General features: G+C 63.0%; 87 protein-coding genes, 1 pseudogene and 1 riboswitch. Of the genes and pseudogenes, 44 read left to right on the top strand and 44 right to left on the bottom strand.

All coding sequences use genetic code 11. The features are described 5' to 3' along the window. The first annotated feature begins 174 nt into the window (after window positions 1-174). Together AC0L16_RS26515 and AC0L16_RS26510 are read left to right on the top strand one after the other, a co-directional pair. Window positions 175-1200, top strand: a complete 1026-nt coding sequence (locus tag AC0L16_RS26515; RefSeq protein ID WP_473624254.1) for a class I fructose-bisphosphate aldolase — start codon at window positions 175-177, stop codon at window positions 1198-1200. A 128-nt stretch (window positions 1201-1328) separates the two neighbouring features. After that, on the top strand, window positions 1329-2075 hold the full coding sequence (locus AC0L16_RS26510) for an SGNH/GDSL hydrolase family protein (RefSeq protein ID WP_473624252.1): 747 nt from the start codon (window positions 1329-1331) through the stop codon (window positions 2073-2075). 124 nt (window positions 2076-2199) lie between these two features. Here the strand turns inward: AC0L16_RS26510 and AC0L16_RS26505 are convergent, their stop codons facing one another. Beyond that, a complete protein-coding gene (locus AC0L16_RS26505) occupies window positions 2200-2361 on the bottom strand; it encodes a hypothetical protein (RefSeq protein ID WP_023797063.1) in 162 nt (53 codons plus the stop codon). Between the two features lie 75 nt (window positions 2362-2436). Next, window positions 2437-3408 (bottom strand): ring-cleaving dioxygenase, encoded by a 972-nt coding sequence (locus AC0L16_RS26500; protein WP_473624250.1) that lies wholly within the window; start codon window positions 3406-3408, stop codon window positions 2437-2439. Window positions 3409-3666: 258 nt separating this feature from the next. Between AC0L16_RS26500 and AC0L16_RS26495 the strand changes: the two genes are divergently transcribed. The 4 genes from AC0L16_RS26495 to AC0L16_RS26480 all read left to right on the top strand — a co-directional run bounded on the left by AC0L16_RS26495 (window position 3667) and on the right by AC0L16_RS26480 (window position 5820). Continuing rightward, window positions 3667-3834, top strand: a complete 168-nt coding sequence (locus tag AC0L16_RS26495; RefSeq protein ID WP_473624248.1) for a hypothetical protein — start codon at window positions 3667-3669, stop codon at window positions 3832-3834. A gap of 86 nt (window positions 3835-3920) precedes the next feature. Further along, the gene (locus AC0L16_RS26490; RefSeq protein WP_473624246.1) at window positions 3921-4523 is read left to right on the top strand and encodes a DJ-1/PfpI family protein; all 603 of its coding nucleotides are present in this window, start codon (window positions 3921-3923) and stop codon (window positions 4521-4523) included. A 101-nt stretch (window positions 4524-4624) separates the two neighbouring features. Next, window positions 4625-5035, top strand: a complete 411-nt coding sequence (locus AC0L16_RS26485) for a hypothetical protein (protein WP_473624244.1) — start codon at window positions 4625-4627, stop codon at window positions 5033-5035. 65 nt (window positions 5036-5100) lie between these two features. Next, on the top strand, window positions 5101-5820 hold the full coding sequence (locus tag AC0L16_RS26480; RefSeq protein WP_095804614.1) for a helix-turn-helix transcriptional regulator: 720 nt from the start codon (window positions 5101-5103) through the stop codon (window positions 5818-5820). Window positions 5821-6015: 195 nt separating this feature from the next. Here the strand turns inward: AC0L16_RS26480 and AC0L16_RS26475 are convergent, their stop codons facing one another. From AC0L16_RS26475 to AC0L16_RS26465, 3 genes are all read right to left on the bottom strand, one after another. Further along, window positions 6016-6714: a DUF1013 domain-containing protein gene (locus AC0L16_RS26475; RefSeq protein WP_473624242.1), complete on the bottom strand. Its 699-nt coding sequence runs from the start codon at window positions 6712-6714 to the stop codon at window positions 6016-6018. Between the two features lie 331 nt (window positions 6715-7045). Next, window positions 7046-7186: a DUF1127 domain-containing protein gene (locus AC0L16_RS26470; RefSeq protein ID WP_023797054.1), complete on the bottom strand. Its 141-nt coding sequence runs from the start codon at window positions 7184-7186 to the stop codon at window positions 7046-7048. Window positions 7187-7318: 132 nt separating this feature from the next. Beyond that, the gene (locus AC0L16_RS26465; protein WP_473624240.1) at window positions 7319-8332 is read right to left on the bottom strand and encodes an NAD(P)H-quinone oxidoreductase; all 1014 of its coding nucleotides are present in this window, start codon (window positions 8330-8332) and stop codon (window positions 7319-7321) included. A gap of 192 nt (window positions 8333-8524) precedes the next feature. Here AC0L16_RS26465 and AC0L16_RS26460 point away from each other — a divergent pair, with 192 nt between their 5' ends. From AC0L16_RS26460 to AC0L16_RS26450, 3 genes are all read left to right on the top strand, one after another. Continuing rightward, window positions 8525-8719 (top strand): DUF1192 domain-containing protein, encoded by a 195-nt coding sequence (locus AC0L16_RS26460; RefSeq protein WP_023797052.1) that lies wholly within the window; start codon window positions 8525-8527, stop codon window positions 8717-8719. A gap of 84 nt (window positions 8720-8803) precedes the next feature. After that, window positions 8804-10051, top strand: coding sequence for an MFS transporter (locus AC0L16_RS26455; protein WP_473624238.1), 1248 nt, complete (start codon window positions 8804-8806; stop codon window positions 10049-10051). Between the two features lie 31 nt (window positions 10052-10082). After that, entirely contained in the window at window positions 10083-10370 is a 288-nt protein-coding gene (locus tag AC0L16_RS26450; protein WP_077380481.1) for an ArsR/SmtB family transcription factor, read from the top strand. 140 nt (window positions 10371-10510) lie between these two features. Here AC0L16_RS26450 and AC0L16_RS26445 read toward each other — a convergent pair whose 3' ends face one another. The 3 genes from AC0L16_RS26445 to AC0L16_RS26435 all read right to left on the bottom strand — a co-directional run bounded on the left by AC0L16_RS26445 (window position 10511) and on the right by AC0L16_RS26435 (window position 12369). After that, entirely contained in the window at window positions 10511-10720 is a 210-nt protein-coding gene (locus AC0L16_RS26445; RefSeq protein WP_473624236.1) for a hypothetical protein, read from the bottom strand. Window positions 10721-10788: 68 nt separating this feature from the next. After that, window positions 10789-11397, bottom strand: a complete 609-nt coding sequence (locus AC0L16_RS26440; RefSeq protein ID WP_473624235.1) for a glutathione S-transferase family protein — start codon at window positions 11395-11397, stop codon at window positions 10789-10791. Window positions 11398-11517: 120 nt separating this feature from the next. After that, window positions 11518-12369: an alpha/beta fold hydrolase gene (locus AC0L16_RS26435; RefSeq protein WP_473624233.1), complete on the bottom strand. Its 852-nt coding sequence runs from the start codon at window positions 12367-12369 to the stop codon at window positions 11518-11520. A gap of 100 nt (window positions 12370-12469) precedes the next feature. Between AC0L16_RS26435 and AC0L16_RS26430 the strand changes: the two genes are divergently transcribed. The 3 genes from AC0L16_RS26430 (at window position 12470) to AC0L16_RS26420 (ending at window position 14024) form a co-directional block, all read left to right on the top strand. Continuing rightward, window positions 12470-12997, top strand: a complete 528-nt coding sequence (locus AC0L16_RS26430; RefSeq protein WP_473624231.1) for a winged helix-turn-helix transcriptional regulator — start codon at window positions 12470-12472, stop codon at window positions 12995-12997. A 79-nt stretch (window positions 12998-13076) separates the two neighbouring features. After that, window positions 13077-13310, top strand: coding sequence for a hypothetical protein (locus AC0L16_RS26425; protein ID WP_029348749.1), 234 nt, complete (start codon window positions 13077-13079; stop codon window positions 13308-13310). A gap of 282 nt (window positions 13311-13592) precedes the next feature. Next, window positions 13593-14024 carry a GlcG/HbpS family heme-binding protein gene (locus tag AC0L16_RS26420; RefSeq protein WP_473624229.1) on the top strand — a complete coding sequence of 144 codons (432 nt, stop codon included), beginning with the start codon at window positions 13593-13595 and terminating at the stop codon, window positions 14022-14024. A 26-nt stretch (window positions 14025-14050) separates the two neighbouring features. Here the strand turns inward: AC0L16_RS26420 and AC0L16_RS26415 are convergent, their stop codons facing one another. The 3 genes from AC0L16_RS26415 to AC0L16_RS26405 all read right to left on the bottom strand — a co-directional run bounded on the left by AC0L16_RS26415 (window position 14051) and on the right by AC0L16_RS26405 (window position 15787). Then, the gene (locus tag AC0L16_RS26415; protein WP_473624227.1) at window positions 14051-14452 is read right to left on the bottom strand and encodes a hypothetical protein; all 402 of its coding nucleotides are present in this window, start codon (window positions 14450-14452) and stop codon (window positions 14051-14053) included. 243 nt (window positions 14453-14695) lie between these two features. Beyond that, complete coding sequence (gene rpmF / locus AC0L16_RS26410; RefSeq protein WP_006203806.1) at window positions 14696-14878, bottom strand: 50S ribosomal protein L32; 183 nt, start codon at window positions 14876-14878, stop codon at window positions 14696-14698. A gap of 138 nt (window positions 14879-15016) precedes the next feature. Next, the gene (locus AC0L16_RS26405; protein WP_473624225.1) at window positions 15017-15787 is read right to left on the bottom strand and encodes a transglycosylase domain-containing protein; all 771 of its coding nucleotides are present in this window, start codon (window positions 15785-15787) and stop codon (window positions 15017-15019) included. A gap of 79 nt (window positions 15788-15866) precedes the next feature. Here AC0L16_RS26405 and AC0L16_RS26400 point away from each other — a divergent pair, with 79 nt between their 5' ends. Continuing rightward, window positions 15867-16784 carry a polyprenyl synthetase family protein gene (locus AC0L16_RS26400; protein WP_473624224.1) on the top strand — a complete coding sequence of 306 codons (918 nt, stop codon included), beginning with the start codon at window positions 15867-15869 and terminating at the stop codon, window positions 16782-16784. A gap of 25 nt (window positions 16785-16809) precedes the next feature. On the opposite strand, the gene AC0L16_RS26395 is transcribed toward AC0L16_RS26400, so the two are convergent. The 5 genes from AC0L16_RS26395 to AC0L16_RS26375 form a co-directional block, all read right to left on the bottom strand. Next, window positions 16810-17700 carry a LysR family transcriptional regulator gene (locus tag AC0L16_RS26395; RefSeq protein ID WP_473624223.1) on the bottom strand — a complete coding sequence of 297 codons (891 nt, stop codon included), beginning with the start codon at window positions 17698-17700 and terminating at the stop codon, window positions 16810-16812. A 293-nt stretch (window positions 17701-17993) separates the two neighbouring features. Further along, window positions 17994-18155: a hypothetical protein gene (locus AC0L16_RS26390; protein WP_473624222.1), complete on the bottom strand. Its 162-nt coding sequence runs from the start codon at window positions 18153-18155 to the stop codon at window positions 17994-17996. Between the two features lie 74 nt (window positions 18156-18229). Then, window positions 18230-19102 (bottom strand): lytic transglycosylase domain-containing protein, encoded by an 873-nt coding sequence (locus AC0L16_RS26385; RefSeq protein ID WP_473624221.1) that lies wholly within the window; start codon window positions 19100-19102, stop codon window positions 18230-18232. Between the two features lie 4 nt (window positions 19103-19106). Next, window positions 19107-20360 carry a flavodoxin-dependent (E)-4-hydroxy-3-methylbut-2-enyl-diphosphate synthase gene (ispG, locus tag AC0L16_RS26380; protein ID WP_473624220.1) on the bottom strand — a complete coding sequence of 418 codons (1254 nt, stop codon included), beginning with the start codon at window positions 20358-20360 and terminating at the stop codon, window positions 19107-19109. Between the two features lie 367 nt (window positions 20361-20727). Beyond that, on the bottom strand, window positions 20728-20913 hold the full coding sequence (locus AC0L16_RS26375) for a YdcH family protein (protein WP_023797036.1): 186 nt from the start codon (window positions 20911-20913) through the stop codon (window positions 20728-20730). Between the two features lie 240 nt (window positions 20914-21153). Between AC0L16_RS26375 and AC0L16_RS26370 the strand changes: the two genes are divergently transcribed. After that, window positions 21154-21357 carry a YdcH family protein gene (locus AC0L16_RS26370; protein WP_006327868.1) on the top strand — a complete coding sequence of 68 codons (204 nt, stop codon included), beginning with the start codon at window positions 21154-21156 and terminating at the stop codon, window positions 21355-21357. 33 nt (window positions 21358-21390) lie between these two features. Here AC0L16_RS26370 and AC0L16_RS26365 read toward each other — a convergent pair whose 3' ends face one another. After that, window positions 21391-22194: an IclR family transcriptional regulator gene (locus AC0L16_RS26365; protein ID WP_473624218.1), complete on the bottom strand. Its 804-nt coding sequence runs from the start codon at window positions 22192-22194 to the stop codon at window positions 21391-21393. Window positions 22195-22331: 137 nt separating this feature from the next. Here AC0L16_RS26365 and AC0L16_RS26360 point away from each other — a divergent pair, with 137 nt between their 5' ends. The 11 genes from AC0L16_RS26360 (at window position 22332) to AC0L16_RS26310 (ending at window position 31073) form a co-directional block, all read left to right on the top strand. Then, the gene (locus AC0L16_RS26360) at window positions 22332-23207 is read left to right on the top strand and encodes a transporter substrate-binding domain-containing protein (protein WP_473624217.1); all 876 of its coding nucleotides are present in this window, start codon (window positions 22332-22334) and stop codon (window positions 23205-23207) included. Window positions 23208-23279: 72 nt separating this feature from the next. Further along, the gene (locus AC0L16_RS26355) at window positions 23280-23945 is read left to right on the top strand and encodes an amino acid ABC transporter permease (RefSeq protein ID WP_473624215.1); all 666 of its coding nucleotides are present in this window, start codon (window positions 23280-23282) and stop codon (window positions 23943-23945) included. Between the two features lies 1 nt (window position 23946). Next, entirely contained in the window at window positions 23947-24597 is a 651-nt protein-coding gene (locus tag AC0L16_RS26350) for an amino acid ABC transporter permease (RefSeq protein ID WP_473624214.1), read from the top strand. A gap of 4 nt (window positions 24598-24601) precedes the next feature. Then, window positions 24602-25396: an amino acid ABC transporter ATP-binding protein gene (locus AC0L16_RS26345; protein ID WP_473624213.1), complete on the top strand. Its 795-nt coding sequence runs from the start codon at window positions 24602-24604 to the stop codon at window positions 25394-25396. A 34-nt stretch (window positions 25397-25430) separates the two neighbouring features. Further along, the gene (locus tag AC0L16_RS26340) at window positions 25431-25892 is read left to right on the top strand and encodes a RidA family protein (protein ID WP_473624211.1); all 462 of its coding nucleotides are present in this window, start codon (window positions 25431-25433) and stop codon (window positions 25890-25892) included. 24 nt (window positions 25893-25916) lie between these two features. Beyond that, the gene (locus AC0L16_RS26335) at window positions 25917-27122 is read left to right on the top strand and encodes an aminotransferase class V-fold PLP-dependent enzyme (protein WP_473624210.1); all 1206 of its coding nucleotides are present in this window, start codon (window positions 25917-25919) and stop codon (window positions 27120-27122) included. A 103-nt stretch (window positions 27123-27225) separates the two neighbouring features. After that, window positions 27226-27723, top strand: coding sequence for a 5-(carboxyamino)imidazole ribonucleotide mutase (gene purE, locus AC0L16_RS26330; protein ID WP_473624208.1), 498 nt, complete (start codon window positions 27226-27228; stop codon window positions 27721-27723). Continuing rightward, window positions 27720-28796: a 5-(carboxyamino)imidazole ribonucleotide synthase gene (locus tag AC0L16_RS26325; protein ID WP_473624207.1), complete on the top strand. Its 1077-nt coding sequence runs from the start codon at window positions 27720-27722 to the stop codon at window positions 28794-28796. Before purE ends, AC0L16_RS26325 begins: the two co-directional genes overlap by 4 nt. 302 nt (window positions 28797-29098) lie before the next feature. After that, entirely contained in the window at window positions 29099-29224 is a 126-nt protein-coding gene (gene ykgO / locus AC0L16_RS26320) for a type B 50S ribosomal protein L36 (RefSeq protein WP_006327841.1), read from the top strand. A gap of 115 nt (window positions 29225-29339) precedes the next feature. Further along, window positions 29340-29918, top strand: a complete 579-nt coding sequence (locus AC0L16_RS26315; RefSeq protein ID WP_473624206.1) for a tetratricopeptide repeat protein — start codon at window positions 29340-29342, stop codon at window positions 29916-29918. A gap of 87 nt (window positions 29919-30005) precedes the next feature. After that, complete coding sequence (locus AC0L16_RS26310; protein WP_473624205.1) at window positions 30006-31073, top strand: alpha/beta fold hydrolase; 1068 nt, start codon at window positions 30006-30008, stop codon at window positions 31071-31073. 47 nt (window positions 31074-31120) lie between these two features. Here AC0L16_RS26310 and pyk read toward each other — a convergent pair whose 3' ends face one another. Together pyk and AC0L16_RS26300 are read right to left on the bottom strand one after the other, a co-directional pair. Beyond that, window positions 31121-32557, bottom strand: coding sequence for a pyruvate kinase (gene pyk / locus AC0L16_RS26305; RefSeq protein ID WP_473624204.1), 1437 nt, complete (start codon window positions 32555-32557; stop codon window positions 31121-31123). Further along, window positions 32554-33042: a DUF1036 domain-containing protein gene (locus AC0L16_RS26300; RefSeq protein ID WP_473624258.1), complete on the bottom strand. Its 489-nt coding sequence runs from the start codon at window positions 33040-33042 to the stop codon at window positions 32554-32556. Before AC0L16_RS26300 ends, pyk begins: the two co-directional genes overlap by 4 nt. A 245-nt stretch (window positions 33043-33287) precedes the next feature. On the opposite strand from AC0L16_RS26300, the gene AC0L16_RS26295 reads away from it, so the two are divergent. From AC0L16_RS26295 to AC0L16_RS26285, 3 genes are all read left to right on the top strand, one after another. Further along, entirely contained in the window at window positions 33288-34085 is a 798-nt protein-coding gene (locus tag AC0L16_RS26295; protein ID WP_473624203.1) for an N-formylglutamate amidohydrolase, read from the top strand. Between the two features lie 25 nt (window positions 34086-34110). Further along, a complete protein-coding gene (locus tag AC0L16_RS26290; RefSeq protein WP_473624202.1) occupies window positions 34111-34419 on the top strand; it encodes a DUF1244 domain-containing protein in 309 nt (102 codons plus the stop codon). A gap of 173 nt (window positions 34420-34592) precedes the next feature. Continuing rightward, window positions 34593-35789 (top strand): MFS transporter, encoded by a 1197-nt coding sequence (locus AC0L16_RS26285; RefSeq protein WP_473624200.1) that lies wholly within the window; start codon window positions 34593-34595, stop codon window positions 35787-35789. Here the strand turns inward: AC0L16_RS26285 and AC0L16_RS26280 are convergent. The 6 genes and pseudogenes from AC0L16_RS26280 to AC0L16_RS26255 all read right to left on the bottom strand — a co-directional run. Beyond that, window positions 35747-35896 (bottom strand): annotated as a pseudogene (locus tag AC0L16_RS26280) (LysR family transcriptional regulator); the annotation flags it as partial. The gene AC0L16_RS26285 and the pseudogene AC0L16_RS26280 sit on opposite strands and share 43 nt — an antisense overlap. Before the next feature lie 114 nt (window positions 35897-36010). Beyond that, window positions 36011-36169, bottom strand: a complete 159-nt coding sequence (locus AC0L16_RS26275; protein ID WP_077375416.1) for a DUF3309 family protein — start codon at window positions 36167-36169, stop codon at window positions 36011-36013. Window positions 36170-36280: 111 nt separating this feature from the next. Continuing rightward, window positions 36281-39457 carry an efflux RND transporter permease subunit gene (locus AC0L16_RS26270; RefSeq protein WP_473624199.1) on the bottom strand — a complete coding sequence of 1059 codons (3177 nt, stop codon included), beginning with the start codon at window positions 39455-39457 and terminating at the stop codon, window positions 36281-36283. A gap of 2 nt (window positions 39458-39459) precedes the next feature. Further along, complete coding sequence (locus tag AC0L16_RS26265; protein ID WP_473624197.1) at window positions 39460-40641, bottom strand: efflux RND transporter periplasmic adaptor subunit; 1182 nt, start codon at window positions 40639-40641, stop codon at window positions 39460-39462. A gap of 400 nt (window positions 40642-41041) precedes the next feature. Then, a complete protein-coding gene (locus tag AC0L16_RS26260; protein WP_473624196.1) occupies window positions 41042-43315 on the bottom strand; it encodes a xanthine dehydrogenase family protein molybdopterin-binding subunit in 2274 nt (757 codons plus the stop codon). A gap of 2 nt (window positions 43316-43317) precedes the next feature. Then, window positions 43318-43779 (bottom strand): (2Fe-2S)-binding protein, encoded by a 462-nt coding sequence (locus AC0L16_RS26255; protein WP_473624195.1) that lies wholly within the window; start codon window positions 43777-43779, stop codon window positions 43318-43320. 122 nt (window positions 43780-43901) lie between these two features. On the opposite strand from AC0L16_RS26255, the gene AC0L16_RS26250 reads away from it, so the two are divergent. Next, the gene (locus AC0L16_RS26250; RefSeq protein WP_473624193.1) at window positions 43902-44501 is read left to right on the top strand and encodes a TetR/AcrR family transcriptional regulator; all 600 of its coding nucleotides are present in this window, start codon (window positions 43902-43904) and stop codon (window positions 44499-44501) included. A 13-nt stretch (window positions 44502-44514) separates the two neighbouring features. Here AC0L16_RS26250 and AC0L16_RS26245 read toward each other — a convergent pair whose 3' ends face one another. The 3 genes from AC0L16_RS26245 to AC0L16_RS26235 all read right to left on the bottom strand — a co-directional run bounded on the left by AC0L16_RS26245 (window position 44515) and on the right by AC0L16_RS26235 (window position 47325). Next, on the bottom strand, window positions 44515-45645 hold the full coding sequence (locus AC0L16_RS26245) for a patatin-like phospholipase family protein (protein ID WP_473624192.1): 1131 nt from the start codon (window positions 45643-45645) through the stop codon (window positions 44515-44517). A 37-nt stretch (window positions 45646-45682) separates the two neighbouring features. Continuing rightward, window positions 45683-46480: a 3-hydroxybutyrate dehydrogenase gene (locus AC0L16_RS26240; RefSeq protein ID WP_473624191.1), complete on the bottom strand. Its 798-nt coding sequence runs from the start codon at window positions 46478-46480 to the stop codon at window positions 45683-45685. 155 nt (window positions 46481-46635) lie between these two features. Next, window positions 46636-47325 carry a TetR/AcrR family transcriptional regulator gene (locus tag AC0L16_RS26235; protein ID WP_473624189.1) on the bottom strand — a complete coding sequence of 230 codons (690 nt, stop codon included), beginning with the start codon at window positions 47323-47325 and terminating at the stop codon, window positions 46636-46638. Window positions 47326-47425: 100 nt separating this feature from the next. On the opposite strand from AC0L16_RS26235, the gene AC0L16_RS26230 reads away from it, so the two are divergent. Then, the gene (locus AC0L16_RS26230) at window positions 47426-47872 is read left to right on the top strand and encodes a hypothetical protein (RefSeq protein WP_473624188.1); all 447 of its coding nucleotides are present in this window, start codon (window positions 47426-47428) and stop codon (window positions 47870-47872) included. A gap of 94 nt (window positions 47873-47966) precedes the next feature. On the opposite strand, the gene phaR is transcribed toward AC0L16_RS26230, so the two are convergent. Then, complete coding sequence (gene phaR / locus AC0L16_RS26225; protein WP_473624187.1) at window positions 47967-48590, bottom strand: polyhydroxyalkanoate synthesis repressor PhaR; 624 nt, start codon at window positions 48588-48590, stop codon at window positions 47967-47969. A gap of 311 nt (window positions 48591-48901) precedes the next feature. On the opposite strand from phaR, the gene AC0L16_RS26220 reads away from it, so the two are divergent. Then, window positions 48902-50080, top strand: a complete 1179-nt coding sequence (locus tag AC0L16_RS26220) for an acetyl-CoA C-acetyltransferase (protein ID WP_473624186.1) — start codon at window positions 48902-48904, stop codon at window positions 50078-50080. Window positions 50081-50201: 121 nt separating this feature from the next. Next, window positions 50202-50927, top strand: a complete 726-nt coding sequence (gene phbB / locus AC0L16_RS26215; RefSeq protein ID WP_473624185.1) for an acetoacetyl-CoA reductase — start codon at window positions 50202-50204, stop codon at window positions 50925-50927. A 115-nt stretch (window positions 50928-51042) separates the two neighbouring features. On the opposite strand, the gene AC0L16_RS26210 is transcribed toward phbB, so the two are convergent. After that, window positions 51043-52293: an FAD-dependent oxidoreductase gene (locus tag AC0L16_RS26210; RefSeq protein WP_473624183.1), complete on the bottom strand. Its 1251-nt coding sequence runs from the start codon at window positions 52291-52293 to the stop codon at window positions 51043-51045. Here AC0L16_RS26210 and AC0L16_RS26205 point away from each other — a divergent pair. The 5 genes from AC0L16_RS26205 to AC0L16_RS26185 all read left to right on the top strand — a co-directional run bounded on the left by AC0L16_RS26205 (window position 52229) and on the right by AC0L16_RS26185 (window position 59120). After that, window positions 52229-52954 (top strand): TetR/AcrR family transcriptional regulator, encoded by a 726-nt coding sequence (locus tag AC0L16_RS26205; protein WP_473624182.1) that lies wholly within the window; start codon window positions 52229-52231, stop codon window positions 52952-52954. The two genes, AC0L16_RS26210 and AC0L16_RS26205, sit on opposite strands and share 65 nt — an antisense overlap. Before the next feature lie 698 nt (window positions 52955-53652). Beyond that, window positions 53653-57078 (top strand): helicase-related protein, encoded by a 3426-nt coding sequence (locus AC0L16_RS26200; protein ID WP_473624181.1) that lies wholly within the window; start codon window positions 53653-53655, stop codon window positions 57076-57078. A gap of 14 nt (window positions 57079-57092) precedes the next feature. Beyond that, entirely contained in the window at window positions 57093-57479 is a 387-nt protein-coding gene (locus AC0L16_RS26195) for an RNA-binding S4 domain-containing protein (protein WP_473624179.1), read from the top strand. 252 nt (window positions 57480-57731) lie between these two features. After that, window positions 57732-58070 (top strand): ferredoxin FdxA, encoded by a 339-nt coding sequence (gene fdxA, locus AC0L16_RS26190; protein ID WP_023803892.1) that lies wholly within the window; start codon window positions 57732-57734, stop codon window positions 58068-58070. A gap of 468 nt (window positions 58071-58538) precedes the next feature. After that, on the top strand, window positions 58539-59120 hold the full coding sequence (locus AC0L16_RS26185; protein ID WP_027152934.1) for a CarD family transcriptional regulator: 582 nt from the start codon (window positions 58539-58541) through the stop codon (window positions 59118-59120). Window positions 59121-59223: 103 nt separating this feature from the next. Here AC0L16_RS26185 and AC0L16_RS26180 read toward each other — a convergent pair whose 3' ends face one another. From AC0L16_RS26180 to AC0L16_RS26170, 3 genes are all read right to left on the bottom strand, one after another. Then, window positions 59224-59994 (bottom strand): amino acid ABC transporter ATP-binding protein, encoded by a 771-nt coding sequence (locus AC0L16_RS26180; protein WP_473624178.1) that lies wholly within the window; start codon window positions 59992-59994, stop codon window positions 59224-59226. Further along, complete coding sequence (locus AC0L16_RS26175; RefSeq protein ID WP_473624176.1) at window positions 59991-60671, bottom strand: ABC transporter permease subunit; 681 nt, start codon at window positions 60669-60671, stop codon at window positions 59991-59993. Before AC0L16_RS26175 ends, AC0L16_RS26180 begins: the two co-directional genes overlap by 4 nt. A gap of 160 nt (window positions 60672-60831) precedes the next feature. Beyond that, entirely contained in the window at window positions 60832-61605 is a 774-nt protein-coding gene (locus AC0L16_RS26170) for an amino acid ABC transporter substrate-binding protein (RefSeq protein ID WP_473624174.1), read from the bottom strand. Between the two features lie 346 nt (window positions 61606-61951). On the opposite strand from AC0L16_RS26170, the gene AC0L16_RS26165 reads away from it, so the two are divergent. Continuing rightward, on the top strand, window positions 61952-62815 hold the full coding sequence (locus tag AC0L16_RS26165; protein WP_473624173.1) for an RNA polymerase factor sigma-32: 864 nt from the start codon (window positions 61952-61954) through the stop codon (window positions 62813-62815). A gap of 235 nt (window positions 62816-63050) precedes the next feature. Here the strand turns inward: AC0L16_RS26165 and AC0L16_RS26160 are convergent, their stop codons facing one another. The 4 genes from AC0L16_RS26160 to thiB form a co-directional block, all read right to left on the bottom strand. Further along, window positions 63051-64478 (bottom strand): M48 family metalloprotease, encoded by a 1428-nt coding sequence (locus tag AC0L16_RS26160; RefSeq protein ID WP_473624256.1) that lies wholly within the window; start codon window positions 64476-64478, stop codon window positions 63051-63053. 305 nt (window positions 64479-64783) lie between these two features. Further along, on the bottom strand, window positions 64784-65554 hold the full coding sequence (gene thiQ / locus AC0L16_RS26155; protein WP_473624172.1) for a thiamine ABC transporter ATP-binding protein: 771 nt from the start codon (window positions 65552-65554) through the stop codon (window positions 64784-64786). Continuing rightward, window positions 65554-67170 (bottom strand): thiamine/thiamine pyrophosphate ABC transporter permease, encoded by a 1617-nt coding sequence (gene thiP / locus AC0L16_RS26150; protein WP_473624171.1) that lies wholly within the window; start codon window positions 67168-67170, stop codon window positions 65554-65556. Before thiP ends, thiQ begins: the two co-directional genes overlap by 1 nt. 81 nt (window positions 67171-67251) lie before the next feature. Next, window positions 67252-68265, bottom strand: coding sequence for a thiamine ABC transporter substrate binding subunit (thiB, locus tag AC0L16_RS26145; protein WP_473624169.1), 1014 nt, complete (start codon window positions 68263-68265; stop codon window positions 67252-67254). Between the two features lie 43 nt (window positions 68266-68308). Continuing rightward, a riboswitch (TPP riboswitch) is annotated at window positions 68309-68422 on the bottom strand. Window positions 68423-68539: 117 nt separating this feature from the next. Here thiB and AC0L16_RS26140 point away from each other — a divergent pair. The 4 genes from AC0L16_RS26140 (at window position 68540) to AC0L16_RS26125 (ending at window position 71611) form a co-directional block, all read left to right on the top strand. Continuing rightward, window positions 68540-69184 (top strand): thiamine diphosphokinase, encoded by a 645-nt coding sequence (locus AC0L16_RS26140; protein ID WP_473624167.1) that lies wholly within the window; start codon window positions 68540-68542, stop codon window positions 69182-69184. A gap of 1 nt (window position 69185) precedes the next feature. Beyond that, window positions 69186-71006, top strand: coding sequence for an ABC-F family ATP-binding cassette domain-containing protein (locus AC0L16_RS26135; RefSeq protein WP_473624166.1), 1821 nt, complete (start codon window positions 69186-69188; stop codon window positions 71004-71006). Window positions 71007-71069: 63 nt separating this feature from the next. After that, window positions 71070-71312 carry a type II toxin-antitoxin system CcdA family antitoxin gene (locus tag AC0L16_RS26130; protein ID WP_202365595.1) on the top strand — a complete coding sequence of 81 codons (243 nt, stop codon included), beginning with the start codon at window positions 71070-71072 and terminating at the stop codon, window positions 71310-71312. Next, entirely contained in the window at window positions 71312-71611 is a 300-nt protein-coding gene (locus AC0L16_RS26125) for a CcdB family protein (RefSeq protein WP_473624164.1), read from the top strand. Before AC0L16_RS26130 ends, AC0L16_RS26125 begins: the two co-directional genes overlap by 1 nt. Window positions 71612-71635: 24 nt before the next feature. On the opposite strand, the gene AC0L16_RS26120 is transcribed toward AC0L16_RS26125, so the two are convergent. Next, a complete protein-coding gene (locus AC0L16_RS26120) occupies window positions 71636-73288 on the bottom strand; it encodes a hypothetical protein (RefSeq protein ID WP_473624163.1) in 1653 nt (550 codons plus the stop codon). A gap of 74 nt (window positions 73289-73362) precedes the next feature. After that, window positions 73363-74661 carry an adenylosuccinate synthase gene (locus AC0L16_RS26115; protein ID WP_473624162.1) on the bottom strand — a complete coding sequence of 433 codons (1299 nt, stop codon included), beginning with the start codon at window positions 74659-74661 and terminating at the stop codon, window positions 73363-73365. A gap of 449 nt (window positions 74662-75110) precedes the next feature. On the opposite strand from AC0L16_RS26115, the gene AC0L16_RS26110 reads away from it, so the two are divergent. Continuing rightward, window positions 75111-76001 carry a DMT family transporter gene (locus AC0L16_RS26110; RefSeq protein ID WP_473624161.1) on the top strand — a complete coding sequence of 297 codons (891 nt, stop codon included), beginning with the start codon at window positions 75111-75113 and terminating at the stop codon, window positions 75999-76001. A gap of 211 nt (window positions 76002-76212) precedes the next feature. On the opposite strand, the gene serA is transcribed toward AC0L16_RS26110, so the two are convergent. The 5 genes from serA to glmM all read right to left on the bottom strand — a co-directional run bounded on the left by serA (window position 76213) and on the right by glmM (window position 82724). Further along, on the bottom strand, window positions 76213-77811 hold the full coding sequence (gene serA, locus AC0L16_RS26105; protein ID WP_473624160.1) for a phosphoglycerate dehydrogenase: 1599 nt from the start codon (window positions 77809-77811) through the stop codon (window positions 76213-76215). A 162-nt stretch (window positions 77812-77973) separates the two neighbouring features. After that, complete coding sequence (locus tag AC0L16_RS26100) at window positions 77974-79149, bottom strand: phosphoserine transaminase (RefSeq protein ID WP_473624158.1); 1176 nt, start codon at window positions 79147-79149, stop codon at window positions 77974-77976. Window positions 79150-79349: 200 nt separating this feature from the next. After that, window positions 79350-80123 (bottom strand): outer membrane protein, encoded by a 774-nt coding sequence (locus AC0L16_RS26095; RefSeq protein WP_473624156.1) that lies wholly within the window; start codon window positions 80121-80123, stop codon window positions 79350-79352. A gap of 189 nt (window positions 80124-80312) precedes the next feature. Continuing rightward, window positions 80313-81146: an outer membrane protein gene (locus tag AC0L16_RS26090; RefSeq protein WP_473624154.1), complete on the bottom strand. Its 834-nt coding sequence runs from the start codon at window positions 81144-81146 to the stop codon at window positions 80313-80315. A gap of 225 nt (window positions 81147-81371) precedes the next feature. Then, window positions 81372-82724, bottom strand: a complete 1353-nt coding sequence (gene glmM / locus AC0L16_RS26085; RefSeq protein ID WP_473624152.1) for a phosphoglucosamine mutase — start codon at window positions 82722-82724, stop codon at window positions 81372-81374. Between the two features lie 514 nt (window positions 82725-83238). On the opposite strand from glmM, the gene AC0L16_RS26080 reads away from it, so the two are divergent. Continuing rightward, a complete protein-coding gene (locus AC0L16_RS26080; RefSeq protein ID WP_473624151.1) occupies window positions 83239-83904 on the top strand; it encodes a hypothetical protein in 666 nt (221 codons plus the stop codon). Window positions 83905-84250: the final 346 nt, after the last annotated feature.

The raw sequence follows: 84250 nt of genomic DNA, 5'->3' as shown, positions 1-84250 counted from the left end.
TGGAAGCCTCTTGAATCACGCCAACCTACGCCGTGCCACAAATTACAACTCGCCGTTAACCTGAACTCGTTGCCCTGACTCGGAATGGTTCGACTTGAACCTGCCTTGCTCTAGTGGTCTGCTAGCCCGGATTATTTCACACTGTTGGGACAAACCGGTTCAGGAGGATCCACAATGAGCGAACGTCTTGAGGACATTGCCGCGGCGATGGTGGCCGACGGCAAGGGTCTTTTGGCCGCCGACGAAAGCTCCGGCACCATCAAGAAGCGCTTCGACGTGATCGGCGTCGAATCGACCGCCGACAGCCGCCGCGACTATCGCGAGATGATGTTCCGCGCCAAGGAGGCGATGACCAGATACATCTCCGGCGTCATCCTCTATGACGAGACCATTCGCCAGAAAGCCGCCGACGGCACGCCGCTGGTCGACATCATCAAGTCGACCGGCGCCATTCCAGGCATCAAGGTCGATGCCGGCGCCAAGCCTCTGGCCGGGCACACCGGCGACACCATCACCGAAGGCCTCGACGGCCTGCGCGAGCGGCTCGCCGACTATTACAAGCTCGGCGCCCGTTTCGCCAAATGGCGTGCCGTGATCGACATCGACGTCGCCAAAGGCGTGCCTTCCGCCACGTCGATCGGCTCGAACGCCCATGCGCTCGCCCGCTATGCGGCGCTCTGCCAGGAGGCCGGCATCGTGCCGATCGTCGAGCCGGAGGTACTGATGGACGGCGCTCATGACATCGGCACCTGCTACGAGATCAGCAAGGCGACGCTGACGAAACTCTACACCGAGCTCTACGCCGCCCGCGTCGTCCTCGAAGGCACCATCCTGAAGCCGAACATGGTTCTCGCCGGCAAGAAGTCGGGCAGCACCAGCAGCCCCGAGGAAGTCGCCGAAAAGACCATAAAACTGTTCCGCGAAACGGTCCCGGCAGCGATTGGCGGCATCGCCTTTCTCTCTGGCGGGCAATCGGACGAGGAGGCGACCGCCAACCTCAACGCCATCAACGCCATCGGCCCGCATCCATGGAAGCTGACCTTCTCCTATGGCCGCGCCTTGCAGGCGGCGCCGCAGAAGGCCTGGGGCGGCAAGGCGGCCAACGTCGCCGCTGCCCAGGCCGCCTTCGCCCACCGCGCCCACATGAACCACCTGGCAGCGCTTGGCAAATGGCAGCCGGAACTGGAACAGGCCGCCTGACCGGTTTTTTCTAGCTTCGTCCGAACCCGGGCCATGGGCCCGGGTTCCATCTGCTCCAAAATGCTCCAAAACAATGCGGCGCCGTGTCGGCTTGCGCTGAGCCCGAACGCCCCCATTAACGGTTTGCGATGCAGCGCTTTCTTGCCCTCCTCACCTGGCTCGCCTTTCCGGTCTATGTCTGGCAGGGGCTCGGCGTGCGCCGCCGCACCAGCCGCATGCTGCCGGCGCAAGGTCCGGTCATGCACGAGATTTCGGGCTTGGCGCCGGCGATCTCGCTGCTGATGCTTGGCGATTCTTCCGCCGCATCGGTCGGCATCGGCAATTCCGAATACGGGCTGGCCGCGCAACTGGCCGAGCTGATCTCGAAACGCACCGGCCGCGCAGTGCGCTGGCGGGCAGCCGGCTTCAACTCGGCGACCTCAGGCCAGATCCGCGATCATGTGCTGCCCAATCTGTCGGCCGATCCGTGGACACATATTGTGCTCGCCATCGGCACCAACGACACCAAGAACTTTCACTCGGTGCCACGCTTCAAAAGCGATTTTGGCGGCCTGCTCTACGCGCTGCGCGCCAAATGGCCGGAGGCGCGCGTGGTGTGGTCGCCGGTGCTGGAATTCACCCGTGCACCGGCAATGCCGCCGCTGCTCGGAAAGATCCTGGAAATCCGCGCCGCCGAGATGAACCGGATGGGCGAGCGCCTTTGCCTCGAACGCGGCGCTGTGCCGGCGCCGCGCCTGCCGATCACCGATGCCGAAGCCGGTTTTGCCCCCGACGGATTTCATGCCTCGGAAGCCGGCTACCGGGCCTGGGCGGAACATCTGGTCGATTTGGTGCTGGCCAACAAACCACGCCTGCGTAGCGGCCGCCAGCCCTAATGCATGTCGCGCAAAAGCATGCCCTCGGGCCTGACCCGAGGGTGTGCAGCGGTTTTGCGATAACGACATGCATAAAACAACAACTTAAAGCGCGTCGCGTGAGGTCGGTTGAACGCGACGCGCTTTAGGTCCAATGGCCCAGCGCCGCTGTTATCGAAATCGCCGCCATCGCCAATACCGCCAGCTTCCAAAAATCGCTGCGCCGCTTCAGCCCGGGCCAGCCGAGCGGCTTGATCAGCTGAATGACCATCATGGCGACGATAACGAGCGCAAGAAGTTTCGACATGCCGCTTTTGATCAGCGTTGCGGTCGGCTGTCAAAGCGCTCCGCTGGCATCAGATCGGCATAACGCTGAGAGATATTATGCCAGCGGCTTTAGGCCGGCCTCAATCGCGGCCCGTTTCGGTTCGAGGAACGGTGGCAAGGCCAGCCTTTCGCCCAGCGTTTCCAGCGGCTCGTCGGCCGTGAACCCCGGGCCGTCGGTGGCGATCTCGAACAATATCCCGTTCGGCTCCCGGAAATAGAGCGAACGGAAATAGTATCGCTCGACCTCACCGCTTGACGGCAGCCGGAATTCGGCCAGCCGCGCCGTCCATTGATGCAAAATCTCCTGGTCCGGCGCCCTGAATGCGACGTGGTGGACCGCACCGGCGCCCTGCCGTGCCGGCGCAAGGCCCGGCTGCACAGCGACATGAAGCTCCGCCGCCGGGCCGCCTTCTCCCATCTCGAAGACGTGAACCTGGCCCTGACCATCCGGCGAGGCATAGTCCCGCGCCTTGCGCATGTTCATCACCCTGGTCAGCACGGTTTCAGTGTTGGTGATGTCGGGAACGCTGATGACGATAGGCCCGAGCCCGCGTATCTGGTGCTCGATGGGGATCGGGCTTTGAGCCCAGGGATGACTGTCGCCCTTGCCGCCATCGCTGACGAGACGCAGGCGCTGGCCTTCCGGGTCTTCGAAGTCCAGCGACGGGTAGCCGCCGATATCACTGATCTCTCCCGTCGCGCCGATCTCTTCCGTCGCGACGGTCTCGCCGGACAGGTGCTGCTTCCACCAGGCAAGGCTTTCACGGCTGGCGACCCTCAGGCTGGTCCGCACGATGCTGTTGGTGCCGCGCCGCTCGCGTCCGACCGGCCAATCGAAGAAGGTAAGATCGGTGCCAGGCGTCGCCTCGGCGTCGGCATAGAAAAGGTGATAGGCCGACGTGTCGTCCTGATTGACCGTCTTCTTGACCAGTCGCAGGCCCAAGGACCTGGTGTAGAAGCGAAGGTTTCCGGGTGCATTGGCCGTGATTGCGGTCAGATGGTGGATTCCTGTCAGTTGCAGGCTCATTGTCATCTCCCTGATCTCTGGAAAACTTTTTCTCCTTCAATATCGGAACCCCGGCCCTATCGCTGCTGCGGATTCCGACGTCCGTCGTTGGCAGATGAAAGACTTGGTCCCGGCGACGAGAAAGCCTGCTTCTCTCGGGCAGACGGATCGGGACCGGCAAAACCTGGCACTCTCACCAAAGACCGCTCAGCCTCCTGACAGACTGCTGTCAGGAGGGGTGTGCGATAGTGTCTCCATCGAAAGAGAGGAGACCCAGCCATGAACGGTTTTACCATTCTGCGTAGCGTACAGCATTATGTCGGCAAGATCCGGACGATGCGCAACGAGATCCGCACCCGGCGTTTCATGGACGAGCTGCCGCACAGCATCCGCAAGGACATCGGGTGGCCGGATAATTATGACGGCCGCCACGGCCGCGGCCATTGAGGCGATTTTTTTCGCAGCAGCGGTTGGATGCGGACGCCACCGCGCCCAGATAAACAGGTCCGGCGGACCGAAAGACGGAGCAGGACATGTCCGAACAGAAAACTATCGGCGTTCTTTTCATCGATCGCTTCGCCGACTGGGAATACGGGCTGCTGGCGGCTTCGGCGGTCGAATGGTTCGGCGCACGCGCGGTGTCGCTGGCGCCGAACGGCAAGCCGGTGACTTCGGCCAGCGGATTTATGCTGACGCCCGACCGCTCCACCGCGGTTGATGAAAACACCGATCTCGACGCCGTCGCGGTCATCGGCTCCGACCAGTGGGTCGATGCGCCGCCTGACGTCTCCGCACTGCTGACAGCGATTGCGGCGCGCGGCGGGGTGGTCGGCGGCATCTGCGCCGGCACGCTGGCACTGGCGCGGGCCGGTCTGTTCGAGAAGGCCAAACACACCAGCAATGGTCGTGACTGGATCAACGAAAAGGAACCGGGCTATCCGGGCGCCCAGAACTATCAGGACGTGCCCTATGCCGTCGCCGACGGTCGCATCGTGTCCGCGCCTGGTTCGGCTCCCGGCACCTTCGCTCTTGCCTATTTGAAGACGCTCTATCCGCAGAGAATCAGCGATCTCGCTGAGATGCGCACGCTGTTCGCCAAGGAGTATACCGAAGGGGAGTTTGCTGAAGCCTCCTGACAGTATGGTGTCAGGAGCGGCGTGCAATAATTCGAAAGCATCAGGAGACAGACATGGCCTTCCCCCTGCAAAAAGCTTCGGGCTCTTCGTCTAGGTGACGCATGGTAAAGAGCTGGAACGACAAGCTGAACACGCCGGGCATCAACGGCATCAAGCCGACGCCGCGGACTGTTGGCGACGTCGTCGAGGGCCAGCCGATGCTGGTGCCGACGGCACGGCAGGTTGAAGATTTCATCCGCTCCATTCCAAAGGGCGTGGCCATGGATGTCCGCGCGTTGCGCACCGCGCTCGCCATTGAGCATGGCGCCGAAGTGACATGTCCGGTCACCATCGGCTATCATCTGCGCACTGTCGCCGAGGCCGCCAATGAGGATCTGGAACGCGGCATGACGCTGAGCGACATCGCGCCGTTCTGGCGGGTGCTGGATGCAATGACGCCGACAACACGGAAGTTGTCCTTCAGCGCGGCATTCGTCGCCGCGCAGCGCAAGCGCGAAGGGCTGAAATCATAATGCATGTCGCCCAGAAGTGGGAACCGGTTTTGGGCATGCATAAAAGCAACATCGAGGACCGTACGATGCGCCGCGCCGACAGGCTCTTCCAGATCGTGCAGCATCTGCGCGGTGGCCGCCTGGTCACCGCCCAGAAGCTGGGCACGTGGCTCGAGGTATCCGAGCGAACCATCTACCGCGACATCGCCGACCTGCAGTCGACCGGTGTGCCGATCGACGGCGAGGCCGGCGTCGGCTACATGATGAGGGAGGGTTTCGACCTTCCGCCGCTGATGTTCACGCGTGACGAGATCGTCGCGCTGGTCGCCGGCGCCCGCATGGTGCGTGCGTTTGGCGGCGCTGCGATGGCGCGGGCCGCCGACGAGGCGCTGGTCAAGATCGGCGCCGTGCTGCCCGATGCCGAAAAGGACCGCATCGCCCGCACCGAGATCCACACGCCGATGTGGGTGGTGAGCGACGCCGCCCGCGAAGCAATCGACCTGATCGAGCGCGCGGTGGAAAAACGCCAGGTGCTGACCATCGACTACTCCGACGAAGCCGGCCGCAGCACCGCGCGCGACATCAGGCCATTGGGCCTGTGGTTCTGGGGCAAGGTGTGGACGCTGGTCGCCTGGTGCGAGATGCGCGACGACTTTCGCGCTTTCCGCATCGACCGCATCGCTTCAGTGGTCATAGCCGGCCGCATCTTCAAGCCGGAGCGCGGCAAGCAGCTCGCCGATTTTTACCGTGCGGTGGAGCGCAGCGAGGACTACGGCATGGCGCCGGACCGGGCCGCGCGAACATAGGCGCTCTTACCTTTCTCCCCTTGTGGGGCCCGAAGGGCAGGCGAGGCCCGTGACTCGCCCCGGGCGGTGGATTGGCGCGCAGCACCAAGACGAAGAGGGGTGCTGGACGGAGCGCTGTTGGTGCCAAGCTGGAGCACCCCTCATCCGGCCGCTTCGCGGCCACCTTCTCCCACAAGGGGAGAAGGAAGAGGCGCCTCACCCCTCCTCGTCGTCCTTGTCCTCGTCCTTCGATTTCAGCGCCGAGAGCTTGGCGAAGACGGCGTTGGCGTCGAGTTCCGCATCCTCGTCCTTTGGCTTCTCCGGCGCCGGCACCAGGCGCTCGGTCAATGCCGCCGGCAGCAGCGTGTCGCCGGCCGGCTGTGCCTGCTCGCGGCCACGCGAGGCGCGGTTGACTTCCATGTCGAGGTCGATCTGCGAGGTGAGGCCCAGCGTCACCGGATCCATCGGCTGCAGATTGGCCGAGTTCCAGTGCTTCCTGTCACGGATCTGGTCGATCGTCGACTTGGTGGTACCGACGAGGCGCGCGATCTGCGCGTCCTTCAGCTCGGGATGGTTGCGCACCAGCCAGAGGATAGCGTTGGGCCGGTCCTGGCGCTTCGACAGCGGCGTGTAGCGCGGACCCTTGCGCTTGGATTCCGGCACCCGCACCTTGGGGTCGGACAGCTTCAGCCGATGGTTCGGATCCTTCTCGGCGCGTGCGATCTCGTCGCGGCTCAGCTGGCCGGTCATGATCGGGTCCATGCCCTTGATGCCTTGCGCCGATTCGCCGTCGGCGATCGCCTTGACCTCGAGCGGATGCAGCCCGCAGAACTGCGCGATCTGCTCGAAGGACAGCGCCGTGTTGTCGACCAGCCAGACGGCGGTCGCCTTGGGCATCAGCAGCGTATTGGCCATTGCGAAAAATCCTTCTCGTTCGCCCGCGTTCCCGCGCGGGCGGTGGTTTTAGAGCCACCAAAATGGGAAAATCGCGATTTATATAGCCTCTCCGTAGCCGTTCCGCAACGTTTTTGGGAGGTCCGGCGCCTCGCGGCGCCGATCGATCATTGCAGCCGCTGCTTGACGGACTTCAAAACGACAAAACCCGCCGGACTGGGTCCAGCGGGCTCGGAACCGGCGACGGCAAACCCGTCTGCTGCGGCTCTGGCTTCTAAAGCATGATCTCGGACGCAAGCACCACTTCGCGAAAATGCGCCTTGATGCTTTTCGGGCGAGATCTCGCTCGAGATCAAAGCGTCTTACGGGCGATCCTCTCGATGTCGCCCCGGTTGATGCCGAGGTCGTTGAGCTCGCGAGCGTTCAGGCGGTTCAGTTCGCGCACGGTTTCATTGTACATACGCCAGTTACGGAAAGCACGGATCGGGTTCATGGTAGTCCTCCATCGTTTCGATGCCGCTCAAATAGGCACCGTTGATGAAAAGTTGAACAGACGCTTTTGCATGGCGGCAATGCGTTTGTTGCATTGCGCAATTAAGGTTTTGTTCAGCTTGCTTACCGACCGTCAGCCGACATCGAGCACGATCTTGCCGATGTGGTCGCCGTCCTCCATCCGCTCATGCGCCCGCCACGCTTCCGTGAGCGGGAAGATCATGTCCATGACCGGTGCTACCTTGCGGGTGCCGAGCAGCGGCCACACCTGCGCCTCCAGCGCTGCGGCGATTGCCGCCTTGAATTCGACGGTGCGCGGCCGCAGCGTCGAGCCGGTGTGGGTGAGCCGCTTGACCATGATCTTCGAGAAATCGGCGCTTGCCACCGCCCCGCTCTGCGTCGCGATCTGGACGATGCGGCCTTCCACCGCCGCGGCCTCGTAGTTTCGCGCCACATAGTCGCCGCCGACCATGTCGAGGATGACGTTGGCGCCCTTGCCGCCGGTCGCGTCCTTGACCGCCGCGACAAAATCCTCCTCGCGGTAGTTGATCGCCCGGTCGGCGCCGAGCTTCAGACAGGCGTCGCACTTCTCCTGGCTGCCGGCGGTGGTGATGACATAGGCGCCGAAGGCCGAGGCGAGTTGGATTGCCGTGGTGCCGATCCCGGACGAGCCGCCATGAACGAGCAGCGTCTCGCCGCTCTTCAGGGCGCCGCGCTCGAAGACATTGTGCCAGACGGTGAAGTAGTTTTCCGGTACCGCCGCCGCCTCGGTGTGGGTGAAGCCGGCCGGCAGCGGCAGCACGCTGCCGGCATGGACCTTGACGTATTCGGCATAGCCGCCGCCGGGCGTCAGCGCGCAGACCCGGTCGCCGACGCGCCAGCGGGATATCTCGTCGCCGAGAGCTGCAACTTCGCCCGACGCTTCGAGGCCTGGCAGGTCCGACGCACCAGGCGGCGGCGGGTAGACGCCCTTGCGTTGCTGCACATCCGGCCGGTTGATGCCGGCGGCGCGCACCCGGATCAGGATTTCGCCGGGACCAGGCACGGGCACGTCGCGCGTTTCCGGTTTCAGCACCCGCGGTCCGCCGGGTTCGGTGATCGCGATGGCCGTCATCTTCGCCGGAATCTTGTCCTGTCCGCTCGCCATGAATTTTCCCGTCTCGCTTCGCCAGTTTCTTGCCGGCTGCCGGTTTTCTTGCTGACTGTTTGCATCCTTGCCCATGCCCTATGTATGCTGATTGCCAAATCAGGCAAATGGCCACTGCAGCGCCGGGCGTGCGATTGGACGCGCAAAGGACGCTGTAGCCGTTTAATTTTTGCGCATGAGCGAGGAGCGACGATGGCGATCTTCGACGACGAACCCAAAAAGAAAGCCCGCCCGCATGAGATCGGGCAGGATCTGTCGCTGCTTTCCGTCGATGAACTGTCCGAACGGATCGGCATCTTGCGCGACGAGATCGCCCGGCTCGAAGCCGAGCTCAAGACCAAGAGCACCACCAAATCAGCGGCCGAAGCGCTGTTCCGCCGCGGATAGTTTCCAGAGCCGAAGCGCCCGCCGCCGAAAAGCTCGAATGCGACTGTCTCCAGACCCTCCCCAAATCCCAGCCGGATAAGCTAAATGTTTGCAAGCTACCGACCGATCCTTTCGCTGCTTCGCGGCACCGCTTTCCTGCTGGCGGCGACCGGGCTGCACGGGCTGCTGTTGCCGCTGCGCGGCCAGTTGGAGGGTTTCTCGACCGCATCGCTCGGCCTGATGGGCACGGCCTGGGCCGGCGGCTTCGTCACCGGCTGCTTCTTTGCGCCGCGCCTGGTGCGCCGCGCCGGTCACGTACGCGCTTTTGGCGCCTTTGCGGCATCGGGAGCCATCGTCGCACTGCTCACCGGCCTGATCATCGACGAATATATCTGGATCCTGCTGCGCGCCTTCACCGGCTTCACCATGGCTGGCGCCTTCATGATCATCGAAAGCTGGCTGAACGAGAAGTCCACCAACGAGAACCGCGGGGCCGTCTTCGGGCTTTACATGATGGTCACCTATGCCTCGATCATGGGCGGCCAGATGATCGTTGCCGGCGGTGACGTGAAGTCGGCCTCGCTGTTCATGATCACCGGCATCCTGTTCTGCCTGTCGCTCATTCCGACCGCAGTGTCGACGGCTTCGCATCCCAAGCCGCTGCAGGACGTCTCGCTCGACGTCAAGGGGCTCTATGTCAATTCGCCGGTGTCGGCGATCGCCTGCGTTTTGATCGGCGTCGCCAACGGCGCCTGGGGCACGCTTGGCGCCGTCTATGGCGCCCGCATCGACATTTCCACGGCCGAGATCGCGCTGATGATGAGCCTGGTGGTCGTCGCCGGCGCCGCCATGCAACTTCCGGCCGGGCGTCTCTCCGACAAGACCGACCGCCGCTTCGTGCTGGCGGGCCTGGCGTTCGGCGCGGCGCTGTTCGCCGTCGCGCTGTTCCTGTTCGAGCCGCGCTCCGGCGTCTTCGTCATCGTCTGCACCGCCGCCTACGGCGCCTTTGCCTACACGCTTTATTCGATCGCCGTGGCCCATGCCAACGACCACGCCCGGGCGGAGGATTTCGTCAAAGTGTCCGGCGGCCTGCTGCTGCTCTATGGTTTCGGCACGATGATCGGGCCGCTGCTGGCCGCCGGCCTGATGGGCTGGATGCGTCCGGAAAGCCTGTTCCTTGCAACGGCCCTCGCGCATCTTTGCCTGGCATTCTATACGCTGCTGCGCATCAGCCGGCGCGCACCGGTGCCAATCGAAGACCGCGACGCCTTCAAGACGCAGCCGGCCGAACGCTCGATCACGCCGGAAGCCTTGCGGCTCGATCCGCGCAGAAAGCCTGAAACCAACGGTTGAGATTTGGAAAACTTTGCCTCACAAATAAGGCATGATGTTTTCCGACGCCTTTATGGCGATTGCCGATCCCAACCGGCGCCATCTCTTGGAAGAGCTCCGGCGCGGCCCGAAGACCGTCAACGAACTGGCCGCCGGGTTGCCGGTCTCGCGACCGGCGGTTTCGCAGCATCTGAAGGTGCTGCTCGACGCCGGGCTGGTCAATGCCAAGCCGGAAGGGACAAGGCGCGTCTATACGGTCAGCAGTGCCGGCTTCCTGAAGCTCAATATCTGGCTCGACCAGTTCTGGGAGGCCGAGCAGCTTGGCTCGCCCGGAAGCTGAGGTGCGCCGTCTTTGCCAGTAGCGCTCCAGGCGCGTCGAGCAGCCATGCTTGCTTGCGGGTGCCGAGATCATCATCGCTGTCGAGAAAGGCACACTGCTCCGTCATACCTCCTCGACAGGCCGATGAGCTAGCTCAATGGTTATTGCGGGACGAAAACGCCGTCCTTGCAGGTAGCGCCGAACAGCGTGCTGTTCGGCCAGCAGCGCGCGAAGTAGGTCGTGCGGTCGATGTCGTCGTCATGGGGGCTGGTGAAATCGCCTGTCAGCACCGCCTCGATGACGCTGCGGTCGTTGGCCTGGTAGGCGGCGAAGTAACTGCGGATTAGATCCGATCTGCTTTTGACAGGCATGGCGAAAGCCCCTTAGGATTCAGGTGCTTGGCGTTGAGCGTCCCATTGAAACAGTGTCCGGCATCGGGCTAAGCGTTCCAGCTTGGACGTTTCTGAACACGCTCGAGCCAATGATGGACATTGACGAGCGAGTCCGGGATGTCGGCTCCGAAGAAGGCGCCAAGCCAGGCTGCGACGGCGGCGGTGATGTCGGCGACGGAGTACTGGTCGCCGGCGATGAACGGGCGGCCATCGGCGATCTCGCGGTCAAGCCACGCCCACTTTTCCGGAACGGCTTCGCGCTGGGTTTCGGCGAAAGCCGGGAACTGCACAAGCCGTTCCGCAAACATGGGGTCGGAATGCAGGGCAATGCTGCCGATCGTTCCGAAGATCTCGATCTCGGCGCGGCGGTTCCACATCTCGACCTTGCCTTGGCTGACCGCGTCCGAGCCGAACAGTGCCGGCGTCGGATGAACCGCCTCCAGATAGCGGCAGATGGCGATGCTTTCGGTGATCACCGTCCCGTCATCGAGCACGAGCACGGGAATCTGGCCGAGTGAGTTGAGCTCAAGGAATTGCGGCGCCTTGTGCTCGCCTTTTGTCAGGTCGACATCAACCCGCGGAACGTCGATGCCTTTCTCAGCCATGAAGATGCGAACGCGGTAGGAATTCGGACCAATGCCGCAGTAGAGTTTCATCATATCCTCCCGATTCTGCTGATCTTTGGCTCAGGCTGTGGCGCTCACGCGCATTCCACCCGCAGGTTGTCGAGTATCTGATTCCAGCCAGCCCGATGGTTTCAAGGTCCGACTTCGCGCCTAGTTGGCTTGGCTATGGGCGACGATAGCGTGAACGATCGCGGCCCAATCGTCGGGATGGAGTTCGTGGCCGCCGCCTTCAATGCGGACAAGCCTGGCGCCGGCAACTGCTTCGGCCAGAGCGGCGCCATGCTCGACCGGAAAGATCGGATCCGCGGTGCCGTGGATGACGAGGAGCGGAACCTTCAAGTCGTGCAGGCGACCCTTCCAATCCTCGCCGCCCTGGTCTTCACCGGTCTTGAGCATGAAATGATTGGTCGCGCTTAGAAAACCGCCGGACCGGTCGTAGTCCTGTTCGACGAAGGCCCTCGTCCGCTTCTCGTCGAAGGGATGCGCGGTGCCGGCGATCGCGTGCGCGTCCTTGACGATGTAGTCGACCACCTGGGCTCGGTCCGACCAGTCGACATCAGCGCCTTCGGCCGAATGCTTCATATAGGCTTCGCTCGTCCCTGGCAGATGCGACGTGTCGATCCCGATTGGCGAAGTGCTGATCGCCGTTAGCGAGACGGCCCGCGATGGATATTTCAGCGCCACAAGCTGCGCGATCATGCCGCCCATCGACATGCCGACGACATGCGCTTTCGCGATGCCATAATTGTCGAGGACGCGGATGGCGTCGTCCACCATGTCGTCGAAAGTGTAAGGCGGTTCGCCCGGCGCATATTTGGTCGAACGGCCGGTATCGCGATTGTCATAGCGGATCACGAACAGGCCCTTGCCGGCCAGTTTCCGGCAGAACGCCTCGGGCCACCAGAGCATTGAAGCCATCGCGCCCATAATCAGCAGCATCGGCGGATGCGCGGGATCGCCAAACGTCTGGGACGCGATTTCCGGTTCCGCTGCCTTGGTCATGGTAGCCGTCTCCTCTCTGCAAAACCAATTGCATTTCGCAATCAGTTGCACGATAATGAAACTGATATAGTAATGCAACCGGTTTCTATCGGAGAATCGCATGAGCATCGATCATCGGTCTGGGTGCCCGATCAACCTGTCGCTTGAAGTGTTCGGCGACCGGTGGAGCCTGATCATCCTCCGCGACATGATTTTCGGCGGCAAACGCCACTTTCGCGACCTGCTCAACGGGTCATTGGAACGCATCGCTTCCAACATCCTCGCCGATCGGCTGAAGCGGCTGATGGAGCTCGGCATGCTGACCAGGGCCGACGATCCCACCCACAAGCAAAAGGCGATCTACAGCCTGACCGAAATGGCGATAAGGCTGGTGCCGATCCTGGCGCATCTCGGCGCCTGGGGTCGCGTCTGGCTGCCGGTCAGCGAGGAGCTCTCGATCCGCGCCGAGCTTCTGGAAAAGGGCGGCCCGCCGATGTGGGAAAAGTTCATGGACGAACTGCGCCACGAACATCTGGGCACGCCTTCCGACACGCCGCCGGATGCCACCGTGCGTACGACGTTGCAGGCCGGATACGAGGCGGTTGTCGCCCGAAAGGCGCCGGGCGCCGGCTGCGATGCCGGCGCCTGACCAACTTATTTCCCCCATCGCAGGTCGGCTCTGCTATTAAAGCTATTGAAAACTATAATTTACGGGATTGGAAAAGCCCTTGGTTGAGAACTCTAAGGATACTGCCCGCGCGCGGGCCGATTTGCGTTTCAAGAAGCAGGAAGAGGCAGCCACGGTTCGTCAGAAGGCGATGGCTGAATATGTCGCCGAGAGCGATGCCCGCCAGATAAAGACCAACAAGCTGAGGGCGCTCCGCCTTGCCAAGGAAGCGGAAGACCTCGCCAATGCGCCGGCTGCTCCGGTGAAGAAGCCGGCGCGCGCCAAGAAAAAATAGGACCGGTTCGTTGCGCATGACGCTGGAAACCGGAATCGGTGTCCGGAAAGGATCATGCGCTGCTTCAAACTGTAGAGCGTCCTTTGCGCGTCCAACGGGAGGCGCGGCGCTCTGATCCTCGACAACGGGTCTGGAAGCGTCCGGATGGCGGCGCCATATCAGGACAGTGCTGGTCAACGGCGCTGCCATTTCGTCACTTCACGCGAAGCAATTTCAACCGAAACCGGGATTTTGTATCTGTCGTCCCCGGATCAATGAATCACGTTTCAACAGGAGACTGCCATGACCGTACTGACGCTCGACAAGGCTATTGAGATCATCGGCGCCGCTTTCGCCAAAGGCGCCGAGCTCGAACTCAGGCCGCTTGGCGTCTCGGTCCTCGATGCCGGCGCTCATCTGGTCGCTTTCCAGCGCCAGGACGGCGCCTCGTTGCTGCGTCCGCAAATGTCGGCCGGCAAAGCCTATGGCGCGCTTGCCATCGGCATGGGCTCACGCCGCGTGGAAGCCTTCGCCAAGGAACGTCCGCATCTTATCGCTGGCGTCTCCGACGTGTCGGGCGGACGCATCCTGCCCGTCGTTGGCGGCGTGCTGATCCGCGACAAGGCCGGCGCCATCATCGGCGCCGTCGGCATTTCCGGCGATACATCGGACAATGATGAGGCGGCCGCCATCGCCGGCATCGAAGCGGCTGGTTTCACCGCCGATCCAGGCTGAGGCCAAGCCTTTAATTCATCAAGCCTCTAGCCCATGTTTATGTCACGGGTGGCCGCTCGCATCGAAACCGAGAAGCCGGCCAGGACGTCGACCAGTGCGATGACCATCAGCATGAAGAAGACCGAGTGCGCCGCGCCCTTCACCAGCAGAAACTCGACCAGGAACGCCACGAAGACGAAGGTCGACAACAGGTGGTCCATGATCGAGGCGTTTGTCGCGCGCGTCGATTTCACGATCTCGACGAAGAAGAGAAGCAACCCGATCAGCACGATCAGATCGCCGAGCGTCATCGAGAACACTCCGCCCGACATCATGCGGATCGAGAACATTTGGCTTGCCCAGGGATCGTCGCCGCCGCCGAATATTCCCAGAAGCCCAAGATTATAGAGGATGAAGGGCACGATCAGCAGCGGGATGGCACCGAACATCAGAAGGCTCCGGTTGGACAGCCTTCTCTAGTATGCGCTCGGCGTCCGCCGTCAAGAATTTTCGCACGCGAGCGCGAACACGGACGGAGACCGTGCGAAATAACAGTACCAGCCGGTACGGCTGCATCCGGTACGGCTTCTGGCATGTTTGAAAACAATTCGGTGGGTGATCATCTGCGCAAAACGCAGAAAGACCGGCGCGATGGCCGGTCCTTCGATCGTCACAAACCGTCGAAAGCGTTCTCAGCTTTCCTTCGGCTCCAGAACCTGGCGACCGCGATACATGCCGGTCTTCAGGTCGATATGGTGCGGCCGGCGCATCTCGCCGGAATTCTTGTCCTCGACATAGGTCGGGGCCTTCAATGCATCGGCCGAACGGCGCATGCCGCGCTTCGACGGAGAGGTTTTTCGTTTCGGTACGGCCATGGATATGCTCCACTACATGGTCAAAATGCCCCGGCTGCCCTCGTGAAAGGGCCGCATCAGGGCCGGAATCTGAGAAAGTCGGGTGCCTATACACGCCCTGCGCCGTTTTGGCCAGCGCCCGCCGCGAATTTTTTTAAGCTATCGCAGACAACCGACATAGGCGCCGGACCGGCCGGCGCGCCGCTCGATCAGCGAGGCCAGCCGTCTCAGCCCCGGCCCGGGCTTGGCCGGGTTGCGCGTGATCGGGTTCGGCAAGGTGACGGCAAGCAGCGCCGCCTGGCGACGCGACAATCGTTTTGCCGAAACCCCGAAATGGTGCTGGGCGGCGGCCTCGATGCCATAGATGCCCGGCCCCCATTCGGCGATGTTGAGATAGATCTCCATGATACGCCGTTTCGACATCACCATGTCGACATAGACGGCCAGCGGCAGCTCGACGACTTTCCGGACCGAGCCCAGCGGCCGCGACCACAGATACAGGTTTTTTACGCTCTGCATGGTGATGGTCGAGGCGCCGCGCGTCATCTCGCCGGCCAGCGCGTCGTCAACGACGCCCCTCAACTCGCCAAGATCGATGCCGCGATGGAAACAGAACTGCCCGTCCTCCGACATGATGACCGAATGCGCCAGCGCCGGCGCCACATCGTCGATCGAGACCCAGCGCCGGTCATAGCCGGAAAACGTCGCCAGATCCTTCAGCATCAGTGTCGATACCGGATGCACGAACGGCGGCAGGTACAGAAAGGTCAACACCAGCGGCACCAGCGCCAGCACGATCGCGACGCTGACGCCGCGCCGGACCCAGTGCCGGGGCCAGCGTTTGAGACCGATGCGGTTGCCGCGTGTCGGCCTCGCCATATCAAGCCTTTCGGTTTCGTGATCGACGATCGGTTCCGCCAAGCCGCTCAATCCATGCTGCTCCCTGCCCCCGGCATAATGGCGCTTGGCTTCTTGCGCAACGTCTGAGTGTCGGCTACCCGTCCCCGGCATGGCGAAAGACGATCAAATACCGTTCGAGGCAGCGCTTCTCGCACGCACAGGGCCGATCGAGGCGCTGCTCAGGCAGCTGCTCGACGACCGCCCGCTTTCAGGCGAGATCGCGCGGCCGCAGCGTCTGATGGAGGCGATGCGCCACGGCGTGCTGAACGGCGGCAAGCGCCTGCGCCCTTTCCTGGTCATGGAAAGCGCCGCGCTGTTTTCCGCCGACGGCGAGGCGGCGCTACGCGTGGCGGCGGCGCTCGAATGCGTGCATTGCTATTCGCTGATCCATGACGACCTGCCGGCCATGGACGACGACGATCTGCGCCGTGGCCAACCGACCGTGCACAAGGCCTTCGACGAGGCGACCGCCATCCTCGCCGGCGACGCCTTGCTGGCGCTCGCCTTCGACATCATTGCCGACGAAGCGACACTGCTGCCGGCCGAACGGCGGGCGGCGCTGGTGCTGGCGCTGGCCCGCGCCGCCGGAGCCGGCGGCATGGTCGGCGGCCAGATGCTCGATCTCGAAGCCGAGCGTATCCGGCCGGAGGAAGCCGGCATCATCCGGCTTCAGGCGATGAAGACCGGCGCGTTGATCCGCTTCGCCTGCGAGGCGGGCGCAATCCTTGCCGGCGCGCCGGCGGCCGACCGTGAAAGACTGGCGGAATTCGGCTCGGCGATCGGGCTTGCCTTTCAACTTGCCGACGACCTGCTCGATCTGACAGCGGATGCGCGCCAGATGGGCAAGGCGACCGGCAAGGATGCAGCCGCCGGCAAGGCGACGCTGGTGGCGCTGCACGGCGCCACCTGGGCGCGCGACCAGCTTCAAGGCCTCGTCGACCAGGCCCACGCCTTGCTTTGTCCCTATGGTGAAGACGCCGTGCTTCTGAAGCAGGCAGCGGAATTCGTGGCGGCCCGCAACAGCTGACGCTGTTCCAAGCTGTACTCCCGTCCTATGGCGCGCCGTGTAGCCAAGGAGGGTTGGCGAACTGTTCGGCCAGGAAATCCACGAACACGCGCACACGTGGCGACAGAATTCGGCCGGGCGGATAGACAGCGCAGATTGGCGCTCCGTCAGGATGATTGTATCCGGTGAGCAGCGCGGTCAGTCTGCCTGCCTTGATATCCGGCCCGACCAATATTTCCGACATGCGGATGATGCCTATGCCGGCGAGCGCAAGCCGGCGTAGCGCTTCGGTGCTGTTGGCCTCTATCGGGCTGCGGATACGCATGCTTTGCAGACCGTCCGGGCCATCGAACTCCCAGATATTGAGACCGCCACGCGCTGTGACGCCAAGACAGATATGAGCTTGAAGGTCGTTTGGCGTTGTCGGCACGCCATGTCTTTCGAGATATCGAGGTGATGCGCAAATGACACGGCGATTGGGCGCCAGCCGCCGCACCACCAGCCTGGAATCGTTGTGGGCGGCAACGCGCACGGCGACGTCGGTTGCCTCAGCCAACAGGTCGACAATCGCATCTGTGAACATCAGCTCGAGTTCAACGGCCGGGTAGCGATCGATGAAGGCCGGCAACATCGGCACGATCAAGCGATGGCCGAAGGCGCTCGGAAGGCTGACGCGCAGCCGGCCGCGCGGTTCTGCTCCGGGTTGAACCGCAATTTCAGCCTCTTTGATGTCGTTCAGGATGCGGCGAGCACTATCGGCATAGGTGCTGCCTTCCGCCGTCAAGCTGATGCGCCGCGTCGAGCGCTGCAGCAAGCGCACGCCAAGGCGGGACTCAAGCCGACCGATGATTTTGCTGACGGCCGAAGGGGTCATCCGCAACCGGCGTGCAGCTGCCGAGAAGTCACCTTCCTCGACAACCGCCAGGTACACAGCCATCGTCTCTTGCCGATCGATGATATCTATTCCAATTCGTCACAGATGAACGGAAATTAACACCAATTATCGGCAGATGCGAACCATAATATGTTTTCCTCTTCAGCATGCAAAATGCTGGAGAGGAGGTGCCATGGGTTCAGAACATGTAAACCTGCGAGATGCTCACGAACTGCATCGGTGGGCACGTCGTCAGCGCAGCGCCGCAATTGGGCGGTGGTGTCTTTGGCTTATCCGTACGCTCAATCGGTCACATCAAGGAATGGGAAAACGCTCAAGGCGAAGCAATGTCCGGGCTAGCGCAGCCGGCCAATCGGGATGATTTCGGGCGATGTCGGACGGTATGGCTCGCCACGCCAGTTGCCGAGCCATTCTTCGACGACCAGCCCAGTCTGGTCCAGCATCTTCGCGAGGCTTTCCTTTGTCGGGAAGGCGATTTTCGATTCGGCGCTGAGCACGCGTCCGCTGCTGGGCATTTCGTGGAATAAAAGCGCAGCTTCGATGGTTTGTCGGGAAAATCAGTCGGTACCCATCACCGATTCCGCACCACAATGCATGCACCGCCGGCGCTTTGCAGTTTCCGGCAGATGGTGTCGGCCTTGGCTTTGGAGTCGGCGCCGATCCGGACTGCATAGATGCCGCGCCTGCCGATCGGCGAGCGCACCCGGCTGACAACCGGATCATGGCCGTTAAGCAAGGCCGGAAACCGGCGCTTCACACCAGTCCATTGATTGAGTGCGGCGGCGCGGCGGAAATTGCCGGCCACCTGCACGCCCCACGGCTTGACGTTGATCGACGCCATGGCCACGGTTTGGGACTTGATGACCGGCAGCTTGCGGCAGGCGACCGCGAAGCTCGCTTTCTTGTCGAGCGGCTGGATGCTGCCGGCATAGGCGGTGTCGGTGAACCTGTCGGCCGGCTCGCCCATGATGTCCAAAACGTAGTTTTCGGTCTCCATCGGCAGGAAGCCGCCGGAACTCAGCCAGCGCGACACCCGGCTTTCGCCGGCATTGTAGGCGGCGGCGGCCAGGCCCAGATTGCCGAAGCCGGTTTTCATCTCGGCGAGATATTTTGCCGAGGCCGGAATGGCCTGCTCGATGTCGAAGGAATTGGCGAGACCGCGTATCTTGGCGGTGCCCGGCATGAACTGGGCTATGCCTTCGGCGCCGACTGGACTGACCGCATTGGGATCGAAGCGGCTTTCTTTCCAGATCAGCCGGGCAAAAAAATCCTTGGGCAGGCCGTTTTGATCGGCATGCGCCTCGATCAGATTGCAAACACGGTCGAGCAGCCGCTGCTTGGCGGGGCGCGGCGGATCGGCGTGGACGGCTGTCGCCCAGCCCAGCCCACCGAGCAGAACCAATCCACCAAGCAAAATCGGCGTCGCCCAAGGGAAGCGCCGCATCGACCTACTCCGCCGCGGCCTTGCCGGATTGCCCAAACCGCTGCTCGATATAGTCGGCGACCATTTTCTCGAAGTCGGCGGCGATCGAAGGGCCGCGCAGCGTCGCCGCCTTCCTGCCGTCGACGAATACCGGCGCCGTCGGCGTCTCGCCGGTGCCGGGCAGCGAAATGCCGATATCGGCATGTTTGGATTCACCCGGACCGTTGACGATGCAGCCCATCACCGCGACTTTGAGGTTTTCAACGCCGGGGTATCTTTCACGCCACACCGGCATGTTCTTGCGCAGATCCGCCTGGATGCTCTGCGCGAGTTCCTGGAACACGGTAGAGGTGGTGCGGCCGCAGCCGGGGCAGGCGGCGACGATCGGCACGAACTGCCGGAACCCCATGGTCTGCAACAGTTCCTGCGACACTTGCACCTCGCGGGTGCGGTCGCCGTTCGGCTCCGGCGTCAGCGAGATGCGGATCGTGTCGCCGATGCCTTGCTGAAGAAGAATGCCCATCGCCGCGGACGAGGCGACAATGCCTTTCGAACCCATGCCGGCCTCGGTGAGGCCGAGATGCAGCGCGTGGTTGGAGCGGGTGGCAAGCTCGGTGTAGACCGCGATCAGATCCTGCACGCCGCTGACCTTGGCCGACAGGATGATCTTCTGGCGGCCAAGGCCGATCTCCTCGGCCATTTCGGCCGAAAGGATCGCCGACTGCACGATCGCCTCGCGCGTTACCTCCTGCGCGGTCAGCGGAAAGCCGCGGCGCTGGTTGTCGTCCATCAGCCTGGTCAAAAGCTCCTGGTCGAGCGACCCCCAGTTGACGCCGATGCGCACCGGCTTGTCGTACCGGATCGCGATCTCGACGATCGCCGCGAACTGCCGGTCCTTCTTGTCCTTGAAGCCGACATTGCCGGGATTGATGCGGTATTTGGCCAGCGCCTCGGCGCAAGCCGGGTGGTCGGCGAGCAGCTTGTGGCCGATATAGTGGAAATCGCCGACCAGCGGCACATTGATGCCGAGCCGTTCGAGCCGCTCGCGGATGGCGGGCACGGCGGCGGCACTCTCGTCGCGGTCGACGGTGATGCGCACGATCTCGGAGCCGGCGCGATGCAGCGCCGCAACTTGAGCAACTGTCTGGTCGACGTCGGCGGTGTCGGTGTTGGTCATCGACTGAACGACGACAGGGGCGCCCCCGCCGACCATCACGCCGCCGACGTCGACACCGACAGACGTGCGGCGCGGCAAGGGTGAAGAAAAATATCCGGTCATGGCCGGCTGCCCTTTGTTAGCGCCGAATTCCGGAATCGGTTTCCGGCTGCGCAAAAATCAAAATACAGCGTCCATTGCGCGTCCGAAAGGAGGCGCGGCGCTATAGAAGGTCCCGGCATGAGGTGGAGGAGCAAAGATGGCTTGTCAATGGCGACAGGCAGGCAAACCTGTCAAATCGAACCGCCGGACAAATAAGGAAACGCTCCGGCGGCATTGGTTGTCACCGGAGAAAATGGTCGCGCCAAGCGCGCACTGTCCCGCACGATCCCGAAACCGAAAGGATTTTCGGAAACGACCATGCGCCAAAATCAGAAGCACGACAGCGCCCTTTGCGCGTCCAAAGGACGCGCAGCGCCGTAGATGAGCGTCAGTGCGTGGTGGGTTTCGGTTTCGCCTTCAATTTCTCAATCTCGTCCTTGAGCGCCAGCTTGCGCCGCTTGAGATTCACGATTTCGAGGTCATCGACCGATGGATGGTTCATCGCATCATCGATTTCGCGTTCGATGTCGCCGTGTTTCCGCTGCAGCTCATCAAGATGGGATGCAAGAGACATGATTGGTTCTCCCTTTCATGGTTTCCTCGATTGCAGCCGTCAAGGCGCGTCCCACCGCAATTTCGCTTCTGTGACGGCATAATGACAGTGTGCCACTATCGGGCATCGATGTCGAATGCTGCGTGGTAGCATTCCACGACAATACGAAATGTGGTATTGGCTGCGCGCCGGTGCAAGATACCTCCGGCCTCGCCCAATCAGGCCCATTTTTGGGCGCCGCAGACGTGCAGACGGTAGATAATGTCCGAACAGGAACAGGCTGATATCCGCCTCGAATATTCTCGGCTGAAACAGGAGCACGCCGATTTCGACGCGGCCATCAACGCGATGATCGCCATGAGCTGCGACCCTCTGCAGATCCAGCGCATGAAGAAGAAAAAACTTTTCCTGAAAGACCGGCTGATGGCGCTGGAAGACCGGATCATCCCCGACATCATCGCGTGAGCGAATCCCGCTTACGGTCGCGACAAATCCTGCTCATTCCGTGATCGAAAGCCTCGCCGCGCGTTCGCGCAGCAGGGCGATGAGATCGCCGGTCTTCTCCTCGGAAGTGTCGATGGGAACCACCAGGCATATCGTCGCCTCGACCTTGCCGGCAGCTGAAAGGACCGGCGCGGCAAGGCACTTTGTATAGGCATCGACAAGACCTGAGGTCACACAGTAGCCGGCAGCCCCGGCCGTAGCGATATCTTCTATGAAGTCGCCCAGCAACAATCTGCGGCCGTCCGGCAGGACGAGATCGTCTTCGGACACCATGTCTTCGATCACGGCCCTTTCGAAACCGGCGAGAAGCAGGCGCCCGGAAGCGGTCCAGGGAAGCGGGATCTGCAGACCTGTGGCCGAACTGATCCGGAACGGCCTGGTGCCCGGGCTTGAATGGACAATCGTGTAGCGGCCGCTTTGCAGCATGCACAATTCGGAGGTCTCGCCTGTCTCGCGCGAAAGATTGTCGACTTCCTGACGCCCTCTCCTGAGCAGGTCGTTGCCGCGCACATAGTCCATTCCGTAGAGATAAAGCTTCTTCCCGAAATAGACGCGGTTGCCGTCGCCGGCCATTTCCAGCAGGCCCGCATCCACGAGCGAGCGCACAAGCGTGTAGATCGTCGAGCGCGGCGCATTCACTCCCTTGGCGAGATCGCCAATCCCGATCGCTCGCTGGTTCGCGTGAAGAAACTCCAGAATATGGAGCACCCGGTTGAGACCCTTTTCGCGGGAGCCCGCAATCCTGTCTTCGCCCGGATCGGCGTCCGGCCGAACTGCCAAGGCATTGCCATCTTGCATTGCTGATTCCTGATGTTAGTATCTGTCTTGTACAGGATACATGTGTCTTTTGTAAGAGACAATCCAGCAGATTACTGATGCCAGCTTACGGATGCATGTATCGGCAAAGGGGAACACAACACGAAAAGGAGGTCGCCGTGAACGACACATCCAAAAGACGTGATTTTCTGAAACTGGCCGGGCTTGCAACGGCCGGAGTGGTGGGCGCAGCCGCAACAGTCGATGTTCAGAAGGCGGCGGCGCAAGCGGTGCCGGACAGCCTGCTGCGCACCGTTCTCGATCGCGGCAAGGTGATCGTCGGCACCGGCAGCACCAACGCACCCTGGCACTTCGAAAACGATGCCGGCGAACTGGTCGGCATGGACATCACCATGGGGCGCATTCTTGCCAAGGGACTTTTCGACGATACGACCAAGGTCGAATTCGTCATGCAGGATCCGGCCCAGCGCATTCCGAACGTGACCACCAACAAGGTCGACATTTCGATCCAGTTCATGACCATGACCGCCCAGCGCTCGCAGCTGATCCACTTCTCCCGGCCCTATTACGTCGAAGGCATCGCCTTGCTGACCCTTCCGAACGCCGAAAACAAGACCTTCGACAAGCTGCTTGCCGGCGGTTCGGCGACGCGGGTTTCCATCCTGCAGAATGTCGATGCCGAGGCGAATGTGCACGTCGTCCTGCCGGAGGCGCAGGTGATGCAGATAGACACGCAGGCCAACGTGCTGCAGGCACTGGAATCGAAGCGCGTCGACGCCGCCGCCGTCGATCTGTCGACGGTCCGCTGGCTCGCCTCGCGCAATCCGGACAAATACTTCGATGCCGGCAAAAGCTGGTTCTCGATGCTTTACGGCGCCGCACTTCGGCAAGGCGACCTCGACTGGCTGACCTTCGTCAATACGACCTTCACCACCGCCATGTTCGGCCATGAGACGGCGCTCTACGACGCTGCATTCAAGGACTATTTCGGACAGGAGCCGCCGGCCCGCCATCCCGGCTTCCCGGTCATCTGAGATAAGCAGGCGGAAGGGCTTGCACCCTTCCGCCTGCTTATCGTCGACAGCCCTCGATAATGACAGGGACACATGGGCTATACCCTGAACTTCAACCTGATCTGGCGGCATTTCGACAAGCTTTGGGGCGGGCTGCTGCTCAGCCTCGAGCTGGCCGTGATCTCCATCGCGATCGGCATCCTCATCGGACTGCTTCTGGCGGTCTGGTACGTGTCGGCCGGGCGTGCGGTGCGGACCGTCATCGCCGCCTATGTCGAGTTCATCCGCAACGTGCCGCTGATCCTGCTCGTCTATCTCGTCTTCTACGGCCTGCCGACGGTGGTCGACATCGCCTACAGCGCGCAGACCTCGTTCATTGCCACGCTGTCGCTCTATAGCGGCGCTTATCTGGTCGAGGTGTTCCGCTCGGGGCTCGAAGCGGTTCCGCGCGGACAGATCGACGCCGGCAAGGCGATCGGCCTGACGCCATGGCAAAGGCTGGTCCATGTGCGCCTGCCGACGATGCTGCGCATAACGCTGCCCGCGCTTTCCAACACGTTCCTGTCGCTGTTCAAGGACACGTCCGTTGCCTCGGTCATTTCGGTGCCCGAGCTCACCTACGGCGCCCAGTGGATCAACTTCAACACCTTCCGCATCGTCGAGGTCTACCTTGTGGTGACGGCGATGTATCTCTTGACCGGCTACGCGCTTCTTTTTGCACTTCGGCTTGTCGAGCGCCGGTTCAGGGCGGCGCACTAGGATGCTTGGCCAGATCGCCTATGCCTTGCCCTTCCTGGCCCAGGGTTTTGCCGTGACGCTATGGGTGTCGCTGCTGGTCGTGGTGTTGTCGCTCGTCGCCGGCGCGATGATGGGCGTCGGCCTTGTCTATGGCCCGGCTCCGCTGCGCTGGGCGGTGCGCATTTTCAGCGATACCATACGCGGCATTCCGATCCTGGTGCTCATCTTCTTCGTCTATTACGGCCTGCCTGCCGTCGGCCTCCATCTGGAATCCTTCTGGGCAGCCGTGCTGGCGCTCACCCTGTTCAAGACGGCGCAGGTCATCGAGTATCTGCGCGGTGCGGTCGGTTCCATACCGAAGGGGCAGTCCGAAGCGGCGATGGCGATCGGGCTGACCTTTCGCCAGCGACTGGCCTACGTCATCTTCCCGCAAGCGTTCAGGCGTTTCCTGCCACCATGGATCAATGGCGTCACCGATGCGGTGAAGGGCAGCGCGCTGGTCTCGCTGCTCGGCATCACCGACCTGATGCACGCCATCAACCAGGTCATCGGCCGCACCTACGAAGCGATGCCGCTCTACATCCTCGGCGCGGTCATCTACTTCGCCGTCAATTACGCGCTCTCCCTGGCCAGCCGACGGTTGGAGCGGCGTTTCTCCTTCATCCGGGAATAGCAAGATGTCCATCTCCCCGTCCGCCAATCCGGCGCTTCTCGACATCTCCGAGGTTTCCAAATCCTTCGGATCCGTCGCGGTCCTGCGCTCCGTCAGCCTGCAGGTGACGCGCGGCGAGGTGGTGACTGTCATCGGGCCTTCCGGCAGCGGCAAGACCACGCTGCTGCGCTGCGTCAACTTCCTGGAGAGCTACGACAGCGGCTCCATCCGCATCGACGGCAAGGAGGTCGGCTTCCGCGAGACGGCAACACGCCAGCGCCGCAGCGAGCGCGACCTGGCGAAGATGCGGGCCGAAACCGGAATGGTGTTCCAGAGTTTCAATCTGTTTCCGCATCTGACGGCGACCGGCAACATCATGCTTGGCCTGCGCAAGGTGCGCGGCAAGAGCAATGCCGAGGCCCGTGCCATTGCCGAGCACTGGCTCGGCCGGGTCGGCCTTGCCCACAAGGCCGACAGCCTGCCGGCCGAGCTTTCCGGCGGCCAGCAGCAGCGCGTCGGCATCGCCCGCGCGGTGGCGATGGAGCCGAAAATCCTGCTTCTCGACGAGATAACCTCCGCGCTCGATCCGGAACTCGTCGGCGAGGTGCTCGAGGTCGTGCGCAGCCTGGCCAAGGACGGCATGACGATGGTGATGGTCACGCACGAGATGGCCTTTGCCCGCGATGCCTCGAGCCGCATCATCTTCATGGCAGATGGCGGCGTCAGCGCCGCAGGCCCGCCCGGCGAGATTCTGGGCGCGGAGATCGACAACGAGCGTCTCCGCAGTTTCCTGGCGCGGTTTCGTGCCTCGTATTTCTGACATGACGGCGAAAGCTGTCGCAAGGAGCCTTTTCATGACGCCTTACCTCCGGCTTGCCGAATTGGGCCTGACGCTGCCCGAGCCGCCGACGCCGATCGCCAACTTCGTCACCCACGCCGAAAGCGGACGGCTTATCTTCCTCTCCGGCCAAGGGCCATTGCGCGCCGACGGCACGCTTTGCACCGGCAAGGTCGGCGAGGACGTCACGATTGAAGAGGCCTATAAGCATGCCCGTCTCACCGGCCTGAACCTGCTCGCCGTCATGCACGCTGCGGCAGGCGACCTCGGCCGCATCGTGCGCGTCGTCAAGCTGCTTGGCTTCGTCAACGCGATCCCGACCTTCAGCGACCATCCGAAGGTGGTGAATGGCTGTTCCGATCTTTTCGCCGCTGTCTTTGATAGTATCGGCGGGCACGCCCGTTCGGCGATCGGTGTCGGCTCACTGCCGGGCAACATCACCGTGGAAATCGAGGCGGTCGTCGAGATCGCCGCCTGAAATCTGCCAATGGGACCTCTAGAGATGAAAACCTATTCCGCAAGCGGCTCCAACACGACAATCCGCGAACGGCTCGGCCTTCGCCCGATCATCAATACCTCCGGCACGATGACGGCGCTCGGCGCCTCGATCATCGTCCCGGAAGCGATCGCCGCGATGTCGGAAATCGCCTCGCAATGGGTGGAGATGGACGATCTGCAACGCGCCGCAAGCACTGTCGTCGCGCGCCTCACCGGCGGCGAGGCCGGCTTCGTCACCGCGTGCTGCGCCAGCGGCATCACCATGGCCATTGCCGGCACGATGACCGGCACCAACCTTCTGGCGATCGAGCGGCTGCCGGACGACACCGAGGGTCTCAAGTCGGAGGTCATCGTCCAACTCGGCCACATCGTCAATTACGGCGCGCCGATCGACCAGTCGATCCGGCTGGCCGGGGCAAGGACCGTACCGGCCGGTACGGTCAGCGTGACGCAGGACTATCATGTGCGCGAGGCGATCCGCGACCGCACCGCGGCAGGTCTCTATGTCGTTGCCCATCACACGGTGCAATACGGCATGCTCTCGCTCGAGGAGTTCTGCGAGATCTGCCACGCCAGGGGCGTCCCGGTGATCGTCGACGCCGCCTCCGAATACGATTTGCGCGGCTTTCTCGCACGCGGCGCAGACATCGTCGTCTACAGCGGACACAAATTCCTCTCGGGACCGACAAGCGGTATCGTCACCGGGCGCAAGGATCTGGTGCGGGCCGCCTATCTGCAAAGCCGAGGCGTTGCGCGGGCGATGAAGGTCGGCAAGGAAAGCATCGCCGGCACCATGGCCGCACTGGAGGCCTGGGAGCGGCGCGACCATGCCGGCATCCGCAAGCGGGAAGCAGCGGCGCTCGATTTGTGGAAGGACGCATTGCAGGGCCTGCCCGGCATCGCCGCGCATGTCGCTCCCGATCCGACCGGCAATCCGCTCGACCGCCTGCAGGTGTTTGTTACGGCTGAGAGCAGGTTCACCGCCGCCGGCCTTGCGTCGGCGCTGGCGGCCGGTTCGCCTCCCATTATCGTGCGCAACCACGAAGTCGAGCGCGGGCATTTCTTCCTCGATTCGTGCAATCTCCATCCCGGCGAGGCGGAAATCGTCGCCGAGCGCATGCGGGCCGTGTTGAGCGCGGCCGAGCGGCCGGCGGATGCGATGAAGTCGGCCCGCAAGGATAGCACCGGCGCCTTGCGCTGGCCGGATTAGGTAACGTCGGCTCCACGCGCCCGAATGCTGCGCAGAGGCAGCGCATCCTTGCCGTCGAACCCGAATTCCGCTAAGGCGCGCCTTTGCCGCCGGGAGCAGAAGCTTGGACGATCAACGCGCCGACGTCGCCATCATCATGGGCAGCCAGTCCGACTGGGCGACGATGCGCCACGCCGCCGAAACGCTGGAGGCGCTGGGCATCCCGCACAAGCGGCTGATCGTCTCGGCCCATCGCACCCCCGACCGGCTCTATGACTTCGCCAAGGGCGCCAAGGCGGCCGGCTTTCGGGTGATCATCGCCGGCGCCGGCGGTGCGGCACACCTGCCCGGCATGACGGCGGCGATGACGCCGCTGCCGGTTTTTGGCGTGCCGGTGGAATCGAACGCGCTCTCCGGACAGGACTCGCTGCTCTCCATCGTGCAGATGCCGGCCGGCATTCCGGTCGGCACGCTGGCCATCGGCAAGGCGGGCGCCACCAATGCCGCCCTTCTGGCTGCGGCCGTGCTGGCACTGACCGACGAAAAGCTCGCCGCCCGGCTCGATGCCTGGCGCGCCGCCCAGACCGCCAAGGTCGCCGCCGAGCCCACGGACACGCCATGAGCCTGGCCGCCGGATCGACCATCGGCATCATCGGCGGCGGCCAGCTCGGCCGCATGCTGGCGATGGCCGCGGCGCGCCTCGGCTACCGCACGGTCGTGCTGGAGCCGCAGCCGGATTGTCCGGCGGCACAGGTCGCCAACCGGCAGATCACTGCCGCTTATGACGACACGGCCGCGCTCGCCGAACTGGCTGCAGCCAGCGCCGTCGTAACCTACGAGTTCGAGAACGTTCCGGTCATGGCCGCCAGCGCGCTTGCCGTCACGGTCCCGGTCTATCCGCCGGCGCGCGCGCTGGAAGTAGCGCAGGACCGGGTGGCGGAGAAGAAATTCCTCAACGGCATCGGCATTCCCACCGCGGATTTCTGCCCCGTCGACAATGACGACGAATTGACGGCGGCGCTGAAAAAGTTCGACGGCAGCGGCATATTGAAGACGCGCCGCATGGGCTATGACGGCAAGGGCCAGCGCGTATTCCGCAACATGGAAACAGGCGGCTTTGCCGGCACCTGCGAGGCAATGGGCAACGTGCCGCTGATCCTCGAATCCTTCGTCGCCTTCGAACGCGAGATTTCGGTGATCGCGGCGCGCGGCATGGACGGTTCGCTCGCCGCCTACGATCCGGCAGAAAACGTCCACCGCAGCGGCATCCTGCACAGCTCGACCCTGCCGGCCAGGATAGGGTCCGAAACCGCCGCTGCAGCGCAGGCGGCGGCGGCAGAGATACTTGCTGCGCTCGACTATGTCGGTGTCATCGGCATCGAGTTCTTTGTCCTTGCCGACGGCGCGCTGCTGGCCAATGAGATCGCGCCGCGCGTTCACAATTCCGGCCACTGGACGGAAGCCGCCTGCATCGTCTCGCAGTTCGAGCAGCACATTCGCGCCGTCGCCGGACTGCCGCTGGGAAACCCCGGCCGCCATTTTGACTGCGTCATGGAAAACCTGATCGGCGACGACGTCCTGCGCATCCCGGCCCTGCTCGCCGAGCCCGATCTGATGCTGCATATCTATGGCAAGGCCGAGGCGCGCCCCGGCCGCAAGATGGGCCATTTTACGCGAATGAGCCGTCACCGTTGAGGCTGTTCGACAGCGCCGCTCTAAAGCGCGTCGCATTCGGCCGGCCCCACGCGACGCGCTTTAGGTTGTTGTTTTATGCATGTCGTTATCGCAAAACCGCTGCACACTTTTGCGCGACATGCATAATGCCGTCGGTAGAGCAGGAACTCAAAATCCGCCGCACCAGCTTCATCTATGAAGCACGCTTGCGGTTGACACGGGCAAGGCTCCTCGTTTATGAGCCACGCACAAGTTGAGAGGCGCGCTTTCCGAGCGCGCCTTAATAATTCGGCCCAAGCGGGCCCAGACCGACGGGCAAGACCATGAAGATCAAGAATTCGCTCAAGGCGCTCAAGGCGCGTCACCGCGACAACCAGCTGGTTCGCCGCAAGGGCCGCGTGTACATCATCAACAAGACCGCCCCGCGCTACAAGGCGCGCCAGGGTTGAGTGTTTTCGCGTGGGGGTGCCTGCCTCCGCGCTTGCATGATGTAATTTGCCGGCCTGCCGGCCTCTCACGCTAAATTCAGTTTGACGATCCGCTGTCCGGGGTTAGATTCCGGTCATGCGGATTCATTTTGCATTCTTCGCGGCGCTTTTTCTTTTCGCCCCGCCTCCGGCTCAAGCGGAAGACCCGGTCACCCCTCCGGTTGTCACGACCAGGGAGGCAAGGCTCGACCAGCTGTTTGTTGACCTGAAGCGCGAGCGCAATGAAAAAGCCGCCGAGCGCATCGCCGCGCGCATCTCGCACGAGTGGTCGCAATCCGGCAGCGCCTCGATCGACCTGATGATGCAATGGTCGCAAAAAGCGGCCGAAGACAAGAAGTTCGACGTGGCGCTCGACTTCCTCGACCAGGTGGTGACGTTGCAACCGGCCTATGCCGAAGGCTGGAACCGACGCGCCACCGTACATTTCATGATGAATAACTTTGGGAAATCGATGGCGGACATCGACCGCACGCTGCAGCTCGAGCCGCGCCATTTTGGCGCACTGTCCGGCCTGGCGCAGATCATGGCGGTAACCGGCCACAAGCAGTCGGCGCTGGAAGCCTGGCAGCGCGTGCTCAGCATCTATCCGATGATGCGCAGCGCCCAGGATCAGGTCGGCACGCTTTCCGAAGAACTTGCCGGCGAAGGTATCTGAATTGCCGGTTGGCGGACAATTCCACTTGAGTGAAAGTCTTTTTAGCTAGACTGTGAACTAATTTCGCTCCGGTCCGTACCTCTCTCCATGAACCCGATCTACGCCGCGCTCGCCTTCCTCCTGGCGCTTGTGTTCACCCTTGCAGGTGTCACCCGCGCCGGTTCATGGCTGATCGAGCGCCGCAATCCGCCGATCGGCGACTTCGCGGATATAAACGGTGCCCGCATCCACTACGTTCACGTTCCGGCGCGGGAAGACGCCGAACTGCCGCCAATTGTCTTTATCCACGGCGCCAGCGCCAATCTCAGGGATCAGATGCTGCCGTTGAGGCCCTTGCTGGAAGGCCGTGCCGAGATGCTGTTCTTCGACCGCCCGGGTGCAGGCTGGTCGGCGCGCGGCCCCGGCAACAACGAGACGCCATCGGCACAGGCCAGCACCATCGCAGCGCTGATGGACCATCTCGGCATCAGCAAAGCCATCATTGCCAGCCATTCCTTCGGCGGCTCGGTGACCACCGCCTTCGGCCGCGAGCATCCCGACAAAACGCTCGGCCTGGTGTTCATGGCGCCTGCCACCCATCCCTGGCCGGGCGGCGCGACCGCCTGGTACTACAATTTGACGACCATTCCGATCGTCGGCCGGCTTTTTTCCGAAACGCTGACCTATCCGTCGGGAACGCTGCAGATGAATGCCGCCACCGCCTGCGTCTTTGCCCCCAACAAGGTGCCGGACTTCTATGTCGCCAAGGTCGCGATCCCGCTGGTGCTTCGGCCGAACGCCTTTCGTGCCAACGCCACCGATGTCGCCGGACTTTATCCCTACACGCTTGATGCCGCACCGCACTACCGCGGTATCAAGGCGCCGACTGTGGTCATCTCGGGCGACCGCGACAAGGTGGTCTATGCAACGATCCATTCGGTCGGCCTCGTCCGCGATATCGCCGGGGCCGAACTGGTCTGGGTCCGCAATCTCGGCCACAAGCCAGACTGGATAGCACCCGATCTCGTTGTCGGCGCGATCGAAAAGGTCGCCGGCAGGGACGTGGACCTTCAGGCAATGGCGAAGGCCGTGGAAATCAGGATTGCCGGCGACACCTACGGTGCCGGCAGATGCGCCGACATCACAGCGCCGGAAGCCGAACTCGCGCCAACTTAGAGCAACCTCGCTGAAAATCATTCTGGGCGACGGCCAGGCTGAGCGGCCTAGCGGCGGGCCTGCACGTCCGATCCGACATAGGCGATGCGCAGCATGTTGGTGGAGCCGGGCGTCCTCAACGGCACGCCGGCGGTGATGATGACCCGGTCGCCGGGCTTGCCGAACCCTTCATCCAAAGCGATGCGGCAGGCGCGGTCGACCATATCGTCGAGGTCGATGGCGTCGGGCGAGACGACGCAATGCGTGCCCCACAAAAGCGACAGCCGCCGCGCCGTGTTGACGATCGGCGAAAGCGCGACGATCGGCACCTGCGGCCGCTCGCGCGCGGCGCGCAGGCCGGTCGTGCCCGACGCCGTATAGCTGATGATCGCCGACAGTTTCAGTGTCTCGGCGATTTCGCGGGCGGCGAGCGAAATGGCGTCGGCGCCGGTCGCTTCCGGCTCCGAGCGCTGCGCGTTGATGATGCCGGCATAGGTCGGGTCGGTTTCGACCTTGCTGGCGATGCGGTTCATCATCGCCACCGCCTCGACGGGGTAGGCGCCGGCTGCGGATTCGGCCGAGAGCATGACGGCGTCGGCGCCTTCGAACACGGCGATCGAGACGTCCGACACCTCGGCGCGGGTCGGCACCGGCGCGGTGATCATCGATTCCAGCATCTGCGTGGCGATCACCACCGGCTTGCCGGCGCGGCGCGCGGCGCGGGTGATCTGCTTCTGGATGCCGGGCACGGCTTCGAGCGGCATTTCGACGCCGAGATCGCCGCGGGCAACCATCAGTGCGTCCGAAAGTTCGATGATCTCGGCCAGCCTGGCGACTGCCTGCGGCTTTTCGATCTTGGCCATGATCAGCGCCCGGCCGCGCGCGATCTTGCGCGCTTCCGCGAGATCCTCGGGCCGCTGCACGAACGACAGCGCCACCCAGTCGACGCCGGTGGCCAGCACAGCATCGAGATCGCTGCGGTCCTTTTCGGTCAGCGCGCCGACCGGCAGGTCGGTGTCGGGCAGGCTGACGCCCTTCTTGTCGGAGATGCTGCTGCCAGCGACGACGGTGCAGACGATCGCCTTGCCGTCGCTCTTCACCGCCTTCAGCTCGAGTTTGCCGTCGTCGATCAAAAGACGGTGACCGGCCTCGACCGATCTCAGGATTTCCGGATGGGGCAGATAGACCCTGGACGAGTTGCCAGGCTCGGGATTGTCGTCGAGGGTGAAGGCCTGGCCGAGTGTCAGCGTCTCCTTGCCGTTGGCAAACTTGCCGACCCGCAGCTTGGGTCCCTGCAGGTCGGCGAGAATGCCGATCGGCCGGCCGACAGCTGTCTCGACCGTGCGGATGCGACCGACAAGTGTGCGCATCAATTCATGATCGGTGTGGCTCATATTGATGCGAAACACGTCGGCGCCGGCTTCGAAGAGTTTCTTCAGCATGTCCTCGGAGGAGGAGGCCGGACCGATGGTGGCGAGTATCTTGACCTTGCGGCTGCGTCTCATTGACTGTTTGTTCCCGGGGCGGCTGGAACGCCCCCCGTTGCGGGGTCATCGGTCAGCTGGACCATCCAGCTTGCCTGCTCGCCCGTGTCATATTCCTGGAATCCGGCGCGCTGGAAGCCCCGGGCGACGCAATCGCTAACGCCGGCGATCTTGAATTCTTTTTCGGCCACGCACATGTTGATCGGACCATCCCAGCGCCCGCCGCGCTCGGCGTCTTCTGCATAAAGATAGTAAAATCTTGATGACAGCGGGCCCTCGATCAGCGTCTTGCAGCTCGATCCCTCGATGTGCCACCAGCCTTCGGTGATCCAGCCGGCCTTGGCGCGATAGCCGATGCCGACGCCGACCAGGTTCTGCGTGGCGTTGCAGACACGGAAATCGGCGAGCGCCGGCGAGGCAGCAACCATCGCGGCGAGGCCCACGGCGAAGGTCAGGAACGGCATGGCGAAGGCATAGCGCACACGCGGCCTGCCGGCGGAACCCATCCTGAAACCTCTCAAGAACCACATTTGCATCTCTCAACGCCCCTTTTCGGAAAAGTCCGGGCGCATGTCAACGCGCCCTTCTGCTCAATTCCAATCGATTTAGTAAGGCTCCGGCGCACGGTCTGTCGCCTATTGCCAGATTTCCGCAGAAACCGTGGCCAAACGACGGCATTGCGTAATCGTCCCCTTCGTGGAAAGACGATACCATCCTCCCCCGAAGCCAGCGAACAGACCATTTCCCGCCGATGACCCGATCCACAGTTTTCGCGCCTTTCGACATCGTCGAGGGCGACCGCAAGCGAGGCATCGTGCTCCTGGCCGACCACGCCCGTCGCGACCTGCCGGAAGAGTATGGCAGCCTCGGCCTGCCGGCGGCGGAATTCGACCGCCATATCGCCTACGACATCGGTGTCGAGACGGTGACCCGCGAACTGGCCGCGTTGCTCGGCGTGCCGGCAGTACTCGCCAATTTTTCGCGACTTCTGATCGATCCCAATCGCGGCGAGGACGATCCGACGCTGATCCGCCAACTCTATGACGGCACCGTCATTTCGGGAAATTATCCACTTGCTCTGAAAGAACGTGAAAGGCGGCTCGACCGCTTCTATCGGCCCTATCACGATGCGGTCGGCGCCATGATCGCCTCGGTGGCGCAGGCTTGTGCAAGCGCCCCCTTTATCCTTTCGGTGCATTCCTTCACCCCGTTCATGCAGGGGTTCGTGCGCCCCTGGCATGTTGGCATCTTGTGGGATCGCGACGACCGGGTGGCGCGACCGCTCATCGACATACTCGCCGAGGACAAAAGCCTTATCGTCGGCGACAACGAGCCCTATGACGGCGCGCTGCGCGGCGACACCATGTTCAGACATGCCATCGTCAACGGCTTTGCCCATGCGCTGATCGAAATCCGTCAGGACCTGATCGCCGATCGGCAGGATACGGTCGCCTGGGCCGAACGGCTGGCGCCGATCGTTGACGCGATCAATTGCCGTCCCGATATACATCAGGTCAGACGATTCGGCTCGCGCACCGGGCCGCTCTAAGGAGGCCCAAGGAGGCCAAGAACACATGACCGAACTCAGCGACGAGCAGAAACGCGATTTCGAAGCCGCCGCCTTCCGCCGGCTGGTCGCGCATCTGCGCGAACGCACGGACGTGCAGAATATCGACCTGATGAACCTCGCCGGCTTCTGCCGCAATTGCCTCTCCAATTGGTATCGCGACGCCGCGGAGGCCGAGGGTGTCGAACTCAGCAAGGACCAGTCGCGCGAGATCATCTACGGCATGCCCTATGCCGAATGGCAGGCGCTCAACCAGCTTGACGCCTCCGATGCCAAGAAGGCCGAGTTCGAGGCAAGACGCCCCAGGGATCACTGAGTCTTCCCCCAGGAGAGGCGTTTCCGCTAATCTCCAGCGTGGGCAATCCGCCGCGAACGGGACGGTCCTATCTCCTTGTTTGGCCCAAGCACTTTTCAAGAACGAGCGCTTGACTGGGGATTGAATCGATCTAATTTGCCGCGCGAAGCTTTTTTCGCATCGGATTCCACACGATGGACACGCTAAACCGCATGCAGGCCGCCATTCGTGGACGATGGGCCGTGGCGGCCATCTTCCTGGCCAATGGCTTTCTGACCGGCGCCTGGGCGCCGCAGATCCCGGTGGTGCTGACCCGGCTGGAAATCAGCAAGTTCACGCTTGGCCTGCTGATCCTGCTGTTCGGCGCCGGCGCGGTCACAGCGATGACCTGGTGCGGCCACCTGATCTCCAGGCATGGGTCGCGCACCGTGCTGCGCTGGTTCGGTCTCATCGGCAGCTTCGGCCTGCTGGTTGTGGCGCTTGCCCCCAACGTGCCGCTGGCGGCCATCGCCATGTTCATCTTCGGCGGTTCGATCGGCGGCATGGATGTCGCCATGAACGCCAATGCGGTCGTGGTGGAACGGCGCTTGTCCCGGGCCATCATGTCGTCCTCGCACGGCTTCTGGAGCCTTGGCGGTTTCGCCGGCGGCGCTCTCGGTGGCCTCGCCATACAGAATTACGGTCATCTCGCCCATGCGGCGGTGGTGACGGCGCTCGCTTTTGCCGTGATTGCCGTGGCGGTGCGCTACCTGATCGCCGAGAACAAGCCGCCCCAAGCGTCCTCGGCGGCAATCGGGCATCGCAAATTCGCGCTGCCTGGAAATCCGCTGGTCTATCTGGTCGGGCTGATGGCGCTGATGACGATGATCTCCGAGGGTGCGGTGCTCGACTGGGCAGCGCTTTACCTGCAACAGGAACTCGGCACCGACCTCGCCGTAGCTGGTTTGGCCTACGCGGCTTTTTCCGGCGTCATGGCCGTCATGCGCTTCGTTGGCGACGGCGTCCGCAACCGTTTCGGCGCCGTGACGACGCTGCGCGCATCGGCACTTGTCGCCGCTGCCGGCATGCTGGTGGCGGGGCTGGCGCCCTCGCCCTGGCTCGCCATCTCAGCTTTTGCGCTTTGCGGTTTCGGCATCGCCAATATGGTGCCGATCCTGTTTTCGGCCGGCGGTAACCAGGAAGGCATGTCATCCGGCACCGGCATGAGCGTCGTCACCACAATGGGCTATTCCGGCATTCTGGTGGCGCCGTCGGCGATCGGCTTCATCGCCGAGCACTCGAGCTTCAGTCCGATCTTCGTCGCTTTATCGGGGCTGCTGGTCGTCGTCTTTTTGATGGCCGGGCTCGCTCACCGCGCCGAATTCGCGCCTGACGCGGCCCCGGCCGAATAGCGTTTCAACTCCTCATAGAGGAAATCCGCGACACGGCAGATGCGCACGCTGGTGTGCACGTCGCGGTGCATGGCCAGCCATACCGGCAGCGCCAAGCCAAGGGCGGGCCGCGCGCCCTCCGAAGCGAAAGCTCGGAAACACCTGCATCAAATCAAATGCTGCAGCGCTGCGAGTCCTAAAGGACGCGCAGCGCTGTAGGTTCGTGCGCACCAATCTCCAGGTCAAATCCTGCCCATCAGCAGCAACACCAGCAGCACGATCAGGATGACGCCGACGATGCCGGAGGGACCATAACCCCAGGAACGCGAATGAGGCCATGTCGGCACCGCGCCGATCAGAATGAGGATCAGGATGATGATGAGAATGGTGCTGAGCGTCATGAGAAACTCCCCGCTTTGAGGCATTCCATGACAGGACAATGCAAAAGGCCGCTGGGTTGTTCCCGGCGGCCTTTTCTACCCTTGGGCTGAAATGGGGCTGAAGCGAGCGACCTATTCGGCGGCCTTCGGGAAGTCGATCGCCGGCTCGTCGAGCAAGACCGGCCTTGCGGAGGTCTCCATAGTCGCATCGGCTGGCGTTCCGCGCCGGAACACCCGACGGAAGAATGCATAGAAGCGGCTGTTCTTGCTACGCGTGAACACCATCAGCATCGACGGTGTCACCACCAGCGTCAGCAAAGTGGCGAAGGACAGCCCGAAGACGATCGCCGAGGACAGTGAGATCCACCATTGCGTCGACGGCGCGTTGATCGTCGTCTCGTGATGGAAGATTTCAAGACCAAGGCCGAAAGCGATCGGCAGCACGCCGAGGATCGCCGACACCGCCGTCAGCACGACCGGTCGAGCACGTTCGCGGCAGGTCTGCAGCACCGCGTCCATCTTGTCCCAGCCCTCTTCGCGCAGCCGGTCATAGGTGTCGATCAGCACGATGTTGTTGTTCACCACCACGCCGGCCAGCGCGATGACGCCGATGCCCGACATGACGATGCCGAACGCCTCTCCGGTCAACAGCAATCCGAGGAACACGCCGACGGTCGCCATGACCACGCAGGACAGCACCAGCCAGACGCTGGTGAACTTGTTGAACTGCATCAGCAGCACCAGGAAGATCAGGAAGATCGCCGCACCGAAGGCCCTGCTGAGGAAAGCGCTGGCCTCGGCGCTGTCCTCGTTAGAGCCGGCAAGCTTCCAGCGTATGCCGCTGCCGAGATCCATGTCGGTGACCGCCTGGCTGACATGCTGCTGGACAGAAGCGACTTGCTCGCCGGCGGCGACATTGGCCTGGACGACCACGGTGCGCGCGCCGTCGATGCGGTTGAGGACGCCGACGGTCGGCTCGGGCTTGCGCGCGACGAAATTCGAGATCGGCACCGACCCTTGCGACGTCTGCACCCTGAGGTCGTCGAGCGTCGACAGCGTGCGCCGGTCTTCGGGCAGGCGCAGCCTGATGTCGACGGCGTCGTCAGCACCGGCCGGCCGGTATTCGCTGAGCTTCAGCCCGTTCGTCACCAGTTGCACCACCGTGCCGACCGAGGTCGGGCTGATGCCGTATTGCGCCGCCTTGGCGCGGTCGACGTCGAGCGCCCAGTCGACGCCGGGCGGCGGCAGGCCGTCGGAAATGTCGATGACGCCGGGCACCTTGGCAATGCGTGCGGCGACGGCGCGCGCCTTGTCGTCGAGACCTTTCGGGTCGACGGCCGAAAGCCTGATCTGGATCGGCTTGCCGGTGGGCGGGCCGGCCTCGGGCACGCGAACCTCGACGTCGACGCCGGGAATGCCGGCCATGACGCCGCGCAGTTCGTCCAGGATCGCGTTCGCCGATTTGCGCTCGCGCCAGTCGATGAACTCGTACTGGATCACGCCGACCACGTCTTCAGGAATGTCCTGGCCGCCGCCTTGCGTCTTGCCGACTCGGGTATAGACCGATTTCACCCCTGGCCAGCCGAGAAGCCGGTTCTCCGCGGTCGTTGTGGCGGCATCCATTTCGGCGAGCGAAAGGTTGCCGCGGGCGTGCACATAGAGCAGGCCGTAGTCAGGCTCGACATTCGGGAAGAACTCGACACCGGCGCCGTATTTCGAATAGGCAAAACCGACACCGAACAAGAGCCCGACGGTGAGCAGAAGCACGGTGATGGGAAAGCGAACCGCCTGCTTGACCACCGCCATGTACCAGCCGTCGCGGTTGTCGTTCTCGTGATGCGGCGGCGCCTTGGCGAACAAGGCGCCCAGCGCCGGTGCAAAAACCAGCGCATAAAGCATCGAGGCCGAGAGCGTGACGATCAGCGTGATCGGCATGTATTTCATGAAGTCGCCGATGATGCCTGGCCAGAACAGCAGCGGCGAGAAGGCGGCGATGCGCGTCATCGTCGCGGCGATAACCGGACCGGCCATGCGCTTGGCGGCAAGCGCGAAGGCCTCTGCCTTGGGCATGCCTTCGCTCATCCGCCGCTCGGCGAATTCGGTGACGATGATGGCGTCGTCGACCAGCATGCCGACCGCCAGGATGAGGCTGAACAGCACGATCATGTTGATCGTGTAGCCCATCATGGCCAACAGCAGGATGCCGATCAGGAAAGACGATGGAATGGCCAGGCCGATCAGCAGTGAGGCGCGGCCCGACAGCGCGTAGAGAATGACGATGAACACCAGGATCACGGCGATCATGACGTGGTTCTGCAGATCGCCGAGCAACTGGTTGACGAAGACCGATTTGTCCTGCGTGTAGGTGACGTGCATGCCTTCCGGCATGGTCTTTATGAAGGCATCGGACACGGCCCTCACCTGGGCGATCGTGTCGATCAGGTTGGAGCCGATGCGCTTCTTCACCTCGATGGCGATCGCCGGTTTGCCGTCGAGACGGGTCACCGTCTCGGCGTCCTTGAAGGTGGAGCGGACGGTGGCGATATCCTTGGCCTGCACGACGGCATTGGGGCCGGCGACGATCGGAAGCGCCGCCACGTCCTGCGGCGTTTCGATCAGCGACGGCACCTTGACCGCGTATTTGCCTTCGGATCCTTCGATGTTGCCGGCGGCGACAAGACTGTTGGAATCGCCAACCGCACCGATCAGCTGCTCTAGCTGCAGCCCATAGGACGACAGTTTCATCGGATCGATGACGACTTCGACGAGATCGTCGCGGGCGCCTTGCAGCGCGCCCTCCAGCACGCCAGGCACTTCCTCGATGCGGTCGCGCAACTCGCGCGCCGCCGTCGTCAGAACGCGCTCGGGCACCTCGCCCGACAGCGTCACGACAAGGACGGGGAACTCGGAGACGTTGACTTCGGAGACCACAGGCTCCTCGGCTGCCTGCGGCAGGTCGGCCTTGCCATCCTGGACCTTGCTGCGCGTGTCCTGCAGCGCCGTCGCCAGATCCGTCTGCGGGTGGAATTCGACCAGCACATAACCGCCGCCCTGGAAGGCGGCCGAACGCATCTCCTTGAGACCTTTGAGGCTTTTCAGCTTGGCTTCCATCGGCCGCAGCAGAAGGCGTTCCGAATCCTCGGGCGAGATGCCCTGATAGATCAGGCTGACATACATCATCGGAATCGGAACGTCGGGTTCCGCTTCCTTCGGTGTCGACTGATAGGCGACCGCACCGGCAAGGATGAGGAAGACCAGCACCGAAATGGTCAGCCTGGCATTGCTGATTGCGAGTTTGACGATATCCATGATTACTGCGTCCCGGCTGTCGCTTCGCCCAGCAGCTTCTGAATGGTCGCCTGGTCGGCCTCGACCGGCTTGACCACTTCGCCTTCCTTCACCAGTTCCTGGCCGGCGACGATGATGCGCGCATCGGCAGGGATGCCGCCGAGCACCAGGCCGGTTGGCGTGTCGTCGACCAGGTCGATCGGGAAGAACACGACCTTGTTATCCTTGTCGACGGCGCGAATGCCGAGGTCGCCCTTGTCGCCCAGCGTCACCACGGAGCGCGGCAGCATGACAGCGTCGGTCGGCTGCGCGCTCAGCGCGATCTCGGCGGTCATCCCGGCCGGAATGGTGCCCTCGGGGTTGGGGATTGCGATCTCGACGCGGAAGGTGCGGGTGGCGGACGAGGCGTCGCGGCTGATATAGCGCACGGTGCCCTCGACATTCTGGCCGCTGACCAACCGTACCTTCGCCTTGTCGCCGATCTTCAGATAGCCGAGATCGCGTTCGCTGACCTCGCCGCGGGCGATCACCGGATCGAGGCTCAGAATGGTCGCCACTTCGCCGCCCTGCATCACGGAACTGCCAAGCTCCACCGGCACCCGGTCGATGACGCCATCGAACGGAGCCCTCACCTCATTGCGATCAAGCTGGGCTTGCATGGCTTCCAGCATCGACTGCGCTAAGGTCAGGGTGGAGCGAGCGTTGTCGAGCTGCAGCTTGGGCAGATTGCCGGTTTTCGCCAGCCGCGAGGCCGCATCAAGTTCGGCCTGACGCTGCGCGACAAGCTGCTTGGCATTGCTGAGCGCCGAAAGCTTTTCCTCGGTGGCAAGCATCAGCACGAGGTCGCCCGTCTTGACGTGCTGTCCTTGCTTGACCGGCAGCTTGTCGATGATGCCGTCGACCCGGGTCGCCAGCACCGCGCGCTTATCGGCTTCGGTCAGTCCGGAAATCCGGATGGCGCGCGCATAGCTACGCCTGGGCGGAGTTATGGTCGCGACGGTGCGCAAGGTCGCCTTGGGCTGTTCTGCCGCACTGGGCTTGGCGTTGCCGGCGTCAACCGCCTTTGGCTGCTCGACCTCCCCCGCCTTAGGTTCGTTGTCGGCGGCCGCGCTGCCGACGGATGAGAACTCGCCCGTCGCCATCCAGGCAGCGAAACCGACAAGCACAACAATGGCTGCAAGCTTGTGAAACCTGTATTTCGGCATCGTCATTTTTCCAGTGCGCGGGATTCGGCCAGGCCGCGTCTTCTAACTCGGGCGCGTCGCCGATATGGGTGCGCGCAAGGCCGTGTTCAACTTGCCGTGATCGGCGAACGAGCTTCTACATCAAAGTTGCACCGCAATATAGTCAGAAATGTTGATGAGTAATACTTCGCTGGGCAGGGTGCGGCCGCCGCCATGAGGCGCGCCGGACCAGCGCAGCCGTTCCGTCTGCGACATGGCGGTCGGCGCAGTGCTGATGCGAAGGCAACCGCCGGACCGCGTCCCTCGGGCAAGCCCTTGGCTGCATCGACCGTCATCGGTGCCGTGCCTTGGCTTTCCTCTGCCGCTGGGGAGGCGCCATCGAAACAGTATGGCAGCAGCTGTCAGCATGGTGGGAAATATTTCATGCAAAGGTCACCTCCTTCGATAAGGGCAGTGTCCGGATGCGCTTGCCGGTCAGTGCGAAGATGGCGTTGGCGAGTGCCGGTGCCGCCGGTGGCGTGCCGACCTCGCCGACGCCGCCCATCTTGTGAAAATTCTCCAGGATGGCGACTTCGAACGCCGGACACTGGGAGATGCGCATGACGTCGTAGTCATGAAAATTCGACTGCTCGACCATGCCGTCGGCGAAAGTAATCTCCTGGCCCATCGCTGCCGACAGGCCGTAGATGGCGGCGGAAATGAGTTGCGCCTCAATGATGCCGGGATCGAGCGCGGTGCCGACATCGGCGGCGATCCACACCTTCTCGATGCGGATGCCGGACGGCGTGTCCACGACCTGGACGATCTCGCCGACCCAACTGCCGAAGGACAGCGTGAACGCCATGCCCTTGGCCGTGCCGGCGGGCAGCGCCTCGCCCCATTTCGCCATTTCGGCGACCTTCTCGACAACCTTCACCGCCGCCGGATAGGCTGCCATCAGCGTCTTGCGCAGTTCGACCGGGTCGGTTTTCCCGGCGACGGCGATCTCGTCCATGAAGCCCTCATGAAAGAAGCCGTTGATCGAGCAGCCGACCGATCGCCAGAAGCCGACCGGGATGGAGACGGGCGCTGCAATGCCGCTGACCCGGTAATTCGGGATGGTGTAGGGCTGGTCGTAGGCCCCATCGACAATCGACTTGTCGGGGCCGAGCGGCGATATCGAGGGAAACAGCCGGCGCAAGGTGCTGGCTATCGGCGATGGCGAGGCGATTGCCATGCCGATGGCGACCGGCATGCCGTCGTCGCCAAGCCGCGCCTGGAATTTGCCGACCGAAGCCGGCCGGTAAGCGTCGTGGCGCATGTCCTCCTCGCGCGTCCAGATCACCTTGATCGGTCGGCCTGCCGTTTCCTTCGCCATCAACGCGGCACAGAGCGCAAAGTCCACCTCGATACGTCGGCCGAAGCCGCCGCCCATGAAGGTGGTGTGGACGCTGACCTTGTCCTGCTCTAAGCCGACAGCATTGGCGCAAAGCTGCCGCACCAAGGTCGGCGCCTGGTTGCCGCACCAGATGTCGAGGACGCCGTCCTTCAGCCGCGCCGTGGCGTTCATCGGCTCCATCGTCGCATGTGCCAGATAAGGCACGGCATAGTCGGCCTCGACGATCCTTTCGCGCGGCGCGTCGGCGAAGGCGGTATCGACATCGCCATCGTCGCGCATCACCGACCCTTTTGTGCCGAGCGCCTGCTTCAGCACCTCGGAAATGCCGGCGCTGTCCAGCGGATATTCGGGATCGGCCCATTCGGCGTCGATCGCCTCCGCCGCCTTGAACGCCGCCCAGGTGTTTTCGGCGATGATGCCGAAGCCGTGGCCGTAATTCGTGTCGATCGGCACGATCTTGATCACGCCAGGCATTTTCTCGGCGTTGGAGAAATCCGCCTTGACCGGCTTGGCCCAGAAGCGCGGGCTCATCTTGACCGTGCCGTACAGCATCTCCGGCAGCTTCACGTCGATGCCGAAGATCGGTGCCCCGGTGACCTTGGCCAGCATGTCGATGCGTTTTTGCGGTTTGCCGAGCAGTTTCCAGTCGGCTTTGTCTTTGAGTCTGATTTCCGCGGGCGGCGGCATCGTCGCAGCGGTCGCGGCGACCGCGCCATAGGTCAGCGACTTGCCCGACGCCTTGTGCAGGATCGAGCCGTTGGCCGTTTCCAGATCAACGGCAGCTATACCGAGCTTTTGCGCGGCAGCTGCAATCAGCATCTGCCGCGCGGCGGCGCCTGCCTGCCGCATCTTGCCGAAACCATCGAGCGTCGATGTCGAACCGCCGGTGCCTTGCAGGGCGAGGAATTTTCCGACCACGCCCATGCCGGCGCGTACTATTTCCGCGGTCATGCTTTCGTCGAAGAAGGCGAACGGACCGCCCTCTTCCAGGATCGCCGCATTGAAATAGGCGTAGGAGGCCGGGCCGTGCTCGACCTTGATCTGGTCGAGCCCGACATCGAGCTCTTCGGCAACCATGGCAGCAAGCGTCGTCGAGATGCCTTGGCCCATCTCGGCGCGCGGCGCGACGATGGTGATGGTGTTGTCGGCGCCGATCTTCACATAGGGGTTGAAGGTGACTTCGTCCTCGGCGAGATCACCCTCCAGCGGATTCGGAAAAGGCTTGCGATAGTAGTAATAGCCGACGGCGACGCCGCCCGCGATGGCAGCGGTGCCGATGAGAAACGTGCGGCGAGCGATCTTTCCGACACTGGCCATGGTCAGATCCCCGCCGTCTTGAGGACGACCGCTCGTCTGATCGCCGCACGGATCTTCGGGTAGGTGCCGCAGCGGCAGAGATTGCCGCCCATGGCATCGTCGATATCGGCATCGGTCGGCTCGGCAACCTCGTCGAGCAGCGCTACCGCGCTCATGATCTGGCCGGCCTGGCAGTAGCCGCACTGGGCGACCTGCTCTTCCAGCCATGCCTGCTGTACCGGATGCAGTCTGCCTTCGGTGCCGATGCCTTCGATCGTGGTGACCGCGCCGGTGACCTCACCGACCGGCAATGAACAGGAGCGCACCGGCTGGCCGTCGATATGCACCGTGCAGGCGCCACAGGCAGCAATGCCGCAGCCGAACTTCGGCCCGGTCTTGCCCATGAGATCGCGCAGCGCCCACAGCAGCGGCATTTCGGGATCGGCAGTGACGTCGAATGCCTGCCCGTCGACGGTGAGGCGCATGGGGATACCCTTTGTTGTCGTCCAAAGCCCGGGGCAAAGGCCGGTCGGCCATTTCGTCCGCATACATCTTGACAAATTACGTCATTTTGTCAATAGAGCTTTTGCAGGATAAAAGTAGCGCCATGATCGAGATCGAAGATATCGCCGACATAGACCCCAAGCGCGCCCGCATTCTGGACAGCGCGATGAAGGTGTTTCTGGCCTATGGTTTCGCCCGCACCACCATGGACGACATTGCGCGTGCCGCCGACATGTCGCGGCCGGCGCTTTATCTCCAGTTCAAGAACAAGACCGATATTTATCGCGCCATCGCGTTGATGCTGCTCTCCCGCTCGCTCGAGCAGGCGAAAACGGCACTCGCCGGCGAAGAACCATTTGCCGGGCGCACGATGCGGGCCATCGACGAAGCGCTGATCTCGATGACGCGCACCGTCCACGCCTCGCCGCATGGCGCCGAACTCCTTGACATGAAATCGAGTCTCGCCGACCTGATCGGCTGCTGGCGCAGCCGGTTTGCCGAGCATATCGCCGCAGCGATCCAGAACGAGGCCGGACGCAATGGCGTCGATCTCGCCGCCAAGGGCTTGTCGGCAAAATTGCTGGCCGACATGCTGCTCGACGGGCTGGAAGGCATGAAGATGCGCATCAGCGATCCGGACGAGCAGCGGCGGGCTGCGGCCGCGCTGATCAGGGTGATCGATCTAGCCTTGCAAAAAAGCTGACAAACAAAACGACTCAAGCTTGGCGGCGCGCAGCCCGGGGCTTCATGCGGGCCGCTAGGAACTCCTTGACCCGCCGCCCCGGTGCCGGTCCACGCATCGGTTTGAAGCCGTCGTCGAGCTCGCCTGAGAGGTCAAGCGTCGCTCGCTTGCCGACGGCGTCGTAATTCTCCTCCAGCCAATCACTGGCCGCGGTGCGGCCAAGGTCGCGCAGATAGGTCAGGAACGCCCATTCGGCATTGACCTTGGATGATGCCGACAGGTCCTTGAATGCCTCGTCGGCATCGATGCGGTGCATGCGGATGTCGCGGTATTCGCCATGCGGCAGCCGGCCGGCGGCAATCAGCTCCTTGATGAAGGCAATCGAGCGGAATTCGCGCAAGAGTCCGGCGTTGAAGGTAATCTCGTCGATGCGATTCTGGATTTCGTTGGCGCTCTTCGGCGTCCCCTCGCGGACCACCGGATTGATCTGCACCAAAAGCACGTCCTCGGTGGCAGTCGTCTTGAAGAAAGGGAACAGCGCCGGATTGCCGCCATAGCCGCCATCCCAGTAGGGCACGCCCTTGATCTCAACGGCGCGGAACAGCTGCGGCAGGCAAGCCGACGCCATCACCGTGTCGAGATCGATCTCGCCATCGGAAAAGACGCGTAACTGCCCGGTCTCGACATTGGTCGCGGAGATGAACAGCTCCATCGACTTGCAGGCGCGCACATTGCCGAAATCGATCTCCTTTTCGATCACGTCACGCAGCGGGTTGAGGCCGAGCGGGTTGGCGACATAGGGCGAAAACACCCGCGACATGGTGTCGAAAAAGAGATAGCCCGGCGTGTTCTCGATCGACCAATTGCCCCAGGCCACGTCCCACGGCATGCGCTGCACCGGGCTGAACCGGCCCTTCCGCGCCACCGCGCGCCAGAAATCGTCGAGCTTCTGCCGCGCGCCCTCGACGCCGCCGCGGACGAAGCCGTCGGCCAGCGCCACCGCGTTCATGGCGCCGGCGCTGGTGCCCGAAACCGCCGCGATGTCGAGCCGCCCGTCCTCCAGCAGCTGGTCGAGCACCCCCCAGGAGAAGGCGCCGTGCGAGCCGCCGCCCTGCAGCGCGACGTTGATCTTCTTGGGCTCCTCCACCTTGCCGTTCGTCGTCATGGCGTGGTCCTTGATGTGTAGAGAGCTATTGAATGCATCACTGGGCGGTCCAGCCGCCGTCGACCGAGATCTGCGTGCCGTTGACCTGCGCCGCCGCATCCGAGCACAGGAACACCGCGGCAGCGGCAACTTGCTCGACGGTGACGAATTCCTTGGTCGGCTGCTTTTCGAGCATGACCTCGCGGACCACCGTGTCGCGATCCATCTTGTTCGCCTTCATCTGGTCGGGGATCTGCGCCTCGACCAGCGGCGTCAGCACATAGCCGGGACAGATGGCGTTGCAGGTGATCTTGTCGCGCGCCAGTTCCAAAGCGACCGTCTTGGTCAGCCCCATGATGCCGTGCTTGGCCGCGACATAGGCCGATTTGAACGGCGAGGCGACCAGCCCATGGGCCGAGGCGATGTTGACGATCCTGCCGCCGCCGGCTTCTCTCATCAGCGGGATGGCGGCGGCGATGGTGTGAAAGGCCGACGACAAATTGATGGCGATGACGGCGTCCCACTTCTCGACGGGAAATTCTTCCACCGGCGCGACATGCTGGATGCCGGCATTGTTGACCAGGATGTCGACCGAGCCGAAGCTCTCGGCTGCCTTTGCGACCAGCGCCCGGCATTCGGCCGGCTTCGACATATCTGCCTTGATGTAGACAGTCTTCACGCCGTCATGCTTGGCGATCGCATCGGTGACGGCCTGGTCGTCAGCCGTGTCTGAAAAGGAATTGACGACGATGTTGCAGCCATCGGCTGCGAGCGCATGGGCGATTGCCAGGCCGATGCCCGAGGTGGAACCGGTGACGATGGCGGTTTTTCTGCTGGGCAAGGCGAAATCCTTCATTACGGCGCTAACGAACCATATTGCAGTGCAGCATATATGTCTGGTGTGGCGCAAAAAAAGCGGCACTCAGTGGCGATGACATGAAATTTTTGTCATGAATGAGGACACCCTCACTCGAAGCTGTGCGCCCGACAACCAGTGCGAAGACAGTTTTGTCAGCGATCCCTGGAAGCCACTTCAGGGTGCTCGTGAGATTGCGTTTGGGAATTTGTCATCTGGCTCATGAAAAGACGCAAAGCCTTCCGTACGGCGAGCGATGGCGGCTCGGACGGATGCCACTCCGGGAAATGACCATCGATCGCCATGCGTGCCAAGCCGTAGACAAATGCGCGGGCGGCAAGCACCAGATGATCGAAGTCGGTGTCTGGGGCAAGCCGACCTTGTTGTTGCGCTTGGGTCAGCAGGTCGACCATTTTCCGGCGAACGGCTTCATTCTGATCACGAAGACTGTCCGACGCGTCGAAATCAATCAGCGTTCGAGAACTGATGATCTGGAAATGCGTGGGGTTGCTGATCGCCCACTCCAGATAGCCTTGCCCGATCGCTTCGAAGGCCACAATGGGATCTGCGCTGTCGAGTTTGGACTGTGCATCGGCAACGGCCTCGGTCAGCCGGTTCATGGCCTGTTCGGCGACGGCGGTCAGCAGTGCTGATTTCGACCGAAAATGCCGGAATGGCGCGCCGGGCGAAACGCCGGCACGTTTTGCCGCCTCGCGCACTGACACATGCTCTGCTCCGCGCTCTTCGATGATCTCCACGGTAGCAGCGATCAACGCCTCAACCAGATTGCCGTGATGATAGCGCTTGGGGCTGGCGGCTTCGCCGGAATCCGTGGGGCTGGTCATGCCTGCCAATAGCATGACGCCGGCATGTAATCACCGATTATTTTCTTGCGTCCAAGCGTTTGGTATGTAATCAGTGATTACAACATCAATGGAGGTTACCATGCTTCGCATCATCGCAACGACTGCCCTTGCTTTCTCCTTTCTGTCGCTCGGGTCTGCCCAGGCCGAAGATCGGCCAACCCTGCAAATCGTCTGGCCGGCGGCCGGTTCGGTCATCGAACTCGGCAATGACCCGGAGAAGGCGATAGGCGTCGTCGTCAGCAGCAACTTCACGCTTCTGCCAGCGGGTGAATGCGACGGCGTCAGCCTATGCGGCCATTTGCATATGAAGATCGATCCTGCCGGAGATACCTGCAACATCCCCGGCAAGCCGTACAACAGCATGAACAGCGACATTGGCGGCGATCTTATCAAGGCTCGTTTCGGCCATTGTCCGGATGCCGCCGGCAATCATGTGATCGGCGTCCTACTTGCCGATGATCATCACAAGCCCATTCTCGTGGACGGCAAACCCGTTACGGCTCTGGTGACGGTGACGACGAAATAGCGCGTGTCGGGGGGCACTGAGCCTCATTCGAGGCGGAGATTTCTGTCACGGCCTGCTGATGAGAGATTTCGGCCGGGCTCAGTCCGGCCGGCGATCACGACATCGTGTCGAGCTTGCGCTGCATGGCGGCGATCTGTTCCTTCAGTTCCTGAAGGTCGTCGGGTTTTTCCGACGTCTCTTTCCTGGCCGGCTCCGCCGGCGCTGCGGAAGTGCCATTCGAGCCTGCGGGTGGGCCAGCGGGTGGGAATGGCGTGAACAGGCGCATGGCGTTCTGGAACATCTCCATATTGCGGCGCGTCTGCTCTTCCAGCGCCTTGATCGGCGTGGCGATCTTCATCATGTCCAGCGGCGACTTGCCCAACGCACCCTTCATCTGCTCACGGAAGCGTTCCTGTTCCTTTGAGAAGGCGATCATCGACTGTTCGAGGAAGCTCGGCACGATCATCTGCATCTGGTCGCCGTAAAAAGCGATCAACTGGCGCAGGAACGGAATCGGCAGCATGTTCTGCCCTTCCTTGTTCTCCAGTTCAAAGATGATCTGGGTCAGCACCGGATGGGTGATGTCGTCGCCGGTCTTGGCGTCCTGGACGGTGAACTCCTCGCCCTTCTTGACCATTTCGGCAAGGTCCTCGAGCGTCACATAGGTGCTGGTGCCGGTGTTGTAGAGGCGGCGATTGGCATATTTCTTGATGATAATCGGTTCGTCTTTCGCGGCCATCAGCATCCTCCCGGGACACCGGCGCATTTGAGTAAGCTGCCGGTAACGATTGCGCCTTTTCAAGGATATGCGCAAAAGCGTCACAATTCCAAGCGGTTTGTGCAGTGCGGCATCAATTAATGCTGCACGGCGGGCTAAAAATGCTGCGCAGCAATGGGCCGGCTGTATCCACCACGATGCGCAACCTGCTTGCGGCGCATGGCCGGTATGCCCATTTCCGGTTTGACTTGGACCATTGAAAGGGCAAGAAAAGCCCTGACGATACAAACTGCGATACCAAAACCTCGATACCTCGAAGTGTGGAGAAGAACATGTCCGCTGCCATCGTTGTCGCCAGTGCGGCGCGCACGCCCGTCGGTTCCTTCAACGGCGCCTTCGCCGCCACGCCGGCGCATGAGCTTGGTGCCGTCGTCATCAAGGAGTTGCTGTCTCGCGCCGGTGTCGAGCCGGCGGAAGTCGACGAGGTCATCCTCGGCCAGGTGCTGACCGCGGCTCAGGGCCAGAACCCCGCCCGCCAGGCATCTATCGAAGCCGGCCTGCCGAAGGAAACTACCGCCTGGGGCCTCAACCAGGTTTGCGGCTCAGGTCTGCGCGCTATTGCTCTCGGTATGCAGCAGATCGCCACGGGCGATGCCAAGGTGATCGTCGCCGGCGGGCAGGAATCGATGTCGCTGGCCCCACACGCTCAACACCTGCGTGCCGGCGTCAAGATGGGCGACTACAAGATGATCGACATCATGATCAAGGATGGGCTGTGGGATGCCTTCAATGGCTACCACATGGGCAACACGGCCGAAAACGTCGCTCGCCAGTTCCAGATTACCCGCGAGGACCAGGACCAGCTCGCCTTGGCCTCCCAGAACAAGGCAGAGGCCGCGCAGAAGGCCGGCAAATTCAAGGACGAGACCGTGGCCTTCACCGTCAAGGGCAAGAAGGGCGACACCATTGTCGACCAGGACGAATACATCCGCCACGGCGCCACGATCGAGGCCATGACCAAGCTGAGACCGGCCTTCGACAAGGACGGCACGGTGACCGCCGCCAATGCCTCCGGCATCAATGACGGCGCCGCCGCCGTGCTGCTGATGACCGAAGCGGAAGCCGCAAAGCGTGGCATCACGCCGCTGGCGCGCATCGTGTCCTGGGCGACCGCGGGTGTCGATCCGCAGATCATGGGCACCGGGCCCATTCCCGCCTCGCGCAAGGCGCTGGCCAAGGCCGGCTGGTCGGTCGGCGATCTCGACCTGGTCGAGGCCAACGAAGCCTTCGCCGCCCAGGCCTGCGCCGTCAACAAGGACATGGGCTGGGATCCGTCGATCGTCAATGTCAATGGCGGCGCCATCGCCATCGGCCACCCGATCGGCGCCTCCGGCGCCCGCATCTTCAACACGCTGGTTTACGAGATGCGCCGCAGAAGTGCCAGGAAAGGTCTCGCCACGCTGTGCATCGGCGGCGGCATGGGGGTCGCCATGTGCGTGGAAGCGCTGTGAAGTCATCTGCAAAGCGCCGTGAGGACGGAGCGAGCAAGCCGTGAAACAGTCGGTGGCGAACAGGCTCCGCCGTTAGAGCGTTCCCGTTCGCCGCCCGCCGATCGAGAAAAGGGAGGATATCATGTCAAAGGTAGCACTCGTCACCGGTGGGTCGCGCGGTATTGGCGCCGCGATTTCGATCGGCCTGAAAAACGCCGGCTATCATGTCGCCGCGAACTACGCCGGCAATGACGACGCGGCGCAGAAATTCAAGGCAGAGACCGGCATCCCGGTCTACAAATGGTCGGTCGCCGACTACGATGCCTGCGCCGCCGGCATCAAGCAGGTCGAGGCCGATCTCGGCCCGGTTTCCGTGCTGGTCAACAATGCCGGCATCACCCGCGACGCCATGTTCCACAAGATGACGCGCGAGCAGTGGAAAGAGGTCGTCGACACCAATCTTTCCGGCGTCTTCAACATGACGCACCCGCTGTGGGGCGGCATGCGCGACCGCAAGTTCGGCCGCGTCATCACCATCTCCTCGATCAACGGCCAGAAGGGTCAGACCGGCCAGGTCAATTATTCGGCGTCGAAGGCCGGCGACATCGGCTTCACCAAGGCGCTCGCCCAGGAAGGGGCGCGGGCCGGCATCACCGTCAATGTCATCTGCCCCGGCTACATCGCCACCGAGATGGTCAGGGCGATGGACGAGAAGGTGCTCAACGAGCGCGTCATCCCGCAGATCCCGGTCGGCCGCCTCGGCGAGCCGGAAGAGATCGCACGCTGCGTCGTCTTCCTCGCGTCAGACGATGCCGGTTTCATAACCGGCTCGACCATATCAGCCAACGGCGGCCAGTATATCACCTAAGGCGCCATATCACCTGAGTCGTCATATCACCTGAGGCGGCCTGTTGCCGGTGACTGTTGCACGGGTCTAACCACCCACACGGCCGAGTTCGAGGCCGGGACCCGGATTGTTCCTGTCAGGCGACAAGCTTCAGCCCTGGTTCGGCTGCCGGCTTGGTCTGGGCGACTGGACCTGGCTGGCGCGAAGGTGCCGGCAGGCGGGCTAGCGACGCCCGGCTGAGGCCCGACAGTTTCAAGGCGATGCGACGCTTCAGAAATGGAGTGAGGTTCAGCGCCGAAAGCACGAGATTGCGGACGAACCGCTTCACCGAATTGCGGGAAAGCGCCATCTCGGTCATCGTGCCCGCCAGTTCAAGCACCTCCTGGGCCGCCGGGCGGCGCAGCGTTTCGTAGAGGTCGAGCGCGGCTTCCGGGCGCACGCCGTTCACCACGTCGCCAAGCAACCGGCCAAGCACGACCGCGTCGATGATGCCGGTGTTCATGCCTTGACCTCCCGCCGGGCTGTGCACGTGCGCGGCATCACCGATAAGGAACAGCCGGTCCTTGCGGTACGAGCGGACCAGGCGGTGATGCACGCGAAAACGCGAGCTCCACGCCAGCTCGAGCACCCGGGTTCTTTTCTTGGTCGGTCCACGGCTGTCGAGCAGCGCCTGGATGTCGGCGATCTCAGGCTTTTCCGGTGCGTCATCCATTGTTGCGACGACCCGGTACGAACCGTCCGGGAGCGGCGCCACTACCACCAGCCCGGTCGGTGCAAAGAACAGCGACACTTCCGTCGGCCCAAGCGGCCAGTCGAGACGAACATCGGCGAGTACGAACGAAGCGTCATAGGCGGCGCCGTCGAACTCGATGCCGGTCGACCTGCGCACCAGGCTGTGCATGCCGTCGGCACCAATGACGTAGCGTGCCGATATCAGTTTCTGGCGGCCGTTCTCGATCACCGTCACGTGTGCGCCGTCAGCGTCCTGGACGACTGCCTTGGCCTCGACCGAGCGATGAATCACGCCGCCCAGGGCGGCGATCCGTTCGGCGAACACCTGCTCGGTCAGGTTTTGAGGTAGCATCATCAGATAGGGATGCCTCGACGGAAGCTTGCTGAAATCGAGATTGAGCAGCGCCCGGTTGCGGTCGCGGATGGTGAAATTCTGCAGATTCAGGGCAAGTTCGCTCAGCCGCTGCGCGACGCCGAGAGGCTCCAGCGTTTCCAGCGTCTGCGCGTGGATAACGCCAGCCCGCGAGGTCTGAAGGCCCTCAGCCAGCCTGTCGATCAGGACATGATCGACACCGGCCTGGTGCAGCACGATGGACAGCGCCATGCCGGTCGGGCCAGCGCCAATGATCAGGACTTCCGTTGTAGTGGGCAACATTTTTTCTCTCCGTTTGTCAACGATCGTTGACTTTATAATCGAACCTATTGCATTTGTCAACGACCGTTGGCATATGAATTTCATGACCGAGAATCAGCCGAAGAAACCCAGCAAATCGGACCGCACGCGCGGCCAAATCCTCGAGGCCGCGAGGCTCCTGTTCGCCGAGTACGGCTATGACGGCGCCTCCATCCGCGACGTCGCGGCGCATGCCTCGATCGATCCGGCCATGGTGATCCGCTATTTCCGCAGCAAGGACGAGTTGTTCGCCAGGGCGGCGGTCGTCGACCTGCAATTGCCGGCACTCCGGGTGATCGACCGAAACGCCATCGGCGAAACGCTGATCAGGCGTTTTCTCGAAATCTGGGAGGGCCCGGCCAGCGGCCCTGGAATGGCAATTCTGCTGCGTTCGGCGACGTCGAACGAATTCGCCGCGGAAAAATTGCGCGACGTATTTGGCAACCAGGTGAGGCCGGTGGTTGCGGCGGTCGCTGACCCCACCGATGCGGGTCGACGGGCCGGGCTCGTTTCGAGCCAGCTGTTGGGTCTGGCGATGTGCCGATACCTGCTGCGGCTTCCGCCCGTCGTCGCCCTGTCCCACGACGAAATTATCCAGAACGTCGGCCCTACTTTGCAGCGCTATGCCGTGGGAGAGGCTTGAACCAAGCCGTTCTGCATTGCTGGCTGTCTGGTCCTCGTGCAGCGACTGCGCCGACCGACGGACGTGACACCGATTTGTGCCGAAGCGGCACGCAAAGGTTAACGGCGGCCGCACGGCCTGTGCAAAACCCTGTTCACCGCCTGTGGATAACAGGTGGAAATCCTATTCATGACACAACATATTGGGGTGAACAAACCGGGAAACATGCTCCGGCGCCGATTCGTCGCCGTTTCGTTCCGGCTTTGAGCGCAGTGTTAAACGACAAAGGCTGAAAAACATCCCCAAAAGGTTAAGGCGCGTTAGGAAAGATTAATTATTTCAAAATGTTGGATGACGCCGGCCGACCTGCGTCGATCGCTCAGCTGCAAAGGTTAACGGCGACGTCAGCCCTGCATGAAACGGGCCAGTTCGGCGATTCAGCATGTGGTGAGACTCGCCGGCGAGAAATCCAGATGTAGCCGTGAACAAACCCTGAATCTGCGCGAGTCAGCGATTCGTAGCCGATTCGTTCCAGACTCGTTCCAACTGTTAAATCGGAACGGCGGAACGGATTGTCGACGCCGACGGGAGGCTTCGGGCTGTCATCGGAATATTCTGCTTTCGCTTCGCGCCCGAAATCCCTATGTGTCGACTGTCACCCGCGCAACCACGGGCGCGCTCCCGACAACGCGAGGCAGAGAGCCTTAATTTCCAGGTCGATGAACATCCAGCCGAAACACACTGAGCCACTGATCCTGTCAGGCCGCGACGTGACCGCTGTGCTCGGGCCAACCAACACCGGCAAGACCCATCTCGCCATCGAGCGCATGGTGGCGCATGAAAGCGGCATTATCGGCCTGCCGCTCAGGCTGCTCGCCCGCGAGGTTTATTCACGCGTCTGCGAGAAGGTCGGCGCTCACAAGGTGGCGCTCATCACCGGTGAGGAGAAAATCCAGCCCGACGGCGCCAGATATTCGGTCTGCACCGTGGAAGCCATGCCGCGCGAGACCGACGCCGCCTTCGTTGCCGTCGACGAGGTCCAACTAGCCGGCGATCTCGAGCGCGGCCATATCTTCACCGACCGCATTCTGCATCTGCGCGGCCGCCAGGAGACGCTACTGCTCGGCGCAGCGACCATGCACGGCATCCTCCAGCGTCTGCTGAAGGGGGTGTCGGTGGTGACGCGGCCGCGGCTGTCGCATCTCGCCTATGCCGGCTCGAAGAAGCTCACCCGCCTGCCGCGACGTACGGCGATCGTCGCCTTCTCCGCCGACGAGGTCTATGCCATCGCCGAACTGATCCGCCGCCAGCAGGGCGGTGCGGCAGTCGTGCTCGGCGCGCTATCGCCGCGCACCCGCAACGCGCAGGTAGAGCTGTTCCAGTCGGGTGATGTCGATTATCTGATCGCCACCGATGCGATCGGCATGGGCCTCAACCTCGATCTCGATCATGTCGCCTTCGCCCAGAACCGCAAGTTCGACGGCTACCAGTATCGCAACCTGACGGCGGCCGAGCTCGGCCAGATCGCCGGCCGCGCCGGCCGGCACTTGCGCGACGGAACTTTTGGCGTCACCGGCCAGGTCGATCCGCTGGACGAGGAACTGGTCAAGAAGATCGAAGCGCATGATTTCGACCCGGTGAAGGTGCTGCAATGGCGCACCGCGCGTTTCGATTTCGCCAACCTCGACGCGCTGAAGCGCTCGATCGAGACCAACGCGCCGGTTGAAGGCCTGACGCGCGCGCTGCCGGCGGTGGATGCGCAGGCGCTCGAGCATCTGTCCCGCGACGAGGACATCCGGGCGCTTGCCACCGACGCCAGGCGTGTGGCGCTGTTGTGGGAGGCCTGCGCCCTTCCCGATTACAGGAAGATCGCCCCGGCTCAGCATGCCGACCTGATCGCCTCGATCTACATGGACCTTGCCAGGCATGGCCATGTCGATGAGAATTACATGGCCGAGCAGGTGCGCCGTGCCGACACCACCGAGGGCGACATCGACACGCTGTCGCACCGGATCGCCCAGATCCGCACCTGGACTTTCGTTTCCAACCGGCCCGGCTGGCTGGCCGATCAGGCACACTGGCAGGAAAAGACGCGCGAAATCGAAGACAGATTGTCGGATGCGCTGCATGAGCGGTTGACGAAACGCTTCGTAGACCGCAGGACTTCCGTCCTCATGCGGCGCCTTAGAGAAAATACCATGCCTGAAGCCGAAATCAGCCCAACCGGAACCGTCCTCGTCGAAGGCCATCATGTCGGCGAGTTGCAGGGGTTCCGCTTCACCGCCGACCAGAGCGCCGGCGGCGAGGACGCCAAGGCGGTGCGCACAGCAGCCCAGAAGGCGCTTGCAGCCGAATTCGAGGCGCGGGCCGAACGCTTCGGCGCCTCGGCCAATGGCGACATCGCGCTCGGCTCCGACGGCACACTACGCTGGATCGGCGCGCCGATCGGCACGCTGGTCGCAGGCGACGAGCCGTTGAAGCCACGCCTGGTGCTGCTGGCCGACGAGCAGCTCACCGGTCCCGCCCGCGACAAGGTCGCGGCGCGCGCCGAGCGCTTCGTCAATTTCCAGATCGAGTCGCTGCTGAAGCCGCTGGTCGACCTCAAGAACGCCGAGCAGATCACCGGCATCGGCCGCGGCATCGCCTTCCAGCTCGTCGAGAATTTCGGCCTCATCAACCGCCGCGACATCGCCGAGGAGATGAAGTCGCTCGACCAGGAGGGCCGCGCCGCCCTGCGCCGGCTCGGCGTGCGCTTCGGCGCCTACCACGTCTTCGTGCCGGCGCTGATCAAGCCGGCCCCGGCCGGACTGGTGACGCTGTTGTGGGCGCTGCAGAACGACGGCAAGGACAAGCCCGGCTTTGGCGACGTGGTTCACGCGCTGGCCTCCGGCCGCACCTCGGTGGTCATCGATCCCAGCTTCGACAAGACTTTCTACAAGCTGGCCGGCTACCGCAATCTCGGCCGTCGCGCGGTGCGCGTCGACATCCTCGAACGGCTGGCCGACCTGATCCGGCCCGCAACCAACTGGAAGCCGGGCCTCGGCCAGCGCCCTGACGGCGCCTATGATGGTCAGTCCTTCATGGTGACGCCGCCGATGATGTCGATCCTCGGCGCCACGGCCGACGACATGGAAGAGATCTTGAAAGGCCTCGGCTACCGGGCCGAGCCGAAACCGGCGGTCGAGGTGAAGACACGGCTCGAGGCGCAGGACAATGCAGCGCGCGAAGCCGCCGCGGCCAAGCAGGCGGCGGAAGAACAAGCCGAGCAGGCCAAGGCACCGGAAGCCGCGATTGCCGAGGCAGTCGCCGAGGCGCCGGCCGACAGTTCTGAGCCGGATGCAGTGGCAAAGGCTGCAGCCGATGGCTCGGCCGAGCCTGCCGCCGAAGCGGCAGCCGGGCCCCCCACGGGAGAGCAGCCCGAAGCTGCACCCGAGATCACGCAAGAGACAACAGAAGCGGTCGGTGTCAGCGCTGCTGCCGAAGGCGCCGACGCCCTCACCTCCCCCTCGATGGGGGAGGTCGCGGCGCGAAGCGACGCGGGTGGGGGTGATGGCGCCGACAATGCAGACAGGGCTGACAGCGCCGACGCTCCCCCCACCCCGGCGCTGCGCGCCGACCCTCCCCACGAGGGGGAGGGTGAAGCCGGCGCGCCCGCCGCAGAGGCCGAAGAACCAAAACCCATCCTGTTGTGGCGGCAGGGCCGCTTCGACCAACGCCCGCGCCACCGTCACCACGACAACCGGCCTCGGGACAATCGCCCGCGCAGCGGACAAGTCACGCGCGATGGCCGCAGCAACGCGCCGGCAGAGGCCGGGCAGCAAGCCGGCGCTCCAGGCGGCCGGCCAGCCCGTGAAGGACGCCGCGACGGCGACGGCGCCGGCAAGCCGCGCTTCGACCGCAGCAAGTTCAAGCCCAAGCCGCAGGGCGAGGCAGGGGAACGGCGCGACGGCAAGCCGCAGGGCGAGCGTCCCGACCGTCGCGAAAGCCGGCCCGACTGGAAAAGCGGCAGGCCGGACGGCAAGGGTGGCGCGCCGGGTGGAAAGCCCGCGTTCCAGCCGAAGCCTCGCGAGGAGCGTCCGGTGCGCTTCGATCCGGATTCCCCCTTCGCCAAGCTCGCCGCATTGCGCGACCAGCTGAAGAAGTAAGTTCGTTCGCTCCGATGGTCTCCGAAGGCCGCCAGCGCATCGACAAATGGCTGTTCTTTTCGCGTGCGGTGAAATCGCGCCCGCTGGCAGCGAAGCTGGTGGTGGCCGGACGCGTTCGCATCAATCGCGACAAAGCAGCGCAGGCCTCCGATCTGGTCCGCGCCGGCGACGTCCTGACCATCACTCTCGAGCGGCGCATCTTCGTCTGGAAGGTGCTCGGCACCGGGAGCCGGCGCGGTCCCGCCGAGGAAGCGCGCTTGCTCTACGAGGATATCTCGCCACCGCCGACGCCAAAGGGCGAGGCCGTTCGCGATGCGATCCCCGCACTGCGCGATGCCGGCAGCGGCCGCCCGACCAAGAAGGAACGCCGGGAGACCGACCGGCTGCTCGGCGACGACTGACGCATAACCGGCTTTCGTCGCATCGCCGGCTGGAAATCCATTCCGGAAACACCGGCATCACGTGCAATGGCTGCCCTTGCAAGCAGCGGGCAAAGACGTTACCGCACCTAAAAAGGCCTACCGCATCGGCCCGAAAATCGATATCGATTTTCCAAGAGCACGATGCGTGGATTCAAAGTGTTAGAGCGTACCTTATGCGTCCGATTGGACGCCACGTCGCCCTGATAAAACGGGACGTCCCGGAGCCGACCGATGACCTATGTCGTGACCGATAATTGCATAAAATGCAAATACATGGACTGCATCGAGGTCTGTCCGGTCGACTGTTTCTATGAGGGCGAGAACATGCTCGTCATTCATCCCGACGAGTGCATCGACTGTGGCGTCTGCGAGCCGGAATGCCCGGCCGACGCGATCAAGCCGGATACCGAGCCGGGGCTCGACAAATGGCTGCAGATCAACACCGAGTACGCCGATAAATGGCCCAATATCACCGCCAAGAAGGAGCCTCCGGCCGACGCCAAATCCTTCGATGGCGAGGCCGGCAAGTTCGAGAAATATTTTTCCCCCGAGCCCGGCCAGGGCGACTAGCGCAAGACCGCGAAAATCGAAATCGATTTTCGAAGGATTATGCGCAAGATAAAGCGTCACAGCGTCCCCTTGCGCGTCCAAAACGGGCGCGTAGGGCTGTAACGGCGACGCTGGTTTGATCGGCATCACGCGTCGTGATCGGCACCGCACGTTAACTGCCTTGACGGGCGGAGATCGCGCTTGACCTTCGCGCGTGCAGCAAAACCTTGATTCTTCCGACTTTTTGTGCTATTCCAACAAAACATGCCGGTGACACAACGTCGATTTATGGCGCAAACGCCCCAAATCACTGAAAGGTGAATTTCTCAATCCGGACCAGAGCGATCTGGGGCAGGCAGGCGCAACTATGCGGTTTGCCGGCCTTGGCTTTTCCGGTGGTTTCATCGTTGTGCGGCTAATGATCGGTCCCCGATCGCGCGAGTCTCGGCCGGCAGAATGCCGGCACCACACCAAGGAGTTCATGGCGTAATGGCAACAATCACCCCGCAGAAGAAGTCCAGCGCGGCGCGTCACGGTTTTAAGACCGGCGAGTACATCGTCTACCCGGCGCATGGCGTCGGCCAGATCGTCTCGATCGACGAGCAGGAAGTTGCGGGCCACAAGCTGGAACTTTTCGTCATCGACTTCCAGAAGGACAAGATGCGTCTGAAGGTTCCGGTCGCCAAGGCGACCTCCATCGGCATGCGCAAGCTGTCGGAAGAGGATTACGTTGATCGCGCGCTGAAGGTCGTGCAGGGCCGCGCCCGCGTCAAGCGCACCATGTGGTCGCGCCGCGCCCAGGAATATGATGCGAAGATCAATTCCGGCGACCTGATCTCGATCTCGGAAGTTGTGCGCGACCTCTACCGCGCCGACAACCAGCCGGAGCAGTCCTATTCCGAACGCCAGCTTTATGAGGCGGCACTCGACCGCATGGCGCGCGAGATCGCGGCCGTCAACCGCATGTCGGAGACCGAGGCGGTGCGCCTCATCGAGGTGAACCTCAACAAGGGCCCGAAGCGCGGCGCCAAGGCCGACAACGAAGAAGCCGAGCAGGAAGAAGCAGCCTGAGCGCTTTCTCGCCTTCGAATTTGGAAAACCCGGCCTCGCGTCGGGTTTTTTATTTCCGGGTGATCGTCACCCCAAAACCGCTTTTTGGGCGACAGGCCTTAACCTAACCTTCGCCGCCTTCCTTCTCTGCCTCCTGCTTCAGCGTCGCGATAAACCGCTTGGTTCGCTGGCGCTCCGGATTGCTGAACAAAACAGCGGCAGGGCCTTTCTCGACGACGCTGCCGGCGTCGAGGAACACCACCTCCTGCGCGATTTTGGAGGCAAGGCGCAAGTCATGCGTCGCCATCACCATGGTGGTGCCCTCGCTGGCCAGCTGGCCGAGCACGTCGACCACCTCCTGCGCCAGTTCCGGATCGAGCGCCGAGGTCGGCTCGTCGCACAGCAGCACTTTCGGCGATGGCGCCAGCGCCCGGGCGATCGCCACGCGTTGCTGCTGGCCGCCTGACAGCGTCGCCGGCCAGGCATCGGCCTTGTGCGCCATCCCAACCTTTTCGAGCAGGGCGAGCGCCCGCCCGCGCGCCCTCGCCGTCGGCCATTTCAGCACCGTCACCAGCCCCTCCATGACGTTTTCGATCGCCGTGCGGTGCGGGAACAGCTGGAAATTCTGGAACACCATGCCGGTCTGCAGCCGCAGGCGCTGGATGGCCCTGCCGGGAACCTTGCCGCCCGGATGGAATTCGAGCGCGTCGTCGCCGATGCGCACCGTGCCCGAGGTCGGGATCTCGAGCAGGTTGATGCAGCGCAGAAGCGTGCTTTTCCCGCCGCCTGAGGGACCGACAAGGGCAGTGACGCTGCCTTCGTCGATAGTGACCGTCACGCCCTTCAGCACAAGGTTGTCCCCAAAGCGCTTCTCGATGTTGGTGAGGCCGATCATGAGCGCGCCTCGAGGAAGCCGCCATAGCGGTTGAGCCGCTTTTCCAGGCGCGTCTGCAACGCCGACAGTACCGAGCTTAGCGCCAGATAGAGAGCCGCGGCCTCGACATAGAGGATCAGCGGTTCATAGGTGGTGGCGACGATGCGCTGCGCCGCCTGGAACATCTCCGGCACCGTGATGGCGGCGGCCAGCGACGTGTCCTTGACCAGCGAGATGAAGGTGTTGGACAGCGGCGGCACCGCGACGCGGCCGGCCTGCGGCAGTATGGTGCGTCGCATCGCCTGGCCCCAGGTCATGCCGATCGAATGGGCCGCCTCCCACTGCCCCTTCGGCACCGAGCCTATGACGGCACGGATGATTTCCGACGTATAGGCGCCGATATTGAGTGTGAAGCCGATCAATGCGGCTGAAAAGGCGTCGAGCAGGATGCCGACCGAGGGCAGGCCGTAGAAGATCAGGAAGAGCTGCACCAGAAGCGGCGTGCCACGGAAGATCCAGACGTAGAAGCGGATCACGGCAACCAGCGGCTTCGGGCCGAACAGCCGGACGAGCGCTGAGACCAGCCCTACGAAGAGACCGAATGCGAACGACAGCAGCGTTAGCGGCACGGTGAAGATCAGCGCGGCCCATAGCAGCGTGGGCAACGAATCCAGCATCAATTGCAGCCAGTGCGGCACGAAAACCCTCCTTGCGAGATTGCCGCCCAAAAAACGATCTGGCAGCATCGAGGCGCGACCATACGGCTGTCATATCACGCCAAAAGCGGCGGCCGTCAAAGACGGCTCGCCGCGATACTTTGCCATGCGGGCCGGCAACCGCCCCGCTCCGGAAATGTGCTTACTTCGAAACGTCCTGGCCGAAATAAGAGTCGGCAATCTTCTGGTAAGTGCCGTCGGCCTTGATATCGGCCAGCGCCCGATTGATGGCGGCGACCAGTTCCGGATCGCCCTTGCGCACGAGGACGCCGGAATAGTCGGCGTTTTCTTCCTGCGCGGCGATCTTCACATTGGCGTCGGGCTTGTGCTTCTTGAAATCGAGGAAGGACAGGCTGTCGTTGATGGTGGCATCGGCGCGGCTGGTAAGAAGCAGCTGGATCGATTGGTCGAAACCATCGGTGGCGACGAGTTCGGCGCCGTTCGCTTCGGCGAGCTTGCCGAAATTCGAGGTCAGGGACTGCGCCGCCTTCTTGCCCTTCAGGTCGGCAAAGCTCTTGATGTCGGTATTGTCGCCGCGCACGATCAGCACCGCCTTGGAAGCAATATAGGGATCGGAGAAATCATACTTGGCCTTGCGCTCCTCGGTGATACCGACCTGGTTGATAACGGCGTCATAGCGCTCGGCGTCGAGGCCGGCGATCAGCCCATCCCATTTGCCTTCGAGGAATTCGGCCTTGACGCCGAGCCGCTCGGCGATCGCCTTGGCGATCTCGACGTCGAAGCCGACCAGTGCGCCCGAGGCATCATGATAGGTGAAGGGGGCATAGGTGCCTTCCGTGCCGACCTTGAAGACACGGGCCTGCTTGATCTGATCGAGATTGGCGCCGGCATGGCCTGATGTGCCTGCCAGTACCTGCAGTGTTGCGGCGACGATGAGCAATTTGAGCCATTTCATTTTTCTGTGATCCCGTCATTGGCCGGTGTATTGGCCGGCGTCTGGCGCATTTGCCAGCGCCGGAAACTGACAGATGCAGGCTGGCGAAATAAGCAACAAGATTTCAAAAATGAGGCGCTTCCGAAATCCAATTCTCAAGACTTCATCGAGTCACGCCAAGCGGCCGAGGAGCGACCGCCGCATCGAGCTTTCGGGCAGTTCAAATCCACGCGACATCAGCGGCGGAACCATTCGCGCGCGTGGCACGTTTGTTGGCTGTTGTAGGGCGCGGCGTCGCCAATTCAACCACGATGCCAGCTCAGTGTTCGAGTGATCGCACCACAACGCCCGGAACAGGGAGCGTGGCATGATGGAAGATACGGCAGGGCGAACCATGGTCCGCGCGGCGATGAAAGCCCCCTATCTCGAGCGCGACGAAGAGCATGTTCTCGCATTGCGCTGGAAGCAAAACAACGACCAGCAGGCACTGCACCAAATCGCCATGGCGCATATGCGGCTGGTCATTTCCATGGCCTCGAAGTTCCGCCATTATGGCCTGCCCCTCGGCGACCTGGTGCAGGAAGGCCATGTCGGCCTGCTGGAGGCAGCGGCCCGTTTCGAACCGGAGCGCGAGGTGCGGTTTTCGACCTATGCGACGTGGTGGATCCGTGCCTCGATGCAGGACTATATCCTGCGCAACTGGTCGATCGTGCGCGGCGGCACCAGTTCGGCACAGAAGGCGCTGTTCTTCAATTTGCGGCGCCTGCGCGCCCGCTTGGCGAATGGTGCCGAGCCGATCTCGAACACCTCGCTCTACCGCGAGGTGTCGGTGGCGCTCGGCGTCTCCGAGGCCGACGTGGCGATGATGGATTCGCGCCTTTCGGCCCCGGATAGTTCGCTCAATCAGCCGCTCGCCGATGATTCGGGCGCCACCGAGCGGATGGAGTTCCTGGTTTCGGACGATCCTTTGCCGGACGAGGTCGTGGGCGACACGATCGATGTCGAACGCCGCTCGATCTGGCTGAAAACCGCGCTCGGCGCGCTCAACGCCCGCGAACTCAGGATCATCGAGGAACGCCGGCTGAGCGACGAGGGCGCGACGCTCGAAGCGCTCGGCGAGGCGCTTGGCATCTCCAAGGAACGCGTCCGCCAGATCGAGGCACGCGCCATGGAAAAGCTCAAGATAGCGCTGGTGAAGCAAAACCCCGAGTTTCTGGCGACCGCCGCCTAATCAGGGTGTGTTGAGATTCAGGTTAGGCCGAGGCGGAGTCGAAGACGGACGCGAAGCGACCAAACTAGGTGGTTTCCGAGAACCGGAGCGGAGCGTACTTAAAGTACGTGAGCACCGGCCTACGCCCGCCGTAGCCTTAACTGCCGAAACCGCTCATGAGCGCTTCGGCCGGCGAAGGCCGGAAGCGCAGAAAACTGCCGTTTGCAGGCCGGCATCACCTGAATATCGACACACCCTATTTGTCGGTGATGATCTTGACCTTGTCGCCGGCTGAAACGGCTGCGCCGGGCGACATCGCATTGAGCACCCTGAACAGGTCGAGCTTGCGGTCGACGCCGACCATCTGCGCCGCGAGCGAGCCCATGGTCTGTCCGGGCCGTACCGTGACGACGCGGATATGCAGCGGCTTCAGCGCCGCTTTTTCGGCCGCGCTCAAGATCCGGAACGAGCCGCTGACCGAGCGCGCTACGGCATCCAGCGAGGTGCTGGCGGAAGGGGCGGCAGTCAGCAGTCGGTAGACTTGGCCGCCGGCGCGGATCACCGCAATGCCGAACTGCCAGCCCTCGGCGCTGGCATGCGCCGTCACCGCCTCGTTGCCGTTGATTGTTCCCTGGCGCACGCTGCTTTCGTCGAGACCGGCCACCCAGCCACTGCGGATGTAGTCGGTCAGCGAGCGGTTTTTGTCGATCGAGACGCCGTCGAAGCGGATCGCTATGTCGCCCGGCCCGGTTGCAGTCACCGCCGCGGCCGAGTTGTCGATGATGAAGCCGTCGGGCACCGAGAACGACACGCCGAGCCCCGGATGCAGGAAGGTTTCGCCACGCACATAGCCTTCCTCCGGCGTATCGCCGTAGAGCAGGCCGTCTATGCCGGCGAGGAAGGCATCGCGGTCGCGCGTGCCGACGCCGGGCGCGCCGAACTGGCGGGCATGGCGCTGAGCCAGATCGATGCGTTGCGGCGTGTTCGGATGCGTTGCCAGGAAGTCGAGGCTGGCGTCGGTGGCGCCGCTGATCGAGCGGAAATCGGTGTAGGCCGACATGGATTGCAGGAAGCGGCCCGCGGCAAACGGATCGAAGCCCGCCTCGCCGATCGACTTGATGCCGATGCCGTCGGCCTCCAGCTCCTGATTGCGCGAGAACTGGGCAAGCCGCAGCTTGCCTCGGATCAGTGCCGCCTTGGCGGTCGGGCTGTCGCCGAGCACATCCGAGACGACTTTTGTTGCAAAGCCCTCCTCGGCCTCGAGCTGCTGGCGCTGCAAGCCGTGATTTGCGGTGACGTGGCCCATCTCATGCGCGATGACCGCGGCGAGCTCGGCCGAATCGTTGGCCAGCGCCAGCAGGCCGCGCGTGATGTAGAGATAGCCGCCCGGCAATGCGAAAGCGTTGACGTTGGGCGAATTGAGGATCGTAATGCGGTAGGTCTGGCTCGGGTTGGCCGACACCACGGTCAGGCTGCCGACGACCTTGGCCACCATGCGCTCGAGCTTGGGATCGGAATATTCGCCGCCATAGGTCGCGAGGATGCGCGGATGCTGCGCCTTGGCCATTTCGGCGAGCTTGCTGTTGGCGGCAACATTGTCGACGGTGACCGGTTTGCTGGAAGGCTGGAAGCCGGATTCCTGAACGTCCGGAGGCGTGAACATCTGGCAGCTTGCCAGCGCCATGGCAAAGCCGGCCAGTGCCAGGAAGCGCGCCAGCGGTTTCCTTCTCACTCTGTCTGTGCCGGTCGGCAGAACAGCTTCCTTTCGGGTCTCAGCACATGGCCCCGAAAATCGGGCATCGATTTTCAGAACATGCGCAAAATCAACTGCCACAGCGTCCTTCGCGCCCACGAGCACGGCCCGCGAGCACGGATGGCACCGTAGTGGCAAATCACAACCTATGCCGGACCAGTATCGGAGGACCTAGCCACACTACTTTGACCATGGCAAGCAAAGGCCACATCGCCTGAAGCCGGTTTGGCCGTAAATTATGTCCGCTTCCGGGCAACATCTCGTGATCCTGCACCAAACGGACCTGCACCGATATAGCGCCGGAAGGCTTCCGGTCCAGCCTTGGTAAAAAAATCGGCGACAGTCCCGGTAGCGGCAACCGTGCCATTATCCAGGAACACCATGTCCTGGCCGATACGGTGGGCATCCTCCGGCTGATGCGTGACGAACAGCACCGTCATGCGCCGCTCCGCATGGACGTCGGCTACCAGATCGAGCATGTCGTCGCGCAAGGCCGGTCCGAGCGAGGCGAACGGTTCGTCCAGCAAGAGCACCGGCCGGTCGCGCACCAGGACGCGGGCGAGCGCGACGCGCTGCCGCTCGCCGCCGGAGAGTTCGCGCGGCAGGCGCTGTTGCTTGCCGGCAAGGCCGACGCGCTCGAGCGCCGCGGCGATTGCAGCGTAGTCGGCCTCGGTCAGCCTGAGCGACGGCGAGCGGCCAAGGCCGACATTTCGTTCGACCGATAGATGGGCGAAGAGATTGTTTTCCTGGAACACCATCGACACTGGCCGCGCCGACGGCGATTTGGTGCCGACGTCGCCGCCACCGATCAGCACGCGGCCCGATCGCGGCGTCTCGAAGCCGGCCACCAGGTTGAGCAGTGTCGATTTTCCTGAGCCGCTCGGCCCCATAATGGCGGTGATCTTCGAGGCGGCGAACTCGACATCGAATAAAAACGGCGCTTCGCCATAGCTGAACGAGACCTTTTCCAGCCGCACAGCCGTACCGTTTTCGCTGTTGAGCATCATCATCTTTCTCCCCGTCCCAGCCAGTCCGCCGCCAGGACAAGCGCGAGACAGACCAGGCCGAGCAGCAATGCCAGGCCGGCCGCGTCCATCGTGCGGTAGCTGCCCATGCGGGCCAGCAAGAGATAAGGCAGCGTCTGCAAGGAGTCGCTGCCAAACAGGGCAATGACACCGAGATCGCCGAGCGACAAGGCCATGGCGAACGCGAAACCGGTGGCGAGCGGCCGCCGCAGCGACGGCCAGTCGACCAGCCGGAACCGGCTCCAGCCCGAAATTCCAAGCAGCAAACAGAGCCGTTCGTGGCGTTCACTCGCCGCATCATAGCCGGGGCGAATGGCGCGGATGGCAAACGGCATCGCCATCACCGCATTGACGGCGACGACCATGACAGGGGCGATGGCAAAGACGTCGCTGACGGTCCGCAGGAGCAGGAACCAGCCGGCGCCGATGACGACGGGCGGCACGACGAGGACGAAGCCGGCGCCGGTATCGGTGGCGTATTCGAGCAGCGTCCTGGCGCCGACGCGACGCCTCAAGGCCAGTGCCCGTCGTGCCATGACCAGCGACAGCGACAGCGCCACTGAAAGCAGCGCCGCCAGCAAGGCGAGCACGGCGCTGGTCAGCGTCGCTTGCCGCACCGCGCTCTCGCCCGCTAGCCGGCCGAGATCGGCGCCAAGCCCTGACGCCACCGTGGCCGCCATCGGCCCGGCGACGAACAGCAAAGCCAGGAGGATCAATGCTGCGTTCAGCACGGTTTCGGCGGCGCCGGCCGAAAGATAGCGGCGCGAAGCCACCGGCAGGTTGGCGTCGCCGACGGTGTTGGCGCCGAGCCGCATCAATGCCAGCACGACGACGAAGGTCAGCGCGATCTGCAGCACTGTCAGCGTCACCGCGCGGGCAGGATCGAAATCGAAACGCAACGCTTGGTAGATGGCGACCTCCAGCGTCGTCGCACGCGGCCCGCCGCCCAGCGTGAGCACGATGGTGAAGGATGTGATGCAGAGCATGAAGACAAGCCCGGCGACGCCCGGCAGCGACGCGCGCAGCGTCGGCCATTCGATCAGCCGGAAGGCGGGCCTGGCGCCCATGCCGAGCTGGCTCGCCAGCCGCCACTGGTCGGCCGGCACTGTCGCCAGCGCTTCAAGGAACAGCCGCGTGGCCAGCGGCAGATTGAAGAAGACATGGGCGACGAGGATGCCGGACAGGCCGTATATGCCCGGCCAGCCCTGGCCGCCAATCGCGCTGAGCACGCCGGCGAAATAGCCGGCACGGCCATAGAGAGCCAGAATCCCGAGTGCTGCGACGATGGCCGGCAGCGCGAGCGGCACTGCGAAGAGCTGCAGGATCAGGCTGCGACCAAGGAAGCGCGGATGCCGCGACAGCGCCCGCGCCACGAACAGCGCCGACACGACGGAGAGCAGCGTCGAAAGAGCCGCCTGCCAGAGCGTAAAGCGGGCGACGCGGAAGAGGTAGGTATCGAAGGCCGACGCGGCGCCGGACGGATCGCGTGCGCCTTCCACGATGAGCCCGGCGAACGCGCCGCCGACCAGCAGCGCAACAGCGGCAAGCGCGACGGTGCCGGCGGTGACGCGGGGGTCAGAAGGGGGTGCGTGTAGCACTCTGCACCACCTGACTCGGGACTGTTATTTGACTGGGATTTAGAGGGGGGCGCCGTAGAGTGATCATCTCTCAATCACAAGCTACCTGCTCATCACCGACAGCCATTCGTCGACCCAGGCCTTGCGGTTGGCGGCGACCTCTTCCGGGCTGAACAGCAGCGTCTTGGTCGGCTTGACGAGCTTGTCGAAAGCCGGATTGAGCGGCTTCTCGGTCTTGCCGGCCGGGAACATCCAGTTGGTCTCGGGGATGACATCCTGGAATTTCGGCCCGGTCATGAAAGTCAGGAACTGTTTCGCCAACGGGTTCTTCGCACCTTTGGTGGTGATGCCGGCAACCTCGATCTGCAGATACGCGCCCTCCTCGAAGGCCGCCGCCTGATAGCGTTCGGTGTTCTCGGCGACCATGTGATAGGCCGGCGACGTGGTATAGGACAGCACCATCGGCGCCTCGCCCTTGGTGAACAGGCCGTAGGCCTCGCTCCAGCCCGGCGTCACGGTCAGCACTTTTGTCCTAAGCTTGGCCCAGGCTTCCGGCGCCTTGTCGCCATAGACCGACTTCACCCACAACAGCAGGCCGAGACCGGGCGTCGAGGTGCGTGGATCCTGGATGACGATCTTCTCATCGGCATTGCCCTCGACCAATTCCTTCAGGCTCTTCGGCGGGTTTTTGAGCTTTTCGGTGTCGTAGACGACGGCGAAATAGCCGTAGTCGAACGGCACGAAAATATCATCGCTCCAGCCGCCCGGCACATTGACGTCGATGACTGTGCCATGCGGTGAAAACAGGCCGGTAGCCTTGGCTTCCGCCGTCAGATTCGTGTCGAGGCCGAGCACGATGTCGGCCTTGCTCGCGGCCCCTTCCAGCCTGACGCGGTTGAGCAGGGCGACGCCGTCGGCGACCGCGACGAATTCGAGAGTACAGCCGCATTCGGCCTCGAACGCCTTCTTGACCGCCGGGCCGGGTCCCCATTCGGCGGTGAAGCTCTCATAGGTGTAGACGGTGAGTTTTTCCTGCGCGGATGCCGGCCCGATGCCTGCGAGGACGATTGCCGCGAGCAGCACTGCCGAAACAAGTGTGTATAAAAACGTGCGCATCGGCGCCTCCTTCGTTGGCGTTGAAGGGAATTGAGGCGTCGGCTTGTCCGAAACGTCTAATCCCTCCGCCGGTACAAACCGGATCAGGTTCAGCGGGTTGGCAGGTTGCCTCTCAGCTGGTCCGCGAAGATCGCGTCCAGCACCCCGTTAGAGCGCTTCGACACATAGGCCCGGCCCAACTGCGGCGCAAGCGCAAGTTTGCCGGGCGGAAGTTTGCCGGGCATCCGGAACGCGGCCTTCCGTTTCGCAAGCAGGGCTGGTAAGGGCCACGCATATGAGCAAATTCACCATCCTGCTTGGCGGCGACCTTATCCGCACACCGCTGCTCGACCGCCAGGTCGAAGGCACGCGTGTCATCGCCGCCGACGCCGGCATGAGCCATGCCCGGAGGCTGAGCCTGACGCCGGAACTCTGGGTCGGCGACTTCGATTCGGTGCCGGCGGATTTGCCGGACGAGCTCGCCGCCGTGCCCCGCCAGGTGTTTCCGGCAGAAAAGGACAAGACCGACGGCGAACTGGCCATCGCCGCCGCGCTCGAACGCGGCGCCACCAGCCTCGTGCTGGCCGGCGCGTTCGGCGGCAAGCGCACCGACCACGCCTTCCTGCACCTGGCGCTCAGCGTCCGGCTGGCTGAAGCCGGCGTAAAGGTGCTGTTGACCAGTGGCGCACAGGAAGGCGTCCCCTTGCTTCCCGGAAAGGCCGGCTTCGGCTACGCCGACGGCATGCTGTTTTCGATTCTCGGCTTCTCAGACCTTGCCGGTCTGACCGTGACCGGCGCCAAATGGCCGCTGAACCATGTCGAGGTGGCGTTCGGCTCGTCGCTGACCATTTCCAACGAGGTCAAGGGCCGGCTCGAAGTCGCGCTGGGCAGCGGCCGCGCGCTGTTGCTCGCCCATCCATTTCCCTTGCCTGAAAGCTGACATGGCGCCGCCGCTTCTCAATCTCGACGGGATAAAACTGATCTTTGGTGGCGCGCCGCTGCTCGACGGGGCGGAACTGACGGCGTCGGCGGGCGACAAGATCGCTCTGGTCGGCCGCAACGGCTCTGGCAAGTCGACGTTGCTGAAGATCGCTGCGGGATTGGTCGAGCCGCAGGACGGCGAGGTGTTCCGCCAGCCTTCGGCAACAGTGCGCTACCTGCCGCAAATGCCCGACATGGATGGTTTCGCCAGCGTACGCGCCTATGTCGAGGCGGGGCTCGGACCCGCCGACGATCCCTACCGCGCCACCTATCTGATGGAGCATCTCGGTCTGTCCGGCGAGGAACGGCCGAACGATCTCTCCGGCGGCGAAGCCCGCCGTGCTGCCCTTGCCCGCGTCATGGCGCCGGAGCCCGACATTCTCCTCCTTGATGAGCCGACCAACCATCTCGACCTGTCGGTCATCGAATGGCTGGAGGAGGAGCTTGCCCGCACCTCTTCGGCGCTGATCGTCATCTCGCACGACCGCCGCTTCCTCGAGCGCGTGTCGCGCGCCACGGTCTGGCTCGATCGCGGCCAGACCCGCCGGCTGGACAAGGGCTTTAGCCATTTCGAGGAATGGCGTGACACCGCGCTGGAAGAAGAAGAGCGCGAGCAGCACAAGCTTGGTCGCCAGATCGTGCGCGAGGAGCACTGGTTGCGCTATGGCGTGACGGCAAGGCGCAAGCGCAACATGCGCCGGCTCGGCGAATTGCAGACCATGCGCCAGCGCTTTCGCGGCCATCGTGGCGCCGAGGGTGCGGCGACCATGGTGGCCAGCGACGCCGCCGAATCCGGCAAGCTGGTGATCGAGGCTAAGAACATCGAGAAGAGCTTTGGCGACCTCACTGTGGTCAGGGGTTTCTCGACCCGCATCCAGCGCGGTGACCGCGTCGGCCTGGTCGGCCCGAACGGCGCCGGCAAGACGACGCTGCTGAAGATGCTGACCGGCGAATTGACGCCGGACTCAGGCACGGTGCGACTCGGCACCAATCTGGAGATCGCCACGCTCGACCAGAAACGCGAGGCGGTCGACCCGCAAGAGACGCTGGCTCAGTATCTCACCGACGGCCGCGGCGAGAACCTTGTCATCAATGGCGAGCAGCGCCACGTCGTCTCCTACATGAAAGACTTCCTGTTCAAGCCGGAACAGGCGCGCACGCCGGTGCGCGAGCTTTCGGGCGGCGAGCGGGCGCGGCTGCTGCTCGCCCGCGTGCTGGCGCGGCCGGCAAATCTCTTGGTGCTCGACGAGCCGACCAACGATCTCGACATGGAGACGCTGGAACTGCTGCAGGAACTGGTCGCCGGTTTTGCTGGCACCGTCATCCTCGTCAGCCACGACCGCGATTTCCTCGACCGCACGGTGACCAGCCTGATCGCGCCGGACGGCGGCGGCCGCTGGATCGAATATGCCGGCGGCTATTCCGACATGCTGGCGCAGCGCGGCGGCACCAGGCTGGACGACCGCAAGGCACGGCCAAAGACCGACACCGGCGAAGTGGCGGCGGCAGGCAGGACCGAAGCAGCTGCGCCAAAGGGCCCGGTGAAAAAACTGTCGTTCAAGCAAAAATTCGCGCTGGAATCTCTGCCCAAGAGGATCGAGGCGGTGACCGCCTCGATATCACGGCTGGAGGACAACATCGCCGACCCGGCCTATTACGAGCGCGACCCGGCCTCATTCCAGAAGACCATTGCCGCCCTCGACAAGGAGCGCGCCACGCTGGCAGCGCTCGAGGAGGAATGGCTGGAACTTGAAATGTTGCGCGAGGAGATGGAGGGGTAGACGCTTCGCCGTTGCTCCAACACGAAAATGCGCATATATTATGCGCATGCTGCGGAGGTTATCATGCGAAAGATAGCTATGAATGCGGTTCGTCAGCCGGCAAATCTGTCGATCGACTCAAAGCTCATGAAGGAAGCCAAGGGACTCGATGTAAATGTCTCGCGCGCCGCCGAAGCCGGCATTGCAGAGGCGGTGGCCGCCGAAAAGACACGGCTGTGGAAGCTTGAGAATCGCGCCACGATAGAAGCGTGGAACGAATATGTCGAAAAGCACGGTATTCCGTTGGAAGAACATCGGCAGTTCTGATGGCACGCTATGATGTCTTCGCGGGTCGGGTCGAAGGCAGCTACTTGCTGGACGTCCAATCCGACCTGCTCGACGATTTTAAAACACGGGTGGTGATCCCCCTGCTTCCGACAACGATGACGCCGCCGGCGATGCGAAAGCTCCATCCCCTCATCGAGATCAGTGGACGAAAATTGGTTATGGCCACCCATCTGATCGCCACGGTTCCGGCCAAGGAATTGGGCGAAAGTCGACTGAATATCTCCAGGCATCACGACGACATCGTGGCCGCGCTCGACATGCTGTTCCAGGGCTTCTGAGCCGAAGGAGGGCGGTGAGCCGCCTTAGCCCGCCTCTTTTGTTTGCCAGGCCTTCAGCGCCTCATCGAACACCTTCTCGCCGGGAATGCCCTTTTCCATGGTGAGCAGCGCCCGCCGTCCGGTCTTGTAGACGACCGGCACGTCGATCCATTTTTGGCCCCGGAGCAGGGTCAGATTGGCGTCTTCGTCCGCCTTTGTGTCGTTGAGAGCGACCAGGAAGAAGCCATCGGCGATCTTGGCCGGGATGCCGATCAGCGGACTGCCGGCATCCTGTTCAGAGCCCTTCATGGCGACGCGCAGGATGTTGTCGACACCGCCGCCGTCGAAACCATCGGGCGTCAGGAAAATCATCTCGATGATGTGGCTGGCCGGCAGCGTCTGGTCGGTGTTGCGGCGGATGGTCATGCGCAACTGCACGTCCTTACCCGGAATGCTCGCCTCGGCGCGGATTGCCGGCTCGGGCGGCAGATTGCCGCCGGGCGATTCCTGCACCAGCGACCAGACGATGCTGCCGGGCTCAGCCGAGCCTTGCGCGGTGCTGGTGCGCTCTTCGTAGAAGATCGCCTTTTGGCCGACCGCCAGCGCGGCTTCCGCAGGCGCGGTTGTCGGCGCGGCCGGAGCGACACCGGGGGCCGGCGCTGCCGGGACGGCTGCGCTCTCGGTCGGCGCCGCCGGCGCCGGCGTGGCGCCGTCGGCTGGCGGTGTTGCGGGGGCCGCACCCGGTGCGGGCACATTCGTGGCTGGCGTACCGGCAGGCGCTGCAGGCGCAGGTGCGGTCGGTGGCGGCGTGGTCAGTGCTGCGACGGATTCGCCCTCTCCGATGCCGCTTTGTCCTGAAGCGGGGCCGGGATCGACCTCACCGCCCTCAGGTGTCAGCCGCTGGGTGAACTTTGTGCCCTCGGCATCGGCTGGAGCCGCTGCGGCCGGGGGCCTTGCCGCGGCATCGTCAGCCGGCCGCTCGGCCGGGCTCCGCTTCACCAGCGGTTCTACGGTTGCGACCGTCGTGCTGTTGAGACCCAGCATGTTGCTGAACGCGTCCTTGTTCAGCCAGATGCCGTAGCCGCCGCCGGCGATGACCAGCAAAGCGACGACAGCGGCGATCAGCGCGCCATAGCTGCGCCTGCGCTCGGCAGGACGCTGACGCTGAAAAGTGTCCGGCGCTGGCTCCTCGTCGTTGGGGAAGACATCGTCTCTAAAGCTATCGCTGTTCTCGTACCCAGCTGGAAGATCCGCGTCCGAAGGCACCGAATCGATGTGCTCCGGAGGAGAAGCAGCGGATGGCGGTTTTTGCCAGTTCGGCGCGGCTTGGGCGGCAGGTGCCGGCTGCCATGCCGGCTCGGTCTTTGCCGGTTGCCATTCCGGCTCGGCCTTTGCCGGCTGCCGGACATGGCTGGGTTGGTTCTTGTTGCGGTCGATGGAGGAGAAGATGTCTTCCAGCTCCGACAGCGGATCGGATGCCGGCGCAGGCTTGGCGTAGCCCCGCTCGACGCTGGCGATGGCATCTTCCAGGGTGCGCTTATGCTGGGCAACGACCGACGGCGCCAGCGGCGGTATGTTCTTCGCAAGCTTGTCCGCGATTGTCGAACGGGCCTTGTCATAGACCCTGGCGCGTATCTCCGGCGTCGGATTGCCAAGGCCGTCGAGCGTCTTTTTCAGAGCACCAACAAAATCTGCCATGCTTCAGTCGACCTGCATTTCGTTTCTGGGCCGGCCCCCGCAAATCGGCCGCGATGCCCGGAACAGCTTGGAATCTAGTCTTGAAACGGATCGGTCACAAGTATTGTGTCGTCCCGTTCAGGGCTGGTGGAAAGGAGTGCGACCGGCGCGCCGATCAATTCCTCGATGTGACGGACATATTTGACTGCCTGGGCCGGCAGATCGTTCCAGCTTCTGGCGCCGGCGCTGGTGCCTTTCCAGCCCTCCAGCGTCTCGTAGACCGGTTCGACGCGCGCCTGCGCACCCTGGCTGGCCGGCAGATAGTCGATCGCCTCGCCATCAAGGCGGTAGCCGGTGCAGACCTTGATCTCGTCCAGCCCGTCGAGCACGTCGAGCTTGGTCAGGGCGATGCCCTTGATGCCGTTTACGGCAACGGCTTGGCGAACCAGCACGGCATCGAACCAGCCGCAGCGGCGCTTGCGGCCGGTGACGACGCCGAACTCGTGGCCGCGCGTGCCCAGGAACTCGCCGATCTCGTTCTTCTGTTCGGTCGGGAACGGACCTTCGCCGACACGCGTCGTATAGGCCTTGGTGATGCCGAGCACATAACCGATGGCACCCGGGCCGACGCCGGATCCAGCGGCCGCTTGACCGGCCACCGTGTTGGACGAGGTGACGAACGGATAGGTGCCGTGGTCGATGTCGAGCAGCGTGCCCTGCGCGCCCTCGAACAGGATGCGTTCGCCGGCGCGGCGCTTGTCGTCGAGGATCTTCCAGACGCGGTCCATATAGGGCAGGATCTCGTCGGCGACCGAAATCAGCTCATTCATGATCGCATCATGCGTGACTTCGGCGTGGCCGAGCCCGCGGCGCAGAGCATTGTGATGTGTCAGCAGCCTGTCGACCTTCAAGGGCAGCGTTTCCAAATCCGCCAAATCCATCACCCTGACCGCGCGCCGGCCCACCTTATCCTCATAAGCGGGGCCGATGCCGCGACGGGTCGTGCCGATTTTTGTTCCGGAATTGGAGGCGGCGTCTTCGCGGAATCCGTCCAGCTCCCGGTGCAAGGACAGGATAAGCGCGGTGTTTTCGGCTATTTTCAGGCGCTCCGGCGTCACCTCGACGCCTTGCCCCTTCAATTTCGCCACTTCCGCGACGAAGGCATGCGGATCGAAGACGACGCCGTTGCCGATGATGGACAGCTTGCCTTGCCGCACCACGCCGGACGGCAGCAGCGACAGCTTGTAGACCTTGCCGTCGACGACCAGCGTATGGCCGGCATTATGGCCGCCCTGGAAGCGCACGACGACGTCGGCGCGTTCCGACAGCCAGTCAACGATCTTGCCTTTGCCCTCGTCGCCCCATTGCGAGCCGACGACCACCACATTGGCCATGCTTCTTTTCCCTTGAGGTGCCGCTCCGAGCGGCTTGAATGGTTCGAAACGACAGGCTTCTATCGCATCGGCCAGAAAATCGGAATCGATTTTCGGAAAGCACGACGCGAACGTTCAAAGCCTTGAGACGCGTACTTTGTGCGTCCAGGTGGACGTACGTCGTTCTATAACGTCAAGACCCGGCGAGCGCGACCATTCTTTGCCGCCGAAAGCGCCCTCAGGCACAACAATTTTCGCCTTTGACATCATTTACTTGGGCGAACCACCACAATAATGCATGTCGCGCAAAAGCATGCCCTCGGTCTTGAACCGGGGGTGCGCAGCGGTTTTACGATAACGACCTGCATAAAAACAAGAACCTAAAGCGCGTCGCATATGCTCCGTTCAGACGCGACGCGCTTTAGGTCGGCAATGACCCTTCGCCTGCCCAGCCCGGCCGGAATTTCGCGATGCATCGAGCCGCCTATCTGTTCCTGCTGTTCACCACCTTGCTGTGGGGCGGCAACTCCGTGGCCGGCAAGCTCGCAGTCGACCATATTTCGCCGATGACGCTGGTCTTCCTGCGCTGGGGTCTGGCCGTTCTGATCATGCTGCCGATCGGCTGGCGAACGCTGTGCGAGGACTGGCCGGTGGTGCGCAGGCATTGGTTGCTGCTTGGCGGGCTCGGCGCTTGCGGCTTCACCTTTTTCAACGCGATCTTCTACACGGCGCTCAACTACACGACGGCGATCAACGTCTCGATCGAGCAGGCGGCGATACCGATCGTGATCATTCTCGCCAATTTCGTGCTGTTTCGCCTGCGTGTGAACCGGGTGCAGATCGCCGGTGTCGTGCTGACGATCATCGGCGTCGCCCTGACCGCCAGCCACGGCGATCTGCGCCAGCTTCTCAAGCTGGATCTCAACTTCGGTGACGCCATCATGCTGATCGCGGTGCTTTGCTACAGCTTCTACTCGGTCGCATTGCGGCTGAAGCCGGCCATACGCTGGCAAAGCCTGATGCTGGCGCTGTCGATTGCCGCACTGGTGACTTCGCTGCCTTTCTTCCTGTGGGAGGTGGCTGCAGGCAAGGTCATCGTCCCCGATGCGCGCGGCTGGGCGATAGCGTTCTACACTGCGATCGGCGCTTCGGTCGTCTCGCAGATCTTTTATATCAGGGGCAACGAACTGATCGGCGCCAACCGGGCCGGCCTGTTCATCAACCTGGTGCCGATCTTCGGCACGCTGCTGTCGGTGCTGATCGTCGGTGAAACATTCCAGCTCTATCAGGGCGTGGCCCTCGTGCTGGTGCTCGGCGGCATCAGCCTGGCCGAATACAGCGGACGTAAAATGGCGATTTGACAGCCCGATCCTGTGACGGGCCGTGAAAGAACTACTGCATGTCGCGCAAAAGTGTGCGGCGGTTTTGCGATAAACGACATGCATAAAACAAAACAACCTAAAGCGCGTCGCATGCGGCCGGTCAAACGCGACGCGCTTTATGTCGATATTTCGACGCCATTGACGAAATGCCCCGTGGGCTTACAAAGCCAGCGAGGCGCTCGCGCATGATTCAGGCGACGCCGACCTCGAAATGCAGCCGCTTGGCGGAGTCGATCGACTTGTGCGCCCGCACCTGTTCCAGCACCTTCTCCGGAAACGGCGCATCGAGATAGAGCAGCGCAATGGCATCGCCGCCAGGCCGGTTGCGGCCGAGCTGGAAGTTGGCGATGTTGACGCCGTTCTCGCCGCAGACCGTGCCGAGCAGGCCGATGATGCCGGGCGCGTCGGCATTCGTCGTGTACAGCATGTGCTGGCCGACCTCGGCGTCGAGGTTGATACCCTTGATCTGGATGAAGCGCGGCTTGCCGTCCGAGAAGCAGGTGCCGGCGATCGAACGCGTCTTGTGCTCGGTCTTGACCGTCAGCTTGATATAGCCGTCGAACACGCCGGATTTGTCGCGCTTGACCTCGGCGACGATGATGCCGCGCTCCTTAACCATGATCGGCGCCGAGACCATGTTGACGTCGGAGACCTGCGGCCGGATAAGCCCGGCAAGCGTGGCGCTGATCAGCGCGCGCGTGTTCATCGTCGCGGTCGAGCCGTCGAACAGAATCTCGACCTCCTTGATCGGATCCTCGGTGACCTGGCCGACAAAGGCGCCGAGCACTTCTGCCAGCTTGACGAAAGGCTTCAGGCGCGGCGCCTCTTCGGCGGTGATCGACGGCATGTTGATGGCGTTGGAAACGGCGCCCTTGATCAGGTAGTCGGACATCTGCTCGGCGACATGCAAGGCGACATTCTCCTGCGCCTCCATCGTCGACGCGCCGAGATGCGGCGTCACCACAACATTCTCCATGCCGAACAGTTCGTTCTGCTCCGCCGGTTCGACCTCGAACACATCGATGCCGACGCCTGCCACCTTGCCGCTTTTCAGCGCCGCGATCAGGTCGGCCTCGATGATCAGCCCACCACGCGCGCAGTTGATGATGCGCACGCCGGTCTTCATTTTGGCGATCGCGCCAGCGTCGATGATGTTGCGCGTCTTGTCGGTCAGTGGCGTGTGCAGGGTGATGAAATCGGCGCGGGCGAACAGCTCGTCGAGCTCGACCTTCTCGACGCCGAGTTCCTCGGCGCGGCTATCCGACAGGAACGGATCGAAGGCGATGACGTGCATCTTCAGGCCGACGCCGCGCGTGGCCACGATCGAGCCGATGTTGCCGCAGCCGATGATGCCCAGTGTCTTGCTGGTGATCTCGATGCCCATGAAGCGGTTCTTTTCCCATTTGCCGGCATGGGTCGAGGCATTGGCTTCCGGTATCTGGCGGGCCAATGCGAAGATCATGGCGACGGCATGCTCGGCGGTGGTGATCGAATTGCCGAACGGCGTGTTCATCACGATGATGCCTTTGCGGCTCGCCGCCGGGATGTCGACATTGTCGACGCCGATGCCGGCGCGGCCGACCACCTTGAGCCTTGTGGCGGCGTTGATCAGCTTTTCGGTGACTTTGGTCGCCGAACGGATGGCGAGGCCGTCATACTGGCCGATCACTTCGAGCAGCTTTTCCTTGTCCTTGCCGAGGTCGGGCAGGTAGTCGACCTCGACGCCGCGATCCCTGAAGATCTGCACGGCGGTGGGGGAGAGTTTGTCTGAGACGAGAACGCGGGGCATGGGCTTCATCCTTTGCGATTGGCGCCCCTCCCCCTTGAGGGGAGGGTCGGCGCGAAGCGCCGGGGTGGGGTCCTTGCGGCCGGACGCGGCCGAATCTTTTCATCTGGAAGGCGAACCGTTGAGTTGGGTGGAGGCGACCACCCTCCCCTCGAGGGGGAGGGATCAGGCGGCCGCCTTGAGCGATGCCTTTTGCGCAGCAAAGGCCCAGTCGAGCCACGGCAGCAGCGCTTCGAGATCGGAAGTCTCGACCGTCGCGCCGCACCAGATGCGCAGGCCCGGCGGCGCATCGCGATAGGCGCCGATATCGTAGGCGACGCCTTCCTTGTCGAGCGCCGAGACAATTGCCTTGGCGAACGCCGCTTGTCCGTCGGCATCGAGCGCTGCGACGTCGGGGTCGGTGAAGGAAAGGCAGACGGACGTGTTCGACCGCGTCGCCGGATCGGTGGCCAGATGGCCGAGCCATGCGGATTTATCGACGAAACCGTCGATAATGGCGGCATTGGCGTCCGCGCGGGCAATCAATGCGTCGAGCCCGCCGATCGACTTCACCCAACGCAGCGCGTCGAGATAATCCTCGACGCACAGCATCGACGGCGTGTTGATGGTTTCGCCCTTGAAAATGCCCTCGATGAGCTTGCCGCCCGAGGTGAGGCGGAAGATTTTCGGCAGCGGCCAGGCCGGCTTGTAGCTTTCCAGCCGCTCGACGGCGCGCGGGCTGAGGATCAGCATGCCATGCGCACCTTCGCCGCCCAGCACTTTCTGCCAGGAGAAGGTGACAACGTCGAGCTTGCCAAAATCGAGCTTTTGGGCAAAGGCCGCCGACGTGGCGTCGCAGATGGTCAGGCCCTTGCGGGCGGCCGGGATGAAATCGCCGTTCGGCACACGCACGCCCGAGGTCGTACCGTTCCAGGTGAAGACCACGTCGCGGTCGAAGTCGATTTTTGCCAGATCCGGCAGCGCGCCGTAACCGGCTTCGATCCTGCGCACATCGGCGAGCTTCAGCTGCTTGACCACGTCGGTGACCCAGCCGGAACCGAAACTCTCCCAGGCGACCATGTCGACGCCGCGTTCGCCGAGCAGCGACCACAGCGCCATCTCGACCGCGCCGGTGTCCGACGCCGGCACGATGCCGATGCGATAATCTGCCGGAACCTGGAGAATTTCCCGCGTCAGCTCGATCGCCTGTTCGAGCTTGGTCTTGCCGATCTTGGCGCGGTGCGAGCGTCCGAGCGCGGCGTTGGCCAGCGCCTCGGCCGACCAGCCGGGGCGTTTTGCACAGGGACCTGAGGAAAAATTGGGATTTGCCGGGCGCAGTCCGGGCTTCGTATGGATCGTCATCGTGGTCTATCCTTCCAGATAGTGGCCCCTCGTTGGGGAGGGGTGGCCCACGGACGGCGATATGCGTTCAGGCTCCCGGCGTCAAGAGGAAAGTTTTTGTCGCTGACGGGATACTGGTCACCTGTGATGAGAATGTCATGGCCTCGAAACACGAACGGCGGCCGAAGCCCGCCGCTGCCATTTTGAGGCTTTCGCCGTGCCTACCAGAGATCGTAGCGCAACCCGACCTTGATCTGGTGATTGCTGATCCCTTTGTCGATCTGGTAGGAATCCAAATCCTTTGCGACGGCAAATTCGGCGTCGGGTGCGGAAAAATATTGATAGCCCAGATCAACTGAAACGTTCTTGGATACTTGGTAGGCTAGGCCGGCGTTCAGCGTGTAGGCGAATGAGTATTGGGTCTTGTTGTCATTCAGGACGAAATCGTCGGTGGGATCGGCGTTGTCGGTGAAGTAGCTCGCCGAGAGGCTGCGTTTGCTTCGGAGGATACCGATACCGGCGCCGAGATAAGGTGTGATTCCGACATATGTGCCAAGATCCACATAGCCGTTGAGCATGCCCGAGAACGCGTAGTTTTCCAGGGATGCTGATGCCACGGTCGCCGTGGCCGGCAGCACCACGATCGCAGTATCGTCATAGCCGACGCCGATCTCGTTGCCGGGCAGATAGCCGAGATTGAGTTCGGCGCGCAGATAATCGTTGAAATGGTAGCCGAAGCCGATGCTGGCGAAGATGTGATCCTCTTCTTCGTCGAAGTTCGCTGGCGCGAAGGCGAAGTCCTCATTGTCGAAGCTCTTCTGCACCAGATAGGAGACATCGCCGCGCAGATACCATCCCGAACCGACTTCGACCGGGACATAGTCCGGCGCCTGGTCGACATAGATCGGCGGATCGTAGTCGGCGCCAAGCGCCTGCGACAACGGCGTCAGGGCGATTGCTGCAAGCGCCAGTGCTATGCGCGATTTGACTGTCATGATCCCCGGCTCCCGAACTTGGCGCCATTCGCGATAGCATGCGCCGTTTCAGGGCATTGTTAACCATAGTGGTTAAGTGGCGGTTAAGGATAACAGGGCATTAGCGAATTGATTTTGACGCGTTGCCGCCACCACGAAAAAAACCGCCCGGCTTTTGCCGGGCGGTCCGCAGACCTGCTCTCGAAGCGATTACTTGGTGTAAACCGGTTCAGGTTCGTAGGCGATCGGCTCCGGCTGGACGCAGTCCGAGTTTCCGAACTGGTAGCGCAGGCCGCCGCGCACTTCGTGCACATTGATGCCCTTGTCATAGCCGGGACCGACGTTGCTGTCTGAAGCGTAATCGAACATCTTGCCGCCTTCGATATGGCTGAAGCGGTAGCCGAGATCGAGCTTGACGCGATCAGTCAGGCAGTAGGATGCGCCCGCCATGGCCGCATAGGCAAAACGCCAGTCCTTGCCGCCGCTATGCTCAAACGTATCGTCGTCAATGGTGTTGTGCAGCTTGTCCCATTTGACCCAGGCGCCGCCGATGCCGGCGCCGACATAAGGCGTGATGCCGTACCAGGTGCCGATATCGACATAGGCATTGGCTAGGAGCAGCAGCGCCGTATAAGATGACGTGTCGGTCGAAGTGCAGGGATTGATGCCGCAGAAACCGCTGGTCGAGCCACGGAAATCGGATTTGCTCATCCAGTCCGCGGTCAGGTCGGTGCGGAAGTGCCGGTTGATCTGGTAACCGACGCCGGCGCCGGCCGAGAAGGCGCCGTCCAGCTTGCCGCTGTCAAAGCGACCGGTGCCGGGTGGGTCGCCGTAGGTGATGTAGTCGGCGCCGCGGAACTTCGACCAGTGGTAGTCGATGTCGCCGCGAACGTACCAGCCGCCATATTCGACCGGCTGGTCGTAGACGGGCAGCGGCGGGGCCGGCTCGACCACGGGCGGCTCGACGAAGTCGGCGGCGAACACTGGTCCGGCCACGCCCGCGAACAGCGCGGCAAGGACGGCCATTCTTGCTGTATTGATCATGCTTGTCACCCCTGAGAACCCTCGGCACAGCGAACGCGTCCGAATCTGTTTGGCTTCAGTCGTGGATAATGAACTGGAAAAGTTAAACGCCGTTTAACCGTATCGCTTAACCATGACTCTCTAAATCTTTCGGGATTTTCGCGTCATTTTGCGGAGAATGGCGTGCAACCCAGCGAAAAAAGCCCGCCGGAAGGCGGGCTTTTCAAGCTGGCAAAAGCTCTGGGATCAGGCGGCGCTGCGGGTTTCCGAAATGGCCCCAATAATGTCGTTGACGACGGCCTCGACCAGTTGCTGATCGTCGCCTTCCGCCATGACGCGGATGAGCGGTTCCGTACCGGACGGCCGGATGACCAGGCGGCCAGCCTGGCCCAAGCGGTGGCGTCCATCTTCGATCGCCGCCTTGACCAGGGCTTCCTCGAGCGGCTTGCCGCCGGAAATATGAACGTTCTTCAGCAATTGCGGCACCGGCGCGAACTTCTTCGACAGTTCGCTGACCGGCCGGTTCTGCCGCTTGATGCAGGCGAGCACCTGGAGCGCCGAGACGAGGCCGTCGCCGGTGGTGGAAAAATCGGACAGAACGATGTGGCCCGACTGTTCGCCGCCGACATTCAGGCCGTGCGCGCGCATGTGCTCGACGACATAGCGGTCGCCGACCTTGGTGCGATGCAACTGCAGGTTGATATCGCCGAGGAAGCGTTCGAGGCCGAGATTGGACATTACCGTTGAGACGACGCCACCGCCGGCCAGCCGTCCGCTCTGATGCCAGGACTCGGCAATCAGCGCCATGATCTGGTCGCCATCGACGATCGCGCCGTTCTCGTCGACGATGACGACGCGGTCGGCATCGCCGTCGAGCGCGATGCCGATATCGGCGCGCACTTCGTGCACCTTCTTCTGCAGGCCGGCCGGATGGGTCGAGCCGCACTCCTTGTTGATGTTGAAGCCGTTGGGCTCAACGTTGATGGCGACAACCTCGGCGCCGAGTTCCCACAGCGCCTCGGGCGCCACCTTGTAGGCAGCGCCGTTGGCGCAATCGACGACGATGCGGAGGCCCGACAGCGACATCGACCGGGGCAGCGTGCGTTTGGCAAATTCGATGTAGCGATCATGGACGCCGTCGACACGTTTGGCGCGGCCGAGCCCGTCCGAATCGGCGAGCGCCAGGTCGATATCCTTGTCGAGCATCCCCTCGATGCGCTCCTCGATCTCGTCGGAGAGCTTGTAGCCATCGGGGCCGAACAGCTTGATGCCGTTGTCGTAGTAAGGATTGTGCGAGGCCGAGATCATCACGCCGATGTCGGCGCGCAATGAGCGCACCAGCATGGCGACCGCGGGCGTCGGGATCGGGCCGAGCAGGAACACGTCCATGCCGGCGGCGCACAGGCCCGACACCATCGCATTCTCGATCATGTAGCCGGAAAGTCTGGTGTCCTTGCCGAGCACGACGCGGTGACGGTGGTTGCCGCGCTGGAACGAAAGGCCGGCGGCCATGCCGACCCTCATGGCGACCTCCGCCGTCATTGGAAACCTGTTGGCGCGCCCGCGAATGCCGTCCGTTCCGAAATAACTTCCTGCCATGCTAGTCAGCTTTCCGATGATTCATTGCCGGCACGTCATGCCATAAATTGGTCCGAGCCCTATCATCACAATTCATGATTATAGGGCACCAATCCTTAGAAAACTGTTGTCTTGTGTGTTTTGTGCCACGTCAGTGCTTTGATTTTGCCTACCCTGGTTGCAGCACAGCGTTCAGGAACTTCGGACCGCATCTGGATTCTTTCATGTGCCAGTCGATAGGCATTGAATTCGGAACCCCCGCGTCGTGTTGCTCTGGACCGGGCAGTCAGGTCCGCCGCACTGGCCGACCCGCTCGCCCCGTCATGCGAGGCAGTTCCTGGAGAGTGGTCCGCTCTATACAAGTTTTCCGTGCATGTGCGCCCTGGCAATTGCCTGGCGGGCAGGAGTTGGCAACGAGTTCATCCAAAATAATGCACTTTCCGACGGGTTTTACGCCATTTGGCCTCTGGCGCAACCATTCGTTGAGTGCTATTGCTTGTTTGGTACATAACGTGAACATCAGAGGGAGAAGACCATGCTCATCCATCGACTGGCCACTTTGACGGGTCTTGCCGTCGTGACTTTATTCCTGGCAGCGCCCGCCAATGCGCTGACCATGGCTGAATGCAGCACCAAGTATAACGCGGCAAAGGACGCGGGAACACTTGGCGGGCAGAACTGGAACCAGTTCCGCAAGGCAGAATGCGGCACCGTTGCCGCCGCAACCGACGCCACGCCAGCCAAGGAAGACAGCACCAGCGCTGCAACTACCGATCCCGCCGCCGCAGCGACGACCAAGGCAGCGGCAACTGCCAACGCAGGCAGCGGCCTCAGCAGGGCAGAGTGCGGCGCCAAATATCGGGCGGCCAAGACCGCCAACACGCTGAACGGCATGAAGTGGAACGACTTCCGCATGAGCCAGTGCGGTCCCAGTGCTTTCGACGACGACACCAAGCCGGCAGCCGATCAGGCAAGCCTCACCAGCCAGCCGAAAAAGCCGACCGTCACCGCTCCCCAGGGAGTGACGTTGCCGAAGGCGATCTCGGACAAATATAGCAGCGAAACTCCGGCCAAGGCCCGCATGTACACCTGCCGCGACCAGTACCACGCCAACAAGGGGGCCGGGACGCTGGGTGGCCTCAAATGGATCCAGAACGGTGGCGGCTTCTACAGCTTGTGCAATGCCGCGCTGAAGAGCTGATCGGCATCAACATTCGAAGATAGTAAGGCCCGCGAACCGCAAGCTTCGCGGGCTTTTTTGTCGGCCGGCGGTGGCGGACAGTCCTGAGGCCGTCGGCGAAGCCACTGCCAATCTCCCCTCAAAGGCGGAGATGTCCGGCAGAACAGCGGAGGATCGCGGCATCATTCCAGCTTGGGTTCCTCGCCCCCACGAGAGTGGGGGAGAGGTGGCTCGGCGAAGCCGAGACGGAGAGGGGGAACCGCGCCCTACGAAAGCCCCCTCTCCGGGGGGGGGGGGGGGCCCCCCCCCCCCCCCCCCGGGGGGGGGGGGGGGCCCCCCGGAGGGGGGGGGGGGGGGGCGGGCCCGC

This window comes from Mesorhizobium sp. WSM4848, assembly GCF_055811375.1.
This window is presented reverse-complemented; position numbering and strand designations above follow the sequence as displayed.

Excerpts from the sequence above, each read along its gene's own strand:
- AC0L16_RS26515 (WP_473624254.1), top strand. The coding sequence starts at position 175 with ATGAGCGAACGTCTTGAGGACATTGCCGCGGCGATGGTGGCCGACGGC.
- AC0L16_RS26510 (WP_473624252.1), top strand. The coding sequence starts at position 1,329 with ATGCAGCGCTTTCTTGCCCTCCTCACCTGGCTCGCCTTTCCGGTCTAT.
- AC0L16_RS26505 (WP_023797063.1), bottom strand. The coding sequence starts at position 2,361 with ATGTCGAAACTTCTTGCGCTCGTTATCGTCGCCATGATGGTCATTCAG.
- AC0L16_RS26500 (WP_473624250.1), bottom strand. The coding sequence starts at position 3,408 with ATGAGCCTGCAACTGACAGGAATCCACCATCTGACCGCAATCACGGCC.
- AC0L16_RS26495 (WP_473624248.1), top strand. The coding sequence starts at position 3,667 with ATGAACGGTTTTACCATTCTGCGTAGCGTACAGCATTATGTCGGCAAG.
- AC0L16_RS26490 (WP_473624246.1), top strand. The coding sequence starts at position 3,921 with ATGTCCGAACAGAAAACTATCGGCGTTCTTTTCATCGATCGCTTCGCC.
- AC0L16_RS26485 (WP_473624244.1), top strand. The coding sequence starts at position 4,625 with ATGGTAAAGAGCTGGAACGACAAGCTGAACACGCCGGGCATCAACGGC.
- AC0L16_RS26480 (WP_095804614.1), top strand. The coding sequence starts at position 5,101 with ATGCGCCGCGCCGACAGGCTCTTCCAGATCGTGCAGCATCTGCGCGGT.
- AC0L16_RS26475 (WP_473624242.1), bottom strand. The coding sequence starts at position 6,714 with ATGGCCAATACGCTGCTGATGCCCAAGGCGACCGCCGTCTGGCTGGTC.
- AC0L16_RS26470 (WP_023797054.1), bottom strand. The coding sequence starts at position 7,186 with ATGAACCCGATCCGTGCTTTCCGTAACTGGCGTATGTACAATGAAACC.
- AC0L16_RS26465 (WP_473624240.1), bottom strand. The coding sequence starts at position 8,332 with ATGGCGAGCGGACAGGACAAGATTCCGGCGAAGATGACGGCCATCGCG.
- AC0L16_RS26460 (WP_023797052.1), top strand. The coding sequence starts at position 8,525 with ATGGCGATCTTCGACGACGAACCCAAAAAGAAAGCCCGCCCGCATGAG.
- AC0L16_RS26455 (WP_473624238.1), top strand. The coding sequence starts at position 8,804 with ATGTTTGCAAGCTACCGACCGATCCTTTCGCTGCTTCGCGGCACCGCT.
- AC0L16_RS26450 (WP_077380481.1), top strand. The coding sequence starts at position 10,083 with ATGATGTTTTCCGACGCCTTTATGGCGATTGCCGATCCCAACCGGCGC.
- AC0L16_RS26445 (WP_473624236.1), bottom strand. The coding sequence starts at position 10,720 with ATGCCTGTCAAAAGCAGATCGGATCTAATCCGCAGTTACTTCGCCGCC.
- AC0L16_RS26440 (WP_473624235.1), bottom strand. The coding sequence starts at position 11,397 with ATGAAACTCTACTGCGGCATTGGTCCGAATTCCTACCGCGTTCGCATC.
- AC0L16_RS26435 (WP_473624233.1), bottom strand. The coding sequence starts at position 12,369 with ATGACCAAGGCAGCGGAACCGGAAATCGCGTCCCAGACGTTTGGCGAT.
- AC0L16_RS26430 (WP_473624231.1), top strand. The coding sequence starts at position 12,470 with ATGAGCATCGATCATCGGTCTGGGTGCCCGATCAACCTGTCGCTTGAA.
- AC0L16_RS26420 (WP_473624229.1), top strand. The coding sequence starts at position 13,593 with ATGACCGTACTGACGCTCGACAAGGCTATTGAGATCATCGGCGCCGCT.
- AC0L16_RS26415 (WP_473624227.1), bottom strand. The coding sequence starts at position 14,452 with ATGTTCGGTGCCATCCCGCTGCTGATCGTGCCCTTCATCCTCTATAAT.
- rpmF (WP_006203806.1), bottom strand. The coding sequence starts at position 14,878 with ATGGCCGTACCGAAACGAAAAACCTCTCCGTCGAAGCGCGGCATGCGC.
- AC0L16_RS26400 (WP_473624224.1), top strand. The coding sequence starts at position 15,867 with ATGGCGAAAGACGATCAAATACCGTTCGAGGCAGCGCTTCTCGCACGC.
- AC0L16_RS26395 (WP_473624223.1), bottom strand. The coding sequence starts at position 17,700 with ATGGCTGTGTACCTGGCGGTTGTCGAGGAAGGTGACTTCTCGGCAGCT.
- AC0L16_RS26385 (WP_473624221.1), bottom strand. The coding sequence starts at position 19,102 with ATGCGGCGCTTCCCTTGGGCGACGCCGATTTTGCTTGGTGGATTGGTT.
- ispG (WP_473624220.1), bottom strand. The coding sequence starts at position 20,360 with ATGACCGGATATTTTTCTTCACCCTTGCCGCGCCGCACGTCTGTCGGT.
- AC0L16_RS26375 (WP_023797036.1), bottom strand. The coding sequence starts at position 20,913 with ATGTCTCTTGCATCCCATCTTGATGAGCTGCAGCGGAAACACGGCGAC.
- AC0L16_RS26370 (WP_006327868.1), top strand. The coding sequence starts at position 21,154 with ATGTCCGAACAGGAACAGGCTGATATCCGCCTCGAATATTCTCGGCTG.
- AC0L16_RS26365 (WP_473624218.1), bottom strand. The coding sequence starts at position 22,194 with ATGCAAGATGGCAATGCCTTGGCAGTTCGGCCGGACGCCGATCCGGGC.
- AC0L16_RS26355 (WP_473624215.1), top strand. The coding sequence starts at position 23,280 with ATGGGCTATACCCTGAACTTCAACCTGATCTGGCGGCATTTCGACAAG.
- AC0L16_RS26350 (WP_473624214.1), top strand. The coding sequence starts at position 23,947 with ATGCTTGGCCAGATCGCCTATGCCTTGCCCTTCCTGGCCCAGGGTTTT.
- AC0L16_RS26345 (WP_473624213.1), top strand. The coding sequence starts at position 24,602 with ATGTCCATCTCCCCGTCCGCCAATCCGGCGCTTCTCGACATCTCCGAG.
- AC0L16_RS26340 (WP_473624211.1), top strand. The coding sequence starts at position 25,431 with ATGACGCCTTACCTCCGGCTTGCCGAATTGGGCCTGACGCTGCCCGAG.
- AC0L16_RS26335 (WP_473624210.1), top strand. The coding sequence starts at position 25,917 with ATGAAAACCTATTCCGCAAGCGGCTCCAACACGACAATCCGCGAACGG.
- AC0L16_RS26325 (WP_473624207.1), top strand. The coding sequence starts at position 27,720 with ATGAGCCTGGCCGCCGGATCGACCATCGGCATCATCGGCGGCGGCCAG.
- ykgO (WP_006327841.1), top strand. The coding sequence starts at position 29,099 with ATGAAGATCAAGAATTCGCTCAAGGCGCTCAAGGCGCGTCACCGCGAC.
- AC0L16_RS26315 (WP_473624206.1), top strand. The coding sequence starts at position 29,340 with ATGCGGATTCATTTTGCATTCTTCGCGGCGCTTTTTCTTTTCGCCCCG.
- AC0L16_RS26310 (WP_473624205.1), top strand. The coding sequence starts at position 30,006 with ATGAACCCGATCTACGCCGCGCTCGCCTTCCTCCTGGCGCTTGTGTTC.
- pyk (WP_473624204.1), bottom strand. The coding sequence starts at position 32,557 with ATGAGACGCAGCCGCAAGGTCAAGATACTCGCCACCATCGGTCCGGCC.
- AC0L16_RS26300 (WP_473624258.1), bottom strand. The coding sequence starts at position 33,042 with ATGGGTTCCGCCGGCAGGCCGCGTGTGCGCTATGCCTTCGCCATGCCG.
- AC0L16_RS26295 (WP_473624203.1), top strand. The coding sequence starts at position 33,288 with ATGACCCGATCCACAGTTTTCGCGCCTTTCGACATCGTCGAGGGCGAC.
- AC0L16_RS26290 (WP_473624202.1), top strand. The coding sequence starts at position 34,111 with ATGACCGAACTCAGCGACGAGCAGAAACGCGATTTCGAAGCCGCCGCC.
- AC0L16_RS26285 (WP_473624200.1), top strand. The coding sequence starts at position 34,593 with ATGGACACGCTAAACCGCATGCAGGCCGCCATTCGTGGACGATGGGCC.
- AC0L16_RS26275 (WP_077375416.1), bottom strand. The coding sequence starts at position 36,169 with ATGACGCTCAGCACCATTCTCATCATCATCCTGATCCTCATTCTGATC.
- AC0L16_RS26270 (WP_473624199.1), bottom strand. The coding sequence starts at position 39,457 with ATGGATATCGTCAAACTCGCAATCAGCAATGCCAGGCTGACCATTTCG.
- AC0L16_RS26265 (WP_473624197.1), bottom strand. The coding sequence starts at position 40,641 with ATGCCGAAATACAGGTTTCACAAGCTTGCAGCCATTGTTGTGCTTGTC.
- AC0L16_RS26260 (WP_473624196.1), bottom strand. The coding sequence starts at position 43,315 with ATGGCCAGTGTCGGAAAGATCGCTCGCCGCACGTTTCTCATCGGCACC.
- AC0L16_RS26255 (WP_473624195.1), bottom strand. The coding sequence starts at position 43,779 with ATGCGCCTCACCGTCGACGGGCAGGCATTCGACGTCACTGCCGATCCC.
- AC0L16_RS26250 (WP_473624193.1), top strand. The coding sequence starts at position 43,902 with ATGATCGAGATCGAAGATATCGCCGACATAGACCCCAAGCGCGCCCGC.
- AC0L16_RS26245 (WP_473624192.1), bottom strand. The coding sequence starts at position 45,645 with ATGACGACGAACGGCAAGGTGGAGGAGCCCAAGAAGATCAACGTCGCG.
- AC0L16_RS26240 (WP_473624191.1), bottom strand. The coding sequence starts at position 46,480 with ATGAAGGATTTCGCCTTGCCCAGCAGAAAAACCGCCATCGTCACCGGT.
- AC0L16_RS26235 (WP_473624189.1), bottom strand. The coding sequence starts at position 47,325 with ATGACCAGCCCCACGGATTCCGGCGAAGCCGCCAGCCCCAAGCGCTAT.
- AC0L16_RS26230 (WP_473624188.1), top strand. The coding sequence starts at position 47,426 with ATGCTTCGCATCATCGCAACGACTGCCCTTGCTTTCTCCTTTCTGTCG.
- phaR (WP_473624187.1), bottom strand. The coding sequence starts at position 48,590 with ATGGCCGCGAAAGACGAACCGATTATCATCAAGAAATATGCCAATCGC.
- AC0L16_RS26220 (WP_473624186.1), top strand. The coding sequence starts at position 48,902 with ATGTCCGCTGCCATCGTTGTCGCCAGTGCGGCGCGCACGCCCGTCGGT.
- phbB (WP_473624185.1), top strand. The coding sequence starts at position 50,202 with ATGTCAAAGGTAGCACTCGTCACCGGTGGGTCGCGCGGTATTGGCGCC.
- AC0L16_RS26205 (WP_473624182.1), top strand. The coding sequence starts at position 52,229 with ATGGACAGCGCCATGCCGGTCGGGCCAGCGCCAATGATCAGGACTTCC.
- AC0L16_RS26210 (WP_473624183.1), bottom strand. The coding sequence starts at position 52,293 with ATGTTGCCCACTACAACGGAAGTCCTGATCATTGGCGCTGGCCCGACC.
- AC0L16_RS26200 (WP_473624181.1), top strand. The coding sequence starts at position 53,653 with ATGAACATCCAGCCGAAACACACTGAGCCACTGATCCTGTCAGGCCGC.
- AC0L16_RS26195 (WP_473624179.1), top strand. The coding sequence starts at position 57,093 with ATGGTCTCCGAAGGCCGCCAGCGCATCGACAAATGGCTGTTCTTTTCG.
- fdxA (WP_023803892.1), top strand. The coding sequence starts at position 57,732 with ATGACCTATGTCGTGACCGATAATTGCATAAAATGCAAATACATGGAC.
- AC0L16_RS26185 (WP_027152934.1), top strand. The coding sequence starts at position 58,539 with ATGGCAACAATCACCCCGCAGAAGAAGTCCAGCGCGGCGCGTCACGGT.
- AC0L16_RS26180 (WP_473624178.1), bottom strand. The coding sequence starts at position 59,994 with ATGATCGGCCTCACCAACATCGAGAAGCGCTTTGGGGACAACCTTGTG.
- AC0L16_RS26170 (WP_473624174.1), bottom strand. The coding sequence starts at position 61,605 with ATGAAATGGCTCAAATTGCTCATCGTCGCCGCAACACTGCAGGTACTG.
- AC0L16_RS26165 (WP_473624173.1), top strand. The coding sequence starts at position 61,952 with ATGATGGAAGATACGGCAGGGCGAACCATGGTCCGCGCGGCGATGAAA.
- AC0L16_RS26160 (WP_473624256.1), bottom strand. The coding sequence starts at position 64,478 with ATGGCGCTGGCAAGCTGCCAGATGTTCACGCCTCCGGACGTTCAGGAA.
- thiQ (WP_473624172.1), bottom strand. The coding sequence starts at position 65,554 with ATGATGCTCAACAGCGAAAACGGTACGGCTGTGCGGCTGGAAAAGGTC.
- thiB (WP_473624169.1), bottom strand. The coding sequence starts at position 68,265 with ATGCGCACGTTTTTATACACACTTGTTTCGGCAGTGCTGCTCGCGGCA.
- AC0L16_RS26140 (WP_473624167.1), top strand. The coding sequence starts at position 68,540 with ATGAGCAAATTCACCATCCTGCTTGGCGGCGACCTTATCCGCACACCG.
- AC0L16_RS26135 (WP_473624166.1), top strand. The coding sequence starts at position 69,186 with ATGGCGCCGCCGCTTCTCAATCTCGACGGGATAAAACTGATCTTTGGT.
- AC0L16_RS26130 (WP_202365595.1), top strand. The coding sequence starts at position 71,070 with ATGCGAAAGATAGCTATGAATGCGGTTCGTCAGCCGGCAAATCTGTCG.
- AC0L16_RS26125 (WP_473624164.1), top strand. The coding sequence starts at position 71,312 with ATGGCACGCTATGATGTCTTCGCGGGTCGGGTCGAAGGCAGCTACTTG.
- AC0L16_RS26120 (WP_473624163.1), bottom strand. The coding sequence starts at position 73,288 with ATGGCAGATTTTGTTGGTGCTCTGAAAAAGACGCTCGACGGCCTTGGC.
- AC0L16_RS26115 (WP_473624162.1), bottom strand. The coding sequence starts at position 74,661 with ATGGCCAATGTGGTGGTCGTCGGCTCGCAATGGGGCGACGAGGGCAAA.
- AC0L16_RS26110 (WP_473624161.1), top strand. The coding sequence starts at position 75,111 with ATGCATCGAGCCGCCTATCTGTTCCTGCTGTTCACCACCTTGCTGTGG.
- serA (WP_473624160.1), bottom strand. The coding sequence starts at position 77,811 with ATGCCCCGCGTTCTCGTCTCAGACAAACTCTCCCCCACCGCCGTGCAG.
- AC0L16_RS26100 (WP_473624158.1), bottom strand. The coding sequence starts at position 79,149 with ATGACGATCCATACGAAGCCCGGACTGCGCCCGGCAAATCCCAATTTT.
- AC0L16_RS26095 (WP_473624156.1), bottom strand. The coding sequence starts at position 80,123 with ATGACAGTCAAATCGCGCATAGCACTGGCGCTTGCAGCAATCGCCCTG.
- AC0L16_RS26090 (WP_473624154.1), bottom strand. The coding sequence starts at position 81,146 with ATGATCAATACAGCAAGAATGGCCGTCCTTGCCGCGCTGTTCGCGGGC.
- glmM (WP_473624152.1), bottom strand. The coding sequence starts at position 82,724 with ATGGCAGGAAGTTATTTCGGAACGGACGGCATTCGCGGGCGCGCCAAC.
- AC0L16_RS26080 (WP_473624151.1), top strand. The coding sequence starts at position 83,239 with ATGCTCATCCATCGACTGGCCACTTTGACGGGTCTTGCCGTCGTGACT.